Annotated in this window: 76 protein-coding genes, 3 tRNA genes, 2 pseudogenes and 1 riboswitch; of the genes and pseudogenes, 62 read left to right on the top strand and 19 right to left on the bottom strand. The window is 55.2% G+C overall.

All coding sequences use genetic code 11. The annotated features are described in order from the left end of the window. From NLX71_RS13055 to NLX71_RS13015, 9 genes are all read left to right on the top strand, one after another. Positions 1-674, top strand: a 674-nt coding sequence (locus NLX71_RS13055; RefSeq protein ID WP_254364077.1) for an IS3 family transposase, incomplete at its 5' end; no start/stop codon positions are given. A 59-nt stretch (positions 675-733) separates the two neighbouring features. Next, on the top strand, positions 734-2,560 hold the full coding sequence (locus NLX71_RS13050) for a cache domain-containing sensor histidine kinase (protein ID WP_254364076.1): 1,827 nt from the start codon (positions 734-736) through the stop codon (positions 2,558-2,560). Beyond that, positions 2,553-4,142, top strand: coding sequence for a response regulator transcription factor (locus tag NLX71_RS13045; protein ID WP_254364074.1), 1,590 nt, complete (start codon positions 2,553-2,555; stop codon positions 4,140-4,142). The genes NLX71_RS13050 and NLX71_RS13045 overlap by 8 nt, the downstream gene beginning before the upstream one ends. Positions 4,143-4,931: 789 nt before the next feature. Next, positions 4,932-6,449: an extracellular solute-binding protein gene (locus tag NLX71_RS13040; protein ID WP_254364072.1), complete on the top strand. Its 1,518-nt coding sequence runs from the start codon at positions 4,932-4,934 to the stop codon at positions 6,447-6,449. Next, positions 6,436-8,130: an ABC transporter permease gene (locus tag NLX71_RS13035; protein WP_254364070.1), complete on the top strand. Its 1,695-nt coding sequence runs from the start codon at positions 6,436-6,438 to the stop codon at positions 8,128-8,130. Before NLX71_RS13040 ends, NLX71_RS13035 begins: the two co-directional genes overlap by 14 nt. A gap of 87 nt (positions 8,131-8,217) precedes the next feature. Beyond that, positions 8,218-9,147 carry an extracellular solute-binding protein gene (locus tag NLX71_RS13030; protein WP_254364068.1) on the top strand — a complete coding sequence of 310 codons (930 nt, stop codon included), beginning with the start codon at positions 8,218-8,220 and terminating at the stop codon, positions 9,145-9,147. Beyond that, complete coding sequence (locus NLX71_RS13025) at positions 9,063-9,992, top strand: protein phosphatase 2C domain-containing protein (RefSeq protein WP_309248947.1); 930 nt, start codon at positions 9,063-9,065, stop codon at positions 9,990-9,992. Before NLX71_RS13030 ends, NLX71_RS13025 begins: the two co-directional genes overlap by 85 nt. A 395-nt stretch (positions 9,993-10,387) precedes the next feature. Continuing rightward, positions 10,388-11,224 carry an Rpn family recombination-promoting nuclease/putative transposase gene (locus NLX71_RS13020; RefSeq protein ID WP_254364064.1) on the top strand — a complete coding sequence of 279 codons (837 nt, stop codon included), beginning with the start codon at positions 10,388-10,390 and terminating at the stop codon, positions 11,222-11,224. A gap of 88 nt (positions 11,225-11,312) precedes the next feature. Beyond that, a complete protein-coding gene (locus tag NLX71_RS13015; protein WP_254364062.1) occupies positions 11,313-12,011 on the top strand; it encodes a PIG-L deacetylase family protein in 699 nt (232 codons plus the stop codon). A gap of 99 nt (positions 12,012-12,110) precedes the next feature. Here NLX71_RS13015 and NLX71_RS13010 read toward each other — a convergent pair whose 3' ends face one another. Next, complete coding sequence (locus NLX71_RS13010; RefSeq protein ID WP_254364061.1) at positions 12,111-13,175, bottom strand: YheC/YheD family endospore coat-associated protein; 1,065 nt, start codon at positions 13,173-13,175, stop codon at positions 12,111-12,113. A gap of 107 nt (positions 13,176-13,282) precedes the next feature. After that, positions 13,283-13,648, bottom strand: coding sequence for a hypothetical protein (locus tag NLX71_RS26585; RefSeq protein WP_302058218.1), 366 nt, complete (start codon positions 13,646-13,648; stop codon positions 13,283-13,285). A gap of 50 nt (positions 13,649-13,698) precedes the next feature. Between NLX71_RS26585 and NLX71_RS13000 the strand changes: the two genes are divergently transcribed. Further along, on the top strand, positions 13,699-14,169 hold the full coding sequence (locus NLX71_RS13000) for a hypothetical protein (protein WP_254364090.1): 471 nt from the start codon (positions 13,699-13,701) through the stop codon (positions 14,167-14,169). Positions 14,170-14,249: 80 nt separating this feature from the next. Here the strand turns inward: NLX71_RS13000 and NLX71_RS27305 are convergent. Next, positions 14,250-15,234: pseudogene (locus tag NLX71_RS27305) on the bottom strand (IS4 family transposase); the annotation flags it as partial. Positions 15,235-15,634: 400 nt separating this feature from the next. Between NLX71_RS27305 and NLX71_RS12990 the strand changes: the two are divergent. From NLX71_RS12990 to NLX71_RS12960, 7 genes are all read left to right on the top strand, one after another. Further along, positions 15,635-16,672, top strand: a complete 1,038-nt coding sequence (locus NLX71_RS12990; protein ID WP_254364060.1) for an ABC transporter substrate-binding protein — start codon at positions 15,635-15,637, stop codon at positions 16,670-16,672. Then, positions 16,669-18,729: an iron ABC transporter permease gene (locus NLX71_RS12985; protein WP_254364059.1), complete on the top strand. Its 2,061-nt coding sequence runs from the start codon at positions 16,669-16,671 to the stop codon at positions 18,727-18,729. The genes NLX71_RS12990 and NLX71_RS12985 overlap by 4 nt, the downstream gene beginning before the upstream one ends. A 725-nt stretch (positions 18,730-19,454) precedes the next feature. Then, positions 19,455-19,531, top strand: a tRNA-Glu gene (locus NLX71_RS12980). 94 nt (positions 19,532-19,625) lie between these two features. After that, positions 19,626-19,696: transfer RNA gene (locus NLX71_RS12975), tRNA-Gln, on the top strand. A gap of 9 nt (positions 19,697-19,705) precedes the next feature. Next, positions 19,706-19,779 (top strand) — tRNA-Asp (locus NLX71_RS12970). Between the two features lie 194 nt (positions 19,780-19,973). Next, entirely contained in the window at positions 19,974-20,546 is a 573-nt protein-coding gene (locus tag NLX71_RS12965) for an RNA 2'-phosphotransferase (protein WP_254364058.1), read from the top strand. Then, on the top strand, positions 20,543-21,337 hold the full coding sequence (locus NLX71_RS12960) for a TatD family hydrolase (protein WP_254364057.1): 795 nt from the start codon (positions 20,543-20,545) through the stop codon (positions 21,335-21,337). Before NLX71_RS12965 ends, NLX71_RS12960 begins: the two co-directional genes overlap by 4 nt. 63 nt (positions 21,338-21,400) lie before the next feature. Here the strand turns inward: NLX71_RS12960 and NLX71_RS12955 are convergent, their stop codons facing one another. Next, positions 21,401-22,015 carry a hypothetical protein gene (locus tag NLX71_RS12955; RefSeq protein ID WP_254364056.1) on the bottom strand — a complete coding sequence of 205 codons (615 nt, stop codon included), beginning with the start codon at positions 22,013-22,015 and terminating at the stop codon, positions 21,401-21,403. Positions 22,016-22,245: 230 nt separating this feature from the next. Between NLX71_RS12955 and NLX71_RS27300 the strand changes: the two are divergent. Further along, positions 22,246-22,368 (top strand): annotated as a pseudogene (locus NLX71_RS27300) (transposase); the annotation flags it as partial. Between the two features lie 47 nt (positions 22,369-22,415). Continuing rightward, complete coding sequence (locus NLX71_RS12945; protein WP_254364088.1) at positions 22,416-23,522, top strand: transposase; 1,107 nt, start codon at positions 22,416-22,418, stop codon at positions 23,520-23,522. 65 nt (positions 23,523-23,587) lie between these two features. On the opposite strand, the gene NLX71_RS12940 is transcribed toward NLX71_RS12945, so the two are convergent. Then, on the bottom strand, positions 23,588-24,148 hold the full coding sequence (locus tag NLX71_RS12940) for a C39 family peptidase (RefSeq protein WP_254364055.1): 561 nt from the start codon (positions 24,146-24,148) through the stop codon (positions 23,588-23,590). Between the two features lie 348 nt (positions 24,149-24,496). After that, positions 24,497-25,003: an SEC-C metal-binding domain-containing protein gene (locus tag NLX71_RS12935; protein ID WP_254364054.1), complete on the bottom strand. Its 507-nt coding sequence runs from the start codon at positions 25,001-25,003 to the stop codon at positions 24,497-24,499. A gap of 221 nt (positions 25,004-25,224) precedes the next feature. Between NLX71_RS12935 and NLX71_RS12930 the strand changes: the two genes are divergently transcribed. The 13 genes from NLX71_RS12930 to NLX71_RS12875 all read left to right on the top strand — a co-directional run bounded on the left by NLX71_RS12930 (position 25,225) and on the right by NLX71_RS12875 (position 42,567). After that, a complete protein-coding gene (locus NLX71_RS12930) occupies positions 25,225-26,664 on the top strand; it encodes an SWIM zinc finger family protein (protein ID WP_254364087.1) in 1,440 nt (479 codons plus the stop codon). 16 nt (positions 26,665-26,680) lie between these two features. Further along, positions 26,681-28,507, top strand: coding sequence for a HEAT repeat domain-containing protein (locus tag NLX71_RS12925; protein ID WP_254364053.1), 1,827 nt, complete (start codon positions 26,681-26,683; stop codon positions 28,505-28,507). Further along, positions 28,480-28,656 carry a hypothetical protein gene (locus NLX71_RS12920; protein ID WP_309248945.1) on the top strand — a complete coding sequence of 59 codons (177 nt, stop codon included), beginning with the start codon at positions 28,480-28,482 and terminating at the stop codon, positions 28,654-28,656. The genes NLX71_RS12925 and NLX71_RS12920 overlap by 28 nt, the downstream gene beginning before the upstream one ends. Continuing rightward, positions 28,653-30,455 carry a HEAT repeat domain-containing protein gene (locus tag NLX71_RS12915; protein ID WP_254364052.1) on the top strand — a complete coding sequence of 601 codons (1,803 nt, stop codon included), beginning with the start codon at positions 28,653-28,655 and terminating at the stop codon, positions 30,453-30,455. Before NLX71_RS12920 ends, NLX71_RS12915 begins: the two co-directional genes overlap by 4 nt. Beyond that, positions 30,431-31,522 (top strand): ATP-binding protein, encoded by a 1,092-nt coding sequence (locus NLX71_RS12910; protein ID WP_254364051.1) that lies wholly within the window; start codon positions 30,431-30,433, stop codon positions 31,520-31,522. Before NLX71_RS12915 ends, NLX71_RS12910 begins: the two co-directional genes overlap by 25 nt. Beyond that, positions 31,501-33,894, top strand: coding sequence for a DUF5682 family protein (locus NLX71_RS12905; RefSeq protein WP_375377922.1), 2,394 nt, complete (start codon positions 31,501-31,503; stop codon positions 33,892-33,894). Before NLX71_RS12910 ends, NLX71_RS12905 begins: the two co-directional genes overlap by 22 nt. Before the next feature lie 3 nt (positions 33,895-33,897). Further along, complete coding sequence (locus NLX71_RS12900; RefSeq protein WP_254364049.1) at positions 33,898-35,103, top strand: VWA domain-containing protein; 1,206 nt, start codon at positions 33,898-33,900, stop codon at positions 35,101-35,103. Positions 35,104-35,241: 138 nt separating this feature from the next. Continuing rightward, positions 35,242-37,215, top strand: coding sequence for a dihydroorotate dehydrogenase (locus NLX71_RS12895; RefSeq protein WP_254364048.1), 1,974 nt, complete (start codon positions 35,242-35,244; stop codon positions 37,213-37,215). Between the two features lie 114 nt (positions 37,216-37,329). Next, entirely contained in the window at positions 37,330-37,686 is a 357-nt protein-coding gene (locus NLX71_RS12890) for a hypothetical protein (protein WP_254364047.1), read from the top strand. Between the two features lie 590 nt (positions 37,687-38,276). After that, positions 38,277-39,725, top strand: coding sequence for an RtcB family protein (locus NLX71_RS12885; RefSeq protein WP_254364046.1), 1,449 nt, complete (start codon positions 38,277-38,279; stop codon positions 39,723-39,725). Between the two features lie 38 nt (positions 39,726-39,763). Further along, complete coding sequence (locus tag NLX71_RS12880; protein ID WP_254364045.1) at positions 39,764-41,083, top strand: AAA family ATPase; 1,320 nt, start codon at positions 39,764-39,766, stop codon at positions 41,081-41,083. Positions 41,084-41,977: 894 nt separating this feature from the next. Further along, on the top strand, positions 41,978-42,190 hold the full coding sequence (locus tag NLX71_RS27060; protein WP_375377917.1) for a helix-turn-helix domain-containing protein: 213 nt from the start codon (positions 41,978-41,980) through the stop codon (positions 42,188-42,190). A gap of 152 nt (positions 42,191-42,342) precedes the next feature. Continuing rightward, positions 42,343-42,567, top strand: coding sequence for a hypothetical protein (locus tag NLX71_RS12875; RefSeq protein WP_254364044.1), 225 nt, complete (start codon positions 42,343-42,345; stop codon positions 42,565-42,567). A gap of 42 nt (positions 42,568-42,609) precedes the next feature. On the opposite strand, the gene NLX71_RS12870 is transcribed toward NLX71_RS12875, so the two are convergent. Next, the gene (locus NLX71_RS12870) at positions 42,610-42,837 is read right to left on the bottom strand and encodes a helix-turn-helix domain-containing protein (RefSeq protein WP_254364043.1); all 228 of its coding nucleotides are present in this window, start codon (positions 42,835-42,837) and stop codon (positions 42,610-42,612) included. Between the two features lie 184 nt (positions 42,838-43,021). On the opposite strand from NLX71_RS12870, the gene NLX71_RS12865 reads away from it, so the two are divergent. Both NLX71_RS12865 and NLX71_RS12860 read left to right on the top strand, forming a co-directional pair. Continuing rightward, a complete protein-coding gene (locus NLX71_RS12865; protein WP_254364042.1) occupies positions 43,022-43,432 on the top strand; it encodes a hypothetical protein in 411 nt (136 codons plus the stop codon). Between the two features lie 119 nt (positions 43,433-43,551). Further along, the gene (locus NLX71_RS12860) at positions 43,552-43,812 is read left to right on the top strand and encodes a type II toxin-antitoxin system Phd/YefM family antitoxin (protein WP_254364041.1); all 261 of its coding nucleotides are present in this window, start codon (positions 43,552-43,554) and stop codon (positions 43,810-43,812) included. A 404-nt stretch (positions 43,813-44,216) separates the two neighbouring features. Here NLX71_RS12860 and NLX71_RS12855 read toward each other — a convergent pair whose 3' ends face one another. After that, entirely contained in the window at positions 44,217-45,557 is a 1,341-nt protein-coding gene (locus NLX71_RS12855) for a TrkH family potassium uptake protein (protein ID WP_254364085.1), read from the bottom strand. Positions 45,558-45,681: 124 nt separating this feature from the next. Beyond that, complete coding sequence (locus NLX71_RS12850; protein WP_254364040.1) at positions 45,682-46,473, bottom strand: IclR family transcriptional regulator; 792 nt, start codon at positions 46,471-46,473, stop codon at positions 45,682-45,684. A 273-nt stretch (positions 46,474-46,746) separates the two neighbouring features. On the opposite strand from NLX71_RS12850, the gene NLX71_RS12845 reads away from it, so the two are divergent. The 5 genes from NLX71_RS12845 to NLX71_RS12825 all read left to right on the top strand — a co-directional run bounded on the left by NLX71_RS12845 (position 46,747) and on the right by NLX71_RS12825 (position 52,391). After that, complete coding sequence (locus NLX71_RS12845; RefSeq protein ID WP_254364039.1) at positions 46,747-48,060, top strand: aspartate aminotransferase family protein; 1,314 nt, start codon at positions 46,747-46,749, stop codon at positions 48,058-48,060. A 70-nt stretch (positions 48,061-48,130) separates the two neighbouring features. Further along, positions 48,131-48,970, top strand: a complete 840-nt coding sequence (locus tag NLX71_RS12840; protein ID WP_254364038.1) for an amidohydrolase family protein — start codon at positions 48,131-48,133, stop codon at positions 48,968-48,970. 94 nt (positions 48,971-49,064) lie between these two features. Next, a complete protein-coding gene (locus NLX71_RS12835) occupies positions 49,065-50,774 on the top strand; it encodes an IlvD/Edd family dehydratase (RefSeq protein WP_254364037.1) in 1,710 nt (569 codons plus the stop codon). 153 nt (positions 50,775-50,927) lie between these two features. Then, positions 50,928-51,590 carry an RraA family protein gene (locus tag NLX71_RS12830; RefSeq protein ID WP_254364036.1) on the top strand — a complete coding sequence of 221 codons (663 nt, stop codon included), beginning with the start codon at positions 50,928-50,930 and terminating at the stop codon, positions 51,588-51,590. Between the two features lie 39 nt (positions 51,591-51,629). Beyond that, positions 51,630-52,391, top strand: a complete 762-nt coding sequence (locus NLX71_RS12825; RefSeq protein ID WP_254364035.1) for an SDR family NAD(P)-dependent oxidoreductase — start codon at positions 51,630-51,632, stop codon at positions 52,389-52,391. A 111-nt stretch (positions 52,392-52,502) separates the two neighbouring features. Here NLX71_RS12825 and coaA read toward each other — a convergent pair whose 3' ends face one another. Then, entirely contained in the window at positions 52,503-53,423 is a 921-nt protein-coding gene (gene coaA, locus NLX71_RS12820) for a type I pantothenate kinase (protein WP_254364034.1), read from the bottom strand. A gap of 451 nt (positions 53,424-53,874) precedes the next feature. Between coaA and NLX71_RS12815 the strand changes: the two genes are divergently transcribed. From NLX71_RS12815 to NLX71_RS12810, 3 genes are all read left to right on the top strand, one after another. Beyond that, entirely contained in the window at positions 53,875-57,093 is a 3,219-nt protein-coding gene (locus tag NLX71_RS12815) for a bifunctional cytochrome P450/NADPH--P450 reductase (RefSeq protein WP_254364033.1), read from the top strand. Between the two features lie 296 nt (positions 57,094-57,389). Then, positions 57,390-57,524 (top strand): hypothetical protein, encoded by a 135-nt coding sequence (locus NLX71_RS26580; protein WP_302058216.1) that lies wholly within the window; start codon positions 57,390-57,392, stop codon positions 57,522-57,524. Positions 57,525-57,547: 23 nt separating this feature from the next. After that, positions 57,548-58,630, top strand: coding sequence for a sensor histidine kinase (locus NLX71_RS12810; RefSeq protein ID WP_254364032.1), 1,083 nt, complete (start codon positions 57,548-57,550; stop codon positions 58,628-58,630). 30 nt (positions 58,631-58,660) lie between these two features. Here NLX71_RS12810 and NLX71_RS12805 read toward each other — a convergent pair whose 3' ends face one another. Next, positions 58,661-59,863 carry a response regulator gene (locus tag NLX71_RS12805; protein WP_254364031.1) on the bottom strand — a complete coding sequence of 401 codons (1,203 nt, stop codon included), beginning with the start codon at positions 59,861-59,863 and terminating at the stop codon, positions 58,661-58,663. 774 nt (positions 59,864-60,637) lie between these two features. Here NLX71_RS12805 and NLX71_RS12800 point away from each other — a divergent pair. Genes NLX71_RS12800 through NLX71_RS12780 form a run of 5 tightly spaced genes read left to right on the top strand, consistent with a single transcriptional unit; the run spans position 60,638 to position 67,890 of the window. Beyond that, positions 60,638-61,774 carry a glycosyl hydrolase family 8 gene (locus NLX71_RS12800; RefSeq protein ID WP_254364030.1) on the top strand — a complete coding sequence of 379 codons (1,137 nt, stop codon included), beginning with the start codon at positions 60,638-60,640 and terminating at the stop codon, positions 61,772-61,774. Next, positions 61,755-62,609 carry a GGDEF domain-containing protein gene (locus NLX71_RS12795; RefSeq protein ID WP_254364029.1) on the top strand — a complete coding sequence of 285 codons (855 nt, stop codon included), beginning with the start codon at positions 61,755-61,757 and terminating at the stop codon, positions 62,607-62,609. The genes NLX71_RS12800 and NLX71_RS12795 overlap by 20 nt, the downstream gene beginning before the upstream one ends. Beyond that, positions 62,575-64,323, top strand: coding sequence for a polysaccharide deacetylase family protein (locus NLX71_RS12790; protein ID WP_254364028.1), 1,749 nt, complete (start codon positions 62,575-62,577; stop codon positions 64,321-64,323). Before NLX71_RS12795 ends, NLX71_RS12790 begins: the two co-directional genes overlap by 35 nt. Continuing rightward, positions 64,316-65,590 carry a glycosyltransferase family 2 protein gene (locus NLX71_RS12785; RefSeq protein ID WP_254364027.1) on the top strand — a complete coding sequence of 425 codons (1,275 nt, stop codon included), beginning with the start codon at positions 64,316-64,318 and terminating at the stop codon, positions 65,588-65,590. The genes NLX71_RS12790 and NLX71_RS12785 overlap by 8 nt, the downstream gene beginning before the upstream one ends. Positions 65,591-65,613: 23 nt before the next feature. Next, complete coding sequence (locus NLX71_RS12780) at positions 65,614-67,890, top strand: cellulose biosynthesis cyclic di-GMP-binding regulatory protein BcsB (RefSeq protein ID WP_254364026.1); 2,277 nt, start codon at positions 65,614-65,616, stop codon at positions 67,888-67,890. 214 nt (positions 67,891-68,104) lie between these two features. On the opposite strand, the gene NLX71_RS26575 is transcribed toward NLX71_RS12780, so the two are convergent. The 3 genes from NLX71_RS26575 to NLX71_RS12770 are packed head-to-tail and all read right to left on the bottom strand — an operon-like array spanning position 68,105 to position 70,124. Then, positions 68,105-68,230 carry a hypothetical protein gene (locus NLX71_RS26575; RefSeq protein ID WP_302058215.1) on the bottom strand — a complete coding sequence of 42 codons (126 nt, stop codon included), beginning with the start codon at positions 68,228-68,230 and terminating at the stop codon, positions 68,105-68,107. A 33-nt stretch (positions 68,231-68,263) separates the two neighbouring features. Continuing rightward, entirely contained in the window at positions 68,264-69,169 is a 906-nt protein-coding gene (gene murQ / locus NLX71_RS12775) for an N-acetylmuramic acid 6-phosphate etherase (protein ID WP_254364025.1), read from the bottom strand. Between the two features lie 13 nt (positions 69,170-69,182). Continuing rightward, positions 69,183-70,124, bottom strand: a complete 942-nt coding sequence (locus NLX71_RS12770) for a BadF/BadG/BcrA/BcrD ATPase family protein (protein WP_254364024.1) — start codon at positions 70,122-70,124, stop codon at positions 69,183-69,185. Positions 70,125-70,331: 207 nt separating this feature from the next. Here NLX71_RS12770 and NLX71_RS12765 point away from each other — a divergent pair, with 207 nt between their 5' ends. The 14 genes from NLX71_RS12765 (at position 70,332) to NLX71_RS12700 (ending at position 86,468) form a co-directional block, all read left to right on the top strand. Beyond that, positions 70,332-71,204: a MurR/RpiR family transcriptional regulator gene (locus NLX71_RS12765; protein WP_254364084.1), complete on the top strand. Its 873-nt coding sequence runs from the start codon at positions 70,332-70,334 to the stop codon at positions 71,202-71,204. Positions 71,205-71,220: 16 nt separating this feature from the next. Next, complete coding sequence (locus NLX71_RS12760) at positions 71,221-72,597, top strand: ABC transporter substrate-binding protein (RefSeq protein WP_254364023.1); 1,377 nt, start codon at positions 71,221-71,223, stop codon at positions 72,595-72,597. A gap of 94 nt (positions 72,598-72,691) precedes the next feature. Next, on the top strand, positions 72,692-73,636 hold the full coding sequence (locus NLX71_RS12755; protein WP_375377916.1) for a carbohydrate ABC transporter permease: 945 nt from the start codon (positions 72,692-72,694) through the stop codon (positions 73,634-73,636). A 12-nt stretch (positions 73,637-73,648) separates the two neighbouring features. Next, positions 73,649-74,482 (top strand): carbohydrate ABC transporter permease, encoded by an 834-nt coding sequence (locus NLX71_RS12750; protein ID WP_090675444.1) that lies wholly within the window; start codon positions 73,649-73,651, stop codon positions 74,480-74,482. Between the two features lie 15 nt (positions 74,483-74,497). Next, positions 74,498-75,610 (top strand): ABC transporter ATP-binding protein, encoded by a 1,113-nt coding sequence (locus tag NLX71_RS12745; RefSeq protein WP_254364022.1) that lies wholly within the window; start codon positions 74,498-74,500, stop codon positions 75,608-75,610. 153 nt (positions 75,611-75,763) lie between these two features. Then, positions 75,764-76,483 carry a DUF2189 domain-containing protein gene (locus tag NLX71_RS12740; protein WP_254364021.1) on the top strand — a complete coding sequence of 240 codons (720 nt, stop codon included), beginning with the start codon at positions 75,764-75,766 and terminating at the stop codon, positions 76,481-76,483. A gap of 12 nt (positions 76,484-76,495) precedes the next feature. Beyond that, positions 76,496-77,671: an exo-beta-N-acetylmuramidase NamZ family protein gene (locus NLX71_RS12735; protein ID WP_254364080.1), complete on the top strand. Its 1,176-nt coding sequence runs from the start codon at positions 76,496-76,498 to the stop codon at positions 77,669-77,671. After that, positions 77,668-79,299, top strand: coding sequence for a beta-N-acetylhexosaminidase (nagZ, locus tag NLX71_RS12730; protein WP_309248943.1), 1,632 nt, complete (start codon positions 77,668-77,670; stop codon positions 79,297-79,299). Before NLX71_RS12735 ends, nagZ begins: the two co-directional genes overlap by 4 nt. Beyond that, on the top strand, positions 79,293-80,483 hold the full coding sequence (locus NLX71_RS12725) for an anhydro-N-acetylmuramic acid kinase (protein WP_254364020.1): 1,191 nt from the start codon (positions 79,293-79,295) through the stop codon (positions 80,481-80,483). The genes nagZ and NLX71_RS12725 overlap by 7 nt, the downstream gene beginning before the upstream one ends. Positions 80,484-80,652: 169 nt before the next feature. Then, a complete protein-coding gene (locus NLX71_RS12720; RefSeq protein WP_254364019.1) occupies positions 80,653-81,852 on the top strand; it encodes an NAD(P)/FAD-dependent oxidoreductase in 1,200 nt (399 codons plus the stop codon). 67 nt (positions 81,853-81,919) lie between these two features. Next, positions 81,920-83,365: an MBL fold metallo-hydrolase gene (locus NLX71_RS12715; protein WP_254364018.1), complete on the top strand. Its 1,446-nt coding sequence runs from the start codon at positions 81,920-81,922 to the stop codon at positions 83,363-83,365. 190 nt (positions 83,366-83,555) lie between these two features. Beyond that, on the top strand, positions 83,556-84,665 hold the full coding sequence (gene tnpB, locus NLX71_RS12710) for an IS200/IS605 family element RNA-guided endonuclease TnpB (RefSeq protein WP_254364017.1): 1,110 nt from the start codon (positions 83,556-83,558) through the stop codon (positions 84,663-84,665). A 154-nt stretch (positions 84,666-84,819) separates the two neighbouring features. Beyond that, a complete protein-coding gene (locus tag NLX71_RS12705; protein WP_254364016.1) occupies positions 84,820-84,987 on the top strand; it encodes a hypothetical protein in 168 nt (55 codons plus the stop codon). 35 nt (positions 84,988-85,022) lie between these two features. After that, positions 85,023-86,468 carry an MFS transporter gene (locus NLX71_RS12700; protein ID WP_254364015.1) on the top strand — a complete coding sequence of 482 codons (1,446 nt, stop codon included), beginning with the start codon at positions 85,023-85,025 and terminating at the stop codon, positions 86,466-86,468. Between the two features lie 131 nt (positions 86,469-86,599). Here the strand turns inward: NLX71_RS12700 and NLX71_RS12695 are convergent, their stop codons facing one another. From NLX71_RS12695 to NLX71_RS27055, 4 genes are all read right to left on the bottom strand, one after another. Beyond that, entirely contained in the window at positions 86,600-88,006 is a 1,407-nt protein-coding gene (locus tag NLX71_RS12695; protein WP_254364014.1) for a hypothetical protein, read from the bottom strand. Between the two features lie 174 nt (positions 88,007-88,180). Further along, positions 88,181-88,978 carry a transglutaminase-like domain-containing protein gene (locus NLX71_RS12690; RefSeq protein WP_254364013.1) on the bottom strand — a complete coding sequence of 266 codons (798 nt, stop codon included), beginning with the start codon at positions 88,976-88,978 and terminating at the stop codon, positions 88,181-88,183. Positions 88,979-88,992: 14 nt separating this feature from the next. Then, a riboswitch (cyclic di-GMP riboswitch) is annotated at positions 88,993-89,082 on the bottom strand. A gap of 45 nt (positions 89,083-89,127) precedes the next feature. Beyond that, a complete protein-coding gene (locus NLX71_RS12685) occupies positions 89,128-89,805 on the bottom strand; it encodes a class D sortase (protein ID WP_254364012.1) in 678 nt (225 codons plus the stop codon). A gap of 85 nt (positions 89,806-89,890) precedes the next feature. Then, positions 89,891-90,040 (bottom strand): LPXTG cell wall anchor domain-containing protein, encoded by a 150-nt coding sequence (locus tag NLX71_RS27055; protein WP_375377921.1) that lies wholly within the window; start codon positions 90,038-90,040, stop codon positions 89,891-89,893. Between NLX71_RS27055 and NLX71_RS12680 the strand changes: the two genes are divergently transcribed. Then, positions 89,973-90,164 carry a hypothetical protein gene (locus tag NLX71_RS12680; RefSeq protein WP_254364011.1) on the top strand — a complete coding sequence of 64 codons (192 nt, stop codon included), beginning with the start codon at positions 89,973-89,975 and terminating at the stop codon, positions 90,162-90,164. The genes NLX71_RS27055 and NLX71_RS12680 overlap by 68 nt on opposite strands. Before the next feature lie 9 nt (positions 90,165-90,173). On the opposite strand, the gene NLX71_RS12675 is transcribed toward NLX71_RS12680, so the two are convergent. Continuing rightward, positions 90,174-90,367, bottom strand: a 194-nt coding sequence (locus tag NLX71_RS12675) for a hypothetical protein (protein ID WP_254364010.1), incomplete at its 5' end; no start/stop codon positions are given.

The following is a 90,367-nucleotide window of genomic DNA, read 5'->3' as shown; positions in this document are numbered from 1 at the left end:
CTTACTTCGGTTACCGGCGCATGACAAATTTTCTCCAGGATCAGGGCTTCATGATCAATCGTAAACGCGTACGCCGTCTGATGCAGCTCATGGGTCTGGAGGCAATCTATCCAAAACCGAACTTGAGCAAACGTCTCCATGCCAAATACACACGTCCCTATTTACTTCGTGGCTTAACCATTGACAGACCCAATCAGGTCTGGGGAATCGATATCACCTATCTGAGGATGGGCAAAGGATTTATGTATTTGTTCAACATCATTGATTGGTACAGCCGCAAGGTAATTGACTACGAGTTATCCAGCACGCTCGAAAAGGGCTTTGTTTTGACGTGCCTTAAACGTGCATTCAGCCACTGCAAGCCCGAGATCATGAACAGCGATCAAGGCTCTCATTTTACCAATGCAGATTATCTGGAGCTGCTAGAAAAAGAGGGGATCAAAGTGTCGATGGACGGTAAGGGCCGGGCAACGGATAACAGCCGTACAGAGCGTTACTTTCGATCGCTTAAATACGAATGTATCTTCCTAAATGAATTTGAAGACCCTCGCGCGCTGCGCAAAGGGATAGCTTGCTATGTCCAGTTTTATAACCAGGAACGCCCCCATCAATCTCTTGGCGGGTCTAAGCCCTGTCAATATCATGCCCAGAACGATGAAAAAATCGTATCCTAATTTAATAGATTACGAGAATGGAGGACATAACTTATCCCTCGAAAAATCGTGTCTTGACAATGGGGAGCATTACAAACTGGGTACGCAAGCTTAAGAACAACCTGCTGGGAACCAGCCTGCAAACCAAGCTGCTTTTGGCGGTATTGCCGCTTGCTATTATTCCGCTCGCTGTTTTGGGAACGTTTTCATATCACAAATCGGCGCAGGTCGTACAGCAGCAGGTATGCCAGACCATTCTGGAAAGCTTGTCGCAGGTGAACTACAGTCTGGACTATTTTGTAAAAGATATCGAGCAGCTCACGATGTACATCTACAGCAGCCGCGACATTCAGGACGTGCTGTCCAAGCCGGCGGACCGGCCGCTTGCGGAGAAGCATCAGGACAAGCAGAAGGTGGGCGAGGTGCTGGATACGTTTCTCGGATTCAAGAACTGGGACATTTCCATTTACTTGCTGGGGGAAAACGGGGATCGTTATTTTACCGGCGAGCTGCTGCCCGGGGCTTACGACGATTATAACGCCTCTTGGGGGCTTTTCCGGAAAATGAGGCTTGCTGGCGGCAATGTCGTCTGGGATACGCATTACAGCATGAAGAAGACGGACGATTTCGGCATCGTGCTCAGCAGCGGCCGGCTTCTGAAGCGGATCGATACGAATGCGCCGCTGGGTTATTTGGTCGTGGACATGATGGAACATGCGCTCGCGGACAAGTACAAAAAAGCGCATTTGCAGCCGGGCGGACAGATGCTGCTGCTGGACCGCAACGGCTATATCATCTCCAGCACGCCGTCCAAGCAGAAGGTCGGGACGAAGCTGGAGGAGCCATTTGTAGACCGGGTGCTTGCGGGCGGCAAAGGCTTCTTCGAGCAGACCGGCGAAGGAACGCCGCCCGTCATGGTCGTGTACGATACGTCCGAGGTGACTGGCTTCAAGCTGGTGAACGTGCTGCCGGTGGCGGCGCTGACGCGGGAGAGCAGCAGCATCCGCAATCTGACCCTGCTGGTCATTGCCGTCGGCGCAGCCGTTTCATGCGTGCTTGCCTATGTGCTGTCCGTGAACATCACCCATCCGCTGCGCAAGCTGAAATCGCTGATGCGAACGGTGGAAACGGGCAATCTGGACGTCGCCTTTCCGACGAAGTACAAGGACGAGGTCGGGCTGCTCGGCCGCAGCTTCAATGCGATGGTGCAGCGGATCAAGCAGCTGATCGACGAAGTGTACAAAAAGCAGCTCATGCTCCAGGAAGCGGAGATCCGGGCGATTCAGGCGCAGTTCAATCCGCATTTTCTGTACAATGCGCTCGATTCCATCAACTGGATGGCCCGCATTCATAAGCTCGATCACATTAGCCGGACAGTCGTCTCACTCGGCGAGCTGCTCCGGTTCAGCATCCGCAAAGGGCAAGCGCTGATTCCCGTATGCGAGGACATGCAGCAAATCCGCAATTTTCTTACGATCCAGCAGATGCGTTACGGGGACAAGCTGGAGGTGCATATCGAGCTGGACGAGGAGGTCGAGCGGCTTTACACGCTGAAGCTGATGCTGCAGCCGATTGTGGAAAATGCGATCACGCACGGGCTCGAAATGAAGCGGGGACCGGGGCATCTCTGGATTACCGGTAAGGTAGTGGGGGAGCGAGTCCGTTATGAAGTGCGCGACGACGGCGTCGGCATCCCGCAGGAGAAGCTCGAACGCATCACGTCGGGGCAGTTTGTATCGGCCGACGAGCGGAAGACGGGGATTGGCTTGGAAAATGTAAAAAAGCGGCTGCAGCTCTATTTCGGAGACTGTTATGTATTGAGTCTTGTCAGCCAGCCGCAGCAGGGAACGACAACGACGATCGAAATTCCGATCATTCGGACGCCGGGGGAGGATACGCATGTATAAGGTGCTTATCGTGGAGGACGAATGGCTCGTTCGGGAAGGGCTTAAGCATACGATCGACTGGGAAGACGTCGGCTGCCGCATCATGGGCGAAGCGTCCGACGGCGAGACGGCGCTCCGGCTGATGGAGGAGGAGACGCCGGATATCGTGCTCACGGATATCCGGATGCCGGAGATGGACGGTATCCAGCTCGCCAAGGAAATTGCATCCCGGTATTCGGGGATGAAGGTCGTATTTTTGACCGGCTTTGACGAATTCGCGTACGCCCAGCAGGCGCTCAAGCTGGGAGCCGCGGATTACGTGCTGAAGCCGACGAATCCGGACGAGCTGATGCAGTTGATGGGACGCATGGCGGCCAAGCTGGACGAAGAGCGGCAGCGGCGGACGGAGCGGGAACGCATGGAGCACAAGCTGGCGTTCGGCCAGCCGCTGATCGTCGAGAAGATGCTGTACGACTTGATGCTGGACCATGCGGGAGCGATGGAGCAGGAGCTGTTTCTGGAATATGCGGCCGAGCAAGGGGAGGTACTGGACACGTTCCGGATCGCCCTGCTCTATGCGGAGCCGTCTCCAGGAGAATCCGCGCCGCCGGGCGAGCTGTACCGGAGCATCGCGGCATGGAGCTCCGGCCTGTCGTCGTATCCGCTCGTACGCATGAACGATGCCAAATATGCGCTGCTGCTGGACCGGGAGACGGAACGCGCGGAGCTGTACCGGCTGCTGAATGTGGTCCGTCTCAGCGCATCGCAAGGGTTGCAGCGGCAACTGGTGCTTGGGGTCAGCGGGCGGCACAACCGTCTGGATCAGGTTAACGCAGCGTTTCAGCAGGCGACGCACGCTTTGGTGACGTCGTTCTTCTGGGGCGGGGAACGGATCGCCTGGTTTGAGGATACGCAGCGGCTCGCGGCGGAGGTTCCCGCGCTGCCCGGCTTGCTGGAGGAGCTGATCGAGGCGGTCAAATGGGGAACGGAAGCGTCCATCCGGGCGAAAAGCCAAGCTTGCTTCACGTGGATCGTACAGCATCACCCGACGAACGAGCTGGAGGCGAGAAAGGCGTTTTTCGGCTGGATCGTATCGCTCTATACGATGCTGCTTCGCGAGGACGAGCTGCGGCTCATCGTGCAGGATTCGGCCCTTCTGTTGACCTCTCTGGACCGGACGGTCCGGCTGGAGGACGGACTGGAGCGGCTGAACGGGATGCTGCTTTCCTGGAGCGCCCGTTATCGGGAACAAACGAAGCCGCAAGCGCGAAGCGGGTTCGAGGAGATCGAGGACTATATCGGGCGGCATTACGCCGAGGAAATTACGCTTCAGAGCATTGCGGAGCGCTGCAATATGAGCGAGAGCTACTTTAGCCGCTTGTTCAAGAAGCAGGTCGGCACGAGCTTCGTCGATTATTTGACCGCCTTGCGGATGCGCCGGGCGAAAGAGCTGCTTACGAACCCGCGGCTGAAAATATACGAGGTCGGGCTTCAGGCGGGCTATCAGGACTCGCGCTATTTCAGCCAAATTTTCCGCAAATATACCGGGGAGACGCCGACGGAGTTCCGCAAGCGGCTCGGTATCCCTAACGTTCCGATTTGAGTGTATCGCTTGGCAGTGTGAGGCCGCCGGACTCCCGTGTCCCCGGTAGCCTCGCTAATTTGTAGATAAAAAAGCTACATAGCTTAATTGTCCTACATTGTTTTATGTTGTTGCAGTTATATGTTAAAATTGATACAATTTAACGGAACAAGGCAATGGACCGAACGTATGAGTTGTGCTCCTGTCCATCTTGGCCATAGCCATGTTTGGCATCCCCTTCGCGCTTAACATCCCGGCACTGGGCTTACTGCCATTTCTCTTGTGGGGAGCGTCCGCATGGGCTTCGTTAGCCCCGCAGCAGCATGCCTTGCTCCTTGCACAGCGCAATCACGCTGAAGCGGTCGTGGCCTTAAACAGCTCGGCGAATTATTTAGGGAGCGCCGTGGGCTCATTTGCCGGAGGCGTTGCCCTGTTCGCGGGTTTTCCTCCGTCCTTTCTTCCTTTTGCCGCGGGGAGTGTGATCTTGTTGGCCGTTCTCGGACAACTAAGAATACTTCGCCGCTACACGTGATGCTGCGGCTAAGTCTGATCCTGTGTACCGAAAAACCGTCCATACCCATGGACGGTTTTTTTGCTATGCCGAAAATTAGTGCAAAAAATTAAACAAAAAAGAAATTTCACCGCATTGAGAGCGTTTACTTTAGCGATTATAGTGAATAACAGAAGAAAGAAATTCGGCGGGACACATCAAGCGAAGTTGACGAAAGCGCTTTTTTACGAAAGCAAGGTCCGCTTTTGTCCCGGATTTCTATCCACATCAAACAAACCTAATACGGAGGGGTTCTACAGATGAAAAAAGCGTTTACGAGCATTTTCGCTTCGCTGCTTCTGGTTACGACGCTGGTTGGCTGCGGCACAGAGCAGGCGGCACCGCAAAAAACGGCATCCGGTGATACGGGAACGAAAAACGAGTCCAAAAAAGCGGGCAAGCTGACGCTGTACTCACCTAACGCCGCCGAAGTCAATAACCCGATCATTAAGGAATTCCAGGACCGCACGGGCATCGAGGTGCAGTTGATCTCCGGAGGCACGGGCGACCTGCTGAAACGGGTGCAGGCGGAAGCGGTTTCCCCGCAGGGCGACGTGTTCTGGGCCGGCGGCGCCGACTCGCTGGAGGCGTACAAGAAATTTTTTGAGCCGTACAAGACGAAAGAAAACGATAATCTGCTGCCGGAGTACATCGACAAAAACGGCGTATGGACGCCGTTCGCCGCGCTGCCGATGGTCATCATGTACAACAAGGAGCTTGTGAAAGCGGGCGAGGAGCCGAAGAGCTGGAACGATCTGCTCGATCCGAAGTGGAAAGGCAAAATCGCTTACGCCGACCCGGCCAAATCCGGTTCGTCGTATACGCAGCTCGTGACGATGCTGACCGCTTTCGGCAAGGACGACAAGGGCTGGGATTTCGTCAAGAAATTTGTGAAAAACCTGGACGGCAAAGTGCTGTCGGGCTCGGGTCTCGTGTATAAAGGCGTCGCGGACAAAGAGTTCGCGCTGGGCATCACCTTGGAGGAAGCGGCGCTGCGCTACGTGGAAGGCGGGGCCAAGGTAGGCATCGTGTACCCGTCCGAAGGCACGTCCGCCGTACCGGACGGCGCGGCGATCATTAAGGGCGCGCCAAACATGGAGCAGGCGAAGCAGTTCATCGATTTCCTCGTCGGCAAAGATGTGCAGTCCCTGATTCAAAAAGAATTCAAGCGCCGCTCCGTCCGCAAGGACGCCGAGCCGATTCAAGGCATCGTCCAAACGAAGGACATCAAGCTGGTCAACTACGACTTCGATTTCGCCGCGAGCAAGAAGGACGTCTCCGACCGGATTGCCGTCATGAGCGAGGGCGTCATCCAGCAGATCGCTTCTCCCGAAGACATCTACTCGTATCCCGCGAACAAGTTCGTGTCCAATTTTATCGGCACCTCGAATTTTATCGAAGGCCACTGCTCCGGCTATAACGAGGCGGCGCAGGAGGCGAGCCTGCGGCTGCTGGAGACGCAGTGGAGCCAGAAGCTGTCGAGACCGTACGAGGGAAAAGTATTGTTCTCGCTTCGGCCCGAACGGATTCGGTTGCGCGGCGATGAGCCGGGGGAGCGGCTGGTCCGGGGGACGATCGACAGCGTGACGTTTCTGGGTGAGAAGGTCAGCTATACGGTCCGGCTTTCCGACGACTCCGTCATCGAAATTCAGGAGCATGCGATCGAGCCGCACCGGATGAGAAAAGCGCATCAAACCGTGTATGTCGATCTACAGCTCGACAAGGCGACCATATTCGACGAATCGGGCAAGGAGGTTCTGTACCGTGCAGCCTACTAATGCCGCCCGGGCGCTGCGGCCCAATCCGTTCAAACGTCTGCTTCAACCCAAGCAGTGGGATTTCTGGACTTGGGTAACGGTGATCGTGTACGTGTTCCTGCTGGCGTTTATTTTGTACCCGCTCGTCTCGTTGTTTTACAACAGCTTTTTCAACGACAAAGGGGATTTTTCTCTAGAGAATTATGGGAATTTCTTGAAGCTAAAATATTACTACGGCTCGTTATGGAACAGCTTGAAGGTATCGGCGCTGGCAACGGTGTTCGCGATTCTCGTCGGGGTTCCGCTTGCGTACGTGACGGCCCGGTATAACGTCAAATTTAAGGGTCTGATCCAAATTCTCGTCATCATGTCGCTGCTGTCCCCGCCGTTCATCGGCGCCTATTCGTGGATCTTGATGCTCGGCAACAACGGCTTCATTACCCGGTTCCTCCAGGATATCGGGATTCCGTTCCAGTCGGTGTACGGCTGGAAGGGCATCGTGTTCGTGTTTACGCTGCAATTTTACCCGCACATTTACTTGTACGTGTCCGGCGCGCTCAAGACGATCGACACTTCGCTGGAGGAGGCGGCCGAAAGCTTGGGACGCGGCGCGTTTCACCGGCTGATGACCGTGACGCTTCCGCTCATTTTCCCGACGCTGTCGGCCGGGGCGCTGATGGTGTTCATGGCTTCGTTCGCGGACTTCGGCACGCCGATGCTGCTGGGCCAAGGGTTCAAGGTGCTGCCGATTCTCGCGTACGAGCAGTTCATCAGCGAAATGGGCGGCAATCCGGCGATGGCGAGCACGCTTAGCGTGATTCTGATCTTCTGCTCGACCGCGATTTTGTTCGTGCAGCGGTATTTCGTTTCGCGCAAAAATTATTCGATGACCGGTATGCGCACGCCGAAGGTGCAGCCGCTGAAGACGCTGCCGAAGTGGCTGCTGACCTTCGGGGCGCTGCTTGTGGCCTGCATTTCGATCATCCCGCAGGCGACGGTTATCGTGACGTCCTTCATTAAAACAAAGGGGCCCGTGTTTCACCCCGGCTTCAGCTTGAACAGCTATAAGGAAATTTTGTACCGGGTGCCGAAGGCCATTGCCCATACGTACAGCTTTTCGCTCATTTCCATCGTCATTATGATCGTGATGGGCATGCTGGTCGCTTACGTGCTCGTCCGCCGCAAATCGAAAATTACCGCGATGCTCGATGGTGTCCTGATGATTCCTTACGTCATGCCGGGCACGGTGCTCGGGATCAGCCTGATTATCGCGTTCAATAAGCCGCCAATCATTTTGACGGGGACGTGGGTCATTCTGGTGATCGCTTATGTGGTTCGCAAGCTGCCGTATACGATCCGCTCCAGCACCGCTATCCTGACGCAGCTCGATAAGAGTGTGGAAGAGGCGTCCATCAGCCTTGGCGTGCCGCCGATGAAAACGTTCTTCAAGACGACGGGACGGATGATGGCGCCGGGCGTCATGTCCGGAGCGATTCTGAGCTGGATTACGACGATCAACGAGCTGAGCTCGACGGTCGTGTTATACACCGGGGCAACCGCGACCATTTCGGTCACGATCTACAGCGAAGTGTTCACGGCGAATTACGGCACCGGCGCGGCGCTGGCTTCGATCCTGTCCATTAGTACGTTAATCTCGCTGTTAATCGCCAGTAAGCTGAGCAAAAAAGGGCTCCAGCTCTAATGGTCAGGTGCATGATGTCCGAAGGCATGTTCGTGATACAATGGAAATAAGAAGCCGCTCGTATCAGGAACTGGAGGAATCACCAACATGAAGCTGCGCACTTGGCCGGTCTGGCTTGTTCTCGGATGCATCGCCGCAGGGGCTTTGGTGTACGGATTAACTCACGGAAAGCTGTCGGAGGACGAACTGAAGCCGCCGGCCCCTCCCGCGTCGCTGTCGATCTGGGTGTACAGCAAAGGCTGGGAGGACGTCGTTCGCGCCTTCGGGCAAAGCTACCCTCAGATCGATGTCCAAATCCGCTCGTTTCGTTCTTACGAACAGTTGTACACCGAGCTGCTTGCGTCGATCTCGGCCGGGGCGGCTCCGCAGCTTGCGGAAATCCACAGCTTCTACGGCGTCGCCCAACTCGCGACCACCGGTGCGGCGCTCCCCGCGGGGGATGTGTTGACCGCCGGGAAGCCGATGTTTCTTCCGGCCTTTTCCGCCGCGTTCCGGTATCAGGACAAGGATTGGGCCGTTCCTTTCGGAGGCAGCGTGCCTGTGCTTTACTACCGGGAGGAGCCGTTCAAGCGGATGGCCGGGCGTGCCCCGGCGTTAGGCACCTGGGAGGAGGTCCGGCAGACGCTGTCGCTCGCCAAGGAGCCTCCGGGGGAAGAGGTGTCGAAGGGCTACGGCACGATGACGGTGGATAAAGAGCTGCCCTGGTTTTGGGCAAGCCTGAGCTATGCCCCGAAGGAATCCGGTGCTTCGGCCGCGGAACGGACGCGAAGCGCGCTGGAGCTATGGCGGAATTTGACGCACGAATCCAAGCTGATGAAGCCTTTGCAGCACGATACGGCGGCAAGCGATTTTATTAACGGCAAGGCCGGGATGTACGTCGGCTCTTCCGATAAGCTGCCCACGGTTGAACGCTACATCGGCGGCAAGTTCTCATTCGATCTGGCGAAGCTGCCCGCCTGGAAGCAGGAGGCGCTTTTGCCCAGCGTGCACGGGCTTGTGGCATTGAAGAGCGGTTAACCCTAAAGGGAACCGCCGAATGGAACGAGGACGCGCTGGTCGTTAATCCGGGCGTATCGATGTACGGGGTGCTTGACGGAGCGACCTCTCTGCATCCGTTCCGCGGGCCTAACGGGGAAACCGGAGGATATTTGGCTTCCCGGACGATTCAGCAGTATCTGGAATCGCTGCAGGCGGAGGACTTGGCGGGCATCGATTTGAAGGAAGCCATCGTTCAAGCGAATGTCCGTCTGAGGGAAAAGATGAAGGAAGCGGGAATCGATCTGACCGATCCAGCGGCGCTGTGGACCAGCGCACTGGCGATTGTCCGGGTTCACGACCGTTATATCGATTACGCGCAGGTGGGCGATTGCATGATCGCCGCCACTTATGCCGACGGGACGATCCGCACCATGTCCCGCGACCAGGTCGCGCACATCGATTACGAGTCCAAGAAGATATGGGAGGAAGCCCTCCGCACCGGCGTCCAGACGCGGGAAGAGCTGTGGGAGCTCGTGAAGCCGCACATCCGCAATAACAAAACGAGGATGAATACGTTAAGCGGCTACTCCGTACTCAGCGGGCAGCCAGAGGCGAACGATTTCATCGAATACGGGCGGATCAACCGCATCCGGCTGCGATCGATTTTGATCGTGAGCGACGGGTTGTTCCCTCCGAAGACGAGCGCACAGCCGCCTGCTGACGGAATTGGCGAGTTGGTGACTCTTATCAAGGAAAAGTCGCTGGAAGGCTATGCGAAGTGGCTGATGGATTTGGAGGCGGAGGACAAGGAATGCCGCAAATACCCGCGGTTCAAAGTATCCGACGACAAAACGGCGGTCCTGATTCGTTTTGACGTTGAATAGTATTGGTGCGAAGCAGACGGAAAATTCCGTTCCTATAGAGTGACATAGATCAAGTTTGTTTCCACGCGCCGCAGGGGTCAACAACCTACCGTTTGATTACGCAGTTGGTTTCACGACGAGATCCCGCAACGACACCCGCCTAACTTTGGTTAAGGCGGGTGTTCGTGATTTTTATTCGGGGCCCTGCAACGGTACGGAGTCGCTGCAAGGCCCCCGGAGTGCCGCAAAGACAAGTGCCCGAATGATTATGTCCTTCTATCTGTTCATAAAGAAACGGCTTAGCAATATGGAAGTATGCTTTTCGGAGATCATCCTTGACCTGTACCTGTGGTTAAGCACCTACAATAATGATACCCAAGCATGGTATAATAAGAAGAAATGGAGTTGATTGTCAGATGCAAGAGCTTCTTGACCCCCGGAATGATTTTGTCTTCAAACGAATCTTTGGCAGTGAAGACAATAAAGATGTGCTGCTTGCGTTCTTGAATCGTACATTTGCCGAATCCGGCGAGCTGCCGCTGACCGAAATTGTGCTGCTCAATCCGTATACCGATAAAGATGCACCGCTCGATAAGCAGTCCATTTTTGATATTTGGGCGAAGACCGTCGAAGGTAAATTAATCAATATCGAAATGCAGCTTTTCAATAAATACGATATCGAGAAACGGACGCTGTACTACTGGAGCAAGCGCTACTCCAGCCAGTTGCAGGAAGGACAGACCTACAAGGAACTGAAGAAATGCGTGACGATCAATATCTTGAACTACTCGTGTATTGCCAACGACCGTTATCATAATGTGTTCCATCTGAGGGAAGATCACACGGGCCTGGAACTGAGCGACGACATCGAAGTCCACTTCATGGAGCTATCCAAGCTGGACGATCAAGCGATTCCGGTGGAAGGCGGTTTGATCAACTGGCTGCTGTTTCTGAAGGGTGCCGACAAATCGAACTGGGAGGTGCTGAAGATGAATGAACCGACGTTGAAGAAAGCGATGGATACGCTGGAATTTCTAAGCCAGGATCGGGAAGCACGCCGATTGTATGAGGAACGGCAGAAGTATTTGCATGATGAAGCTTCCATGATCGAATGGGCTACGGAGAAAGGAGAACGTAAGAAAGCTATTGAAATCGCTAAGAATATGCTGGACTTGGGCATTGAAGTTTCGCTCATCGTCAAAGCCAGCGGACTAACCGAGGCTGAAGTCGAATCGCTCAAGCCAGTTCAATAATTCTTACGCCAATCAATTGACCGCCCTTCAAGCAAGGGTTGAACCGGAGTCTAAGCTATAATGGGTCTAAAAAAGGAGGCGCCTGACGATGGGAGAACCGGTCGGATTTTTATACGCGCACCCGGACGACGAAACCTTTTTGAGCGCGTGCCTGATCCGGCAACTGGCGGATGAAGGACATGCGCCCGTTCTGCTGCTGGCGACCAAGGGCGAAGCGGGGCAAAAGAACGGCTACGCGGCGCAAGCGACGAAGGAGGAACTGGCCGCGATCCGGGTCAAGGAAATGGAGAAAGCCGCCGCGGTCCTGGGCATTGCGGAAGTAGAGCATCTGGGCTTCCCCGACGGAAAACTGGACATGGTCGACGAGACGCTCTTTCTGGAGGCGGTCATCCGTTTCATCAACGAACACCGCTTGAAAATCATTGTGACGTTCCCGGAGGACGGCGGCAACTTTCACCCCGATCATATGGCGATTTCGCGGTTTGCGACAGCGGCCATACAGAGCGGGCGGTGCCCTTCGATCCAGAAGCTGTACTACATTCGGTCGAAGACGCTGACCGAGAAAGGCTATGAACCAACGCTTGTCGTCGATACGGAACAAGCCTGGAGCATCAAAGCGGAAGCATTGCGCGCCCATACGTCCCAGCTTCTTGCGATCGAGAGGTATTTCGGCAATTTGGACGTTTTCCCGGAGAACCGGCGCTACGAATCCTTTGTCTTGAACTGGGAACGGGGGCAGCGCTGGCCTACCAAAACCGAGACCAGCCTATTCGACGATTTGCTCTGAACCGACGGTTCGACGGGAAAAGCAGTTATAAGCCTGTCGCACAAAAGCTCACGCCATTGTCATTGACTATTTCACCGACAAAGTACGTGAGTTTGACATTCACAATTTTTTATTATCACTCAAGACTGAGAGATAATAAGCATATTCCAAAGGCCTCCTATAAATTAATTTTTTGTCTTTAAAACACTTAATGTCTTCATATATATTTTTTTGTGGTTTTCCGTTAAGTTCAATAATCCATAGCTTTCCATGCTCGTCTAACACAAAATCCACACTCAATTCACCCAATGAACCCATATGAGTTTCTGCTTCTTGTGCAGCTCTTACACTTACCTCATACAGAGATTGGAGGAGGATTTCATTCATTTTTTTCGGCAGAAATAATCGCGGAAGAATTTCTGCAACATCATAAATGGCTTCACACATACTCGTGTTAAAGTAATGTTCATAAGCTACTCTACATGTTATGGCGGAAACCGTCCATTCTCCAAGAATACCTTTTTGAACAAGGACCCGGATATCAAAAAACTGATTATCAATTTGACTCATACGAATCCCTTGCTGAACCATGTATTTTTTTAATCCGAGAATTTCATCCAATTTTTCCTGAATGCCTTCATTTTTTCTGCAAATATATCTTGGTGCCAAACTGTGCAAAGAGATGTGAACATCACCATTATCCGTTAGTTCAACCCGATACACAGACTCTCCCTTAAATCCGTAAATAGGCTTAATGTATACCAGTTTATATTTTTCTAATAGTTCTGATACATTCACTTTATTATATAAAAATGTGTCTGGTACATAAGAGTTAATATTTGATTGTTTTAATAGCTTATAGAGATCCCACTTATTAAAAAAATTGATATTGTTAAAACATTTATTCCTACCAATCGCCTTCTCTAGGCGTTGAATCGTCATTATTTTTATTTTTTTGTTAAAACACCGGTTATAGACGACATGAGGAAAAGGGAATGAGCTTTGTTTCCATATGCCTTTATTCAGGCTTAGTCCAATAATACGTTGTTCCTTCCAATGAATATCTGCCGGGGTAAAGGCGTAAAGTTTCAGGTTTAGATTGTGATAACGTTGATAAAGCTTCAAAATTCTTTTTCTACTGCTCCTTTTAGTTACCAAAATACCTATGAATGGGCGATTCTTCATTCTCATCACTCCTTAGCCTTCGATCCCTTTCATTATCTAATGCAAGCGTGGAACATATGGTAGTGGACAATCACCTAGCTGAACAGAAACTAAGCGAATATATTGCTCTATTTACCTATTTTTAAAGTTGGATAGGCATTTACAAGCTTTATCTTTTTAAATTTTGAATATGATGAATCATGTTTGATAACAGGGAGATGAGAAGATGGGAAGATGTAATTGTCCTCCAGGACCTCCAGGTCCAGAAGGGCCACGGGGGTTCCAAGGACCAGCAGGACCTCAGGGTGTACAAGGGACAGCAGGACCTCAGGGTGAGCAAGGGCCAGCAGGACCTCAAGGTGGGCCAGCAGGACCTCAAGGTGAACAAGGACCAGCAGGACCTCAGGGTGTACAAGGGACAGCAGGACCTCAAGGTGAACAAGGACCAGCAGGACCTCAGGGTGCAGGAACGGGAGGATTAATTCCTTTTTCAACGGGTATCATCCTCAGTGGTGCTACAGTAGTCTCAGCTGCTCCAATTTTAATGGGTTTTGGTAATCATACGGTTGAAGTTATTGGCGGTTCTGGAGAATCAACTATGCCACCAGAAGCAGGCGGCTTTGCTTTTCCAATTCCCTTTGCGGGTACCATTCAAAATTTACAAATAAGTGTAGATTTATTGGTTGCTTCAGTGGTTTCTATAAATACTCTAGGTCTTCAATATGATTTTACAGTTTTCCGCGCACCTTCAGTCCCAAATAACGGGATTGATCATATTTCTTCACCTTACGTGACAACTCCGCTGACTAGCTCGGTTAGATTTGGATTTCCAAATAATATAATTACTGCCGGTACTTTCCGTACGGCAACGAATAGAAATATCGCGGGATCATTAATAGTGGCTGCGGGTGATCGTATTGGTATTCGTATAAGGACGCTTGCATCGACTGATCCCTCAGCAGCTGATATCACCCAACTCTCGTTTAGTGCAAGTCTATCTTATACTCCTTTTTAATAACTGAACTGGCAGATAAGCCTTGATGTAATTGGGCAAAGCTACGATCCACTTCTGGAGTTGACGCTGAATCATAGTCTGCATTTGAAGAAGACCTCGATGTCCCAGCTCATCCGGTAGATCCGGATGATGTCCTGAGCGCTCAAACTCAGGTCTGTTGAAAGAAGGGCAAGCCACTCGTTTTTCTTGGAGCGATGACGGAGAATACCCGGTGAGAGATGAGTGCGAATGAGACGAAGGATATAGCGTTTTTTTCCTTCTACGCGCGGTGCGGCAACATAGAGTTCTTTCAAGTTCAGCCGCTGCCCGTCCACCAGATAGCGCTTGTTATCGTTCTTGACCATGCCGATGACATGCATCCCGCGGCGGAGGACTTCCCGAATCAGCGGCGCATGCGTAAACCAGCTGTCCATGAGCGCAAACGGTGCCGAGATTCCGGCTTGGATGGCCCGGTCCAGCATGGCAGCGATGACGTGCGGAGCCGAGCACAATGCTTCCTTCCGACGCTTGTAGCCATGACTCCGTTTGTCGATGCTATCCATCATCCCGTTTATGCTGGATTTGACAGAGCTGAGCAGCGCAAAGTCCACCGGGACAAAGGAGTGCCCTTGGACCAGCCCATCGTCAGCATGCGAAAGCCCTTGTAGAAGGCGCCGTATGATCCTTAAAGCGCGCCAGCATCTCGACAGCTTTACTCCGGTTGTGTTCGAACATGGAATCGTCGAAGATGAGTGCGGTTTCCCGGCACTCAGAGGTCAAGGGCTCCATTCGTGCAATCGTTTCGGAGCTGAGCGACATGAGGAGTCGTCGCCAGGCATAACCTCCGTGATTCAAGAAACGGTACACCGCATCCTTGCCGGGAAATGCCCCGCCTTTCTTGCTTTCGAGCAGTCGAAACCAGTTCTTCTGATAGAACAGGAGGATGAATACAAGGCGAAATAGATAGGCGCAACCGAACTTCTTCTTGAAACACGCGCTATTCAAGTGTTTGATGACGTTCAATTCTTGAAAAGCCAGTTTGATTTCTTTTGGCAGTTGATCGAGAGACTGCTTTTGCTCTATCATGGAAAAGACACCTCTTCTGCGTGGTAGTGTAGACTTTAACACTCTCACTTTATCAAACGAAGAGGTGTTTTTCTATGTTTGTCAATCCGACTATTCAATTGACTTCAAAGCCAAGCTCCATGTGCTGTTCAGCTGATTTTGGCACATGCTGCGCCAAAGGGCTGCCGTCTTTTTTCTGCTGCAAAAAGCCATCGGGCCCCTCGTACCAGCCCCACATCGCCCGGAGACAGCACGTTCATTCGCCCTAAAGAGGTCCATTGGCCGACCCCTTTCACCTTGGTGAGTATCTCCTAATCCATTCCGAACAACTGGGGATTGACAGATGCAGGATAGCAATTTAAACTATTAACTGATAATGAGAATTATTATCAACAAAAGTACATACTTAGGGGGCTGCATCATGTCACGATCCATGCATTATGTTCTATTGGTTTTTTGCTGCGCCATACTATTCATCGCCGGCTGCGGAACGGCGAATCCCAATACTTCTTCCGCTCCGAAAGCCGCTTCCGGCACTGACGCCAAGAAGCCGGAGCAAGCTTCGACGCAAGAACAGGGCAAATCGCAAGATCCGTCGGCTCGGTCCATCAAGCATCTGCTTGGCACAACAGAGATCAAAGGCACGCCGCAGCGCATTGTCGCCATCGAATGGTCGGTTGTCGAGGGTGTGCTGGCGCTGGGCGTACAGCCGGTCGGTATTGCTGATGTCGAAAACTACAAAAAATGGGTGAAGGTGAAGCACGAGCTGTCCCCGGACGTGAAGGATGTCGGCAGTCGGTCAGAGCCGAGCTTGGAGCAAATCTCCGCGCTGAAGCCGGATTTGATCATCGCAACCAACCGCGTCGAAGCCTTCTACGATAAATTAAAAGCGATCGCGCCGACCATCGTGTTCCATCCGAACACGGAAAAGGAGCCGGATGCTTACGCGATGATGGAGAAAAATTTCCGAATTGTCGCGGACGCGCTGAACAAGAAGGGCGAAGGGGAGAAAGTGCTGAAGGAAGTTGACACCGCGATTGCCGGTTTGGCCGAAAAAGTGAAAAAAGCGGGCAAAGCGGACTCCGAATTCATCCTTGTTCAAGCTTTCTCGATGAAAAAATCGCCGACGATGCGCATCATGTCGGATAACGCGATGTCGGCCAAGGTGCTGATCAAGCTGGGGATGAAAAACGCGTTTAAGCCGAAGGGCTACGTGCAGACCTTTGAAGAAGGGGGCGTCGAGCCGCTGCTTGCCATGAAGAAAGCGAATTTCTTCTACATCGTGCAGGATGACGATAACATTTTCGCCAACCAGTTGAAGGAAAATCCGGTATGGAAAAACCTTGATTTCGTTAAGGAAAACCGGATGTACGCGATGGGTGGCGATACGTGGCTGTTCGGCGGACCGCTGTCGGCACAACTGATCGCTGAAAAAGCGGCGGCGGCGTTGACCAAATGAGAACGGAAAGAAGCGGCGTAAACGCTGCTTTCTTTATGCGCGGATGGGCCCCGCCCGTTCTCGTGTTCGGAGGAGGAGCGGCGCTCCTCCTCCTGCTCATGGTCGTCCATGTGATGCAGGGTGCCGCCGATTTGACTCCCCGCATGGTGCTTGAAGCGGTCTTCGCTCCGCAGGATACGGCCGAGCACCAGATCGTACGCACGCTGCGGCTGCCGCGAGTAATCGCCGGCATGCTGGCGGGCGGGGCGCTTGCGGTCGCGGGCGTGCTGCTGCAGACGATTACCCGCAACCCGCTGGCTTCGGCCGGTACGCTCGGCATCAATGCAGGCGCCTATTTCGCCGTCGTAGCGACTACCGTGTTCGCCCCGTCATGGATGGGCGTCTCGCCGATGCTGGTGGCGTTCGGTGGCGCCATCTTCGCGGCGGTGCTGGCTTATTCTCTCGCCGGGGGACTGCGCGCGACGCCGCTGCGCATGACGTTGGCCGGAATGATCGTATCAATGGCCGTGTCCGCGATGACCGGCGCGCTGCAGTTGATGTTCGAAGAGCAAACGAGCGGCCTGTTTCTGTGGGGCAGCGGCACGCTCGTGCAGAACGACTGGAGTGGCGTTAGCGCCGCTTGGCCATGGGTTGCGGCTGCCGCCGCGCTGGCTCTGGTTCTCTCCCGTTCGCTAGACCTGCTGCTGCTCAACGAGGAGACGGCGCAGTCGCTCGGTCAGCATGTGGGCCGAATCCGGCTGATCAGTCTGGTTCTGGCGCTGCTGCTTGCCGCGGTAATCGTCAGTATCGTCGGGCCGATCGGCTTTGTCGGGCTGCTCGCGCCGCACCTGGTCCGCTTGATCGGGGTGCGCAGCCACAAGCTGCTCATTCCGGCCTCCTTCTTATGGGGGGCCGTCATTTTGGTGGCTGCCGATGTCGGCACCCGGCTTGCCAACAACGATTCGTACGGCGAGCTTCCGGTAGGCGCCGTGACGGCGCTCATCGGAGGGCCTTGTCTCGCCTATTTATCTTACCGGGCGGCGCAAAAGCACCGCGAGGTGCCGAAGTCGTCCGCCACGTCGCTTGGCACGACGGCCCGCTTCCTCTCGTACCGGGCGCTCCTCGCTATATTCGGGGTGCTGCTCGTTGCGATCACGATCGTGGGCATGATCTTCGGCGATGTGAAAGTCCCGCTGCAAGACGTGCTGGCAGTGATTCAAGGCGAAGGCCCCGAGCTGGCCCGCTCGATTGTGCTCGACCAGCGGCTGCCCCGGATGCTCGTCGCGGCCTGCGCCGGCGCGGCGCTTGCGGTCAGCGGCCTGCTGCTGCAGGGGGTCGTGCGCAATCCGATGGCCGATCCGTCCATCGTCGGCGTTTCAGCGGGGGCTGGTGTCGGCGCTCTGCTTCTGCTGCTCGTTTGGCCGGGGCTGCCAATCGCGCTGCTGCCGTTTGCCTCCTTCGCCGGAGCGATCGCCGCGGCGCTGATCGTCTATCTCATCGCCCGCAAAACGGGCCTGCAGCCGGCCGTGCTGGCGCTCGTCGGGATCGCGGTATCCGCGTGCGGCTTGGCCGTCATTCAGCTCATCGTCGTCCAGTCCAAAATGAACGTGGCCGTGGGGTTAGTCTGGATTTCCGGCAGCACGTACGCGCGCGGCTGGGAGGAACTGGCGCAGCTCATTGTATGGCCTGTGCTGCTGCTGCCGCTGGCATGGATGATCGGGCGGAGGGTCGACATTTTGGCCTTCGGTCAGGAGGGCGCGCTGGGCCTTGGAGTCAACGTCGAGCAGACGCGGCTGAGAGCGGCGGCGATCGGCGTGGCGCTGGCGGCAGCGGCTGTATCGATCGTAGGCACAATTGGCTTCGTGGGGCTGATTGCCCCTCATGCGGCGCGCCTTCTAATCGGGCACAATCATCGTCGGCTCTTGCCGCTCGCTGCGCTGCTTGGGGCCGTCCTGCTCGTATTGGCCGATATCGTCGGCCGCAATCTGCTGCCACCCAAAGAAATTCCGTCGGGTCTGATCGTCTCGCTCCTCGGAGCGCCTTATTTTCTATGGCTGATGCGGTCATCACGCAGATAAATAGTTAAACCAACAAAGGGTTCCACTCAACCGAAGTCCCCGCAAAGCGCCCGGATTCCGTCCCGGAAAGGCCTTTATTTTGCGGGGATGCGTCGCGGTCGTGAACAAGCGAAAGTTAAAGAAATACAATTTTACAAAAATAATGGTTGACGTGCTCGCAGTAGGCATGATAAGATTTCACCAACTTGATGAACAACATAAAGCGAAGGGAGGTTAGGAACATGAGAAAGCATAACGCATTCGAACAATTGTTACATACCGAGCAAGGTTCCGCTCATGATTCCTTTCATAACCAACGCTTTTTACGTAGCTTTCGCGTACCTGTACGATGTCTGGCGCTTTCAGACGCATCGTAATTGGAATTCGGTAGGTAAGGCTGCGAATCGTCGTAGCCTTTTTCTTTTGCCTTCGTGGCGGGAAAAAGGGACGAAGCGCAGCTTTTTTGTTTGCTTAAATCCACGTGGAAGGAGAGAGTAGCGATGACGAATCATGATAAGATTGTCCATGTTCACGAGGTCCAATTTGAATACCAAACAAAGTCCAGTAGTCTTGGTCTGCTCCGAACCCCTCCTTCCCCGAAGGTCGGGCGATTCTGACATACGCTTCGGCGTATGTGAAATACGGAGATACAAGGCTGCCGGATCACGGCGGCTTTTCTTATGCCTTGGAACGAATCCGGGCGGAAGAAAAGCGCGTGAGCTAGCAGTCTTTTTCATTTTTAACGCGGCGCATTCGGCAAGCGGTTAAGCCACACGACTTTCACTCGTGCACTCGGCGGGTTCGAATCCCCCATGCGTCACCATTTTATCTTGGATAGGAAGTTGTCACAGAGGTTGCTGCTATTATTCGGCGGCTGGCAGACCTGCGGGCCGTCCCCGCGCCTATCCGTCCAACTCAGGGGAATCGCCAAGTGGTAAGGCAGCGGCCTTTGAAGCCGCGAGCGGTGGTTCGATTCCATCTTCCCCTATACTCACATGGAGCTGTGGAGAAGCGGGAGTTCTCGCCGGTTCGTCAGACCGGAGGCCGCGGGTTCAAGTCCCGCCGGCTCCAACCAAATACATAACGAAAGGATGCCGTGTACGTTGTACAGGTGACTACCATGAAGCGAACAAATCTTTTTACCATGCAGGATGACCTCACATTTCATAATGTGACAGAACGCCGCCTCCGCCTATGCCAACCGGCATACGAAACGGCCAGCTAGTCTGGTCATGTGAACTTGATAAATAAGGAAGAGATCAAACATGTTAAATGAAAAAACGGAAATTCGCTTAAGCAAATTTATGACCAAACTATTGAGGCATGATCCCAAAGCGTTCGGGCTCGTCCTGGACCCGACGGACGGATCGTGTGAATTAAAGGACATGATGCGCATCATCCAATCGCAGCCCAGGTGGGCGTCGATCACGCTGCAGGATGTAGAGCAGGTCGTGCGCAATTGCGATAAGCAGCGCTTCGAAATCGCGAATGGCCGCATCCGCGTCCGATACGGGCACAGCTACGAGAAGATTCGCTACGAGTCTGGCAATCCGCCCGAGACGCTGTATCATGGCACGAATCGTCATGCCGCGCCGGCGATTCTGCGGGAAGGCATCCGCTCGATGGGCCGCCAGTACGTGCATTTGTCCGAAGGGCTGCAGTTCGCCACCCTGGCGGGCAGCCGCCGAGGGGAGCTTGTCATCCTTCGCGTGGATACGGTCAAGGCTCGCAGCATGGGCGTAACGTTTTATTTCGCGGGAAATGAAGTGTGGTTGGCCGACGAGGTGCCGGCGTCCTGCTGCGCCATAGACGATGGGAAAGGAGCGAACAAACAATGAAGAAGCCGTCGTTAATTGATATCGGAGTCAACCTGATGCACCGCTCGTTTCATCCGGACCGCGACCAGGTCGTCGCGCGGGCGGAAGCGGAGGGCGTCTCCCCGCTTATTTTGACGGGGACGCACATGAGGAACAGTGAAGAAGCCGCGCGGTATGCGGCCCGGTTCCCGGGCAAGCTGTACTCTACCGCAGGCATCCATCCGCACGACGCCCGCAACTGCGGCCCGGACACGCTGGCACGGCTGCGGAAGCTGGCCGAGCTGCCTTCCGTCGTAGCGATCGGAGAATGCGGCTTGGACTACAATCGCGACTTCTCTCCGCGCGATGTGCAGCGAAAGTGGTTCGAAGCGCAGGTCATGCTGGCGTGCGAGCTGCGGATGCCGTTGTTCCTGCACGAGCGGGAGGCGCATGCGGATTTCGTCCGCATCTTGAAGACGCATCTGCACCGGATTGACCGGGCGGTCGTCCACTGCTTCACCGGCAGCGCAAGCGAACTGAAGACGTATCTCGATATGGGACTGTATATCGGGATTACGGGCTGGATCTGCGACGAGCGGCGGGGCAAGCATCTGCGGGAGCTGGTGCGGAGCATCCCGCTTGACCGGCTGATGATCGAGACGGACGCCCCGTTCCTGACGCCGCGGGATTTGCCCGTCAAGCCGGCGGACGGACGCAACGAGCCCGCGTTTCTGCCGCACATCTTGCAGGCCGTATCCGTTTGTACGAGCAAAAGCACGGAGGAAGTGGCCGAAGCGACGACGCAAACGGCCAGACAAGTTTTCGGGTTGTAGTTTTTATGGAAGAGGCCGCCGGATTTCCCGACGGCCTTTTTCAAATCTGCGCCCAGACTTCGATCATTCCTGCTGCGCAGAGGCTGAGGCGATCCTTGCCTTCATTTTCGCGATAACGTCTTGCGGCTGCGCCTGGCCTTCCGGAAGCTGGAGCAGCGATGCCAGCCCTTGGGACAGAAAGACGGACTCGGCTTTGCCGTTAAGCACGAGGAGCATGCCCTGTCCTTCGAATTCGACATAGCGGACCTGTTCGTCGTTCGCTGCAAGTCCGCGAGCGCTATGGTACAGCTTCAGCAAATCTTTACTCCGGTTTTTACCGCCCATCTTCACCGGCTCTTTGTCGTTCGCAATCAGAATCCCTTCCGGTACGCCGTTATTCATGACGAACCACAGGCGTTCGTTTGTCGACTGGAGCAGCTTCTTGAAAGAGGCGTCCGAATAGGCCTGAATTTGTTCGGCCGTGGCCGTGGCGTCGATCGCGAGGCTAAATTCGGATAATTGCGCGGCGGAGAGGGAGTCGCCGACCAAACTTTTCTCCTTCTGCTGTTGATGGATTTGAATAAAGTCCTGCAAGCCGATTTGCTCAGGAGAGTTGAAAGCGGCGTATCCGGCCATAGTGAATAGAAGACCTCCCGTCATGATCGCTGTCGTTAACATGAAAAGCTTCCGTTTTCCCATGATTCCACCCCTTTCCCTTTCTTATCTGCTCGTACGAATCGTTCCGCTCCATACGAAACGATTGTTGCTTTTAACTTCCCTCCGAAAGAAGTCTCCCACTTCTAAATCTTGCGAAGCTTGATGAAAGTGGGAGATGAATTTCGGTAGGCGAAGCCTAAAGTCTTTTTTATTGCCATATTTTCTATGATGAGATATAATCAGTCTTAGATAAAAGAAAGGCCATTATATCAATGAGGTTAGACAAAAGCAATCATTCGGTGTTCTCTATGTATTAACATCTTGTTTTGGTTTTGAAATATCGTAGAAAAGTGATGGATGATGCCATATCTGACTATGTGAAAGAAATGTTTGTTGCTGATAAAAAAGAGTTTCCACAAGGGATGAAGTGAGGTGATTCGACATAGCAAACAAGGCCTATAAGTTCCGATTGTACCCAACGCCTCAACAAGAACAACTGCTAGCAAAAACCTTCGGTTGCGTTCGTTTTATTTACAACAAAATGGTGGCTGAACGAAAGGAAACCTACGAACAATTCAAGGATGATCCAGATGCATTGAAGAAACAAAAGTTACCTACACCTGCAAAATACAAGAGTGAGCACCCTTGGCTAAAGGAAGTAGATAGCCTTGCGTTAGCAAACGCTCAGCTCCATCTGCAAAAGGCATACCAAAACTTCTTTTCCAGACGTGCTGAATTTCCGAAGTTCAAAAGTCGCAAAGCAAAGCAGTCCTATACAACGAACGTGGTCAACGGGAACATCTTGCTCTTGGATGGCTGTATCAAATTACCGAAACTGAAACTTGTAAAAATGAAGCAGCATCGAGAAATTCCGTCACATCACATCATCAAGTCTTGTACGGTTTCTCGAACAAAAACAGGAAAATACTATATTTCGATCCTCACCGAATACGAACATCAACCTGTACCAAAAGAAGTACAAGCTGTTGTTGGCTTGGATTTTTCCATGAACAGCTTATTTGTTGAAAGTGAAGAGGAGAAGACAGCCAATTACCCTCATTTTTATCGTCAAGCCTTGGAGAAATTAGCGAAGGAACAGCGTATTCTATCACGCAGAAAGAAAGGTTCTAACCGTTGGCATAAGCAACGATTGAACGTTGCAAAACTGCACGAAAGAATAGCAAATCAAAGAAAAGACTTTCTACATAAGGAATCGCACAGATTAGCGAAACGGTATGATTGCGTAGTTATCGAAGATCTCAACATGAAGGGAATGTCACAAGCCCTTCATTTCGGCAAAAGCGTTGCCGATAATGCATGGGGCATGTTCACGACATTTCTCCAATACAAGTTGGAGGAGCAAGGGAAAAGGCTTATTAGAATAGATAAGTGGTTTCCCTCATCCAAAACATGTTCAAGTTGCGGTCAAGTGAAGGAGTCTCTATCTCTTTCTGATCGTACATTCCACTGCGAATGTGGTTTTGTTGCAGATCGAGACTGGAATGCTTCGATCAATATCAAGCGTGAAGGATTGCGATTGTTAGCATAATCATATATAGAGCATGGAACAGGCTCGATAGCTAAGTAAATTTCGTACCGCTAGGTACGATTACCTTAGAAGCCCCCACCTCTAAGCGAAGCGTAGGTGGCGGGTAGTTCACAAGAGTTGAACGTTTGAGAATAATGATCGCCGTACCACGGGTCCATATAAGACACGTATTGGTTTCCGCCGGTTCCGGAATAGTAGCCGTCAAGAACAAAGAAGTGACCGATGGCCGCCCCGTTCGTCCAGCGGATAAAAGCAACCATCGGACGGCTTCCATTGACCTCGTTTTGGACCCATTGCAGCGTCGGAAGATAGTAGAAGTCGCTGCTGTTGACGCCGTAACGCTTCAAGCCGTACATGATTTCGCCTGTCGTGGCAGGGGCGTTGTAGAGCCCGCCTTTGACATATCGTACAAACTCCTCTTGAGAAACGAACTTTCCGTAATGCTGCAGGATCGGTACGGATACGCCCGCCCAGCACCAGTTGCTCATTTTTTGCTGCACGTTCGGTACGGTGGCGCCTCCGGCTGCGGCAGTCTGAACCGAAACCGGGGCCGGATCGGCGGCAACTGCAAAATTTGCGCTCACAATCAAGGTTAAGCCGACAATAAGCAACAATAATTTTCGCATCGCACGCTACTTCCTTTCCAAATTTTTTGGAGTTCCGGCAATGGCCGGAATGGCAAAAAAAACGGATCACCTCCCGCTACCTTCCGGTAATTCTCAGGGACGATGGACAAGGGAAATGTAAGCGCTATACATTTCGTTTCCAATACTAAGATGGATGACTTGTGGTGTAAATCCTGCAGCGGTAGTAGGTCTTTCCATGCCTCTTTCACGGTCCAGGCTGTTGTACTGCATGTTCGTGGGCCTCCGTGCGGCGACAAATTGACCATTTTTTCGTCAAAACGACAAAAAAACCGTTTTCCCGATGAGCCGGGAGAACGGTTTTTGTTTTGCGCGGCGTAGCTTACGTTTTTATTTGCCGTTTTTCATTTTCTCGGCGAACTCCGCAATTTTTTGCGCCCGCTGGGCGATCGAACCGGAGGAGACGCTGTATTTGGCCGAAAGCGCCGATTGCGTCACTTCGGCAACGCCGTGCATGGAGGCGATGGCGTATTCCAGAGCGGCGAGCATCACGTCCGCTTTACGGATCTGCGGCCGTTCGTGGGAGGCATAGGCATGCCACAAAGCTACCGCTTCCGTAATGCGCTGCCAATCGAAGGTTCCCGCCATCTGCTCGGATAATTGTCCGGCGACGGATTGATATATGTCTTGAGGCCAGTCCAGAACCTCAATGAGCGTCTGCACCGTTTCCGCATTGAGAGACGGACCTTGATCCGTTGAAGGCCGACTGAGGGACGGCGATCCGGAATTCGGCGCTGCCGCTTGGAGTTGAGGCGCTTCACCGGTCAGGAGGCAGCAGTGCTTGTACTTCTTTCCGCTGCCGCAGGGACACGGCTCGTTTCTTCCAATTTTTCGCAAGTTCAATCCACTTCCATTTCTTCTGCCAAATTCACTCTGATGACATTATAGCCTTTGAAAGGAAAAATTCCAAGGCTTCGACACGATTCGACGGTATTTTATATTTTCGAGCCATCGACGTCGGAGAAATGCCATTTTTTTGACATTAAAAAAAAGGAAATAGGCCCCTGCATGTGGAAAAAGGTTAAGATCACCATATTTTTCCCAAGGAGCATGCGATGATAGCTACAATGACAGAAGCTTATGTAGATTCCGTTGCGTTAAATGCCGCTGCGATCAAGAACGGCAGGGATCTGGTCAAGAAAAACAGCTTTCCTAAGCTGGGCCGGTCGGAAGACGAAACGCTCATTTTTGGGGAGTGCAAAGGGAGCGGCAAGGAGCCGTACCGGTGCTCCGTCGATTTCGTCAAGCCGGACAGCCCCGTGTTTCGCTGCAGCTGCCCGAGCCGGCAATTTCCGTGCAAGCATATTTTAGGCTTGATGTACGCCTATGTTCTCGGTAAAGAATTCCAGGTTGATGCGATTCCCCAGGACATCGCGGACAAGCGGGACAAGGCGGAGAAACGGGAAGAGAAGAAGAAGGACGCGGCGGTTGCCGGAGAAGAGAAGACCGTCAAGCGAAAGCCGAACAAATCGGCCTTGGCCAAGAAACGGGCCGCCCAGCTCGAAGGCATCGGCTTATTGGAAAAGCTGGTTCACCAGATTGTGCAGAACGGGCTGGCGGGACTCGATGCAAAAACGGCAAAGATGATGGAAGACCAAGCGAAGCAGCTTGGAAACTACTATATTCCCGGCGTTCAGGCGGCGTTTCGCGAGCTGCTCTTTATGCTGCGTACGTCCAAAGATCGTGAGCGCGTGTACACGGAAGCGATGGACCGCTTAACCGTATTGCAGTCTTTGGTTAAGAAAAGCAGGGACTATGTAACGGAAAGACAGCAAAATCCCGAGCTTCCGCCGGATACGGAAAGCAGCTTGGAAGAACAGCTCGGGCATGCCTGGCAGCTGGCCGAGCTGCGCGAGCATGGATTGGCCCGGCTTCAGGCGGAATTGGCGCAGCTCACCTTCCGTTCGTATACGGATGAGGCAAGAGGTGAGTACGTCGATGAGGGCTTTTGGATGGAGCTGCAGAGCGGAGATATTTTTGCGGTCCGCAGCTACAGACCGTTCCGGGCGGCGAAGCATTTGAAGGAAGAGGATTCGTTCTTCTCGGTCGTTTCCGCGAAGGAGCTGCTCGTATACCCGGGAGACTTGAATCCGCGGGCGCGATGGGAGGACATGACGGTCCGCGATATGAAGCCGGAGGACCACGGGACAATCCGGAGTCATGCCCGGCGTTCGTATGTCGAGGCGGCCAAGACGGTCAAAAATCAATTGAAAAACCCGCTGTCTGATAAACATCCGGTGATGCTGCTTCACTACGCCAAGCTTGGCCGGATCGGGGAGGACTACGTGCTGGAGGACGAGCAGGGCAAACGGATCGTTCTCGGCGATATTTCGGCGCTGGGCCAGTCGAGCACGCAGCTGCTGCCGATGCTCAAGCACGGAGATACGCAGGACCAGGCTATGCTGGTTATGTTCGAGCACGATTTTGCGGAGGGAAGGCTGTTGGCTCAGCCGCTCGCTCTTGTGACATCAAGCGAAATCGTCAGGTTTATTTATTAAAGCAAGGAGAGAATCCATGAGCTTACAGGTGCTTACCGATCTGCATCAAGAAGTACGCCGGTTGTATATCGCCGGTAGTTCCGTCGCCACGGGCGACCTCCGGCTAAGCCGGCTGCTGCCTCAGCTGCGCAAGCTCGGAGAGAACGCGCCGGTGTTCAACCGGCTGGCCGATGCCGTACAGCTCGTAACGGAAGCCAAGCCCGAGCAAGCCTCCGTCAAACTGTTGGAGCTCGGCACCCTGCTGCACTCCATTTTGTATACCCAAGGACGGACGGAGGCGCAGGGGACGCTGGAGGACGTTCAAGTGACGGATACGCGCGGGGTAACAGCCGTTCCGTACCGGAAAATGAAGGCTCTCATCGAGGCTTTGACAGAACGCGGGCCCGGCCGCTTGGATGTGATCCGCCAAGGGTACAAAGACTCGTTGTTTCAAGATTTTCGGACGCATATGCCCGCGGTCGCCGCTTTGGAAGACGGGTACGTGGAAATTGCCGAGTTTATACACGATGAAGTTATTCCGTCTATCGGGCCTGCGGTCATACCGGTACTACACCGGCAGTTGAACCTTCAGGGAGGCAAAGGGGATGCCCGCAAGCTGTCTTTGATCCATCGTCTGCAAGGGCCGGCGAATGCCGAGTTAATTCTGAAGGCGGCCGGCGAAGGCTCGACCGAAGTCCGCATAGCGGCCGTAGACATTCTCGGAGACTACCCCGAGATGGAGGACGTCGTGCTAGAGAAGTCGTACGAGCGAAAAAAAGAAATACGCCGCGCCGCCTTGTCGGTTTTATCCCGGCTGGGGACCGGAAGGGCGGCTGACCGGTTGTTCGAGGCACTGATGGGCAAGGACCGCGAGGTTGCGGTGGCACCGATTCAAGCTTGCTTTCACCCTACGTTGACCCAGCGGATACTGGATCAAGCGGAAGCGTGGCTGGCTGATTTTGACGGAAGCTACGTGATGACGGGAGCGGTGGAGCAATTGTCCGTGGCGATGCAATGCCTGAAAGGAAAGAACGACGAGGCGGTGCGCGTTTTTTTGGAAAAGCTGCTGTGCTCGCCTGCTTTTATGGTCAAAAAAACGACGGCCGCTCAACAATACGCGGCACAGCTTCTGCTCGATATGAAGCAGCCGGAAAGCTACCAGTTTGTGGAGTCACTGTACCGGCGGTGGGGCGGAAAGCACATTTCGTACAGCTTTCAAGCGGCGCTTCACTGCTTGTCCCCGGAGGAGGTTTACGACAAGTTCGATCCTCTGATTCGCCGCGCCAAAGAGCAGGCGGTAGCCAAAGAGCTGCTGCGTACGCTGCACGATTTGACCAAGGATGAGGCACCGTATCTGACCGTGTATCGAGAAGCGGATGATTCGTCTACAATTGCGTGGGACCCCCGCTGGGTGCATTTGTTTGTGGACATCGACGAAGAAGAGCTGGTGTGCCAGTTCGTCCGAGAGCCGGACACGAAAGTCGTCGATTACTTGCTGAAAAAGGTGCGGGTGGCGCCGTCGCAGATGAAGTGGAGAACGGTCCAACTGTTCATCGCCTTGTTCAAGATCGGGCACGAAGAAACCCCGGAGCTGCTGATGCAGGCGCTGGAAGCTTCGGTAGGCACGCGGGAGTTTTGGGACTTTTATTATTCGGGCAGGGAGGAAAAATTGGCGTTGATGTCGCTGCTTCCCGGCAGTTATGCCGAAAGGCTGGAGAAGTTTGCCCACCAGCTCGCTTACGAAAGCATGAAGCAGCAGGTGCTTGAATTGGCGGAGCGGCTTAAAACGAAAACGAGCGATGAATCGGAAACAGGCAAAGGAGCGGAATGGATCGAATGGATCAAAAGCAAAATGTATTGTTGAGGCTGCCTGCGGAGCGGCTGTACGCCAAGGAACTGGAAGCGTTGAAGGAAGCGGATCAAGATCCGAAGCCAGCGGGCTGGCAATTGTCGCCGCGGTCCGAGCTTACATTTATTACCGGGAGACACGCGGGTAGCGTGAACATCACATGAGCTTACAGGTGCTTACCGATCTGCATCAAGAAGTGCGCCGGTTGTACATTGCCGGCAGTTCCGTCGCCACAGGCGACCTGCGGCTAACCCGTCTGCTGCCTCAGTTGCGCAAGCTCGGAGAGAACGCGCCGGTGTTCAACCGGCTGGCCGATGCCGTACAGCTCGTAACGGAAGCCAAGCCCGAGCAAGCCTCCGTCAAACTGTTGGAGCTCGGCACCCTGCTGCACTCCATTTTGTATACCCAAGGACGGACGGAGGCGCAGGGGACGCTGGAGGACGTTCAAGTGACGGATACGCGCGGGGTAACAGCCGTTCCGTACCGGAAAATGAAGGCTCTCATCGAGGCTTTGACAGAACGCGGGCCCGGCCGCTTGGATGTGATCCGCCAAGGGTACAAAGACTCGTTGTTTCAAGATTTTCGGACGCATATACCCGCGGTCGCTGCTTTGGAAGACGGGTATGCGGAAATTGCCGAGTTTATGCACGATGAAGTTATTCCGTCCATCGGGCCTGCGATCGTACCGATACTATACCGGCAGTTGAACCTTCAGGGCGGCAAAGGGGACGCCCGCAAGCTGTCTTTGATCCATCGTCTGCAAGGGCCGACGATTGCCGGACTGATCCTGCAGGCGGCTGGCGAAGGCTCGGCCGAAGTCCGCATAGCGGCCGTGGACATTCTCGGGGACTACCCCGAGCTGGAGGACGTTGTGCTGGAGAAGTCGTACGAGCGGAAAAAAGAAATACGCCGCGCCGCCTTGTCGGCTTTATCCCGGCTGGGGACCGATCGGGCGGCCGGCCGGTTGTTCGAAGCGCTGATGGGCAAGGACCGCGAGCTTGCGGTGGAGCCGATTCAAGCTTGCTTTCATCCTACGTTGACCCAGCGGATACTGGATCAAGCGGAAGCGTGGTTGAATGGTTTTGACGGAAGCTACGTGAAGACGGAAGCGGCGGAGCAGCTGTCCGTGGCGGTGCAATGCCTGAAAGGAAAGAACGACGAGGCGGTGCGCGTCTTTTTGGAAAAGCTGCTGTCCTCGCCTGCTTTCATGGTCAAAGAAACGACGGCCGTTCAACAATATGCGGCACAACTTCTGCTCGATATGCAGCAGCCGGAAAGCTACCGGTTTGTGGAGTCGCTGTACCGGCGGTGGGGCGGAAAGCACATTTCGTACAGCTTTCAAGCGGCGCTTCACTGCTTGTCCCCGGAGGAGGTTTACGACAAGTTCGATCCTCTGATTCGCCGCGGCAAACAGCAGGCGCTGGCCAAAGAGCTGCTGCGTACGCTGCACGATTTGACCGAGCGGCTGGCCCTGACCGTGTATCGTAATACGGAGGAGTCGTCTACGGTTTCGTGGGACCCCCGCTGGGTGCATTTGTTTGTGGACATCAACGAAGAAGAACTGGTGTGCCGGTTCGTCCGGGAGCCGGACACGAAAGTCGCCGATTACTTGTTGAAAAAGGCGGGGGTGGCGCCGCAGCAGATGAAGTCGAGAACGGTCTCGCTGTTCTTTGCCTTGTTCAAGATTGGGCACGAAGAAACCCCGGAGCTGCTGATGCAGGCGCTCGAAGCTTCGGGCGGCAAGCAGTTTTATTATTTGGACCAGGACAAATTGGCGTTGATGTCGCTGCTTCCCGGCAGCTATGCCGAAAGGCTGGAGAAGTTTGCCCACCAGCTCGCTTACGAAAGCATGAAGCAGCAGGTGCTTGAAGTGGCGGAGCGGCTTAAAACGAAAACGAGCGATGAATCGGAAACAGGCAAAGGAGCGGAATGGACCGAATGGATCAAAAGCAAAATGTATTGAGGCTGCCTGCGGAGCAGCTGTACGCCAAGGAACTGGAAGCGTTGAAGGAAGCGGATCAAGACCCGAAGCCGGCGGGCTGGCAGTTGTCGCCGCGGTCGGTGCTTACGTTTATTACCGGGGGAAAGGCGGGCGGTGTGAACATTACGCCCAAATATATCGGCCACACGCGGCTGGTGGAGATTGCTGTCGCGACGCTGCTGACGGACCGGGCGCTGCTGCTGATCGGGGAGCCGGGAACGGCGAAATCGTGGCTCTCCGAGAATTTGACGGCCGCCATCCACGGCGACTCGTCCAAGGTTGTTCAGGGAACGGCCGGAACGAGCGAGGAGCATGTCCGCTATTCGTGGAACTATGCGATGCTCCTGGCGCACGGCCCGTCGGATGAAGCGCTGCTCAAGAGCCCGATTTACCGGGCGATGGAGGGCGGCGGGATCGCCCGTTTCGAGGAAATTTCCCGCTGCGCCTCCGAGGTGCAGGATGCGCTAATTTCCATTTTGTCGGAAAAAACGATCTCCATCCCCGAGCTGGGCCGCGAGGTGTCGGCAGCCAGAGGCTTCTCGATCATCGCAACGGCGAACACGCGGGACCGTGGCGTGAATGAGATGTCCGCCGCGCTCAAGCGCCGGTTCAACATTCTGGTGCTGCCGTCGCCGTCCGGTCTGGAAACGGAAGTTGAGATCGTACGCAAACGCGTCGGCGAAATTGCCGCCAACTACGAGCTACAGGCGGCATTGCCGGAGGAGGAAGCGGTGCGCAAGATCGTTACCATTTTCCGGGAGCTGCGCGCCGGGGTGACGCTAGACAGCAAGGAGAAGCTGAAATCGCCGAGCGGCGTCATCTCGACGGCGGAAGCCATCTCGCTATTGACGAACAGCATGGCGCTTGCCGCCAGCTTCGGAAACGGCCGGATTCAAGAGGAGGATTTAGCTGCCGCTCTGCAAGGCGCGATTGTGAAGGATGAGGAGAAGGACCGTATTGCCTGGAAAGAATATTTGGAAAATGTGATGAAAAAGCGGGGATCGGAATGGCGGAGTCTGTACAACGCATGCCGGGAGATGAACGATTGAGCACTAGTGACGGGAGAGTCCATGTGTTTGGCATCCGCCATTTGTCGCCGGCGGGCGCCTATCATCTGCGGGCGTTTCTGGACGAAATCCGGCCGCAGGTCGTGCTGGTGGAAGGGCCTTCGGATGCGGGGGACTTGATCGGGCAGATCGCTTCCCGCGGCGTCGTGCCGCCCATCGCGATTCTTGCTTATACCGATCAGCTTCCGGTTCGTACGCTCGTATTCCCTTTGGCTTCGTATTCTCCCGAATACCAGGCTTTTCTATGGGCGGCGGAAAACGGGGTTCACGCCGAGTTCATTGATCTTCCTTCCGATGTGGCGGTGACGCTGCAAGCGGCAAGACGCGCAAGCGCGGGCCCGGAGGAACCGGACCAGGAAGGCGAACAAACGGATCGCGAGGACGGTCAAACGGGCCGGCAGGATGCGCTGGCGGAACGCAGAGCCTTTTACCGGCGGCAGAACGAGCTGTACGAGCGGGTTGCCGAGCTGGCCGGGGAGCCGGATTACGACAGCTACTGGGAGCGGCATTTCGAGAATAGTCCGAGCAAAGAAGCGTATCGTCACGCCATCGAACGGTTCTCCGCGGAAATGCGCGAGCTGCTGGAGCAGGAAGAGCGGGCGCATGACCCGCGGGAATCGTCCTACAACGCCGTGCGTGAAGCTTACATGCGGCGGAAGATCCGGCAAGCGCTGGACGCCGCCAGACCATCGGACCGCATCGTGGTCGTGACTGGGGCGCATCACGTCTCGGCGATGGATTTAACGTTGCCTGCGATGTCGGACGAGGAAACGCGCAAGCTGCCTCGTGCGTCCACCAAGCTGACGCTGATGCCTTATTCGTACTACAAGCTGTCCGTTCAATCCGGCTACGGCGCGGGCAATCAGGCCCCGGCTTATTTCGAGCGGATGTGGGATTGCTTGAACCGGCAGGACGCGTCCAGACTGCCGTCGCTTTACTTGTCGCAAGTGGCCTTGTATCTGCGGGAAAGCGGAACGTATCGCTCCACCGCTTCCGTCATCGAGGGGGTACGGCTCGCCGAATCGCTCGCCTCGCTGCGCGGGGGCGGCATGCCGACCTGGGGGGACTTGCGGGATGCGGCCGTTGTCTGTCTCGGGTTCGGGGACTTGGGCTCAGTGGCCGAGGCGCTGGCCCGCACGGATATCGGCACGGCGATCGGCGCGCTGCCCGAGGGGGTTAGCCAGACGCCGATTCAGGACGATCTGAACCGGCATCTGAAGCGTCTGAAGCTGGAGAAGTATAAGTCGGCCGTCGCTACCGATCTGGAGCTGGATTTGCGGGAGAACCGGCGGGTTAAGAGCGAAGAGGCGGCGTTTCTTGATCTGCACCGGTCCGTCTTTTTGAACCGGCTTGCGCTGCTCGGCATCGATTTTGCGCGGCAGCAGCAGGCTCGGCAGGATACGGCGACCTGGGCGGAGCACTGGGTGCTCCAGTGGAGCCCCGAGGTGGAGATTCAAGCGGTGGAATCGACGCTCAAAGGCGAAACGGTGGAGCTTGCCGCAGCGTTTGTGCTGCACGAGCGGCTCGAAGGGTGCGCCGATCTCGCGGAAGCTTCCCGGATCATCCGCTTGGCTTGCCAGTGCGGACTTCCCGAGGCGATGGAAGAAGCGAGGCTCACCTTGCAGCGGCTGGCTGTCGACGCCGGAGACTTCGCGCAGATCGCCGCCGCGGCCAACGAATTATCGATATTGATCCGCTATGGCGATATTCGCAAGGTGGATACCTCGTCGTTCGTGCCGCTGCTTCAGCAACTGTTTTTGCGGGGGACGCTGCTTCTTGTGGACGCGGCCGTGTGCAGCGATGAAGCGGCAGGCGGCATGGTGACCGGCATGAACGAGATGCACCGCATCTCGCAGGAGCATTCGGAAGAAGTGGACGACGAGCGGTGGCTTGCCGAGCTGTGGGCGCTGGCTTCCCGGGACGACCGGAATGCGAAGCTGTCCGGGTTTGCTTTTGCCATCTTGCTGGAGCGGAATTTGATCTCTGCCGACCAGTGCTCGCAGGAAGTGTCGCGGCGGTTGTCGCCGGGAATTCCGGCGGAGCTTGGCGCGGGCTGGTTCGAAGGCGTGTCGATGCGGAACCGGTATGCGCTGCTGTCGCGCTCGGGACTGTGGCAGCAGCTCGACGAATATATCGCGTCGCTGGAGGACGAGGCGTTCCTGCGTTCGCTGGTCTTTTTGCGCAGGGCGTTCGGCTCGTTCGAGCCCAGGGAGAAAGCGGCGATTGCCGAAACGCTGGGCGTGCTTTGGGGCCTCGACGGTCTGGGGACTGCGGAGCAGCTGCAGGAGCCGCTAAGCGAAGACGAAAGAGGGAAGCTGGATGAACTTAACGATTTTGATTTCGGGGACTTGTAGACCATGACGGATCAAAATAAAGCGTTGCAACGATGGAGACTGATTCTCGGAGACGCGTCCGAAGAAAAGCTCGCAGAGTACTCGCAAGGAGAGTGCTTGCTGAACGGTGAGGCGCAAATTCTAGACCAAGCGCTGGCGGCCATCTACGACGGCACCGGGGGTACAGGGCTGGAAGCCGACGCCTCCTCGGGACCGCGTTCTGCCGGGCTGGGCCCTTCTTCGCCCAAGGTGGCGAAGTGGCTTGCGGATATCCGCACCTTTTTCCCATCGGACATCGTCTCGGTTATTCAAGCCGACGCCATCGAGCGCAAAGGGCTGACGCAGCTGCTTTTCGAACCGGAAACACTGGCGCAGGTGAAGCCGGATATTCGCATGGTCGCGACGCTCATGGCGCTGCGCGGCAAAATTCCCGAGAAGACGAAGGACACGGCCCGGCAGCTCGTGAAAGCTGTAGTGGATGAAATTTCCAAGAAGCTGGAGCACGAGATCCGTCAGGCGGTGACCGGCGCTTTAAACCGCAGGAAGCATTCGCCGCTTCCGTCCTTATCCGGGATGGATTGGAAAAAGACCATCCGCGCCAATCTGAAGCACTACGATACGGAAACGAAGCGGCTGATCCCGGAGCGGTTCTATTTCTTCGACCGTGCGCGCAGAAGCAAAGAATGGACGGTTATTCTGGATATCGACCAGAGCGGATCGATGGCCGATTCCGTCATTTACGCCTCCGTGGTCGGTTCGATCTTCGCCAGCATGCCGGCGCTTGACACCCGTGTCGTCGTGTTCGATACGGAGGTCGTCGATTTGACGGAGCAGTGCGCGGACGATCCCGTCGATATGCTGTTCGGCATTCAGCTCGGAGGCGGGACGGACATTAACAAGTCGGTCGCCTACTGCGAGCAGTTCATCACTGAGCCGAAGAAGACGCTGTTTATTGTGATCTCCGACTTGTACGAGGGCGGGAACCGGTCCGCGTTGATCCGCCGGATGAGAGAAATGCGGCAGGCGGGCGTGCAGGTGCTTTGCTTGCTGGCCCTATCGGACAGCGGCGTTCCGTCGTATGACGAGCATGTCGCCAAGTCGCTTGCACAGTTCGGCATCCCGTGCTTCGGCTGCACGCCGGATCTGCTCCCCGAGCTGATCGAAGGCGCGTTGCAGGGACGGGATTTGCAGGAGCTCGCCGCGAAGGCGGGGAAGGATGCGAAGAAGTAGGCCGTACGACGGTTGAGGCAAAAGGTTGAGGGTAGCGGTCGGGCAGCGGATGTTTGCACCCGGCCGCTTTTTTTATGCTCGATTGGTGGAGCGTGATACAATGGCACCATATGGATAATGGAGTACGGGAGTGAGAGAATGCCGGATTGGTCGTATCAGACGTTGTTTCGTCCGTTGTTGTTCGGACTGCCCGCCGAGACGGCGAGGGATTTCACGTTGGGAGCGATGGGCCTGCTCAGCAGACTGCCCGGGGGGGCGCTGGTCATTAAGACGCTCGGGCATATGGAGTCGCATCCGATTCTGGAAAGCGAAGCGTGCGGGGGGCTGCGCCTGAAATATCCCGTCGGCCTTAGCGGCGGACTGGATGCTCACGGTACGGCGCATCGGGCCTTGGCTCAATTCGGGTTCGGATTTATCGAGATCGGCCCGGTGACGGTCCGGGAAGTAACGGACGACCGCCCGATTCGAAGGGAGGTGTCCGGCGAAGCGCTGTTCTACCCGAACATCGGCGCGAACGAAGGGCTGGAAAAGCTCGTCCGGCGCATGCAGCGTAAGCAGGGGCACCGGCTGCCGCTGATGTTCCGGCTGCGGCCGATGCCGGGCGCGTCACCGGAACAGGCGCAGGCGGAGCTGCGGCGGATGATAGAACAGCTCGCCCCATGGGCTGCCGCGTTCTATATCGACAGCGTCGATACGGGCTGGTCGCTGGAAGAGACCGCAGCGTATCTGAGCGCGGTCCGGCAGGCGTCCCGGGAGGCAGCCCCGGGGAAGCCGCTGCTGCTGTACGTGGCGCCGGACGATCCGGCGGAACGGCTGCAAGCGCTGCTCGGCCGGATCGACGCGGCGGCATGGGAGGGCATCGTCGTGGGCGATGCCGTGCGGACGCCCGAGGGCTTCGTCATCGGGCGGGAGGCCCTTGCGCCGGGCGTGGAACGGGTGAAGCAGCTTCGGCAGCTTGCCGGGCCGGAGCTGACGATCATTTTGGCCGGGGGCATCCACGAGCCCCGGGACGCGCTGCTGGCGGTGGAAGCGGGAGCGGATTGCGTGCAGCTTCACAGCGGACTTGTCTATTCCGGGCCGGGGCTGCCGAAGCGGATCAACGAGGCGTTCATCTACGAGAAAGTGCGGGAGACGGAGATTCCGCCGGAAGCACCCTTTTGGCGGGATTGGGGCTGGATGTGCCTGCTTGGCATCGGTATGGTCATCGGCGGCATTTTGGCTTGGATCATCGCGGCGACAACGGTTATGCTGCCGTACGATGTGTTGTTTCTCGGCATGGATCAGACGATGCTCGGGCAGGCGAATCGCTGGCTGCTCGGCTTTATGTCGCACGACCGGGTAACGCTGGCGGGAACGATGATCTCTATCGGTATCTTGTATTACCAATTGGCCCGGCACGGGCTGAGAAAAGGGCTGCATTGGACGAAAACGGCCTTGATGACCTCCGGTCTGGTCGGCTTCAGCAGCTTTTTCCTGTACCTCGGATACGGGTATTTCGACCCGCTGCATGCGCTGGCGGGGGCGGTGCTGCTGCCGATGTTCATCCTGTCCATGCGGGCGCGGGCCGACCGGCCTTCGTACGATCCGCCGAATCTGGCGAACGACCGGATCTGGCGGCGCGCCCAATGGGGCCAGTTTCTGTTCGTCACGCTTGGCTTCGCGCTTGCTGTCGGCGGCGTCGTGATCGCAGGCATCGGAATCACCTTCGTCTTCGTCCCGACGGACCTTGCTTATCTATGCGCCTCGGCGGAGATGCTCGCGGACATCAACGAGCGCTTGATCCCGCTGATCGCGCATGACCGGGCGGGCTTCGGCGGCGCTCTGTTCTCGAACGCCATCGCCGTGCTGATCATCGCTTTGTGGGGCATCGGCCAAGGCCAGCGCTGGGTCTGGTGGACGCTGCTGCTGGGCGGATTTCCCGGCTTTCTGGCGGGCCTCAGCGTACATTTTCAAATCAGCTACACCGATTTCATTCATCTGCTTCCCGCATACTTCGCTTTCCTGCTGTATGTCGGCGGTTTGATTCTGCTATATCCGTATCTGATGCAGCGGCCCGTGCGAAGCGGTCCGCCGTTGGAATCCACGTTGACCCAAGGCATCGTTCCTGAATGAGGACGATGTCTTTTTTTGCTGCCGTCCGAAGGGAAACATGGTTTTGTAGTAAAAAATGGCGAACGAGGAAAATAGACGGGACAGTGGAAATCATTCGCATAATAGGTGGGTAGCATGATTCATCATACTCTGGCCATCGAAGCCGTCATTATCGCCATTGTGATCGTAACCATGTGGTATGCCGTCTCGAACTTCATCAGCATCAAACGGGTCATTATCGGACGCCCTATGCGCCTGAAGGAGCTGCACGCCCAGCATAACAAGCTGTTCTGGATCATGGCGATGCCGATCCTTTCCGCAGATTTATATTCATCCGTTTCGTACGGCCCGGAATCCGGAATCACGGAGCTCGCCGGACTCGGACCGGATGCCAAACGCTCCGGGGAGAGTTTCGCTCCCTGCTGTCTCCGATTTCCCAATATATCGGCATGCTGGAGGAACGGGAAGGACATTCGGGTCGTATTCATTTGATCTTGCCCCAGTTTATTCCCAGACGATGGTGGCACAACATGCTGCACAATCAAAGCGCGCTGCTTCTCCGTTCCTGGTTTTTTAGAAACAAAGACGTTGTCATCACGACGGTACCTTATCATTTGCGAAAGTAGCTTCGTGGCGATGGGACGGAAAATGGCGGCATGCAATGGAAAAACAAGTATAACGAATAAATAGTTTTTGTGTTTTGGTTGACAAAGTTTCCCTTCCGCGTGTATGATAACCATATCTTAAATGGAGAAAGGAGGCCGATTCACATGATCCGCGATAGTATTTTGTTGTTCCACCGTTTGAGCGACAATCGCATACCGGAATTCGTTCCATCGGCCTCTACGGGCCCGACGTAAGCGAGAGCAACCCCGGCACGTTCTATTTCATGTACGTTCCGGCAGGTTCCTTCGTTTACATCAAACAAACGGCATGAAGAGCAGCGCAGTGAGCTGCGAGCTTGCTCCATGCTTTTGTACGCATATACGCGTAACATGACGACCGTAGGCTTATGGCTTACGGTCTTTTTGCATTCATTTTTACCGGAATAATAGAAACAGGAAGGAAGTTTGTCATCATTTATGTTTACTTTCAACGAGCAACAATATCAACCAAACGAAAAATATTACCGCAAGGTACAGCTGCCGGCGGGCGATCTGCACGTCTTTGCCGGAGACCAACTGTTCGAAGCGCTGGATTACAAAGTGTTCGCCATGGCCAATAACAATCTGCAAATTCCAGACCGGCTCTACATGAGCTATACGCCGGACGTGCATGTGGGCGTCGGTACGTGCATCGGCACGACGGCGGTGTGGGAAGCCGCGAACGGCTACGTTTCCCCATCGATTGTCGGCAGCGATATCGGGTGCGGGATGCGCGTTCACCTGACGAATCTGCACCGGGATGATCTGCAGGAGGTAAAGCTGCGGCGCAAGCTGGTTAAGGCGATCGAGAAGCTATTGCCTTCCGAAGAGCATGCCCGCGGGCATTTCTCGGATATCCGGCTGGAGCATGTGCTGCGCAAGGGGCTGCACGGTCTCCCCAAAAAGTACATCCCGGACGGCTACACCCCGAAAAAAGCCACATCGCTCACGCATGTGGAGCACAGTAAGTTCGCTTTTGACGAGTCCCACTTGGATCGTCTGCCCGAGATGTACTGGCACCGGTCGCACCGGCAGCTTGGGACGCTCGGGAGCGGGAATCATTTTGCCGAAATTCAGGCGATTGAGATTCACGAGGACAACCGGGCCATTGCCGAAAAATGGGGACTGCGCGACGGTCAGATTATCGTCATGATCCATTCCGGCTCGCGGGCTTGGGGCGGCGCGGTCAACCAGTACGGCGGCTCCGAGATCGGCAAATGGATGCGCAGCACGGGGATGGGAACGGCCGATCCGCGGCTGATTTTTGCCCCGCTGGACAGCGAAGCGGCTGCGGCTTACGTCCATCTGATGTATTCCGCGCTGAACTATGCCGTCACGAACCGGCACCTGATCGCATACGCCATCCGGGAAGCGTTCCGGGACGTCTGCGGCTCGAAGTTCGAGATGACGACGCTGTACGATTTGATGCACAATTACGCTTGGGAAGAAACGCATGACGGCACGCCTTTATTCGTGCACCGTAAGGGGGCGACGCGGGCGCTGCCGGCGCAGCATCCGGACAATCCGGAGCCGTATCTGGCGACCGGCCATCCGGCCCTGATCCCCGGCTCTATGGGCACCTCATCGTATTTGATGGTCGGTCAGCCTGGCGGGGAGCGCAACTATTACTCGATCTGCCACGGAGCCGGCCGGATTCGCTCGCGCAGCGCGACGAAGCGGCTTGTGACCGTTGATCAGTTCGAATCATCGCTGCGCGTCGGGACGGCGGACGAAATCGTCGTGAACCAGCGCATGCTGGAGTCGATCATCGACGAATCGCCGCAGGCGTACAAGGACGTCGATCAGATTATCGAGAGCGTGGTCGGAGCCGGGCTTGCGTCCGTCGTCGCCAAATGCAAGCCGCTGGCGAGCATCAAGGGTGTTTAAATCGAAACATAATAAAGAAACGGGGAAATACATCTACTATGAGTTCTCTTATTAAAATAAATGAAAAAGCAAACCATCCGCAGCCGATCGTTACCGCTTCCGGTGACGGTATGCCGGGCCTCGAGATCGTCGAATACAACGATTACACTTTCGTCATTCAGTCGATCCAAGCCCGGCTGGAAAGTCAATACCGGGCCCGTTTTCAGCTATATGTCCAAGAAGACTACGGGCAAGATCTTTGGGACCAACTGGAGCGCGACGTACAGGCGGCCAATCCCGAGGCCGAGCGGCTTTGCGCCGTCTTCGATACGGTGGAGGCGCGAACTTTCACCTTCGGAGATACGATGAAAGGGGAAGGACCGCGCATGTTCCCGTCGCTGCGCAACAATGTGTTCGTCTACCCGCGCTTCCGGGTGGCCATGGCACGGGTACCGATGTTCCGGCATCATGGCATTTCCTGCGAGGATTTCATATGGGCCGAATCTGACGCGGGTTTGGCCGAGTTCCTGACCGATATGTCCCGCCGGCAGCGGCAGTACGACCGGGAGCAGGTGACCGTATTCAAGGATACTCGCGATGGGCTGGAACGCGAACGCGAATCCTTGACCCGCGGGGTAAAGCGCGACGAAGTGGTGATGAACGAAGGCGTGAAAACGGAAATTTACCGTTCCATCGACGAGTTTTTTGCACAGGACCGCCACTTTTTCCAAACGTACGGCCTCCCCTACAAGCGGGGCATTCTGCTGTACGGCAAGCCGGGCAACGGCAAAACGACCTTGGTCAAATCGATCGCGGGTAGCGTGGACGCGCCGGTCGCTTATTGGCACATTACCGAGTACACGACAAGCGACTCGATCCAGGAGGTGTTCGAAGCGGCAGTGCGCATGGCCCCGATGGTGCTCGTGATCGAAGATATCGATTCCATGCCGGAGTCGGCGCGGTCGTATTTTCTGAACACGCTCGACGGGGCGACCTCGAAGGAAGGCATTTTCCTGATCGGGACGACGAACTATCCGGAGAAAATCGACCCGGCGCTGATGAACCGGGCGGGCCGTTTCGACCGGGCATACGAAATCAAGCTGCCGGATGAAGAGCAGCGCCGCAGCTATCTGCTGCTGAAGCGGCTGCACGAGCTTCTCGACGACGAAGCGATGGCGGTGGCGGCGCGAGCGACGGAAGGGTTCACCTTCGCGCAGCTTGGCGAGCTGTATGTGTCGGCGGCGCTGCGCAAGCATTACGAGCATACCGTCGATGTGGAGCAGCTTGTACGCGAGATGAATGTGGAGCTTGGCAAAGGCCGCACCCAGCTGTGGCATTCCGATGAAAAAGCGTCCCGGGTGGGATTTACGACCGGCTGAGTCATTTACGCGCTTGACGCGCAGAGCAAAGCGTTTATTGTCAAGCGCCGTTTGTCGCTATCGCGACGGCGGATGCCGAGGGGCATTGCGACATTTCGCCGCGCGGGGACGTTCCCCGCTGGAGGCTCCGTGTCAAGCCGCGGCGCTGTAGTTACTATATTCGGTTTTCAAAGGTTACACACTTTGCTTGACAGACTCGGGTTTTACTAAGAGACCGGATATATTATTTAGAAGAATTCGTACCATGTGCTGTATTAACAGCAGATGTTAACGAACCGCGTTACATTAATGAAGCCATTAGTCGAAAGTGTCATGCTGTTGAAGTAACAGTGCAACTAAACGCTACACCAGAAACTGTATCGTCTTATTTATCAACAAAACTTCCAAATTATATACAATTGGTGCAGGAACTATGATTTAAATTCCGTTGCTGTAATTGTCTATGTGTTATATTAGTTTCTATTTGTTACTTTATTTATCTCACATAACTTAAAGCAGTTAAGAACGATATGTTTGCAAGTGTAACCTCGTTACTTTCAAATGGTCGTCCCGATAAAAGCTAAGGGAGGACCATTTTTGTATTTTGAAACACAAAATAAACTATAATATGGTAAAAAAGAAGATTTTCTTGAATTTCATCAGAGATGTCTCGTACGTTTAGAGAGAAAACTTGTTTTTTTGCGATTGGTGTTTTTTTGGATTAATTTGGGACCGAGATTTTCAACTTAGATCTGGGACGTTAACGAAGATAGAAACTTTTGCATTTTTTTGTCCTCCTCGATTGTCCTTGTTTATTTCTTTTCCAAGCCCTCAGATACTTATTTGACTTATACATCACTAATTTTAATGCTATAATTTTGGTAGTAATTCATTCTTGATGGAAGGAGAGCTTCAGTGGCATACTCCCGAGGGAGATGCTTGCTCCCGGACTGGCTGGAAAAATTGGGATTGTCCCAAGCTGAGTATTCCCGCCGTTCCGGTCGATCCAAACGAGTTATTTCCCACTTTTGCAACGATGCACGCGTTATGCTGCCGGAGGATTTGTATACCGCATCCAAGTTGTTGGGTTGCAAAATGGAAGATCTTTACGAATGGATTGAACATTGAGCAGGCTGCGGATTTTTCCGCATTCCCGCGCGGAAAATGAGAACAAAATGTTCTCATTGGTGAGAGTATGTTACCTGAGTTGGGAAAGTATAGTCAAAATACCGTATTAGCTTATCGTTTGGCCTACAGGCCTTAAACATGAGGAGGATGCTATGATCAATGAATTAAATCGGTTACTCGAAGATCTGCATGATCTTCAAATTTACTGGAGTGTTGAGGCAAAAAATCGGGAGGATGAAAGTGGAAGGATGTACGCAGACGGGATGAGTCATGGCTTCAAGTGTACAGCAATAGCTTTACATACGGTACTTCGGAAATACACTGCTTTTGAGTCCAAGGAAAGCGAGCGAGCCGACGGAGAAGACGAAGTAGTATAAACTATCGATTGCATGTTTGTACGAGAAAGAGTCCCTGCCCGCTTAATCCGCTGGCAAGGACTCTTTTCTTTCGCCCTCATGCTCAAATATCTCGCCGACACTAACATTCAAATATAAGCAGAGCTTGTCTAATGTCTCAAGGTCAATTCTTTTAGCCCGCCCATGATAAAGTTCGGTCACCGTATTACGGGCAAGGCCTGTACCATCCACTACGTCGGATATTTTTAGACGTTTGCGCCCCATGATTTCGCTTAACTTATTGATGATCAAAACTTTTTCCCTCCCTTTATCTTCATTCATGATATCAAAGTTAACGAAAATGATCAAAAAGTTGACTATAATAATTGACTTAATGATACTTTTGTTGTATATTATAACCAACAAGTTGATTGAAATGACTAGTATGTAATTTATTTAATTCAACAAATGTAGCTTAACTGCGAAGGAGGAAACGATGAGTATAGCACTGAGTAAACTGCTGAAAGATTTTCAGGATATCCACATGGTTTGGGAAGCAGAGAAGAATTCTTGGGAATACGAAAATGAAAAAATGTATGCCAGCGGGGTGAGTGATGGCTTTAAGCACGCGGCGGTAGCTTTACATTCGATACTTCGCAAGGATACGGAACAAAAGAAAATCATCATCAAGGCTTGTGTTGAAATTTATAAAGAACATCGACGGCTGCATGCTATGCGAAGGATGTGCTTGGCTCTAGACGATACTGATCACGCGAGAAGATATGTTCATGAGGCAATGGGGTTGGATAAAGCCGCTCATATTTTAATGCAGACTGCGGGGATCGGATTTATGGATATCGTTACCGCCGATGCTGATCATGAAACGACAAGGGGCGTTTTCGAGTGAGCCTTTATCCGATAAGTTATCACTCGGAGAGAGCACTACGCACTAAAACGGGATGACTTGGATATAATAATAATGATATAATATGGTCAGATTAATAGTATAGGAAAGGGTGTGAAACGATGCATATAAAGCCGTCTACGACCATTCGTCAAGATTATAACGGGTTTTCGAAGTTTTGCCATGAGATTGATGAACCCGTTGTGCTAACACGCAATGGAGAAGCTGATTTGGTGGTGATGAGCCATGAAGCTTTTCGTCGTATGGAAGCCAGAATCAAATTGCAAGCCAAGCTTCTGGTAGCCGAGAAGCAAGTTGCCGAAGGCGCTGAACTATTGGATCATGATCAAGTCATGGCAAACATGCGGAGGAAAGTGAATTGATTTTCCCAAAAATGGGGTTAATATAGGAAACGGATGGCCCAAGAAAACAAGCAAATACAGACATGTTCCGCAAGCCCTCTACAATGAAGGGCTTTTTGTTTTGCCTGATGCTGGAGAGGCGAAGAACTGCTGGCCGAAGCGAACAAAGGAAATGATTTCAGGGTATTCGGCAGCGCCGGGGAAGCTGAAGGATGGCTTCTGGACTTGTAACGAAATGGAGCGCAGTCAGACTTCCACATGCCCGAATTCACATTTTACCGGATGCCGGGCATGTTCTTATCCATCTTGCCGCTCAAATCATCCCTTTTTTGGAATCGGATCAGCTATAACAAGCATCGGCTCCAGGAGAGCGGCAGCGATACAGTGAAGGCCGGGCCTTTGCTTGGCAGTCTCCTCTCCCGTCTTCATCCGATGGTGATTTTTCCTTCCGGATACCGGAACAGCTCTTTTTTCGGATTCGGCTGCAAGGCGAACGCCAGCGTCACGAGTCCCACTCGTCCGATAAACATGACGCAAATCATCAAAATTTTTCCGGCAAACGTTAATTCGGCGGTCAACCCCATGCTAAGGCCCACCGTACCGAAGGCGGAGGTCGTCTCGAACAAGATTTTCAGAAAATCCTGCTCTTGGAAGGTGGACAGCAGCATCGTCGCAAATGCGAGGAACAAGACGGCGGTCAGCGTGAACGTGACGGCTTTGTAGATGTCCTTCTCAGGCAGCCGGTGGCGGAACAGCACGACGTCTTCCTTGCCGCGCAGCATCGCCACGAAAGCCCCGGCCAGGATCGCGAACGTCGTGAGCCGGATGCCTCCTCCGGTAGAGCCGGGAGCCGCGCCGATGAACATCATGACGATCATCAGAAATTGCGTGGCGGTCCGAAGCTCGGCGATGTCGAGCGTGTTGACGCCGGCGGAGCGCAAAGTCATCGATTGGAAGAAGGAGGCGACGATTTTCGTATCCCAAGGCATGCTGCCCAGCGTCTTCGCATTGGTGAATTCGAGGATCAGAATGAACACGGCGCCCGACAGCACCAGAATGCCGTTCGTCGACAAGACGACCTTGCTGTGCAAGGACAGCTTGCGGGTCTTGGGAAATTCGATCAGCTCCGAGATGACGATAAACCCGATTCCGCCGAAAAAGATGAGCATCATGGAAACGAGATTGATGCCGATATCGTTGACGTAAGGCGTTAAGCTGCGGAACCCGCCGAACAATTCGAAGCCCGCATTGTTGAAGATCGACACGGCATGGAACAGGCCGAAATAGGCGGCCTTCCCGAGCGGCATCTCCTGAGACCAGCGCAGCATGAAGTAGAACGCAGCGATCCCTTCAATGGTCATCGAATAAAGGAAGACCCGAATGATTAGTCGGACGATGCCGTCAATGTTGGCGTGGTTCATCGACTCTTTCAATAACAGACGGTCCCGCAGCGAGACACGGCGCTTCAACGCCAGCGTAAACCAGGTGGCCATCGTCATGAAGCCGAGTCCGCCCAACTGCACCATCAGCAGCAGAACGATTTGCCCGAACAGCGAAAAATGCTTGCCGGTATCGACAACAGTCAGCCCGGTGACGCAGGTAGCCGACGTTGCCGTAAACAAAGCGTCGATGTATCTCATGGACTGCCCGTCCGCAGAGGCGGCCGGCAGGGTTAGCAGAAAAGAGCCGATTATAATAATGAGCGCAAAGCCCCCCGCCAATACGCGCGGCGGGGTTATTTTGATCAATTTGGCCGGAGTTCGCACCGGATTCACCTCAAGGTTATGTTCCCACGGTTGTAGTCATGGCTTTCCATATCATAGCATGGTACGACGTGGATTTCACTATGCATAAGGTGAACATGACCCAAAAGGCTCCGGCGGCTTCCGCTTAATTCAGCTCCGGTTCCAGCGTCTGGACATACCCGAGCTGCCTCGAAATATCCAGCGCGGCACGCTTGACCTTCTCGCTGACGTCAGGGATGTCGTGGATCGGAAGCTCCGTCCGCAAAGCGGTGATGCTGACCGCCGCCTTGAGCTGCCCGTAATGATCGAATACCGGGGCCCCGATGCAGCGTACTCCCGCCTCGCCTTCCTCGTCCTCCACGGCATATCCCTGCCTGCGGATCGCCTCGATTTCCGCCATGAAATCGTGGACATTCGTGAGCGTCTTCTCCGTTTTCTCTGGCAGTCCTTTCTCGCGGATCGCCTGCTCCAGCAGGTCCTGCGGCATGAAGGCGGCCAGCGCCTTGCCGACGCCCGAGGCGTGAAGCGGCTGCCGCTGCCCGATATAGGAGGCGAACTTGACAAACGCCTGGCTTTCGACCTTCTCGATGTACATCGGCTCAAAGTTATCGAGTATGGCGAGGTGCACGGTGAAGCCCGTTTCACCGAGCAACCGCTCCATGGACACCCGGGCTGCGGTGCGGATATCGATCCGGTTCAGCGTGGACAGGCCGATATGGATGAATTTGGAGCCGAGACTGTACTTGCCGTCGGGGCTTTTGATGATATATTGATGCTGCTCCAGCGTATTGAGAATGAAGAAAACGCTCGTTTTCGGGATGTCCACGAGCTTGCACAAGTCGCTGACGCCGACAGGCTCTTCGCGCTGGGACAGCGTTTCGATGATGGCGATCGCCTTCTCCAATGCGGGGACGTTATATTTTTTACCCGTAGCCATAATCGTTCCGCCTTAACTTTGATATAGTTTAAACAATGTTCATCATACAAAAACACGGTTCTTTGCGTCAAGCGCTTTCATTGCTTATGGAAAAGCGTTCGGACTTTCCGCGAACAACCATAGCGCACATCCGGTTTCTACCAACAATGACGGAGTGGAGCAGGAACGGTTTACCTTCAAAATACCATATTGACAAACAAACGGGAAGCGTTTACTTTTAAATTAAATAACGTTTTACATGCTAAACGCCATTCAAACTTGAGGAGTGATTTCATGAACGGGTTAAAAACGGAAGCATCAAGTGAGCTGTACGAACGGGCACTGCGCTACACCCCAGGCGGCGTGCATACGTCGATTCGCAATATAGCGCCGCATCTTATTTTTACGAAAGCAGAAGGCGCTTACATTTACGATGCGGACGGCAACCGCTATATCGACTACCAAGGGGCCTTCGGGCCGTTCGTCCTCGGACACCGTCACCCTTACGTCACCCAACGGGTCGTGGAGGCGCTGGAGCGCACCGATCTTTACGGGGTCGGCACGACGGATCTGGAGATCGAGCTGGCGGAGAAAATTTGCAAGCATGTCCCGTCGTCGGAATCGGTGCTGTTCTGTAACTCCGGCTCGGAAGCGACCTACCATGCCATCCGGCTGTCGCGGGCGGTGACCGGACGGGCGAAGCTGATCAAGTTCCAGGGCTGCTATCACGGCTGGCATGACTATGTCGCCCGCAACATGCTCAGCGCATGGGACATGATCGGCAAGCGCGATCCGGGGTCCGCCGGGATGATGGACGAAGCGATCGACAATACGCTGATCTGTACGTTTAACGATCTGGACGACGTGCAGCGGACGTTCGAAGCGAATTCGGGCGAGGTTGCCGCGCTGATCGTGGAGCCGGTGCCCCACAACATCGGCTGCGTGATGCCGCAGCCGGGATTCCTGCAGGGGCTGCGGGAGCTGTGCACGCGGTACGGCGCGGTGCTGATTTTCGATGAGGTCATCACCGGCTTCCGGCACGACATCGGCGGCTACCAGAAGGTATGCGGGGTGACGCCGGACCTGACGACGATGGGTAAAGCGATGGCCAACGGCTTTCCGATCGCGGCGGTCGCAGGCAAGAACGAGCTGATGATGCGTTTTAATACGAATCCGGGCGGGGACGTCTGGTTCGCGGGAACGTACAACGGCCATGCCGTCGGCACGGCGGCCTCGATCGCGACCATCGAGATGATGGAGACGTCAGGCGTGCACGAGCACATTTTCCGCTTGGGCGAACGGATGCGGCAAGGGATTCGCGATATTCACGAGCGGATGGGCATTCAGGCGTACGTCGCCGGCTTCGGGTCCGTATGGACGACCTATTTCATGGACCGCGAGCCGCTGAATTACACCGATCTGAAGGACAACGACGCCGAATTGTACGTGTCGTACCGCCGGAAGCTGATGGAGCGGGGTATCTTCAAAATGCCGATGAACATCAAGCGCAATCATGTCAGCTTTAGCCATACCGAGCAAGATATCGACCATACGCTCCAGTGCATCGAAGACGTGCTGAAGGAGCTTCGCAGCGAAGGAAAGCTGTGAGGCGGAGAAGCGCGTAGATGAACGGGCGGGTTATCATACAGACAAACGACGCGGGGAGGTAGCACAAGAGATGATCTTCGATTGCCATACGCACGTATTCGGCCCGGGCCAGTTCGGCGGAGCTACGCTGGAGGCGGCCAAACGGGCCTGGGGAGACGGGCAGGAAATGCTCGTGACGCCGGAAGGGCACTGGGAGCTGTTCAAGGATATCGACGGCGCAATCGTGCTGGCCTTTGACGCCCCGGCCACCGGGCTCAACGTGCCGAACGAGTACGTTGCGGACTACGTAGCCAAGCATCCCGGCAAGCTGTTCGGCTTCGCCAGTGTCGATCCGAACCGGCTGAATGCAGCCAGCCTGCTGGAATCTGCGGTGAAGGAACTCGGGCTGAAGGGCTTGAAGCTCGGTCCGATCTACCAAAACTTTTACCCGGAGGCGAAGGAGCATTTTCCGCTCTATGCGAAGGCGGACGAGCTGGGCGTGCCGATTCTGTGGCACCAGGGCACATCGTTCGTGCCGGAAGGATACCTCGACGCCTCCCGACCGGCGGCGCTCGATCCGATCGCCCGGGCGTTCCCGAATTTGAAGATGTTGATCGCCCATATGGGGCATCCTTGGGTAGACGAATGCATCTCCGTTGTCCGCAAACATCCGAACCTGTACATGGATGTGTCGGCGCTAGGCTCCCGTCCGTGGCAGTTTTACAATGCGCTGGTGTCGGCTTGCGAGTACGGGGTAACGCATAAAATATTGTTCGGATCGGATTATCCGTTCTTTACGACGCAGCAGATGATCGACGCGCTGCGGAACATTAACCGGTTCACCGAGGGCACCTCGCTGCCCCGCGTGCCGGAGCAGGTGATTGAAGAGATTTTGCATCGGAATACGCCGGAGCTGCTTGGACTTGTGTAATAACTGAGGCAAGGCTTCTTGAAGCGCTGCAGAACATAGAGCCGGACGAAGGACGAAACGCGTGCGGGGCACGCAAGAAGGAGACGGAAGCGAAATGGCGGAACAATCGGGCAACGGAAAACGCAGGGGCGAAGCTTATTTTGCCGACGAAGGGCTGTGGGGCTTCATCCACCGCTCGTTTACGAAATCGATGGGGTATACGGAAGAGGATCTTGCCAAGCCGGTCATCGGCATATGCAATACGTTCAGCGAGCTGAACAAATGCCATTCCCACTTCAACGAGCTGGTCGATTACGTGAAGCGGGGCGTCTGGCAAGCCGGGGGACTCCCGATGGAGTTTCCGACGATTTCCATCGGCGAGCCTTACGTCAAGCCGACGACGATGCTGCTTCGCAATCTGATGGCGATGGATACGGAGGAAATGTTGAAGGCGCACCCGATCGACGGCGTCGTGCTGATCGGCGGCTGCGATAAAACGGTGCCGGCCCAACTGATGGCCGCCGCCAGCGCCAACATTCCGGCCATCGTGCTGACGGGCGGGCCGATGCTGAACGGACGGCTGAACGGCCGAAGTCTGGGCGCGTGTACGGATTGCTACCAGTTTACGCTGGAGCATAAGGCGGGCAATATCAACGACGAGCAGCTGGCGACGGCGGAGAACGCGATCTGCCGTAGCGACGGCCACTGCATGGTGATGGGAACGGCCAGCACGATGGCTTCCATCGCCGAAGCGATCGGCATGGCGCTGCCCGGCTGCGCGGCCATTCCTGCGCCGGACAGCCGCAGGCGGCATATGGCGGAGCGCACCGGCCGCCAGATCGTCAATCTGGTGAAAGCGGACATCCGGCCGCGGGAGATCATGACGGAAGCGGCGCTGGAAAATGCGATCCGCGTGACGATGGCCAGCGGCGGATCGACGAATGCGATCATCCACCTGGTGGCGATTGCCGGCCGCCTCGGCATCCGGCTCCCGCTGGAGAAGTTCGACGAGATTGCCGCAGCGACTCCGTTCCTGCTCAATCTGCGGCCTTCCGGCCAGTATCAGATGGAGGAATACTTCGAGGCAGGCGGCGTCCCGGCGCTGATGAAGGAGCTGGAAGGGCTGCTGCATGGCGATTGTCTGACCGTGACCGGCCGTACCATCAGCGAGAATCTGCGCGGCGTGGAGGTGCTGGACCGCAACGTGATCTACCCGCTGGACCAGCCTCTCGATCCGCAAGGCGGCATCGCCGTACTTCGCGGCAATCTGGCGCCGGATGGCGCGCTGATCAAGCAGACGGCGGTCTCGCCGCATCTGAAGAAGCATCGGGGACGGGCGGTCGTGTTCGAATCGCCGGCCGATCTCGATCGGCGCATCGACGATCCGGAGCTTGACGTGGACGAAAACAGCGTGCTAGTGCTCAAGAACGCCGGGCCCAAAGGCGCTCCGGCGATGCCGGAAATCGGGCAAATCCCGATTCCGAAAAAGCTGCTGCTGCGCGGTGTCCGCGACATGGTCCGCATCTCCGACGCCCGGATCAGCGGCACGTCTTATGGCGCGCTGATCGTGCACGCCGCCCCGGAAGCGGCGGTCGGCGGTCCGCTGGCGCTCGTGCAAGACGGGGACATGATCGAGCTGGATATCGCTGATCGGCGGCTGCATCTCGAGGTGGACGCCGAAGAGCTGGAGCGCCGCCGGGAGCGGTGGACCGCGCCTGAGCCGCATTACGATCGGGGCTATGGGTTACTGTACATTGAGCGTGTTATGCAAGCGGACAAAGGGTGCGACTTCGACTTCCTCGTCCCGAAGGAGCTGCGGAAGTAGGGCCGGGATTTCCCGGCCCCTACGGGCCAGCTTGGACGGACGGATTGGCTATTTTGGCATTGTTTTTTGCTTTTCAAAGCTAATTTTGTGAAAGGGCTGTCCGCGGGCGCCGTGAAAGGCTGAAGCCGAGCCCCTGATAGAGGAGGAAAAGCGATGTACGACAACGATAAGCCATTGTTTGATTCCATGTGCAAAAACTTGTATTCCGCTGTCATATCCGATACGTTAGACGAGCTGGGGTACCGCCATCAGGTCATGAGAGAGGATTTGACACCGTTATCCAACGATTGGGTCATTGCGGGGCGGGCGAAAACGATGCTGTCCGTCGACGTGCATCATCTGCCGGACGATCCGTACGCGCAGGAAATCGCCGCCGTGGACAGCATCAAGCCGGGCGAGATCGTGATCGGCTGCACGAACCGTTCCCGCCAGAACGGGCTATGGGGCGAGCTGCTCTCGACCGCATCCCAAGCTCGCGGCGCCCATGGCGCGGTCGTGGACGGTCTGATCCGCGATTCGAAAAAAATTTTGGAGCTGGATTTTCCGGTCTTCGCGACGGGCACGAAGCCGGTCGATTCCCGCGGGCGCGGCTTGGTCATCGAATATGACGTGCCGGTGCTGTGCGGCGACGTGCTGGTCCATCCGGGCGACGTCGTGTTCGGCGACCGGGACGGCGTTGTCGTCATTCCTGCTGCGGTCGTCGATGAGGTGGTGCGGCTCGCGATGGACAAGGTGACCCGCGAAAACCATACCCGCGACGAGCTAAAGGCGGGCCGCACACTGCGTGAAGTGTATGACAAATACGGCGTGCTGTAACCAGACAGTGGAGCAAAGAAGCAGAGGAGGAGAGGCAGCATGAGGCTTAGTGGCAAACGTGCGCTTGTCACCGGCGGCGCCCAAGGGATCGGCAAGGGCATCGTCGGACGCTTTTTGGCGGAGGGGGCCAGCGTGATCGCGCTGGACCGGAACGAAACCGAGCTGGAGTCACTGCGGGAGGAGTTCGCCGGGCAGGCGGAGAGGCTTGCTTTGTCGGTGTGCGACCTGCGCGATCTGGAGCAGCTTGAGCAGGCGGCGGGGGAGGCATTCGACCGCTGGCAGGGGATCGACATTGTGATCAACAATGCCGGGATAGCGTACCGGGAATCGTTTCTGGACATCCCGCTGGCCCATTGGGACGCGGTGATGGACATCAATGTTCGCGCCGTGTTCCGGTTGGGTCAGTTGGCCGCCGAAAGGATGATCCGGCAAGGAACGGGCGGAAGCATCGTCAACATGAGCTCCAAGAACGGCCTTGCGGGCAGCTCGATGCTGGCGCATTACAACGCTTCGAAAGCGGGCGTTATCCTGCTGTCGCAATCGATGGCCGTAGAGCTGGCTCCGCACGGCATCCGTGTGAACGTCGTTGCGCCTGGCTTCGTGGAGACGCCACTCGATCGCGAGCTGCGCATCCGAGAAGGGCTGCCGACCTTTTCCGAGCGAACGCCGATGCGAAGATCGGCCACGATCGACGAAGTGGCGAACGTGTTTCTGTTTCTCGCGTCCGACGAGTCCAGTTACGTAACCGGTTCCACGATCACGGTAGACGGGGGACATCTCGCGAACGCGAGCGAGTTTTAACGGCAACGGACCAGTGGGCCGCACAGCCGTCTGCTTCCTTGACCGCTGCTTTAACGCCGCTTCGGCGTTAAAGCTTGCGTCGTCGTAAGGAAGGGGCGGCTTTTTGCCGTGTCATTTCCGCACGAATACCCGCTGCACGGCGTGGTTCGCCCCTTTTTCCAGAATCATCTTCGCGCGGCCTTTGGTCGGCAAAATGTTCTCGTGCAGGTTGACTGCGTTGATGTCCTTCCAGATGCCGGAAGCGGTTGCAACGAGCTCCTCGCCATAAAGCTGGGCAAAACGGTGAAAATACGACTTTGGATTGAGAAACGCTGTTTCGCGGAGCATCCGGAACCGTTCGATGTACCACTGCTCAATGTCCTTTTCCTTCGCGTCGACATAGATCGAATAATCGAAAAAGTCGCTGACGAACACTTGGGACTGCTTCCCGACTTGCAGGACGTTGATGCCTTCCATGATCAAAATATCAGGCTGGCGGATTGTCTCCACCTCGTCCGGCACGATATCGTATGATAAGTGCGAATAAACCGGCGCATGGACGACGGGCTTGCCCGCTTTAACATCGCGGATAAACCGGAGCAGTTTTTTGATGTCGTAGCTTTCCGGGAAGCCTTTGCGCTTCATGAGCCCTCGTTCCTCAAGCACGCGGTTCGGGAACAAGAAGCCGTCCGTCGTAATCAGCTCCACGTTCCGGTGCTCTGAACATCGCGACAGCAGCAGCTGCAGCAGTCTGGCCGTCGTGCTTTTGCCCACGGCCACGCTCCCGGCAATGCCGATAATGAACGGAACCGGTTCGGCGCCGTTCCGCAGGAAGGAAGCGGATGAGCGGTGAAGCGTCCTGGCGTTATCCACCAGCAGATCGAGAAACCGTGTCAAGGGAAGATAAATTTCTTCGACCTCTTGAAACGGAACTTTGTCGTTCAGGCCTTTGAGTTGCTCGAACTCTTCCATCGTAATGCGAAGCGGCGCGTTAGCAGGTAGTCCGGACCACGCCTGACGATCGAATTCATAATAGAGGGAGTACGGATTCATCGGGACCTCACTGTCCATCAATGGTTTAGTGTTAATGCATTTTCATATCATAGCATGACCTGGCGGGGATTTCACTACTTGAACTTCTTTTGCGCAAAGAAAAATTGTAACGGGGGGTTTGAGCTCGACGGCCGGATTTTACGGGTACCATCTGCTTTCTCGTTTTGGTCGCAAGGCGCGAATTACGTCTGGATCGCTTTCCAAGCGCTAATCCAGGCGTTTTGTCTGGCAGCCGCCAAAAGCGGAATGAGTTGCTTATCCATGTTTCGAAGGAGTTGCTGCATATTCTAAGCCGTGAATAGCACGGCTTTTTTTGGTTGAATTTATGCATAAATTGGATTATAATGGAATTAAATTAGACGCTGTACCACAGATTCAAAGCAAGCAAGCAAGCCGTAAAGCAGGTATAAAGAGGCTCGGCAAGGCAAATCGATTCGGGAGGATGGTTGTTATGAGTGAAGCGGGAGTTATTCCTCAACCCAGAACCTATGGTCCCCTTGGAAATTTACCTTTGATCGACAGCAAGAAACCGACCCTTTCGCTTGGTAAACTTGCAGAAGAGTACGGCCCTATATACCGGATCACGCTTCCGGGTTTTTCCAGCATTATAGTGTCCGGACATGACCTCGTAGCGGAAATTTGCGACGAATCGCGCTTCGATAAAAGCATAAAGGGCGACTTGGAGAACGTGCGCGCCTTTGGCGGAGACGGGTTGTTTACAAGCCACACGGATGAGCCGAACTGGCAAAAAGCGCATCGTATTCTCCTCCCCACCTTTAGCCAGCAGGCGATGAAAGGGTATCATGCGATGATGGTCGACATCGCTTCGCAGCTGATTCAAAAATGGGCCCGTCTCAACCCCAACGAAAGCATCGATGTCGCGGAGGACATGACTCGGCTTACGCTGGACACGATCGGCTTATGCGGCTTCAACTACCGCTTTAACAGTTTTTATCGCGAAACGCCAAGCCCTTTTATTAACAGCATGGTCCGCGCTCTGAACGAAGCGATGCTGCAAAGCGGGCGCCTGAAGATCCAAAACCTGTTCATGGTGCGAACAAGACAGCAGTTTAACGAAGATATTCAAACGATGTTTTCCTTGGTGGACAAAATCATCGAGGAACGAAAAGCAAACGGGGACTGGGGGGAAATCGACCTGCTCGCCCGGATGCTGAACGGGAAGGACCCGGAGACAGGCGAGACGCTGGATGACAAAAATATCCGGTATCAGATTATCACATTCTTGATCGCCGGACATGAGACGACCAGCGGCTTGTTATCGTTCGCTTTATACTTTTTGCTGAAGCATCCGGATGTGCTTCAGAAGGCTTATCTGGAAGCAGACCGGGTGCTGACAGATTCGTTTCCATCGTATTCGCAGGTGCTGCAGCTCCATTATATTCGGATGATTTTAAACGAATCGCTGCGCCTATGGCCAACGGCCCCTGGATTCGAGCTCTATGCGAAGGAAGATATGGTCATTGGAGGAAAGTATCGCATTCGGAAGGGGGAAGGCGTCGGGGTTCTCCTGCCGCAGCTTCATCGGGATAAAGCCGCCTGGGGCGCCGACGCGGACGAATTCCGCCCCGAACGGTTCGAAGATCCCGGCAAAATTCCCAATCATGCCTACAAGCCGTTTGGAAACGGGCAGCGGGCTTGCATCGGCATGCAGTTTGCGCTTCACGAAGCGACGCTGGTCCTCGGCATGATTCTCAGGCATTTTGAGTTAGTGGATCATATGAACTATCGGTTGGATGTGAAGCAAACCTTGACGCTCAAGCCGGGCGATTTTCATATCCGCGTGCGGCAGCGGCATAAGACGGCAAGCCCCGCGGTTCGAGAACCGGAAGCAAGCCATTCCAAAGCCGTTGAGGCGGCGGATCAAGGGCAGGCGCAGGCGAACCGTCCGCTTGCAGGGGCGGAAAAGACGTCTCTGCTCGTGCTTTACGGCTCCAATTTAGGCACGGCGGAAGGGATTGCCCGCGAGCTGTCGGATGCCGCGCGGTCGCAAGGCTTCCGAAGCGAGGCTGCGCCGCTGAACGATTGGGCCGGAGGGCTGCCCAAGGACGGAGCGGTGCTTATCGTCACCGCGTCTTATAACGGCAAGCCTCCGGGCAATGCGCGCGAGTTCGTGAAATGGCTTGAAGGTGTGCAGCCGGGCGAGCTTCAAGGGGTTCGGTATGCCGTATTCGGGTGCGGGGACCGCAGCTGGTCCAATACGTATCAGGATGTGCCGCGGTGGATTGACGAACAGTTGGCCCGGAAGGGGGCGGCAAGGCTCTCGGTGCGCGGCGAGGCGGATGCCGGCGGCGACTTCGAGAAGCAGCTTGACGAATGGCGGGTCCGCCTATGGTCCGATCTTAGGCATGCTTTCGGACTAGAACGAGACGACGCGGTGAATGAGAAAAGAAATCTTCATGTCCGGGTGGTCAGCGGCTTGGATCGGATTCCGCTTGCCCAGACCTATGAGGCCGTCTACGCTTCGGTGACGGATAACCGCGAACTTCGGATGGCCGGCAGCAGCCGGAGCACACGGCATCTGGAGCTTGCGCTGCCGGAGGGGATTACCTACCGGGAGGGCGATCTTCTCGGCGTGCTGCCAAGCAACAGCCCGGCGAATGTCGGTCGGATTTTGCGGCGGTACGGATTGAGGGGGAGCCATCAACTGATTGTTACGGCAAACGGTAAAAGCCTCGCGCATCTCCCAGTGGATCGACCGGTCGGTATTCATGAGCTGTTGAGCCGGTGCGTAGAACTGCAGGAGGCCGTTACCCGCGAGCAGCTGCGTGAGCTTGCGGCCTATACGGTGTGTCCTCCGCACAAGCATGAATTGGAAGCTATGGCCGGGGATAGCGTCTACGAGGAGCAGATTTTGAAGAAGCGCATGACCATGCTCGACCTGCTTGAAAAATATGAAGCCTGCCAGCTGCCGTTCGAAAGGTTGATCGAGCTGCTGCCTCCTTTGCAGCCAAGATACTATTTCATATCCAGCTCCCCTCAGGTCAGCCCCCGGCAGATCAGCGTTGCCATAGACGTGGTGCAGGACCCCGCTTGGAGCGGGTGCGGCGAATACCGCGGGGCTGCTTCGAATCACTTGGCCGAATGCAGGCCCGGAGAAGAAGTCTTGATCTTCATCCGTACGTCCGAAGCCGGATTGCGGCTCCCGGAAGATCCGACAACGCCGATCATTATGGTGGGGACCGGGACAGGAGCAGCGGCTTTCCGGGGCTTTTTGCAGGGGCGGACCGCGATCCGGGAGAACGGAGCCGCTCTGGGTGAGGCGCATCTTTATATCGGATGCCGGAATGAAGCGGATTCGATTTATCGCGAGGATCTTGAGCGCTACGATAGGGAGGATGTTGTTACGCTTCATCAAGCTTTTTCCCATGCGGAAGGGAAAAGCAGCATCCATGTACAGCATTTGCTGGAACGCCATGCATCGAATTTGATGGACATTCTTGATCGGGGAGGATGCATCTTCGTATGCGGGGATGAGGCTCAAACGTCTCTGGAGGTGGAGTCGGCATTGCAGAAAGCATACCGGACCGTGCATGGAGCAGGGGAGCAGGAAGCGAAAGCTTGGTTGGAGCGCCTTCGAACGGAGGGGCGTTATGCGAAAGAAGGATGGGGACGCGTGCATCAGGAACATAGCGTCGCGATGGTCAAATAGCAGCACAAGAGACGGTAAGCGAGATCATGAGACGTTCTGCGGAAGAAACGGCCATCTGACGATGTTGACGGATACCTATACGAATATCCACATGACGCTGCGGCTGCGCAGCCGGCCTTGATCCGATGCTTTTGGCGGATGAAGGCTTTTTTCTTTTCCCGGTGTCCCAGTCTTTTTCGTTAATATTTCGTTTAAAAAAGTATCGCAAAGTTCAGGTTGTCAAACGGAAGAGCGTTATAGGAAAATAGAATGGGAGTTGGACGACGCTGATCATTGCGCACCGGCTGTCGACCGTGGTGGATGCGTACCCAATCGTCTTTCTTGAGAGAAGCGAGGTGACGAACATCGGCACGCGCGAACAGCTGTTCCAAACGCATGCGCTGTACCGCGAATTTGCCGCACAGCAGCTTCGCATTCAAGAGCAGGCTTGAACGAACGATAAGGAGGGACTGGAGTGGAAGTACAGCACTGGGGGAATCGGGTACTGGGGCGCGGATGGAGATTTTTGAAGAGCCTCTTCGGGATTTGCTTATTGCTTTTATTTTCGACGGCGAGCTGGTCGGCCGCCTATGTCTTCATCCACTATTTGCTGGAGGTGGTTGGAAGCCAACCTTCCGATTACGTCGGCCAGCTATTTACCCAATTGATTGCATTTGTTACCAGCATGGGGCTTATGGGGACGATCGGAGTGATTTTTCACGATAAGCACATGGAAAGGTTCCGGCCGATGATCAATGCTATGCGGCGGATTGCCAAAGGTGATTTCACCGTCAAAATCCCCCCGAATGAGCGCGTCACGGACCAGTTCGGCGAGCTCGTCGAAAGCATTAACCACATGGCCGTCGAGCTCAATCAGATGGAAAAAATGCGCCAGGAGTTCATCTCCAACGTTTCCCATGAGATCCAGTCGCCGTTGACGTCGATCGGCGGCTTTGCCCGCATCCTGCAGAGCGACGAGCTCAGCCGGGAGGAACGGATGCGTTATCTCGGCATCATCGAAAAGGAAAGCGCCAGACTGTCCAAGCTGAGCGAAAACCTGCTGAAGCTGACCTCCCTCGAATCCGACCATCATCCGTTCGAGCGGAGGCGGTACCGGCTCGACAAGCAGCTGCGCAGCCTCATTCTGGCGTGCGAGCCGCAGTGGCATGATAAAGGAATCGACATGGATGTGTCGCTGGAAGACGTCAGCATCGAGGCTGACGAAGATTTACTAAGCCAAGTGTGGGTCAATCTTCTGCACAACAGCATCAAATTCACCCCGGTCGGCGGAACGATCGGCGTCCAGCTTAAGCGCAACGGACAGCAGGCAGTCATATTCATCTCTGATACCGGGATCGGCATCTCCGAGAACGAGGTGGCGCATATTTTCGAGCGGTTCTACAAGGCCGACAAATCCCGCAACCGAAGCACGGGAGGGAGCGGGCTCGGGCTTGCGATCGTCAAGCGGATCGTTGAGATGCATACGGGCTCCGTCTCCGTACAGAGCGTTCCCGGCCAGGGAACGACGTTTACCGTCCGGCTTCCGGCTTTGCCTTGACCGGTTCCGTCAAAATGAAGAGCGGGTAGTTCACACAACCCGCTCCCGGCACCACTGCTCAAGCGTTCTTGCCGGTTTCGTACCGAATTCTTCGTGCAGCATTTGCGATAGCATATCGTACTGCCGTTCCACAGATACCCGGTCTCCGATATACATAAAGAGCTTGATCAGCGCCCAATACACCTCTTCAGTGAACGGGAATCGGCGCTGGATGAGGTAATAGAGCTGGAAAGCTTCCGCCGTACTATCCCGCGTTTCCAGAAAAGCCGCGACGCGCATCGCATGCCGGTACCACAGTATACGCAGCCGCTCCCGCTCGTTCTCCGCCCACCAATAGCCGCAATCCTCCAGATAGTCGCCGCGATACAGCTCCAGCAATTGCAAATGCCGCGCGAGCGTTTGCTCGCCGAGCGGCGGGGCCGCCTGCAGTCCTTCCTCCCAAGTCACCACGTCAACGCCGACCCCGTTCAGCTCAAGCCGGTACCCTTTATCCCCGCTGACGATGCGGATGCCGGGATGAACGGCGCTTGCCGTTTTGCGGATTTGGTAGATGGTGGTGTAGAGCTGCGTGTAGCCTTTCTTCGGGTCGATATCGGGCCAGAACAGTTCCAGCAGCGCATCTTTGCGCACAGGCTGGTCCCGAAGGTGGACGAGGTAGGCAAATAGCTCCTGCGCTTTGTTCGTTCGCCAATGCACGGGCCCGGATTCGCCGGTATCGACCTCCAGCGTCTGAAAGCAGTGGATCGTAATCTGCTCCTTCGTCCTCGCGGACGGCCTAACCGCGGAGTGATCCGGTCTGGTCTTGGCGGCTTTGGCCTGCGACAGCCGGACTAATGTTTTGGCAAGCCTTTGCGTGGAGACAGGCTTCAGCAAATAGTCGATCGCCGCCAGCTCGAAAGCCTTGAGCGCATACTCCTCGTACGCCGTCACAAAGATGATCTCGGTTTCCGGCAGGTGCGACATGATGATCTCGGCTGCTTCCAAGCCGCTCAGCTCCGGCATATCGATGTCCAAAAAGACGGCATCCGGCTTCTCTCGCAGCACCGCCTCGACGGCTTCTTCCGCATTCTGATAGGCTCCCGCAATAACGCCGCCGTGCAGCTTGTCAAGCTGCTTTTGCAAGCTGAACAGAGCCAGCGCTTCGTCGTCTGCAAGAATCATCCGAATCATCGTCGCATCTCCTTTGCGCAAACCGTACAAACCCGACCCCATTGTCGTGTAATTGAGTGCCAAAATTCGCGCCCTCCTATCCTGAAATAACTGTATTTCATCATCTGATGGTGCCGCGTAGTGGCATGGGTGTCTCTTTCAGTATGTAAAAAGCAATCTGTTTGTTAAAAAGACCGCTTCCACGGCAAAATAGTTCATTTGAACGAACAGCAGAAGACTGTTGTCTTCCTATTTATGATCATATCAAAGTTTCGTCCTTTTCTGAATTTAAAACGAAAAAATGTTAATTATTTAACAAAATTAAAATTTGGATGAATTGGGAAAAAGACATACTTGCCCTTTTTGCTTGTTTTTCAGCAAGTTCTTGCTGCGGGCAGACTCAAACGGCTGGAATTTTTGTCAAAAGATGTTCAGATTTTGTTTAGAAGCGGTTGGTAAAGTGAGTGAAAGTTGTTCTTTAGAAAGAATAAGGGTGATGCGGGGAGACAAAAACCGGAAATATTGGATCGCGATTCAGAGAGAGATGATGAAAAAGGAGCGGGAACGATGAAATGGCATTGATCGAAACGGATGTCATGGTCGCTTTTGCACCAAAAATCATAACCCGCAGTTGTCGGACGCTGCCGGGCAGTATGCCTGGATGGAATATCCGAATGAAGACTAATATAGTTCGAGACTAAAAAGCGGGGTACTACGATGACAGTATGCTTGTGAAAAAACGAACGTGACTGCACGGCAGCTTCCGTCCGGAAGCCCAAGGTATCGCAATACATTCAAGGGATCGCAGACATTTGAAGCTGTCGCTGCCGGATAGGAAAGGAAGAACGGAAAACGAAAATGAGGCTGGTCTATGTTACCGTTGCTCTATTGGTTATGCTGATTGCCGCCGCCGCTTTTATACTGGCCGGAGGGCCATTCGCATCGAATGCTTCGAAAGAAACGGCGGACGCTCCGGAGCTCCGGAGCGACAGGCTGCCCGGAGAAATTTTTATCCGACGGCACATGGTGAACGCGGACGAGACGCTGAAAACGAATTTGAAGCCTCGCATAGCAGCGAACCGGGATGTGGCGCAGGGCGAAGAGGCGCTTTCCGAATCGATCGGGCTATGGCTTCAGTACGCGGTCGAGAAGGACGACAAGGGCTTGTTCGAACAAAATGTCGGTGTCCTTCGAGCCCGTTTTCTCAAAGAGGACGGTTGGATTTCCTGGAAGGTCGGCACGTCGTCCGAAACGGTCGCCACCAACGCCTTGATCGACGATTTGCGGATTGCGGATGCCTTGTACAAGGCCGGCAGCCGATGGGGCAAGCCAGCTTATACAGCGCTGGCCGATACGATCTCTGGCAGCGTGGCCCAAAACATGGTTACGGACGGCCGTTTCTCTGACTTCTACGACCACACCTCCGCATGGAAAAGCCATATCCTTACCTTGTCCTACTTGCATGTCTCAGCGTTCAAAGCGATGTACGAGCGCGGTAAGCTGAGCGAACCGGTTTACCGGAGCACGGTCGATTTTCTGAAGAACCTCCCGACGCGCGACGCGTGGTTCCCTTTCTCCTACGATTTTGATAAAGGAACGTATCTGTACAACGACGAGATCAACTGGATCGATCAGCTGTACATTGTTTACCATCGCGCCCAAGCCGGTATTCCCTCTAACGAAGTTTGGTCCTTGCTCAAGGAACAGTTCAATAAGTATGACGTCCTGTACGGAAGGTACCATGCTCAATCCAAAATGCCCGCGGTGGACTTCGAATCTCCGGCGGCATACGGGTTAGCGATCCTGAGCGCTGTTGAGCTTGGGGACAGGGAGTTTGCCCAATCGCTGTATTACCGGATGCTGCGCTTTCAAATCTTGAATCCCGCGAACGAATGGTATGGCGGTTTTGTGTTCGACGACGAAACGCATATTTTCGACAACCTCGTTCCGTTGCTGGCGGAAAGGAAAATGTACGATGAAGGGCTTATACGCTAAAAATCAAACCTATCTCTTCTATCAGCTTCTCTTGCTGCTGCTTACGCCGCTTGCCTGCTTTTTTGCGGTCGGTTTTCCTCCGCTCTCCTGGAGCAAGGCGCTTTTGCTGGCTGCCGTCCTGCTTATTGGCTTCGCAGGGACGGTATTTGGCTTGGTGACCGGTCTCGGCCTCAGTCTCGCCGTCATGTTTGTGTTCGGATCGATTCTGTTGTGGAAAGCGTTCGTTTCCTCCGCGATCTTCCTGTCTGCGGGAGAGATCGTCATCTGGATGGCGGCGATCCTTGCGGCGCCGGTCGTCACCGGCATGCTTCACAAGCGGGTCATGACGATGGCAGCCGAAAATCAAGAGATGAAGGAGAAGTTCGATCAGCTTGTCATCATCGACGAAGCGACGGGCTTCGACAATTACAAACGCTTCTTGTTCGAAATGGAGGATGAGTTCAAGCGTTCGAGAAGAACCGGCGCGCCCTTTTCTCTTCTTCTGATTCAGGTCAAGTACTTCGAGCAATTTCAAAAGCTGTACGGCGCCAAGGAGACGCTTCATTTGCTGCAATCCCTTTCTGGTATTTTATGGGACAAGACGAGAATGAGCGACCGCAAGTTTCGGATTGCCGACGACACGTTTGCTGTCATTTTGTCGAACACGGAGGAAGAAAATGCGGATATCGTCATCGGAAAAATCGGAGGCTTGTTCAAAACTCATGTGCTTGCCAATCAGAAACAAACCGTTACGCTAAATGTAGCTTTCGGTGTTTCAAGCTATAACGAGGGACTGGGCGACGCGAAGGAGCTGGTGCAAAATGCGAGCTATGAGCTTGAGCAATACATTCCATAGAACGTTACGGACCGTCGTCTGGCTTGGCGCGTTGCTGCTGCTTCTGCTTTCGCACGGGACGTGGGCTTCGTCGGCTAAAGAAGCGGACGAAGCACGCAAAATATTGGTTGTGTATACGACGGAGGATGGGACGCTTAGCGAATCGGTCCGGAATCTGGATCTTCTGCTGGGCCATTTTACAAGGAATGTCGTGTTCAAAAGCGACGAAGCCGTGGAGAGCGACGACCTTCGCGACATTTCGCATTTGGTGTATTACGGAGCGGTGCCCAAATCTCTGCCGCAGCAGGCTGTGCAGCTCATGGGGGCATACCGCGGACCGGTTCTGGCTGTCGGCGACAATGTCGGGCAGCTCGGCGAACGCTTTTCGTTCGTATCGGCAGAGCAGAAAGTTGAGATTCATAAAGTATCGAAGCAAGACTCCTCCTCCTACGATCTGCTGGAGCAGACCTATCCGATTGCGCAGATCGCGCTCCGTCAAGGGGAAGCGATTCTGCGGGGCTGGAAAGGGGATCAGGCGTTTCCATTGCTTGCCGTTGACCGGAACAGCTTTTATTTTTCCGCCGTCAATCTGGACGTGCCGTTTCTATACTATCTGGGAGAAGGGCTCTATCCCTTTTTCCGGGAACAGCCTGCGGCAGGCCGTCCGGCCTACATTCGCCTGGAGGACATCCACCCGCAGTCCGATCCCGAATTGCTGAAGGCGGCAGGCGAGGTTTTGGAGGAAAAGGGCATTCCTTATATGATCGCGCTCATCCCGGTGTATACGAATCCGGTCACGCACAAGCAGCAGCGTTTGAAAGATATGCCGAAATTGGTGGAGGTGCTGAGGGAGCTGCAGAAGCGCGGCGCAAGCATCGTTCTGCACGGATATACGCACCAATACAGGCAGTCGGAGACCGGAGAAGGCTTCGAGTTCTGGGATGTGGAAAACAATGCCCCGATCATGGACGAGCCTGACCGGGAGGTTACAGTCCGGCATCGGCACGACTTTCCGAGCAAGGAAGCGTACGAGAGCTACGTAGAGAAGAACAGGCAATTCAACGAATCGTATACCCGCCATCGGCTGGAGAGCGGCATTAAGGAGCTGACGGAGCTTGGGCTGTATCCGCTCGGCTTCGAGGCTCCGCACTATACGATGAGTCAGGAAGGGTACCGGGTCGCAGCCGAATATTTTCAATACGTGCTCGGGCAGGTTCAATTGGGCGACCGCGATTGGCAGCGGATGAACACGGCTCCCTATGTCACGGCCCCGGCATTTCTGCACGGCATGACCCTGCTGCCCGAGACGATCGGCTACTACGATGCCGTCTCGTCTTCGACGGCTGCGGATACGGCCAGAAAAGTGCGGCAAATGCAATTCGTGAGCGGCGGCGTCATCGGCATGTTTTATCATCCGTATCTCGGGGCGGATCGGCTGAAGGAATTTCTCGCGGCGGTAGAAAGCGTCCCCGGGCTGGAATGGATCGACTTGAAGCGTCTGGAGCATAAGCCGTCGGAGCGGTTTCAAGCGGTGGACCGTACGAATACGCCGCTTGTACTGACGACCGCTACCCGCCAGCTGCCGGAACTGGGGGATATGGGAGTTTCGCAAAAAATTTTATGGGGCATTGCGGCGGTCGTTGCTCTGGCGGTCATTGCGTTTCTGATCTATACGCTTCGTATTCGCATGAGCTTACGAAAGCAGTTGTTTGAGGAGCGGAGCACCCATGGCTGAAATTTTATTTTACACATCGCTAACGATGATCTGGATCATGCTCTTGTACCATATGTTTCTGATGCAAGGGGGGTACCTGCATTATTTGCGGTACAGGAGGCCGATTGAAAAGTGGGAGCAAACCAAAGCCCCGCTTCCCAAAGTGAGCATCCTGATTCCCGCGCACAACGAGGAGGTCGTGATCGAGCGCACGATTAAAGCGATGGTCCGGCTCGATTACCCGAAGGACCGGCTGGAGATCATCGTCGTCAACGATAATTCGTCGGACCGGACGGGCGAAATCGCGGACAGCTACGCGGCCAAATATCCGTGCGTCAAAGTGGTGCACACCAAGCCGCCCAATGCGGGCAAAGGCAAGTCCGGCGCGCTGAACCAAGGCTTGCTCCATTCCAGCGGCGAAATTATCGTCGTCTACGATGCGGACAATACGCCGGAACGGAAGGCCGTTCATTATCTGGTTCTGGCGATGCAGAATGATCCGGCGGCTGGGGTCATTGTCGGGAAATTCCGCGTCGTGAACGCAGCCTGTAACCTGCTCACGCGCTTCATTAACATCGAGACCATTTCCTTCCAGTGGATGGCTCAGGCCGGCCGCTTCAATTGGTTCGGGGTGACGACGATTCCGGGAACGAACTTCGCCATCCGCCGCAGTCTGATCGAACAGTTGGGAGGCTGGGACGAGAAGGCGCTCGCCGAAGATACTGAGCTGACGATCCGCGTCTACGATGCCGGCTATTATATCCGGTTCTTTCCCGCCGCCATCACGTGGGAGCAGGAGCCGGAAACGTGGAAGGTATGGTGGAAGCAGCGGACCCGGTGGGCGCGCGGCAATCAATACGTCGTGCTGAAATTTATGCGGCATCTGTTCTCGCTGAAAAAGAAGCGGATCGTGTTTGATTTGGTGTACTTCTTTTTTACGTACTTCATGTTTTTTATGGGCGTCATCGTATCGGACCTGCTGTTCGTCATCAACCTGTTTGTCGATTTGCATCTAAATGTGGGCATCGTTTCGATCATCTTGTGGATTCTGGCGTTCTTCCTGTACGCCACGGAAGTGATGATTGCGCTCAGTATCGAAAAGACGGAATTTACGCTGAAAAATTTTGCGATCGTTCTGCTGATGTATTTTACGTATTCCCAGCTGTGGATCGCGTTGGTCATGTATGCCTTATTTTTGGAAATCAAACGAGTGCTGTTTCGTCAGGAGACGAAATGGTACAAGACGGAACGCTTCTCGAAAGAAAAGAAAGGCGAAGCCGTATCATGACAACGGATAGGTGTGAGAGAATAATGAACAACGGTTTCGGCCTTCGGAAGGCCATCTTACTGCTGGGCGCCGTCATTGTAGCGTCCGGATCTTACTCGTCCGCCGTCAAGGCAGCGGACGGCGGGCGGCAGGTGAAAACGACCGCATGGAAAGAGGGGACGGCGGTCAGTACCGATTCGAACGTATCGGCTTTGTCGCCCGGCTACGTACACCGCTTCGCCAACGAGCCCATTATGCTGACCGGCGTAGACCGGTCTTACGACGTGTATTATAATGTGCCGAAAGCCGAGCTTGGAGGCAACCATTATTTGGAGCTCGATTTGAGCTACTCCGACCTACTGCTGCCTTCCCAGTCTACCTTGACTGTCCTTGTGGACAATAAGCCGCTGAAGAGCGTGTCTTTGACCAAGGAAGAGGCGAAGCAGCGCAAGGTGACGATTGCGCTCGGACCGGACGAAGCGAAGCCCGGCTTTCACAAGCTGACATTCGCCAAGCACGGCGTCGTCTCGGACGATTTCTGCGAAGACCCGGACAACCCGGCTAACTGGCTGCAAATTGCGCGTTCGTCTTTCGTCTATATCGATTCGAAAGCGACGTGGACGATTGCGGACCCGCTGAAGGAGTTCCCGCATCCTTTCATCGAGCCGGGGACGACGGACGAGGTGTACGGAACGATCGTCGTGCCGGACGCTCCATCGCCTGAGCTGCTTTCTTCAGCCTTGGAGCTGGCGGCCCGGTTATCGTCGCTGACAGCGGCGAAAAAGCCGGTTCCGATGATGACGGAGTCGGAATGGGCGAAGGCGGACGGCAAATTGGCCCATGTCATCGCCATGGGAAGCGTCGGGGCTTGGACCGGCCCGGTGAAAAAAATCGTCGAGGAGAACGGCGTTCGCGCCGAAAATGAAGAGCTGGCGCTCGACTATATGTCCTTGGAGGAGGCCGGAAAGACCGGCTCGAAGCAAATGCTGCTGCTGTCTGCGGCCAAGGATGAGGCGATCACAGAGAAGCTGCGCGTATTAACGAACCCGAAGCTGGCGGAGCAGCTTACTGGAAGTCATCTGGTTATTCGGCAGACGCCTGCGGTGGCGGATGATGGCGACGAGCCGAAAAAGCTTACGCTCGCTTCGTTCGGCTCCGAGCACCTGCTGCTGAACGAGACGAAGCCGGAATCGGGCAAGCTGATCGTAGGCGTACCGTCCTATTGGAAGCTGACCGGCGAGAGCTCGCTTGAACTGAAGCTGAAGGTATCTCCGCTGCTGATGGCCGAGATCGGGGAGCGGACAGAGCGTAAAAGCACGAAAAAAACGAAGGAGACCGGGGCTGACCGTTACGGGAAATACGGATTGACGGTAACGGTGAACGGCATCCCGAAGACGGTATCCCTTCAGGAATTGACCAAAACGAAACATCAAGGCGATACGTACACGTCGAGCATTCCTCTGACCGATGCCTTGCAGGATAAAGACGGCAGCGGGGCGTTGGATATTACGTTTACGGCCAACATCGGCCATACCGAAGGCCCTTGCATCCGGGACACAAACAATGGCCGGTGGATTTTCGTCGATAAAGCCAGCACGTTCAATGTGCCTCACGAAATGTCAAAGGACAGCTCGTTCCAGCACTGGCCGGCGCCATTTGTAAGCGGCCAAGGAACGGACCGTACGGCCATTCTCGTGCCGCAGCAGGTGAACGGGACTTTCCTGTCGCAGCTTTCCCGGCTTGTCGGGGACTTGACGTCCGATACGAGTCGGCGGATCACCGTATTCCGCGAACCGCTTGACGGTCAATCGCTCAAGCAGCTTAAGGATTACCATGTGATCGTGCCGGGAGACCTCGGCCGATTCCCGTCGCTTCAGAAGCTGCCCGAAAAGCTGCTGCTCCCGACGGACAACGATCGGCTGCAGCTCGGGAAGTACAACGCAATCAACGAAACGACTGATTATGCGGCTTGGATCCAGCCGTCGGTCTGGAACGAAAACAGGGTGATGGCCGTCTTCCAGAAGGTGAACGTCGGGGGAGGGGAGCAAGGCTCTTTCGTTCATCCGAATCTGCTGCAATACTTGAAGAATGCGAAGAAGCCGGGCCAAGTCGTCATTATGAATAAGGCCAAAGCCGTGTTCACCGCTGCTTCCCCTTCGGATTCCAAGACGTCTCAAGACGGCAAGGTATCGAATCCGACGGAGAAAGCGCCCGGTATTCCGGTATGGCTCATGGTGCTTATTCCGGTGCTGCTGGTCGGACTGCTGATCGTGTTTATCCGGATGCGGCGCAAGGAGAAACGGGACGCCGGGAAGCAGTGAAGGCGGCGAGGAACGGCTCCCCGGGTGAAGAAGCAAGGCAAAATGAATCGGCTGGGTGGAAGCGTTGAGTAAGAAGGCGACACTTTGTTCCTGGTTGAGACCAGTTGGGCTACCCTTATACTGAGGGCGTTATAAGCAATAAAAAAAATGAGCAGGAATCTAATCCCTGCTCATTTTTTTGGAAGTCTGATCGTCTTTAATTATCCTCGGAAGCTTATTCTCCGCTCACACAAAATTCAATCCCGCCGTAAACGGAAATGGCAGCATCGCGAAAAATCGAATCCGAAAGCTTGGCTGCTTCGGCCATCTCGTCCGGCCGGACGAGCCGTATGTCTGCCACCGTAAATTCTCCTCCTTGTTCCTCGGTCCCGTGTTAATTGCCGTTTGCCAGCGCTTGGCGTACAAACCCACCCGAACGCTCCAGCAGCTCGCGCGCGCCGTCCCGGTCCACCTTCGCCAAAATCATGACGATAGCGGTTTTGACGTGTTTGTCGGAAGCGGCGTACGCTTCGCTGATCTCATCCTCCGGCGCGCCGGTCGCCATGCCGATAATCCGCTTGGCGCGGTAGACGAGCTTCTCGTTGGAAGGCAGAACGTCCACCATGAGATTCTCGTATACTTTGCCGATGCGGATCATGGAGGCGGTCGTCAGCGTGTTCAGAATCATCTTCTGCGCGGTACCCGATTTCATCCGGGTCGAGCCGAGCACAACCTCCGGTCCGGCGACGGCTTCCAGCATCAGATCGGCGATGCCGGCCATTGGGGTGTGCTCGTTATTGCACAGACCGATCACGGTCGCTTGCTTTTCCTTCGCCCGCTTCATGGCGCCAAGCACATACGGGGTACGGCCGCTGGCGGCGATGCCGACGACCACGTCGCGGTCCGTTATGCCATGCTCGTCGATATCCTTCGCGCCAAGCTCCTCGCTGTCCTCCGCGCCCTCGACCGGCTCTTTTACCGCTTGAAAGCCCCCCGCAATGATGCCCTGCACCATGGACGGGTCCGTTCCGTAGGTCGGCGGACATTCCGACGCATCGAGAATGCCGAGCCGCCCGCTGGTGCCGGCGCCGATATAGAACAGCCGGCCCTGACGCTGAAAAGCGGCAACGATCCGGTCGACGGCCTGCGCGACTTGCGGGAGAATGCGGCCAACTGCTTCGGTGATCAGACGGTCTTCCTCGTGGATGAGCCGGACGATATCCTCGGAGCCTAGCCGGTCGATTTGCGTCGTATTCGGATTGCGCTGTTCGGTCGTTAATTCATTCAGCAGGTTAAACATATGGACTGCTCCTTTATCGCGTTCTTTGGATGAGCTCGAAGCCGAGCAAGGCGGCGCCGTAAGCGGCGGGCTGCTCGGAAGCCGGGTGCAGGCGCAGCCCGGGGAACGTTTCGGAGATCGTCTGCCGGAACGTATCGGCGAACAAAGGAGAATGCTTGAACACCGAGCCCGTCGTCACAAGGTCCGAATCCGGGAACCAGGCGTCCTTACCGACCAAGGCTGCCGCCGCGACGGCAAGCTCCGCTGCTGCGCCTTCGATAATACGCTTGGCAACGGCATCCCCCTGCTTGCTTGCGTTGATGCATAGCTCGGCAAAGGCGGCAACGTCTTTTTTGCGAATGTCCGGTCCGTAGATGTACGTTTTCAGTTCGGTAATCGAGTCGAAGCCATACGTGTGCCGGATCATATCCGTTAATGCCGTGGCCGGGCAGATGCCGTCATGACTGCGCATCACGGCTTGCAGCGCGTAAAGTCCGATTTGGTAACCGCTTCCCTCATCGCCGAGCAGATGACCCCAGCCGCCGACCCGGTAGCGCCGGCCTTCCGGCGTGCAGCCGAAGACGATTGAGCCGGTGCCGGAGACGACGGCGATGCCGTACTCCCGGCGAAGCGAAGCCATCAGGACAATTTCCGCATCGTTGCGCACGAACACCTCGAACGCAGCGCCGATTCGGGCCTGATAAGCCCGAAGAACGGCTTCGACCGCTTGCTTTTCCTCCGGCGTATCGGTGCCGGCCATGCCGATGCAGACGGCCAGACAGCGTCCGTTTGCGCTGGCTTCATGTTGAAGCGCTTCGTCCAGCACAGCCTCCAGATGGCGGGAAGCCTGCTCGTAGCCGATCGCCTTCGAATTCGTCGATTCGCCTGTACAGCCGAAGAGCCGGTTGCCCGAAGGATCGATGACGACCGCTTCCGTTTTGGTGCCGCCGCCGTCGATTCCGACGATATACTCCATCTTTATCACCTTCTTCTTAATTTGAGTATAAGACAACGAAGCTTAATTTGTAAAACAAAATTTCACGATACAAAAATAATATTGATTTAAAATTTCAAATACGGTATAATAAGTTTGATTGTTGGAAACGGTATCAATAACACCATTATGTTTTGTTTAATAACATTATATGTAACATTATTTTACGGATAAGAGGGGGTGGGCGCAATTCATGGAGGTTTGGTTCGTTTAAGAGAGATTTTAGAAGGATTGAATCCTTCGGAGAAAAAGGTCGCGGAGTACGTGCTCGCGCATCCCGAGCGGATGATCGAGCTGTCTGTCGCCCAGTTGGCCGAAGCGAGCGGAGCCAGTCAGGCCGCCATCATCCGGTTGTGCAAATCGATGGGTGTGAAGGGCTACCAGGATTTGAAGCTGAAGGTGGCGGGAGACCTCTGGGAAACGGGCGGCGTGCAAGGCTACCAGGAAATCCGGCCGCAGGATTCGATTGCGACGATCGTGCAGAACGTATCCAACAATAATATTCAATCGATCCACGACACGGTGAAAATTCTCGATTTGGAGCAGGTGTCCAAGGCGGTGCAGGCGCTTCATCAGGCGAAGCGGATCTATTTCTTCGGCATCGGCGCTTCCAATCTGATCGGTCAAGACGCGCAGCAGAAATTTTTGCGCATCAACCGGACGTGCTTCTGCTTTGCCGATCCGCATGTGCAGCTCGCGTCGGCAGTGACTCTGACTGAGGAGGACGTCGCCGTCGGCATCTCGTACTCCGGCGAAACGAAGGAGGTCATTGCCGCCTTGAAGGCCGCCCGGGAGAACGGCGCCGTCACCATCGGCATCACAAAGTACGGCAGCACGACGCTCACCCAGTACACGGACATTCCGCTGTGCATCTCCTCGACGGAGAACGAGATTCGAAGCGGGGCGATGTCGTCCAGGATTACGCAGCTTAACGTGATCGACATTTTATACCTCGGGGTCGCAAGCAACAACTACGAGCAGTCCGCGATGTACCTCGACCGGAGCCGTCAGGCGATCCGGGAGCTTGAGAACGGCATGGCCAAATTTAATCATAAAAGCTAACTAGGAGGATGGATGTATGAAGGTCAGCAAACTGCTTGCCGCGACGGTGGCTTTAAGTCTCGTCTTTGTTTCCGCCTGCGCCAAAAAAGAAGGGGGAACCAACGCCCCGGCCGGCGAAGCGGCAAAAGACGATAAGAAGCCCGATACCGTCAAGGTATGGGCGTACCCGGTTCATCTGGATTATGAGAAGGACATCAAGGAACTGATCGCCGATTTCAACAAGCAGCACCCGCATATTAAAGTAGAGCACGAGGTGCTGTCTTGGGCTGAAGGTCCGAAGAAATTCGACGTTTCTCTAAACGCGGGCGACCCGCCGGATTTGTACTACCACTCGGTGTCCGGGCACTACGTCAACACGGGGCTTGCCATCCAGCTTGACCCATTCCTGACCCCGGAAATCAAGGACGATTACTTGCCGGGCATACTGGATCTGGGCAAAATTCAAGGCAAGCAGTACGGCCTGCCGCTGACCGCGGGACAATGGGCTTGGGGCGGCAACAAGCGCATGTTGGAAGAAGCGGGCGTCGACTGGAAGAAGATTCAGGAGAAGGGCTGGACGTGGTCCGAATTCAAGGAAATCGCCAAGAAGCTGACGAAGAAGCTGCCTGATGGCTCGATGCAGTACGGTCTCGTGACGGACGGCACCAGCCTTGATTTCAGCCAATTGATTACGAAAAACGCCGGTCTGGTCGATGTCTTGGACGAGAAGGGCAAGTTTATTTGGAATGACGGTAAAGTTCTCGATTCCCTCAAATTCATCGACGGTCTGATGAAGGACGGCGTGATGCCGAAGGAAACGGGCGGACTCAACCCGCAGCAAAGAACGCAAATGTTCTACGATAGCAAAGCCGCCGTAATCAGTAAAGCGCTGCCATACTACGATACGATCATTGCCAACCGCAACAAAGATATCGACGCGGGCAAAGTAAAGGGCGAGAAAATCGACTTCGTCCTGCTGCCGGTTCCGCACCATGAGAATGCGCCGGGCAAGACGTACGTGATGGGCGAAGGCTTTGTCATGTTCAAGCAGAAGAAAGACAAGGGCGAGCAGCACGCGAAGAACGTTTTCCTTGTGATGGAAGCGCTTAGCGGCGCGAAAGCAGGGAACTCTTCCAACGAGCTGAACCTGCCGTTCGTCCGCAAGTCCCAAGCCAAAATGTACGAAGGCAAAGGCAAAGCCCAGAAGTATAACTGGGAAGCCGCGCAAAACTTTACGAAGAGCACGACCTCTTCGATCGAGAACAATCTGGACGTCGACAAGTCCACCAAGCTGAAGCAATTCCAGGAGCAAGTGCAGAAGCCGGCCATCCAGGCGTTGTTCGCCGGGGAGAAAACGCCGGAGCAAATCGCTGAAGAATTCAAAACCAAAGGCAAGCAAATGTTCGGCCAGTAATGCAGCAACAAGCCGCGCGAAAAGATGCCCTGTATGGATTCATATAGGGCCTTTTTTTTCGGACTCGCCGGCGAAGGCATGAAGGAGGATCGCCATGGACAACTTACACAACGGGCCGGGTGTGCCGGGCCCAGCCATTCGGCCAAGGAAGGCGAACGCTTCCGTCAAGCAGTTTATCCGGGATTACGGTTGGTCGTATATGTTTATCCTCGTTCCGGTGCTGCTCTTTCTGGTGTTCACCCTGTATCCGGTCATTTCGGCTTTTCTGATGAGCTTTCAGAAGTATACCGTTTTGAAATCGGATTGGGTCGGCCTGGATAACTACAAGTTTATGTTTCAGGACGAAGTGTTCTGGAAGTCGATGAAAAATACCGCGATTTTCACCATCGGCACCGTGCCGGTCAACATTATTTTGACGTTCGTGCTCGCTTTTCTCATCTTTCAGATGCGTCAGTCTTGGCAGACGTTCTTTAAAGCAGCCTTGTACTTGCCGGGCGTCGTTTCGGGCGTGACGATCTCGCTCGTCTGGCTGGCGATCTTCGATCCGACCCCTTGGGGACCGATGAACACGGTGCTCGGCTGGTTCGGCATCGATCCGGTCATCTGGCTCGGAAAATCGAACAGCGCCATGTTCTCGCTGATGCTGATGACGTACCTTGGCGCGCACGGGAGCGGCCTCATCCTGTACCTCGCGGCGATGGGCGGCGTTCCGAAGTCGCTGTACGAGGCGGCGGACATCGACCATGCGAGCGGCTGGACGAAGTTCTCGAAAATTACGTGGCCGCTACTCAAGCCGACGACGCTGTACTTGCTGGTGACGGGGGTCATCACCTCGTTTCAGGTGTTCATCAGCGTGTACCTGATGACGCAGGGCGGTCCGAACTTCGCCACGACGACGATCGCTTATCTCATTTACCAGACGGCGTTCGTATTCTACGACTTCGGCCTGGCCTCCGCGCAATCGTTCGTGCTGGCCATCGTCATTATTATCATCTCGATCATTCAATTCAAATACTTCTCATCGGACATCGAATATTAAGGGGTGACTGCGTTGAGCAACCAATCGAAAGTGATCTTCATAAGCATTGCAGCGATCATCCTCGCTTTCTGGGCGGTCATCACGGTCATCCCCTTGTACTGGATGATCATTGGCTCGTTCCAGGATTCGCTGGCCTCGGCCGTCTTCAAGCCGCAGATGATTCCGGACATTTGGTCCGTCGCGCCGTACGAGCGCTTTTTCACGAAAAACAACGCCATTCAATGGCTGCTGAACTCGTTGTTCGTCTCTTCCGTGCTGACTGTCACGAACCTGTTCTTCGCTTCCATGGCGGGCTATGCGTTTGCAAAGCTTAAATTTCCCGGGAGCAATTCGATCTTCTGGGTGCTGCTGGGCACGATGATGATTCCGGCGCAGGTTACGCTGATCCCGCTGTACGTGCTGGTGATCAACGTCTTCGACTTGGCGGATACGTATACGGCGATGATCGTGCCGACGTTGGTCAGCGTCGGGAATATTTTTCTGATGAAGCAGTATATGTCTACGTTACCGACATCGCTTATTCATGCCGCACGCATCGATGCCTGCAGCGAATTCGGCATTTTTTATAAAGTCATCCTGCCGATGGCCAAGCCCGGCCTCGCCGTTCTGGCAATCTTTACGTTCGTGGCGAACTGGAACGATTTTTTCTGGCCGTTCCTTGTGACGCGCTCAAGTGAGATGCGGACGATTCAGGTCGGTCTGGCAAGCTTCAAATTTGCCGAGTCCACGGACTATGGCGCGATTATGGCGGGTGCAACGATCGGCGCTCTGCCGATGATCATCCTGTTCTTCGCGCTGCAAAAATATTTCCTGCAAGGGATCACCATAGGAGCCGTGAAAGGCTAGAAGGAGGAAGAAGCGATGGCACGCGTGGTGTTTCAAAATATACGCAAAGAGTATGTGGACGACAAGAAAGGGACGTTCACCGCGGTCGAAAGCTCCAATTTTGTGATCGAAGACCGGGAATTCGTCGTGTTCGTCGGACCCTCGGGCTGCGGCAAAACGACCTCCCTGCGCATGATCGCAGGGCTGGAGCGGCAGACGAGCGGCGATATCTACATCGGGGACCGCCTCGTTAACCAAATGCACCCGAAGGACCGCGACATTGCGATGGTGTTCCAGGATTATGCCTTGTACCCGCACATGACAATAGAAGAAAACTTGTCCTTCGGGCTCAAAAATCTGAAACGGCCGAAGGAGGAAATCCAGCGCAAGGTGAAGGAGGCGTCCGCGATTCTGGGGCTGACCGACATGCTGGAACGCAAGCCGCGCGAGCTCAGCGGCGGGCAGCGTCAGCGGGTGGCGGTCGGTCGGGCCATCGTGCGCGATCCGCAGGTGTTCCTGTTCGACGAGCCCCTCTCGAACCTCGACGCGAAGCTGCGTATTCAGATGCGGGTGGAGCTGTCGGAGCTCCATAAGCGGCTTGGCGCGACCATCGTCTACGTCACCCACGATCAGGTGGAAGCGATGACGCTCGGGGAACGGATCGTCGTCATGAACAAGGGGCGCATTCAGCAGATTGCGTCGCCGACGGAGCTGTACAACCGGCCAAGCAACATGTTTGTCGCCGGGTTTATCGGGTCGCCGGCCATGAACTTTATGGACGCGCGCATCGAACGGGGGCACGTGCATGTGGAAGGGGCCTCGTTCGCCCTGTCGGACGCCGCGGTCCGGGGACTGAAAGCGTACGAGGGCAAAAGCATCATTCTGGGCGTGCGCCCGGAGCATATATTCGGCGAGGAGTTGGCGCCGCCGGCCGCATCGGCGTACCGGCTGAACGCCGTCGTACAGGTTGTGGAAAATCTGGGCGCGGAAAACCTCGTATACTTCCGCGTCGGCCAGCGGATGGTGACGGCACGCGTCCATCCGGATACGATCGCGCAGGTCGGGCAGTCGAAGCTGTTCGCCTTCGACGGAGGCAAGCTGAATTTCTTCGATCCGGCTACGGAGGAGCGCATCGTATTGGAGCCGTAATAGAAGCCGGAAGTCCGGTGAATAGCAGGCGCTGCGCATCCGAAGCGCTCTTCCGAAATCCAGAAACAAAGACGAACACTTCGTTTCTACAGAGCGCTTTCGGCTGCTCCGCTCATATTCACCGGACTTTACTAGAAAAGGGAGGTATGTGAGGTGCGGAAGCTTAGTGAAATCATGGTGCGGTCCGGATTGCAAACGTACCGCGAAATCATTCATGTCGCCTTGTTCAGCATCGTCAGCTCGCTCGTCTTGTTTCCGGTGCTGCTCTTCCTGCCCGTGCCGCTGGCCTTGCTTGTGCTGGCGCTGCTGTACGTGCCTTTGGCGGCGGGCGCGATCCACGCGTGTCACCGCATCCTGCAAGGGGAGAAGGGGAGCGTGCGGACCATGCTCAAGGGAACGCTGGCTCATTACGGCGCTTCGCTTGTCTTCGGGCTTGTCTGCGCTTTGTTCGTAGTGATTCTCGTCTCCTCTTGGTGGTATTACGGCAGCCGTAGCGGGACGATGTCTTTGGCGCTGGCCGTGTTTCAGACCTACTTCGTGGCGCTCTTTTTCATCTCGCAGACCTATACGCTGTCTCTGGTCGTGCAGGAGCGGCTCGGCATCTTCAGCGCCATGGGCCGCAGCGTCAAGCTGTTCGTCGCCCGTCCGATGTATACGATCGGCGCTTGCTTCCAGATGCTGTGCTTCGCCGTTCTGCTGGGCGTGACGGTCGTCGGCTTCGCCTGCTTGTATATCGGCATGATCGGATTTTTTGCGAATCTGGTGACGGCGAACGTGCTGAAGAAGGATGAGGAGGAAGCCCGGAGCGGTAGCGGGGCGGACAAATCGACCGCCGTATCCGGCGATTACCATCTTGCAGGCAGGGAGAGTTGAGCGATGGAAGGGATGGTTCAGACGGTTCAGACGGGAGCGGACCGTCTTCCGCTGTTGGAATCCGAGCTGCGCGGACAGCGCTTCGGGCTGTTGACGAACCCGACGGGCATCGATCAGCGGTTCGAATCCGTGATCGACCGGTGCGCCGGGTTCAAGTCGGTGGCATTGACGGCGTTGTTTGCTTGCGAGCACGGCATTCGCGGCGAGCGGCAGGCGGGGGTTCGCTTCGGTGATGAGAAGGACGATAAGACGGGGATTCCCGTCTTTAGTTTATATGGGGACCACAAGCGGCCTACGGAAGAGATGATGGACCGGGTGGACGCCGTCATTTTCGACATTCAGGATTTGGGCGTGCGCTTTTACACCTATTTAAGTACGCTGGTTTATACGATGGAAGCGTGCGCAGCCTACGGCAAACGGCTGATCGTGCTCGACCGGCCGAATCCGCTCGGCGGGATCGTCAGCGAGGGCGGAATGCTGGAGGCGGGCTACGAATCGATGGTCGGCGCGTGGGCGGTACCGTTCCGCACGGGGCTGACCATCGGGGAGTTTGCGGGGTACGTGAACAGCCGCCTGCCAGTACGGTGCAGCTTGCAGGTCGTGCCGCTGCTCGGCTGGGAACGGGACATGGAGTATCCCGCAACGGGGCTGCCATGGGTTATGCCTTCGCCCAATATGCCGACAATGGACACGGTGCGGGTATATGCGGGGAACTGCCTGTTCGAAGGCACGAATGTGTCCGAAGGACGGGGGACGACACGGCCGTTCGAGCTGCTCGGCGCGCCCTGGATGGACGGACGCGCGGTTAGCGAAGCGGTGAACCGCTTGGGACTGCCGGGCGTGCACTTGCAGCCGGTCTATTTTACGCCGACGTTCTCGAAGCATCAGGGCGAGCTGTGCGGCGGCGTTCAGGTGTTCGTGACCGATCCGGCGGCATATCGTTCCGTCGCGACGGCGCTGCATCTGCTGCATGCGATTGCGGCGCTTTACCCGGCACAGTTTCAGTGGACGCCGCCGTTTAAGGAAGGGCGGAAGCCTTTTATCGACTATTTGTCCGGCAGCGATCTTGTCCGCACTTCGATTCATGCGGAGGCGGGGCTGAACCGGATTTTATCGTTATGGGACGCGCAAGCGAACGCATGGAACGACGCGAGGCGGCCATATTTGTTGTACGGAGGGGAAGCATGATGGAGCTTGCAGGCATGACGTTGGAGGAAAAGGTCGGACAGCTTATCCAGGCAGGCTTCCACACTATGGAGCCGGACGAGCATATTTTGGAGCTGATCGAACGGCGGCGGATCGGCGGCGTTATTTTGTTCGCGCGCAATGTGCAGGACCCGGCGCAGGTCGCGGCTTTGACCGGGAAGCTGCAGGAGGCGGCGCAGCGGGCAGGGACGGCTCCGCTGTGGATTTCCATCGATCAGGAAGGCGGCATGGTGGCGCGTATAACGGAAGGCGTCGCGCTGATGCCGGGAGCGATGGCGATTGCCGCCGGGGGCTCGGTGGAGGCGGCGTACGAAGCGGCCTTCGTTGCCGGCCGCGAGCTGCGGGCACTCGGCGTCAACATGAATTTTGCGCCGGACCTGGATATCAATAACAATCCGGCCAATCCGGTGATCGGGGTGCGCTCCTTCGGCGAAGCCCCGGAGGCCGTTGCGGCGTACGGAGCGGCTGCGATCCGCGGCTTTCAGGACGCGGGCGTGTCGGCGACGGCGAAGCATTTTCCGGGCCATGGCGATACCAATACGGACTCCCACCTCGACCTGCCGACGATCCAACATTCGCGCGGGCGGATCGAAGCGGTCGAACTGGTTCCGTTCCAACGCGCCGTTGCCGAAGGCGTCGATGCGGTCATGTCGTCGCACATCGTGTTTCCCGCGTTCGAGCCGGAACGGCTGCCAGCGACATTATCCCGCCGCGTGCTGACGGGACTGCTGCGGGAAGAGCTCGGCTTCGACGGCGTCATCGTGACGGATTGCATGGAGATGCAGGCGATTGCCGACCATTACGGCACGGTGCAAGCGGCAGTTCTGGCCGTGGAAGCGGGCGCGGACATTGTCTTGATCAGCCACAGCCGCGAGCTGCAGGAAGGCGCCCTCGACGCGCTGCTGGAGGCGATCCGCTCCGGGCGGATCAGCGAGGAGCGGATCGACGCGTCGGTCCGCAGGCTGCTTGCGTTGAAGCGGAAGCGGCTGGCCGCCGGGACGGGCGGAGCGCCGGTGCTGCATGAAGCGGCGCTCCGCCTTGTCGGCTGCGAGGCGCACCGGCAGACGGCGAGGCGGATCAGCGAGGCCAGCGTGACGCTGGTCAAGGACGAGGAAGGGCTGCTGCCGCTCCGGCACGTTCCGACGCTCGTTATCCATACGTCGGCTGTTGCGACTTCGATTGCCGATGAAGCCGTCGATATTCCGCATACATTCGGAAGAGCGCTGGCCGCGCAGGGAATGGACGTTGTCGAACGGATCATTCCCGTGTCGCCGGACGGCGAGGCGCTGCAAGCGCTGTTGACGCAGGCCGAGCCGTTCGGGCAGGTCGTCGTGGGCACGTACAACGCTTCCTTTTATCCCGGGCAGGTCCGGTTGATCGAAGCGCTGCAATCGCTCGGCAAGCGGCCGATTGTCGTCGCGCTGCGCAATCCGTACGATCTGCGCGAATTCCCGGGCGTATCGACCTATGCGGCGGTGTATGAATCTAGGCCGCTCGCGCTGGAGAGCGCGGCCAAAGGGCTGACCGGCGCGATCCCGATGCGAGGCAAGCTGCCGGTCACGATCAGCGAAGCTTATCCCGCGGGCTGGGGGGCGAACGGGCCATGCTAGCGTCCTACTTCCGCAAACCGCAGCGGCTGGTCGTCGGCCTGATGTCCGGCACGTCGCTCGACGGAGTCGATGCTGCGATCGTCCGCATCGAGGGGCAGGGGCTCGATACGAAGGCCGAGCTTGTCCATTACACAGCGGTTCCTTACGACGACACGCTCCGCGAGAAGCTGAAGGACCTATGCAGCCTGGATCGGTCGAACGTGGCGATGGTGTGCGGCATGAACTTTTATCTAGGCCGCGTTTTTGCGGAGGCGGTGCAGCAGGCTGCTGCGGAAGCGGGGGTGTCGATGGACGAGATCGACCTCGTCAGCTCGCACGGCCAGACGGTATGGCATATTCCCGAGGCCGACCCGGGCGAATGGTGCCAGGTCCGCTCGACGCTGCAAATCGGCGATCTATCGGTGATCGCCAAGCAAACCGGCAAGCCGGTCGTCGGCGACTACCGTACCGCCGATATGGCGGTCGGCGGGCAAGGCGCGCCGCTCGTGCCGTACGCCGATTTCATTCTGTTCCGGGATGCAAGCAAGGGCCGCATCGCGCAAAATATCGGCGGCATCGGCAACTGCACCGCCATCCCGGCGGGCGCACTGCCGGAGGAGGTCATCGCCTTCGACACGGGACCGGGCAACATGCTGATCGACGAAGCCGTCTATCAGCTATCCGGCGGTGCGAAGAGCTATGACGACGGAGGGGCTTGGGCGGCGCAAGGGCGGGCGGACGACTCGCTCTTAGACCGGATGCTGAGCCATCCGTACTTGGCGCTGAAGCCCGTGAAGACGACGGGCCGCGAAATGTTCGGCAAGCCGTACGCGGCGGAGTGGATCGGCGAAGCGCGGCGGCTGGGGCTCGCGGACGCGGACATCGTCGCCACGTTCACGGCCTTCACCGCGCGTTCTATTGCCGCAGGCTACCGCGACTTCGTTTTCCCCGTCTGCCGGGCGGACGAAGTGATCGTGTCCGGCGGCGGTGCGCACAACCGGACGCTGCTGCGGATGCTGGCCGGGCTGCTGCCCGAGCAGCGGGTGCTCTCATCGGATGCATTCGGCATCTCCGGCGATGCCAAGGAAGCGATCGCATTCGCCTTGTTTGCGAACAATTTCCTGCACGGTATTCCGAACCAGCTGCCGTCTGCGACTGGCGCTTCGCGTCCGGCCGTCATGGGCAAGCTCGCTTTGCCGGAATGACAGAATATGACTTGGCTTATGCAGCAAGCCTTTCTCAAGAGAACGCTCTGGGGAAGGCTTGCTATTTTTTTGCCGCCAATTTGACGTATCACACATAAATCAGGAAAATAAATAATATTAATCCCATATTTTGATGATGAATCCCTAACATGTAAGCGGGAGGGTGATTATGGCAGCTCCAGAGCATTATTCCGTTGTCATCGTAGGTGCAGGAACCGCCGGTATTTCCGTGGCGGCGCGCTTGGCCCGGGCTTCCCGGACGCTCCGGGGACGCATCGCGCTGATCGATCCGGCGGCGAAGCATTATTACCAGCCTCTGTGGACTTTGGTCGGCGCAGGCGCGGCGAAGAAGGAGGAGACGGAGCGGGAAATGGCCTCGCTCATCCCCGACGGCGTCGATTGGATTCAAGAGGCGGTTGTGTCGTTTGACCCGGAGGATAACCGGCTCCTGACGCAGCCGGGAAGAGAGATCAGCTATGATTGCCTCGTGGTGGCGGCAGGGCTGGAAATCGACTGGGGGCGGATCAAAGGCTTGAAGGAAGCCTTGGGCCTTGATGGCGTATGCAGCAACTACGCGTATGAGACGGTAGACAGCACATGGGACGCGATCCGGAATTTTCGAGGCGGGACCGCGATCTTCACGCATCCGAATACGCCGGTCAAATGCGGCGGCGCGCCGCAAAAAATCATGTATTTGGCGGACGACTATTTCCGCAAATCGGGGGTACGCGACCGGTCGAACGTGATATTCGCCTCGGCGAAGGACGTCATCTTCGACGTTCCCAAATACGCGCACACGCTGGAGCAAGTCATCCGGCGGAAAAAGATCGAGACGAAGTACCGGACCCATCTGATCGAGCTGCGTCCGGGGGCCAAGCAAGCGGTGTTCGAGCATCTGGGTACGAAGGAGCAGGAGGTCCTCTCCTACGACATGATTCACGTTACGCCGCCGATGCAAGCGCCTTCGTTTATCCGCGAAAGTCTGCTCGCCGACAAGGGAGGCTGGGTCGATGTCGATCTTTCCACTTTGCAGCACAAAGCGTACCCGAATGTGTTCGGCTTGGGGGATTGCTCGAATTTGCCGACGTCCAAAACCGGCGCCGCTATCCGCAAGCAGGCTCCGGTCGTCGAACGGAACGTGCTGGCGTTCTTGCAAGGCGAGCCGCTGACCGCGAGCTATGACGGCTACACATCCTGTCCGCTGGTCACCGGGTACAACCGGCTGGTGCTGGCCGAGTTCGATTATAACCTGATGCCGCAGGAGACGTTCCCGTTCGATCAATCGAAGGAGCGGTTCAGCATGTACTTGTTGAAGAAAAATGTGCTGCCCGTCATGTACTGGAACGGGATGTTAAAAGGACGAATGTAACAAGGCAAATGTAACAAGGCAAATGAAAGGGACTGCACAATAAGCGAATTTTAAAGGGGGAAGGAATATGCTGCTGCGGTATTTTTACGATGAAAAACTGGCTCACGCCTCTTATCTGGTCGGCTGTCAACGGACGGGCGAAGCGATTGTGATCGATCCCGGCCGCCATCCGGCGCCTTACTTGCGGACCGCCGAAGCGGAAGGGCTGCGCCTTGTTGCCGCTACGGAAACCCATATTCACGCGGACTTCGTCTCGGGGGCCCGCGAGCTTGGCGTCGCGCATGGAGCAAAGCTGTATCTGTCGGACGAGGGCGGCGACGATTGGCGGTACCGGTACGCGGAGGAGGCGGAGTGTCGGCTTGTAAAGCACGGGGACCGGTTTACGGTCGGCAACTTGTTGTTCGAGGTTCTGCACACGCCGGGCCATACGCCGGAGAGCATCTCGCTGCTGCTGACTGATCTCGGCGGGGGCGCGGACGCACCGATGGGCATTTTCACGGGGGACTTCGTCTTTGTGGGCGATGTCGGCAGGCCGGACCTGCTGGAAAAAGCGGCCGGACTTCGCGGCACGTCCGAGGCCGGGGCCCGGGCGATGTTCCGCTCTCTCCAGCAATTCAAGCTGCTGCCGGATTACCTGCAGGTGTGGCCAGCGCACGGGGCAGGCAGCGCGTGCGGCAAGTCGCTCGGGGCGGTGCCGTCCTCCACCGTCGGCTACGAGAAGCGGTTTAACCCGGCGCTGTCTTATATGGACGAAGAGGCATTCGTTCAGGCGCTGCTTGATGGACAGCCTGAGCCGCCGCGTTATTTTGCCATTATGAAGCAGGTGAACCGGAAGGGACCGGAGCTGCTGGGCCGCCTTGCGGCGGTGGCGGAATTGGGGTCGCTGGAAGCGTTAACCGCCTTGCGTGAGGCGGGCGCAACGGTGATCGACACCCGCCCTGCCAAGGAATTTGCCAAAGGACATTTGGAAGGGACGATCAATATACCCTATAACAAATCGTTTCCGAACTGGGCCGGCTGGCTGGCCGATTACGAGCGTCCGCTGTCGGTATTGGCGAAGCCGGACCAATGGCCGGACATCTTGACCGCGCTCCGATCCATCGGCATCGACAACGTGACCGGCTATATGGATGCGGGCAAGCTTCGCGCGGCCGATTCCTCGCGCATGGAGTCGTATGCCGAAGCGACCCCGTCCGAGATGGCCGGGAAGGTGGAAGCGGGGGACGTGCATCTGGTAGATGTGCGAAGCTTGAGCGAATGGCAGGAAGGACGCATTCCCGGGGCGCAGCATCTTACGTTGGGCAATTTGCCCGGCCGCTTGAGCGAAATTCCGCGAGATAGGCCGGTCTTGCTGCAATGCCGTTCGGGCGCGCGCTCGGCCATCGCCGCAAGCTTGATGCAGGCCGGCGGGATCAAAGAAGTGATTAACTTGAGCGGCGGGTATATTCGCTGGCGGGAAGAAGGACTGCCGCACGAAGACGGTTCGAAGCCGCAGGCGGCCGGGAACAGGTAGAGCGTATAAAACAAGTGTTCTGCGAAAATAAAGATTTAGACTGATGTTGTTAACCTTGTCATTTAATTTATCGTTAAGGCTGAGAAGACTCCCTCTTCGATAAGGGGGAGATGAATCAGCATCTCTTGTATACGAATGCGAACATACGTGCTATAATTGTCATGAAATCACCAAAGGAGATAAGTCTCGCATGTTGCATCATAAAGCTTTTCGCTTTCGCATCTACCCTACGGAGGAGCAAACGACGCTGATCCATCAGATGTTTGGATGCGCTCGCTTTGTCTTTAACCACTTCCTTACGAGGTGGAACGACACCTTCCAAGAAACAGGCAGAGGCTTGTCTTACCAGACCTGTGCAACCGGGCTGCCAGCGTTGAAAAAGGAATGGCCTTGGCTCAAGGACGCGGACAGCATTGCTTTGCAATCCGCCGTTCGCAGCCTGGCAGATGCGTTTGATCGCTTCTTTCGAAAGCAAAACGATCCGCCTCGTTTCAAGGGCAAACGCAATCCCGTCCAAAGCTACACCACGAAGTTTACGAACGGCAATATTGCCGTTGCCAGCGATCTGCTGAAACTTCCGAAGCTCGGATGGGTGCGCTTTGCCAAGTCCCGTGAAATCGAAGGACGGATCTTGTCTGCTACGGTGCGTCGAAACGGCACAGGCAAGTACTTCGTTTCGATCCTGTGTGAAGTAGACATCCAGCCGCTTCCTCACGTGGATACCGTCATCGGCATAGACCTCGGCATCAAGTCGTTTGCCGTTTGCAGCAGTGGAGAAAACATTGCGAGTCCCAAGCCCCTGCGCACCTACGAAAAGCAACTTGCGTTTTGGCAGCGACGGTTGTCTCGTCGACTGAAAGGTGGAGCCAACTATCGAAAAGCGAAGCAAAAAGTCGCTCGCATGCATGAGCGAATCGCTAACGCCCGGCAAGACTTTCTACATCAGCTCTCGACCAAGTGGATCCGTGAAAACCAAACGATCTGTCTGGAAGATTTGCAGGTTCAAAATCTAATGAAAAATCACAAGTTAGCAAAGTCCATTGCTGAAGCAAGCTGGTCAACCCTTCGCACGATGCTGGAATATAAAGCAACGTGGTATGGTCGCACGATCAGCATGGTCTCCAAAAACTATCCAAGCAGTCAACTTTGTCATGGTTGCCAATCGCGCAATCCCGAAGTGAAAAATCTAAACTTGCGAGCGTGGACCTGTTCAGGATGCGGGACGCACCATGACCGTGACCACAATGCGAGCATGAACATCTTGCAAGAAGGACTGCGTTTGTTGGCGAAGATGGGCTGAACTGCGGGAACCGCAGGGATCGCTTGCTCAAGAAGAGAAGGATGCTTCTCTGTTCGCAAGAATCCCCCACCTCAGCGCCATTAGCGCAGGTGGTGGGAGTGTTCAATTTCAAATATAATAATCAAATATTTGTAAGGAAAGGAGGTGAAAAGAGATGGAGGCTGTTTTCATGAATGGCGTTTTAGGGAAAAATGTAAAATTTTCAGGCGAGCTTTTTTGCAACAGGATACGTACGCCCTTTTTCAGATATACAATTCACGAAAATAGTTTCCGGTTACTTTTTGCCTGCTTGGCTAAGAAAGCAGTTGATTTAGCCTCCTAAAATAGTAATACAATATTTTAGGAGGCCATAGCTAAATGAACACAAACACAAAATCAAACGATCAAAATAGAGCATTTACAAAGTTGTTGATGACGGTCTTAGTTTTATCTTCTCTTCTGGCTGCCATTACTGTAGATATGGTGAATCCTGTTCTGAGTATGATAAGCGAGTCTTTGAAAGCTTCAAAGGCGCAAGTAAGCTGGGTAGTAAGTGGCGTTGCCCTTGTACTAGCAATTGGGGTTCCCCTTTACGGTAGGATGTCTGATTTTTTTGAGCTGAGGAAGCTGTTCACATTTGCTACTTCCATATTGACTCTTGGAAGTCTTATCTGTGCCGTTGCTCCAAGTCTTCCAGTATTAGTGTTTGGCCGAATGGTTCAAGGCGCAGGAATGGCTGCCATTCCTGTCCTATCCGTTGTGGCTATTTCTAAGGTTTTTCCGGAAGGAAAACGTGGATCGGCTTTAGGTGTTGTTGCAGGGTGCATAGGAATTGGAACGGCTTTCGGACCGATTTTCGGAGGAATTGTTGGTCAAATTTGGGGATGGCACTCTCTATTCTGGATAACGTTTATTCTGTCGCTCCTTATAGTAGGTGGATCTATATATGCTCTACCACCGATTAAACCAACATTAGAAGGTAATGACGAACGGAGATTTGATTTGGTCGGCGGTGCCCTACTCGGCCTGACCGCAGGACTTTTGCTGTTTGGGGTAACACAAGGGGAGTCAGCTGGCTTCGCCTCATCTTCTTCTCTAGGAAGTCTGCTGGGGTCCTTAGTAAGCTTGATCGGCTTCATTTGGCGTATACGTATAGCAAGCAAGCCATTTGTACCGCCGGTTCTGTTCAAAAACAAATTTTTTATTAACTCACTCGTAGTCGCTTTCTTCTCCATGTTTGCCTATTTTGCTGTTCTTGTATTTGTACCACTGTTAATTGTGGAAATCAATGGGCTTACCCCCGGAAAAGCTGGACTGACACTTTTACCAGGAGGTGCCGCAGTTGCACTCCTTTCACCATGGGTTGGGCGAATCTCTGATCGAGTCGGAACCAAACCGCTTTTGATCGTCGGGCTGATCGTCGCGGGAATTTCCATCCTGTTCTTGTCGTCATTTGCCTCTGGGGCATCTCCTATTTTGGTTTCAATTGGAGTTATGGGGGTGGGGATAGCATTTGCTTTCATCAACTCACCTGCCAATAATGCTGCCGTAGGCGCTCTTCAAAAAGATCAAGTTGGTGCTGGAATGGGCTTGTTCCAGGGAGCCTTGTATCTTGGAGCAGGAACGGGAGCAGGAGTTATCGGAGCATTTTTGCATGCACGAAGAGATGCTCCCGAATCGTTAAATCCACTGTATACTCTTGATGCGATAGGATTTTCCGATGCATTTCTGGCTACGACCTTAGCCGTGATTATCGCCCTATTTGCTGCATTCGGACTGCGCAACGACAAGAAAGGCAGTAATTCAGCTAATCTATTCCATTAGAGGAGTAAAGCTGATATTCCACGCTGCTTTTCTTAGTCTATAACTTTATTTTCATAGAACAACAGGGAAGGGGCATGGCGGGGCTGCAAAGCCCTCCATGCCCCTTCCTCTAAAGCGTGGTTAGCGCAGGATTATTTATAGCCGCCGAGCAAATAGTTGTAGAACGGCTCATCGACCCAGAAGCGGTAAGACTCCACTTTGGCATCGGGACGGATCTTTTGAAGACCGGATGCGATCTCTGCGGTTTTGTCCGACAAGGAGAACGTCTGCGCATAATAGTGGCCTGCGGTCAGCTTATTGTTCGAGATTTCCTTGTACGTGTCCATCGGGCTGAGTGAATAGTAGAGCGGCTGCCACCAGGAGCTGGCGATCAGGCCTTTGGCGTCCTCGCTGTTCTTTTTGGCGTATTGGAAAATCACGTTCTGAAACTTCGCTTTTTGCTCTGCCGTATCGAATTCGAAGGCAATGTCATATTCCTTCGCATAGGCGATGTAGTTGCCGTTCTCGATCTGCATGACCTTGTATCTGTCCGTTTGCTTCGGCTCGCCCCACTCCTTCAGGTAGACGAAGGCCGATGTTTTCGGCTCCAACTGCACTTTGGCATTCAAGCCCTCGCTGCGCAGCAGTCCGATCAGTTGTATGGCATGCGTACTATCGTCGTGCCCGTAGGTGAGCGACAGCTTCGGATCGAAGTTTGCGCTGTAGCGGGAGTCCTTCAGATTGTAGCCGGTGATCAAGTTCTGCTTCAGCGCTTCGTCGACGACGGCTTGCAGCTCTTTCACCTGAATCAGATCCTGCGTCTGATATGCTTGGTACAGCTTGGCGAAAATATCCGCGTCAGCCACGGAGCCAATCGCGTGCTTGTAAGCGCCTTTGAACGACAGGACGCTGCCGAGTAGGTCGGCGGCAAAATCACCGGATGCCGCGTCGCCGAGGGCGAACGAGCTATGCCATGCGGCAGGGAGCAGGCCCGTGTCCACGGCCGCCGCCAACTCCTGCGCCGCTTGCAGCGACAATTTCGGATTACCGGGGTAGTCGATGCCGAGCTTGCGCAGCGCCGATTGGATTTTCGTTTCGGGGTATGTATAGGCGAGCTCCTTCAAATTAGCGGCTTTCAGCGCAATATAGACCGCCGCATCTTCCGTGAGGGGAGCCGCCGCTTGCAGCGTTCCGCCGGACAAAACGCCCTTCTCGACCAAAGCCTGGGCGGCCCCGTATGCAAGGTCTTCGGGCTTCAGATCGTTAAACCGGTTTTCCCCGGCAGAGGCGCCTTCGAGCTTCAGCGCCTTCGCTACGTCCCGGATAAATTCGCCCTTCGTAGGCGCAGCCGGCAGCTCGATCTTGTACTGGTTCTGTAAGAAGGCTTTATAGGCCTCCGCAGCGGGAGAGGACACCGCGGAAGACGGTGCCGCAGGAGCGGAGGCTGCTTCCGTACGAACCGCAGAACCGTCGTACAGTCCGGAATAGAGCAAAGCCGCCGATAAGCTGACGGCCGCGAGCGGGAATAACCTTTTCTTTTTGTTAACGGAACGATGCATGGCAAAAAGCCTCCTCTATCTTGTGAATTCCAATAGAAAAACTTGTATTTGGATCATACTTCCTCGGGTTGTCTCTGTCAATATCGGTTAAGAAAAATGAACAAAGAAAAACCGTATTTCGAACGAATACGGTTAGGGTACGTAATAGTGTCCTATGTTTTTCATTATAACGAACTAATAGACCTGAGTAATCGTGTAATCCGCCGCATTTTTGATCATCGGGGTTTTCTCGCCGTTTTGCACGCGGGTTGCGTCGTACGTCGTGTCGATCGTGACCCATTGCCCATTTAAGAAAACTTGATTCCACGCATGGTACGTCGATGGAGCCGAGGCTTCATATCCCATAAGCAGGCGGGTCGGGATATTTTGACTTCTGGCCATCGCCGCAAATATGGCCGCGTAATCGTAGCAAATGCCTTTCGACGAATTGTAAACGGCATCCAGACTAGGAATATAATCGTCTTGGACCGATTGAACTTTCTCGTAATCGTATTTGATGTTGCGCGTTATATAAGTATAGATTGCCGCCGTTTTTTCCATATCGGTCTTTGCGGCGTTCGTCAGCTTGGTTGCCTGAACGACGGCTTTCGTATGGCTGTTCCAGTTAATAAGCGGAATCGATTGGACGAAAACCGCATTTTCGTTTTCCAATTTCAGCTCGATGCTTTCTTTCGAAACGACTTTATATTTATTATCGCTTAGTAACTGCGCGATCAGAACGCTGTACGTGCCATTGCCTCGCTGCAACGGATAGTGCGCCCCGTTCGTCAGGGTATAGTCGTAGTTTTCATTGCCCTTCGATATTCGAACAATCGTTTTCGTATCGGTATTATGTGTGTAATTAACCGCGATAAGTCCTTTATCCAAAGCGGTTCGGTCGATTTGGTAAGTTTCGGTTGCGGCATAGGTTCCTTTTGGTGCTGCGAGCAGCAAAGTAGTGATGAATGTCATCGCCAAAAGCTTTTTGAACATAAAAAAGCTCCCCTTTCGGTAACTGGCTGCCATCTTAGTTAGACACTAAGGAAGGCCCTGTAGCTTTGCGTCCCCAACTTTCGTTAGGTTTGCCTTTGTCGGTTGAAAGCACCGAAATATTGTTTAATTTATGCCTCTAGCATACCATATTATTGGTTCTCTATCAATTTCCCTTTCACAATGAGACGGTGTGTCGGGTTTTCCATAGGATGACAGGTGATTAACGTAATTTCCTTGTCTTTGCCGTTGCCCTTCAACACCCAGACATCCTCAGGGAGAACGTATAGCTTCTCTTGGACCTTATACCGGTATTGCTGTTTTCCGGTATCGACTTCGACGAGATCTCCTTTGTCGACCTCATCCAGCCTGTTAAAGTTTTTCCCGTACGTGAAGTTGCGATGTCCGGCAATGGCATAATTCCCTATGGCGCCGGCTTTCCCGGTGCCTGCGATGCTCGCAACGGAAAGCTTCAGATTGTTCACGGTCGCGTCCGTTATAATCGGCAGCTTCAGTTTAATCTTCTCGATGGTCAAAACTCCCTCGAGGGGCTTCCCCTGCAAAGGGTCCGGTGCGGATTCCGGCTCGGCATTCGAAGGCTGCGGCTGACTGTCCGCAGGAGCAGCGACTGCCGATATAGGTACGAGATTAAGATTTTGCTGCTTTGAATCTGTGGTCTCGGCAGCTTGATCGATACGCTTCAAGGTTTCCGTCCATTGATTCATCATTTGCTGCTGCTGGTAGCTTTCATAGCGATCGATGATCGCGGGATAGAGAAAAATCGCTATTCCCAGAAAAATACACAGGCTCGGCAGCGTTCTTTTGATCATCCGAACTTCCTCCTTCGTCATGCTAAGCGGCCTAACGCGCGCCGGAAGAGGCGCGCGTTAGGAAAAGTTGTTTTAGAAAAGCCATCTAGGTGTTCTTCATAAATTTACGACGCATCATAAATCCTAGAAGGATCAAGGCAACACCTGCCAGTTGGATGTAGACAGGGTTGGATTCTCCTGTTTTCGGCAGCGTTTCTTTTTTAGTTTTGTTGCTCGGCGGGTTGCCTAGCGGCACTTCCCGATTCGCAAGCTCGATCGTATCGTTCCCGTCCGGCGGGGTCGTTTTATCCCCATTCTTCGACGGGTTAACCGTCGGAGAGCCTAACGGCACCTTGGGATTGCTGTCGATCGTTTCCTGATCATTCGGTTTATTGCCATCCGGTTGAACTCCCGTCGACGTCGAATTCGGCGTCGTCGTTGTTACGGTTGTCGTCGGCGATGAAGAAGAACCCGACGAACCTGACGAACCCGATGAGCCCGAAGAACCCGAAGAACCCGAAGAACCCGAAGAACCCGAAGAACCCGAAGAACCCGAAGAACCCGAAGAACCCGAAGAACCCGA

Origin of the sequence: Paenibacillus sp. MZ04-78.2, from assembly GCF_024213375.1 — a bacterium.
Classification (GTDB): domain Bacteria; phylum Bacillota; class Bacilli; order Paenibacillales; family NBRC-103111; genus Paenibacillus_G.
The sequence above is the reverse complement of the archived record's forward strand: the minus strand, read 5'-3'. Positions and strand labels throughout refer to the sequence as shown.

Excerpts from the sequence above, each read along its gene's own strand:
- NLX71_RS13050 (WP_254364076.1), top strand. The coding sequence starts at position 734 with ATGGGGAGCATTACAAACTGGGTACGCAAGCTTAAGAACAACCTGCTG.
- NLX71_RS13045 (WP_254364074.1), top strand. The coding sequence starts at position 2,553 with ATGTATAAGGTGCTTATCGTGGAGGACGAATGGCTCGTTCGGGAAGGG.
- NLX71_RS13040 (WP_254364072.1), top strand. The coding sequence starts at position 4,932 with ATGAAAAAAGCGTTTACGAGCATTTTCGCTTCGCTGCTTCTGGTTACG.
- NLX71_RS13030 (WP_254364068.1), top strand. The coding sequence starts at position 8,218 with ATGAAGCTGCGCACTTGGCCGGTCTGGCTTGTTCTCGGATGCATCGCC.
- NLX71_RS13020 (WP_254364064.1), top strand. The coding sequence starts at position 10,388 with ATGCAAGAGCTTCTTGACCCCCGGAATGATTTTGTCTTCAAACGAATC.
- NLX71_RS13015 (WP_254364062.1), top strand. The coding sequence starts at position 11,313 with ATGGGAGAACCGGTCGGATTTTTATACGCGCACCCGGACGACGAAACC.
- NLX71_RS13010 (WP_254364061.1), bottom strand. The coding sequence starts at position 13,175 with ATGAAGAATCGCCCATTCATAGGTATTTTGGTAACTAAAAGGAGCAGT.
- NLX71_RS13000 (WP_254364090.1), top strand. The coding sequence starts at position 13,699 with ATGGGTTTTGGTAATCATACGGTTGAAGTTATTGGCGGTTCTGGAGAA.
- NLX71_RS12990 (WP_254364060.1), top strand. The coding sequence starts at position 15,635 with ATGTCACGATCCATGCATTATGTTCTATTGGTTTTTTGCTGCGCCATA.
- NLX71_RS12985 (WP_254364059.1), top strand. The coding sequence starts at position 16,669 with ATGAGAACGGAAAGAAGCGGCGTAAACGCTGCTTTCTTTATGCGCGGA.
- NLX71_RS12965 (WP_254364058.1), top strand. The coding sequence starts at position 19,974 with ATGTTAAATGAAAAAACGGAAATTCGCTTAAGCAAATTTATGACCAAA.
- NLX71_RS12960 (WP_254364057.1), top strand. The coding sequence starts at position 20,543 with ATGAAGAAGCCGTCGTTAATTGATATCGGAGTCAACCTGATGCACCGC.
- NLX71_RS12955 (WP_254364056.1), bottom strand. The coding sequence starts at position 22,015 with ATGGGAAAACGGAAGCTTTTCATGTTAACGACAGCGATCATGACGGGA.
- NLX71_RS12940 (WP_254364055.1), bottom strand. The coding sequence starts at position 24,148 with ATGCGAAAATTATTGTTGCTTATTGTCGGCTTAACCTTGATTGTGAGC.
- NLX71_RS12925 (WP_254364053.1), top strand. The coding sequence starts at position 26,681 with ATGAGCTTACAGGTGCTTACCGATCTGCATCAAGAAGTACGCCGGTTG.
- NLX71_RS12920 (WP_309248945.1), top strand. The coding sequence starts at position 28,480 with ATGGATCAAAAGCAAAATGTATTGTTGAGGCTGCCTGCGGAGCGGCTG.
- NLX71_RS12915 (WP_254364052.1), top strand. The coding sequence starts at position 28,653 with ATGAGCTTACAGGTGCTTACCGATCTGCATCAAGAAGTGCGCCGGTTG.
- NLX71_RS12910 (WP_254364051.1), top strand. The coding sequence starts at position 30,431 with ATGGATCAAAAGCAAAATGTATTGAGGCTGCCTGCGGAGCAGCTGTAC.
- NLX71_RS12905 (WP_375377922.1), top strand. The coding sequence starts at position 31,501 with ATGCCGGGAGATGAACGATTGAGCACTAGTGACGGGAGAGTCCATGTG.
- NLX71_RS12900 (WP_254364049.1), top strand. The coding sequence starts at position 33,898 with ATGACGGATCAAAATAAAGCGTTGCAACGATGGAGACTGATTCTCGGA.
- NLX71_RS12895 (WP_254364048.1), top strand. The coding sequence starts at position 35,242 with ATGCCGGATTGGTCGTATCAGACGTTGTTTCGTCCGTTGTTGTTCGGA.
- NLX71_RS12890 (WP_254364047.1), top strand. The coding sequence starts at position 37,330 with ATGATTCATCATACTCTGGCCATCGAAGCCGTCATTATCGCCATTGTG.
- NLX71_RS12885 (WP_254364046.1), top strand. The coding sequence starts at position 38,277 with ATGTTTACTTTCAACGAGCAACAATATCAACCAAACGAAAAATATTAC.
- NLX71_RS12880 (WP_254364045.1), top strand. The coding sequence starts at position 39,764 with ATGAGTTCTCTTATTAAAATAAATGAAAAAGCAAACCATCCGCAGCCG.
- NLX71_RS12875 (WP_254364044.1), top strand. The coding sequence starts at position 42,343 with ATGATCAATGAATTAAATCGGTTACTCGAAGATCTGCATGATCTTCAA.
- NLX71_RS12865 (WP_254364042.1), top strand. The coding sequence starts at position 43,022 with ATGAGTATAGCACTGAGTAAACTGCTGAAAGATTTTCAGGATATCCAC.
- NLX71_RS12860 (WP_254364041.1), top strand. The coding sequence starts at position 43,552 with ATGCATATAAAGCCGTCTACGACCATTCGTCAAGATTATAACGGGTTT.
- NLX71_RS12850 (WP_254364040.1), bottom strand. The coding sequence starts at position 46,473 with ATGGCTACGGGTAAAAAATATAACGTCCCCGCATTGGAGAAGGCGATC.
- NLX71_RS12845 (WP_254364039.1), top strand. The coding sequence starts at position 46,747 with ATGAACGGGTTAAAAACGGAAGCATCAAGTGAGCTGTACGAACGGGCA.
- NLX71_RS12840 (WP_254364038.1), top strand. The coding sequence starts at position 48,131 with ATGATCTTCGATTGCCATACGCACGTATTCGGCCCGGGCCAGTTCGGC.
- NLX71_RS12835 (WP_254364037.1), top strand. The coding sequence starts at position 49,065 with ATGGCGGAACAATCGGGCAACGGAAAACGCAGGGGCGAAGCTTATTTT.
- NLX71_RS12830 (WP_254364036.1), top strand. The coding sequence starts at position 50,928 with ATGTACGACAACGATAAGCCATTGTTTGATTCCATGTGCAAAAACTTG.
- NLX71_RS12825 (WP_254364035.1), top strand. The coding sequence starts at position 51,630 with ATGAGGCTTAGTGGCAAACGTGCGCTTGTCACCGGCGGCGCCCAAGGG.
- coaA (WP_254364034.1), bottom strand. The coding sequence starts at position 53,423 with ATGAATCCGTACTCCCTCTATTATGAATTCGATCGTCAGGCGTGGTCC.
- NLX71_RS12815 (WP_254364033.1), top strand. The coding sequence starts at position 53,875 with ATGAGTGAAGCGGGAGTTATTCCTCAACCCAGAACCTATGGTCCCCTT.
- NLX71_RS12800 (WP_254364030.1), top strand. The coding sequence starts at position 60,638 with ATGAGGCTGGTCTATGTTACCGTTGCTCTATTGGTTATGCTGATTGCC.
- NLX71_RS12795 (WP_254364029.1), top strand. The coding sequence starts at position 61,755 with ATGAAGGGCTTATACGCTAAAAATCAAACCTATCTCTTCTATCAGCTT.
- NLX71_RS12790 (WP_254364028.1), top strand. The coding sequence starts at position 62,575 with ATGCGAGCTATGAGCTTGAGCAATACATTCCATAGAACGTTACGGACC.
- NLX71_RS12785 (WP_254364027.1), top strand. The coding sequence starts at position 64,316 with ATGGCTGAAATTTTATTTTACACATCGCTAACGATGATCTGGATCATG.
- NLX71_RS12780 (WP_254364026.1), top strand. The coding sequence starts at position 65,614 with ATGAACAACGGTTTCGGCCTTCGGAAGGCCATCTTACTGCTGGGCGCC.
- murQ (WP_254364025.1), bottom strand. The coding sequence starts at position 69,169 with ATGTTTAACCTGCTGAATGAATTAACGACCGAACAGCGCAATCCGAAT.
- NLX71_RS12770 (WP_254364024.1), bottom strand. The coding sequence starts at position 70,124 with ATGGAGTATATCGTCGGAATCGACGGCGGCGGCACCAAAACGGAAGCG.
- NLX71_RS12760 (WP_254364023.1), top strand. The coding sequence starts at position 71,221 with ATGAAGGTCAGCAAACTGCTTGCCGCGACGGTGGCTTTAAGTCTCGTC.
- NLX71_RS12755 (WP_375377916.1), top strand. The coding sequence starts at position 72,692 with ATGGACAACTTACACAACGGGCCGGGTGTGCCGGGCCCAGCCATTCGG.
- NLX71_RS12745 (WP_254364022.1), top strand. The coding sequence starts at position 74,498 with ATGGCACGCGTGGTGTTTCAAAATATACGCAAAGAGTATGTGGACGAC.
- NLX71_RS12735 (WP_254364080.1), top strand. The coding sequence starts at position 76,496 with ATGGTTCAGACGGTTCAGACGGGAGCGGACCGTCTTCCGCTGTTGGAA.
- nagZ (WP_309248943.1), top strand. The coding sequence starts at position 77,668 with ATGATGGAGCTTGCAGGCATGACGTTGGAGGAAAAGGTCGGACAGCTT.
- NLX71_RS12725 (WP_254364020.1), top strand. The coding sequence starts at position 79,293 with ATGCTAGCGTCCTACTTCCGCAAACCGCAGCGGCTGGTCGTCGGCCTG.
- NLX71_RS12720 (WP_254364019.1), top strand. The coding sequence starts at position 80,653 with ATGGCAGCTCCAGAGCATTATTCCGTTGTCATCGTAGGTGCAGGAACC.
- NLX71_RS12715 (WP_254364018.1), top strand. The coding sequence starts at position 81,920 with ATGCTGCTGCGGTATTTTTACGATGAAAAACTGGCTCACGCCTCTTAT.
- tnpB (WP_254364017.1), top strand. The coding sequence starts at position 83,556 with ATGTTGCATCATAAAGCTTTTCGCTTTCGCATCTACCCTACGGAGGAG.
- NLX71_RS12705 (WP_254364016.1), top strand. The coding sequence starts at position 84,820 with ATGGAGGCTGTTTTCATGAATGGCGTTTTAGGGAAAAATGTAAAATTT.
- NLX71_RS12700 (WP_254364015.1), top strand. The coding sequence starts at position 85,023 with ATGAACACAAACACAAAATCAAACGATCAAAATAGAGCATTTACAAAG.
- NLX71_RS12695 (WP_254364014.1), bottom strand. The coding sequence starts at position 88,006 with ATGCATCGTTCCGTTAACAAAAAGAAAAGGTTATTCCCGCTCGCGGCC.
- NLX71_RS12690 (WP_254364013.1), bottom strand. The coding sequence starts at position 88,978 with ATGTTCAAAAAGCTTTTGGCGATGACATTCATCACTACTTTGCTGCTC.
- NLX71_RS12685 (WP_254364012.1), bottom strand. The coding sequence starts at position 89,805 with ATGATCAAAAGAACGCTGCCGAGCCTGTGTATTTTTCTGGGAATAGCG.